This is a genomic window from Paraurantiacibacter namhicola, assembly GCF_001687545.1.
Classification (GTDB): Bacteria; Pseudomonadota; Alphaproteobacteria; order Sphingomonadales; family Sphingomonadaceae; genus Paraurantiacibacter; species Paraurantiacibacter namhicola.
The window spans coordinates 1302706-1416040 of the sequence record NZ_CP016545.1 but is presented as its reverse complement, the minus strand read 5'-3'; the positions used below and the strand labels follow the sequence as shown (position 1 = coordinate 1416040).

The following is a 113335-nucleotide window of genomic DNA, read 5'->3' as shown; positions in this document are numbered from 1 at the left end:
CGATTTCGCGCGCGCCAGCTTCAATTACGGTCTCGACCGCGGCTGGCCGGTGTACCTTTCCACGAAGAACACCATCCTCAAGAAGTACGATGGCCGCTTCAAGGACCTGTTCCAGGAAATCTTCGACACCGAGTTCGCCGACAAGTTCGCCGAAGCCAAGATCACCTACGAACACCGCCTGATCGACGACATGGTCGCCGCCGCGCTGAAGTGGAACGGCAAGTTCGTCTGGGCCTGCAAGAACTATGATGGCGACGTGCAGTCGGACATCGTGGCGCAGGGCTTCGGCAGCCTCGGCTTGATGACCTCCGTGCTGATGACACCGGACGGCAAGACGGTGGAAGCGGAAGCCGCCCACGGCACCGTCACCCGCCACTATCGCCAACACCAGGAAGGCAAGGCAACCAGCACCAACCCCATCGCCAGCATCTTCGCATGGACCCGCGGCCTGATGTATCGTGGCCGCTTCGACAACACGCCCGACGTGGTCGCCTTCGCCGAAACGCTGGAGGAAGTCTGCATCGAGTGCGTCGAGAACGGCAAGATGACCAAGGACCTCGCCCTGCTGATCGGCCCGGACCAGAACTGGATGACGACCGAGCAGTTCTTCGAAGCCATCGTGAATGGGCTGGAAGCCAAGATGAAGGCGCAGGGCCTGGGCTGAAGCGCAGCGACTGCGACCTGAAAGGAAACGAAACCCCCGCTACGCCATTCTATCGGCGTAACGGGGGTTTTTTCATAACATGACCAAGGCACGTCTCGACATCCGCCAGGCCGAAACCGGCGATATCCGCCGCATCGCGGCACTGGCGAAGCGCGTTTACGAAGACTTCGTCCCCTACACGCAGAGCGAAATCCGCGGGCAGCTGAACAATTACCCCGAAGGCTGCTTCGTCGCGATCCTGGACGATACGATGGTGGGTTACTGCGCCACCATGCGCATTGCTGGCGAGAAGGCCCTGCGCCCGCACACCTGGGACGAGATCACCGGCAATGGATACGGCAGCCGGCACGAGCCCAATGGCGATTTCCTCTACGGCTACGAGATGGTCGTGGACCCGAAGGTCCGCGGCACGCGCATCGGCCGCCGCCTTTACGAGGAACGCCGCAAGCTGGCCGAGCGCGAGGAGCTGAAAGGCATTGTCTTCGGTGGGCGGCTGCCGAACCTTAAGCGGCACTGGAAGAAGGTCTCCGGCCCCGAAGATTACATCGAGCAGGTCATCGCCGGGAAGCTGCATGACCCCGTGCTGCGCTTCCAGCTGGCCAACGGTTTTGAACCGATCGGCGCGCTCAAGCGATACCTGCCGGAAGACCACCGCAGCCGCGGGTTCGCCGCGCACATGGTGTGGCGCAATCACATGGTGGACCAGGAAGACAGCAGCCAGCTGCGTGTCCCGCGCGGTGTCGAAAGTGTCCGCATCGCCACCTGCCAGCTGCAGGCCCGCGCGGTGAAGGACTTCGACGAGTTCATCGGTCATGTCCGCTATTTCGTCGATGTTGCAGCGGATTACGAAGCGGACTTCATCCTGTTTCCCGAACTATTCACGCTGATGCTGCTGAGCGCGGAGGCGGAAGAGCTGTCCTCCACCCAGGCCATCGAATGCCTCAGCGCCTACACGCCGCGCATCCGCGACGCGCTGAGCGAGATGGCGCTGAAGTACAACATCAATATCATCGGTGGCAGCCACCCCACGCGCATGGATGACGGTGACATCCACAATGTCGCCTATGTCTGCCTGCGCGACGGATCGATCCACGAGCAGGAGAAGATCCACCCAACGCCCAACGAGGCATACTGGTGGAACATCCGCGGCGGCGATTCCATCGACGTAATCCAGACGGACTGCGGCCCGATCGGCGTGCAGATCTGCTATGACAGCGAATTCCCGGAACTCAGCCGCCGCCTGGTGGATGAAGGCGCGCGCATCATCTTCGTGCCCTTCTGCACGGACAGCCGGCAAGGCTACATGCGCGTGCGATACTGCGCCGCCGCCCGCGCGATCGAGAACCAGTGCTACGTGGTGATGAGCGGAAATGTCGGGAACCTGCCCAATGTCGCCAACATGGACATCCAGTATGCGCAAAGCTGCATCCTGACGCCCTGCGATTTCCCCTTCGCCCGCGACGGCATTGCGGCAGAGGCGACCGAGAATGTCGAGACGTTGACCATCAGCGACGTGAACCTGGCGGACCTAAGCTGGGCGCGCGCTGAAGGCACTGTGAAGAACCTCGCCGACCGCCGCTTCGACCTTTACCGCATCGAATGGGACGAAGCCTCCCCCGGCGGCGACCTGCCCGACGGTCCACCCCCGATGCACAAGGGCAGCCCCGGCGGGGGTTGATTTCGGCGGGATCGGTGACCGCTATTCTCAGTCGAACGCGCTTTGCGTGGTACGCGGCGGGGCTGGTGTTGTGACGAGGCTGACCCCGAAAATCGCCAGCCACGCCGCAATGAAGCCGGGGATGATCTCGTAAATGCCCGTCTCGCCGCCCAGCCCCGAGAAGATCCAGAAAATCACCACACCAGCGCCGGTCACGAGGCCCGCCAGCGCGCCCGCGCCGGTCATCCGCTTCCACGTCAGGGATAGGATGATCAGGGGGCCGAAAGCCGCGCCGAAGCCGGCCCATGCGTTGGAGACGAGGCCCAGCACCTGGCTGTCGCGGTCCGATGCGATGGCGATGGCGGCCAGCGCCACCACCAGGACGGACAGCCGCCCGACATTCACCCGCTCGTGCTCGCTGGCATCGCGGCGCACGAACAGGCGGTAGAAATCCTCTGTCAGCGAGCTGGATGCGACGAGCAGCTGCGAACTGATCGTGGACATGATCGCCGCCAGCAGCGCGGCCAGCAGGAAGCCGGTGATCAGCGGATGGAACAACAGATTGGCGAGTACGATGAAGATCGTCTCCGGGTCATCCACCACCAGTCCGTTGCGCTCCACATAAGCGCGGCCTGCAAGGCCCACTCCGATTGCGCCCAGCAGGCACACGCCCATCCACGCCATGCCGATATTCCGCGCCGCCGGGATGCCCCCTTCGCGCACGGCCATGAAGCGCACGATGATGTGCGGCTGCCCGAAATAGCCCAGGCCCCACGTCACCGCGCTGAGGAAGCCGATGAAGGTCAGGCCGTATCCGATGTCCAGGAAGCCCGGCTGCACCTGCGTCAGCGAGGCGCCCGCGCTGCCGCCTTCGCCGAACATCACCACCAGCGGCATCAGCACCAACGCCACCAGCATGATGCAGCCCTGCACGAAGTCAGTCAGGCTCACCGCAAGAAAACCGCCGACCATGGTGTAAGCCAGCACCACGCCTGCCGTCAGCCACACGCCGAACATGTAATCGCTCATGCCTGCGCCGCCCAGCATGCCCGCAAAGGCGGTCTCGAACAGCTTGCCGCCGCCCACCAGACCAGCGGCGGAATAGACCGCGAAGAACAGCACGATGATGATCGCGCTCGCCACGCGCAGGGCCACGGCCCTGTCCGGGAAGCGATTGGCCAGGAATTCCGGGATGGTCAGCGCATTGCCATATTCCACCGTCTGCTTGCGCAGGCGCGGCGCGACCACGATCCAGTTGACCAGCGCGCCCACGAACAGGCCAATGCCGATCCACGCCTCCACAAGGCCAGCGGCATACAGCGCCCCCGGCAGGCCGAGCAGCAGCCAGCCCGACATATCGGACGCCCCGGCGGACAGGGCCGCCACGGCGGGATGCAAATTGCGGCCGCCCAGCAGGTATCCCTCGCTATCCGCGGTGGATTTGCGCCAGGCGAACAGGCCGATGGCGATCATCAGGATGAAATAGAGGGCGAGCGAAATCAGTGTGCCGGTCTGCATGCGCGCGGGGATAGCACGCTGGACGGTGCTGGCTAGGGCCGCGTGGGACGCTCTTTCCTACAGGGGCGCAGCCGCTCCAGCAGCGCCGCATGGCCGTGCCCTTCCCGCCTTCACCGATTTCTTGCCCAGGACTGTGTAACACCTGTCACACCTTGGCCGGTGACAGCCCCGCGCGGCCCTGTCATATGGCAGCCATGCACGGCGGCCACATCTCCCCCCTGATGAGCGATGCGCTGGTCATCCTGGGCGCTGCCGGCATCGTCATCCCCCTGTTCGCGCGCTTCCGTGTGACGCCGGTGATCGGCTTCATCCTGGTCGGCCTGCTGGTGGGCCCATACGGCCTTGGGCGCATGGTCTACGACTTCGAATGGCTGACCTGGTTCACCATCACGGACCCCGAGCGGCTCGATCCCTTTGCCGAGTTCGGCATCATCCTGCTGCTGTTCACCATCGGGCTGGAGCTGTCGTTCAACCGCCTGTGGGCCATGCGCAAGCTGGTGTTCGGGCTTGGCGCGCTGGAGCTGCTGATCATCGGCAGCCTGCTCGCCTCCATCCTCTCCATGATGGGGCAGTACTGGACCGGCGCGATCGGCCTGGGGCTGGCCCTCGCCCTCTCCTCCACCGCGCTGGTGCTGCCCATTGCCGGTACGCAAACGCCGGTGGGCAAGGCGGCGCTGTCCATGCTGCTGTTCGAGGATATCGCCATCGTGCCGATCATCTTCATGCTTGGCGCGCTGGCCCCCTATGCGGGCGCGGACGGCATGACCGGCCTGTTCGACACCATCTGGAAGGGGCTGGCCGTGGTCATCGCCATGATGGTGCTGGGCCGCATCGCCCTGCCCCGCCTGTTCGCACAGGCCGCACGCACGAAAAGCCCGGAGATCTTCCTCGCTGCCAGCCTGCTGGTCGTCATCGGAGCCAGCCTCGCCACAGGCGTCGTCGGCCTCTCGCCCATCGTGGGCGCGCTGGTTGCCGGCCTGCTAATCGCCGAGACGGAGTATCACACCGAAGTCGAAGGCATCATGGAGCCCTTCAAGGGCCTCGCGCTGGGCATCTTCCTGATCACCGTGGGCATGGGGATCGATGTCAACACGATTTGGCAGAACCTGGGCATGATTGCCGTCGCGGTGGTCGGCGTGCTGGGCGTGAAAGCGGTCATCACCGGCATATTGCTGCGCCTGATGGGTGCGCGGCGCAATACGGCGGTGGAAACCGGCATCCTGATGGCCAGCCCATCCGAGACGACGCTGATCGTGCTGGCAGCGGCCACCAGCGCGCTGCTGATCCAGCCCGGTACCGCGCAGTTCTGGCAGATCGTGACCGCCATCGGCCTCACCATCACGCCGCTTCTGGCCATGGTCGGCCGCCGCGTCGCCCGACGCATCGATCCGGCTCCGGACCTTTCGCAGCATGTCGGCGATCCCGATAACCCGCCGGTCATCATCCTGGGCTTCGGCCGTGTCGGGCGGCTCGTCGCGCAGATGCTGGACCGGCATGAAAAGCCTTACATCGCAATCGACGCGGATACCGACCTGGTCGACCAGGCCAAGCGCGAAGGATACCGCGCGACTTATGGCAACGCCGCGCGGGTCGATGCGCTGGGAAAGATCGGGCTTGAAACGGCTCCCGCAGTCATCCTGACCATGGACGAACCCGTGCTGGCACAGGCCATCACCCGCAAGATCCGTGCAGGCTATCCCGACATGCCGATCATCGCCCGCGCGCGCGACAGCATCCATGCGGCCGAGCTTTACCGCAGCGGCGCGACCACGGCCGTTCCGGAAACGCTCGAAAGCTCGCTGCAATTGTCAGAAGCCGTGCTCGTGGACCTTGGCGTGGCGATGGGCCCGGTCATCGCCTCCATTCACGAAAAGCGCGACGAGTTTCGCGAACGCATCCGCGAAGGCGGCGCGCTGGAGCATAAGCCGAAACTGCGCACGAGCACTTCGGAAGCCTGACTTTCTCGGACCCCCAGCGCACCCCGCGCGTTGGTCAGGCAAAGGAGAGTATCATGGCGAACAAGGAACCACAGGACGTCACCGAGCCGCTCAGCAATGCCGAGAAGTTCAAGCCCAAGAATGTGCAGGCGAATGGCAAGGCAGGTCCCGGACTGCCTTCCGGCAATGGTCCCGACATCTCGCGCGGTGCAGAGCATCACCTGCAACGAAAGAGCATGCACCGGCCGTAATTCAGGCTGACGAACGGTCCGCCAGGATCGAATGCACCGACAAGCGGTGGTGGGTCAGCCCGCCACCGCTTTTCTTATGGCATCCACGGCCGCCTGGGCCTGATCACCATCCGGCCCACCACCCTGCGCCATGTCCGCGCGGCCGCCGCCGCCCTTGCCGCCAAGCTGCTCAACGCCGACCCGCACGAGATCGACCGCGCTATGCGTGTCGGTCAGGTCGTCCGTGACGGCAACCGCGCAGGCGGCGCGCCCCTCGTTGACCGCAACAATCGCGGCGATCCCGGACCCCATGCGCTTCTTCGCCTCGTCCAGCAGGCCGCGCAATTCCTTGGGATTCATGCCTTGCAGCACCTGCCCGGAGAATGCGACGCCGCCGAGGTCCTCGTCTTCTTGCTTCGCCGCACCGCCTCCGCCGCCAAGGGCCAGCTGTTTGCGCGCCTCGGCCAGCTCGCGCTCGAGCGTCTTGCGCTCCTCGACCAGGGCAGAGACGCGGTTGGTGACATCTTCGGGGCTGGTCTTCAGGACGTTGGCGACCTGCTTCAGCGCCGCTTCACGCGCAACGACCCACTCGCGCGCGGCTTCGCCAGTCAGGGCCTCGATCCGGCGGACACCGGATGACACGGCACTTTCGGAGATGATGTGGAACAGGCCGATATCGCCCGTCGCGTCGACATGCGTGCCGCCGCACAGCTCCACGGAATAGCTCTTCCCGCTGCCGCCGAAGTCCATATTGCCCATGCTGAGCACGCGGACTTCCTCGCCATACTTCTCGCCGAACAGCGCAAGTGCGCCCGCGGCCACGGCATCGTCCGGGCTCATCAGCCGGGTCGTGACTTGCTCATTGTGGCGGATCTCGGCATTCACCATCCGCTCGATCTCGGCCGTTTCGGCATCGGAAAGCGGCTTGGGATGCGAGAAGTCGAACCGAAGGCGATCTTCCGCGACAAGCGAGCCCTTCTGCGTGACATGGTCGCCAAGGACATTGCGCAACGCGGCATGCAGCAGGTGCGTTGCCGAATGGTTGGCGCGGGTGCGATCGCGCCGCCCGGCATCGACTTCCAAATGCACCACATCGCCCTTCGAAACCGCCCCTTCGAGGATCGTGGTTTCCTGCGCGTGGAGCTTGCCGAGGGGCTTGGACGTATCGGTGATGTCGGCGACAAGGCCATTCTCGGACCGAACCGTCCCGGCATCGCCGGACTGGCCGCCGCTTTCACCGTAAAAGGGCGTCTGGTTGGTCAGCAGCGTCACCGTCTGGCCGGCTTCGGCGCGGTCCACTTCCTTGCCATCCGCCACGATGGCGACGACGCGGCCATCGCCCTTGGTTGAGGCATAGCCGGTGAATTCCGTTGCACCTTCGCGCTCTGCGATGTCGAACCACACCTCGCTATCTGCGGCGGCGCCGGAGCCCTTCCATGCGGCGCGCGCGGCAGCTTTCTGCTCGGCCATGGCGCTGTCGAAGCCCGCGCGGTCGACGCCGATACCGCGATTGCGCAGCGCGTCTTCCGTCAGGTCGTAAGGAAAGCCGTAGGTGTCGTAGAGCTTGAAGGCGGTTTCGCCGGGCAGCTCTTCGCCCTGCGCCATATCGGACGTTTCGTCGTCCAGCAGTCGCAGGCCCTTTTCCAGCGTCTGGCGGAACCGGGTTTCCTCGCGCTCGAGGACTTCCTCGACCAGCGCCTGTGCGCGGCCAAGCTCCGGATATGCGCCGCCCATTTCCTGCACAAGCGAAGGCACGAGCCGGTGCATCAGAGGGTCCTTGGCGCCCAGCAGATGCGCATGGCGCATCGCACGGCGCATGATCCGGCGCAGAACATAGCCGCGCCCTTCGTTGGAAGGCAGGACGCCGTCCGCAATCAGGAAGCTGGTGGAACGCAGATGGTCCGCGATGATGCGGTGGCTGGCCAGCGCGTCACCGTGCGCCTTCGCGCCAGACATGTCCTCGCTCGCTTCGACGAGGTTTGCGAATGTGTCCGTGTCAAAGACATTGCGCACGCCCTGCATGACGCTGGAAATCCGCTCCAGCCCCATGCCGGTGTCGATGCTGGGGCGCGGCAGGTCTCCGACGACCGTGTCATTCTCCTGCACATGCTGCATGAACACGAGGTTCCAGATCTCGACAAAGCGATCGCCGTCTTCATCGGGCGATCCCGGGGGGCCGCCGGGCACGTCTTCGCCATAGTCCCAGAAGATTTCCGAGGACGGGCCGCAGGGTCCGTCGGCCCCCATGGCCCAGAAATTGTCCTTCGTGGCTATGCGGATGATGCGGTCTTCCGGCAGGCCGGCGATCTTGCGCCAAAGGTCGAACGCCTCGTCGTCGGTGTGGTAAACCGTGACCGTGAGCCGGTTCTTGTCGAGGCCGTATTCGCCCGTGACCAGGTTCCACGCCAGTTCGATGGCGCGTTCCTTGAAATAGTCGCCGAAGCTGAAATTGCCGAGCATCTCGAACAACGTCAGGTGGCGCGCGGTATAGCCGACATTGTCGAGGTCATTGTGCTTACCACCGGCGCGTACGCATTTCTGGCTGCTGGCGGCGCGCGGCGCGGGCGGGGTCTCAAGCCCGGTGAACACGTTCTTGAACGGCACCATGCCCGCATTGACGAACATGAGGCTGGGATCGTTATACGGCACGAGCGGTGCGCTCGGCACGACGGCATGGTCGGCATCCCCGAAGTAGTCGAGGAAGGTGCGGCGAATATCGTTGGTCGAATGCATGGTGGGAGCGAATTAGGCGGCGCGGGGGCGCGCTGCAAGCTGCTTCACGCCTGCTTGCGTGCCTTCACGATCCATGCCGCAGCGCGCGCCGCAACGATGCCGCCATGAAGGTGGCGCTCCGCAAAGGCACGGATGCCGGTTTCGATGCGGGATCGCTCTTCCGGCGAGGCTTCGGCCATGACCGATGCGGCGGGGCCGATGCGGCGGAAATAGGCGAGCGCGTCTTCCACCGGGTCGGGACCTGCGCCTGCCACCATTGCGAAATCGTGCGGGACGAGTTCGATCTCTGTCCAACCGGCGTCTGCGAGGATGTCCTGGACCAGATTAGCGTCGGAGAAGCCGAATGGGCCGGGCTGGTAGGTCATCGGTTGTTCCGGAGTCGGCGAAGCGCCGACGATGGCGTCGATCTCCGTGAAGAAGGGGCACTGGCTGCGCGAACGGAAGCAGGAGAAGACGAGCGAGGCGCCGGGCGCTGCGATGTTGGCGAGGTGGCGGAAGGCGGCGACCGGATCATCGAAGAACATGACGCCGTGGCGGGAGACCATCAGGTCGGGGGCGGAGGCCGCGGGCTGCCATGTCGCGGCATCGGTGCATTCGAAGCTGGCATTGGGCATGTTCGCGCCGCGTGTGCGGGCAGCCTCGATCAACGCTTCCGAGATGTCGATACCGTGGACCGACGCGGCGCTTCGTTCGCGGCCGATGGCGAGGGACAGCTCGCCCGCGCCGCAGCCGATGTCCAGCACGCGGGAGCCTGCGCGTTGGCGGATGTCCGCCAGCAGGCGCGGGGTGAGTTCGCCGAAGGCCCGGTCCGTCCGCCGCCATTCGCTGGCCCAGCTGCTGCCGACGCGGCCTTCCCATTCGCTCTTGCCTGTCATGCCATGTCCGTACTGCGGCAAATCGAGACTGCAACACCAAACGAAGGAGGCCGGCGCGCATCCCGCAGGATGTGCCGCGCCGGCCCCGGTTCGGTAAGGTGTGACAGGTGTTACACTGTCCAGGGGCGAATAACCGCCACCACCCTCTTGAGGATCAGTCTTCGGGGTTCGCGTCCGGCCCCGTCATCATCTCCTCGGCCACCTCGTCGGTTTTGCCGCGGATCGCAGCCTCCAACTTGGCGCACATTTCGGGATTCTCTTTCAGGAAGGTCTTGGCGTTCTCGCGGCCCTGGCCGATGCGGACGCTGTCATAGCTGAACCAGGAACCGGACTTCTCCACCAGGCCGGCCTTCACGCCGAGGTCGAGGATCTCGCCGATCTTGGAAATGCCTTCCCCGTACATGATGTCGAATTCGACCTGCTTGAACGGCGGGGCGACCTTGTTCTTCACCACCTTCACGCGGGTGGAGTTGCCGATCACCTCGTCACGGTCCTTGATCTGGCCGGTGCGGCGGATGTCGAGGCGGACAGACGCGTAGAACTTCAGCGCGTTGCCGCCCGTCGTGGTTTCCGGATTGCCGTACATCACGCCGATCTTCATGCGCAGCTGGTTGATGAAGATCACCATGCACTTGGAACGGTTGATGGAGCCGGTCAGCTTGCGCAGGCTCTGCGACATGAGGCGGGCCTGCAGGCCGACGTGGCTGTCACCCATCTCGCCTTCGATTTCGGCGCGCGGGACCAGGGCGGCGACGGAGTCGACCACCAGCACGTCGATCGCGTTGGAGCGAACCAGCGTATCGACGATTTCCAGCGCCTGCTCACCCGTGTCGGGCTGCGAGATGATCAGCTCGTCGATATCGACGCCCAGCTTGCGGGCATAGACCGGGTCCAGCGCGTGTTCCGCATCGACGAAGGCAACCGTGCCGCCGCCCTTCTGCGCTTCTGCCAGCACGTGCAGCGCCAGCGTGGTCTTGCCCGAGCTTTCCGGCCCGTACACCTCGATGACGCGGCCCTTGGGCAGGCCGCCAATGCCAAGGGCGATATCCAGGCCGAGCGAACCGGTGGAAATCGATTCCACGTTCATCGCTTCCTTGCTGCCCAGCTTCATGGCCGATCCCTTGCCAAAGGCACGGTCGATCTGCGCGAGTGCGGCGTCCAGCGCCTTCTGACGGTCCACGTTATTTTCCTTTTCGACGAGCTTCAGATTTGCACTTGCCATCGCATGGCCTCCGTCAGGTTTCTAGGGTCGTTACAAACTCTTCAACGGAAACCCGTGTACCGCCTTTGTTCCACGAGAACAAGGGGAGAACGAAAGTTTTTTCTAACAAGCGTCGAACGGCGGACTTTTGCGCCCGGCCACGCGCAGCCTGTCAGTCGATGACGGAGGGCCTTGTACGCCAGTCCAGGGTCCGCGTGCCATTGGCCGGCACGTCCAGCTCGTAGACGATGAAGCCGTCCTTCACCCGCGTGCCGCGCAGGCCGCGCACATCCCACTGGCCGGACCATGCGAGCTGCACGCGCACGCGCACAGGCTGCGGATTGGCATTGCGGAGTGTCAGGCGTTTCTTCGCCCATTTCTTCGGCTTGCGATGGTCATGCGGGCGCGTGGCGGTGCACTGACCGGATACCTGCGTACTGGAGCCTGCCAAAATCTCCACATCCTGCCCGGTGGCGTAATCGCGGACACGGTCGCTCCCTACCAGAAGGTCGCCATAGGAGGTCGATTCGTAGATCAGTACTTCGCCATCGGGCAGCGAGGCGCCAAGGCCCAGCCGCTCCACATTCTCGACCTCGATCCGGCGGTCGGCAAAGGTGAAGCCGCGGCTGTCATCCTCCGGCAGGCAATCGAGCTGGTACATCAGCGTGCCGGACACGGCGTCCTTGTCCAGGAACAGCACCTGCTTGCTGGACTGCGCAGCGACGGTGACGGGTTCGGGCACACGGTAAAGCTTCAGGTCGCCGAGGTCCTCTTCCGATGCGACCATCTTCGCGCCGGTCACGATGACTTCATTGTCCGCCGCATTGCGCGCGACAGGGATCATTGCCGGTGCGGGCGGCGGCGGAGGTGGCGGAGGTGGAGGAACACCGGCATATCCCGCGCGGTATCGCCGGTCATACTGCGCATAGGGACTGCCCGCCGCAGTATTGCCGATGGGATAGCATGTCAGCTGCAGTGGCGGCGCGGTGGGCGGTTCGGCCAGGTCCTCGTAATCGCTTTCCACATTCAGCGTGCCCGCCACGGCCATCAGCTGCGCGTCCGGGAAGCTCTGCCCGTTATCGTTCACGATTGTCAGCCAGCTGAGCAGCTTGAACGGCAATTCGCTGCCCTGCCCGCCTTCCGGCACGGTCAGGACATAGCTGGCCTCCCAGTCGAAGCCCCATGCGAGATAGGTCAGCTGGACGGTGTAAGTCCCGCCTTCGGGCGACATCGTGTCGACGGAGAACACCGGCTGCGGGACGAGGCCCTGCGGCAATTGGTCGAACACCAGCTTCTCCGGCACGCCGGAACAGCGCACGGCCTCAAAGCCTTCGTCCATCTGCAGGACGATGCCGCCATTGGCCTGCGTGCGGATGATTGCGGAGCTGGCCACCTGCTCCCCCGTGGCGGGATTGGTGCGGGTGATGCGCACGCGGTTGCCCAGCGTCCCGTCGACCAGGGATGCGGGGCTGAGAAGGTTGGCGTCCTGGTTCTGCTCTATCGTGCCGCCCGGCAGGCCGGTGACGATGGCGGTGACGGCCACCATGCCTTCCGCCACGCCCACGAAACGCAATTGCGAGCGGCCTGGCGGCAGCGTGACCTGCCGGGTCTCGGTGATCATGGCGAAGCCTTGCGGCCATTCGCGGTCCATCGCATCGCCCTCGCCGCGCGCGGGGTCGCGATAGACCGTCACCGCAATGTCGCCCGGCTCGCCTGCCGTCACCTGCACGCGATCCTGCGCGGCGGCGGGAGCGGCCAGCCAGCCAGCCGCCAGCAGCGGTATCAATGCATGACGCAGGAGGCGCATCGGCCGCGGCCTCAATACTTGGTTTCGTACGTGACCTCGACCACCCGCTTGCCATTGGCAGGCACGGTGACGGTGTAGCGGCGCCGGTCGAGATCGAGCTGCTCGCCCGCCACATCCTCAGACACGACGCGGAAGTCACGGCTCCACCACCCGCGATCCAGCCCGGCCTGCGTCAGCTGCACGTCGGTCGGCACCGGCTTCGCATTGGTGAAGGTGTAACGCATGGTGGTACGATAATAATCGATCTCGCGCTCCACTTCGATCGTGCTCACCTCACCATCCTTGATGACGCGGTAGCGGGCGCTGCGCTCGAACTCGCCCCTGCTGATCTTGTCGCGGCTGATCACTGCGGCCTGCACCGTCACATCGAAGGCTTCGCCCAGGTCGAGCGTCAACATGCTCCCCATCGGGGTGTGGCCGATATTATCCTCGCCCACGAATTGCGGATTGCCCTGCGCATCGCGCTGGTAGAAGCGCACCGTGCCCTGCGGCAGAGCGTCACCCAGCCCCGCCGTGCGGCTGGTGGAAAAGGCCAGCTGGCTGGTGACATTCATCGGCCGCCGGTCGGACGTCAGCCAGCCCACGCCGCGGGCATAGATCTTGCGGGCGGGCACGCCCTGCACGTCCAGGAAGCTGACCTGCTTGGTCTGCGCCTGCGCGATCGTGGTGCGGCCCGGCAGCGGGTAAAGGTAGAAATCGCCGAGCTGCTCGCGGTCCGCCGTTTCCGTGCCCGGATCCACCTGCGCATTGCCATAGGAGCCGACGCCGCTTCCCGCGCCGCCCGCGACCAGCAGCGTATCGGCATTGTGGAAGGTGGTGCCCGTGTTGTTCTGCAACGTGACCCAGCCTTGCATGTCGATCAGGCCGCCATTCTCGTCATACAGCGCGACATAATCCGCGCCCCAGTTCAGCCCCGGCGTCAGGTAGCGGATGGAGGCCGGGCGGCGGCCGCCCTGCGCGCTATCCACCGTGACGGACAGCGTCGGGCGGGCGCGCAGATTGGAAGGCACGCGGTCGAACACGACGCGCACGGGCAGGCCATCGTCCTTCAACACCTCGATCCGGTCGCCGATGCGCACCACCACGCCGCCTGCCACGGACAGCACGGTCGCATTCTCGCGCGTGACGGCGCCGGTTGCCGGGTTGGTGCGAACCAGCGTTACCTGCTTGCCGACGTGCTTTTCCATCAGCTTGGCAGGCGTCAGGATGTCGTAATCGAAATTCTGCTCGATAATGCCCGCGCCCGCCGCATTGAAGCTGAGCGTTTGCGCCTGGATGCGGGCGGATACGTCGGGAAATTCGATCGTGCTGCGGCCGCGCGGGATATCGATCTGGCGCACGTCCTGCACCAGCGCGCGTCCGTCGGAATAAATGGTGACGCTGACATCGCCCTGCGCCGTTTCGTCCGGGTCTGTCGGCGTCTGGGCATTGGCCGGCATTGCAAGCGAGAGCGCGAAAGCGGAGGCCGCAAGGCCGAAAGCGGGACGAAGCATCGAATTCCCCTCAGATTTGAAGGGGAAGCATGCGCCGCGGCACAGGCTTCGTCAAGCCTGATGTAATAATGTCACATGATTGAATTAGGCGCCCTTGCGCGCACCCGGGCCGGACGCATTCAGCGCCTTCGTCACGGCATCTCCGATCTGCTGGACGCTGAATGGCTTGGCCAGGAAGTGCATGTTGGCCACGTCGATTTCCTCGCGCAGCTGCTCCTCGGCATAGCCGGACATGAACAGCACCGGCAGGTCGCCCTGCTGCTTGCGCAGCGCCTTTACCATGGTCGGCCCGTCCATGCCGGGCATGACCACGTCGGACACGACGATGTCGAAGCCTTCGCCCTTTGCGTAGGCGGCAAGCCCTTCCTCGCCATCGGCGGCGGTGGTGACGGTGTGGCCCGCGCGGGCAAGCGCGCGTTCGGCGACGGCGCGGACCATGTCCTCGTCCTCCACCAGCAGGATGCGGGCACCCCTGGACCAGTCATGGCTCTCGTCCGACGCGTCGGCCTCGGCATCCTCGGGCATGTCGCCTTCATAGACGGGCAGGTAGATGGAGAAGCGCGCCCCGCGGCGGCCATCGGCATCGGTCACATTGTCCGCAAAGATGAAGCCGCCGGACTGCTTCACGATCCCGTACACGGTGGAGAGGCCCAGGCCGGTGCCCTTGCCCTGCTCCTTCGTGGTGAAAAACGGCTCGAAGATCTTGGGCAGCGAGGCCTGCGGGATGCCGCCGCCCGTGTCCTGCGCGATCAGGGCGGTATAATTGCCAGCCGGGATGATCTCGCTGCGCATGCGCTGGATATCGGTCGCGCGCACCCGGCGGGTTGCGAAGGTCAGCGTGCCGGACGCAGTCTCTCCTCCGCCCGCCTGCTGGATTGCGTCGCGCGCGTTGACCGCAAGATTGACGATCACCTGCTCCAGCTGGCGCGGGTCGGCGCGCACGGGGCCAAGGTCGCGGTCGTGATGCGTCTTGAGCGTAATCTTCGCGCCCATCAGGCGTTTCAGCAGCTGGCTGACCTCGCTGATCACATCGGGCAATTGCAGCACTTCGGGCCGCAGCGTCTGCTGGCGGCTGAAGGCGAGCAGCTGGCGCGTCAGGCTGGCGGCGCGGTTGGAATTGGCCTTGATCTGCTGGATATCGTCGTAATCGCTGTCACCCGGCGTGTGGCGCAGCAGCATGAGGTCGCAATAGCCGATGATGGCGGTCAGCACATTGTTGAAATCGTGCGCCACGCCGCCTGCCAGCTGGCCCACAGCCTGCATCTTCGTGGCCTGTGCCACCTGCCGTTTCAGGCGCGTTTCCTCGCTGGTATCGGCCAGGCTGACCATCACCGCCGCCTCACCCAGCCCGCGCACTCCGGCCAGGCCCAGGCTGACCGGATCATCCGGCTGGCTGGCGAGGCGCACGGCTATGTCCCCGCTGGAGGCCGGCCCCTTGCCATAGCGGCGCACGGCATCGCTGATCGCGGTCTTGTCCGCCCGGATCACCAGGTCGGAAGGGTATGGCGGCAGCGAGGGGCCGGATATGCCCGCCGCGCGCCGGAATGCCGGGTTGGCGAACAGGAAATGGCCGTCGCGGTCCGTCATGGCGAGGCCCAGCGGCAATTGCTCCAGTAAAGCCTCCAACTGCTGCGCATGGCCCTGCGCATCGCCGCCCCAGCCGCCAAGGCCGATGCCGGCATCCAGCAGCAGCATGACAGACGGCGCCGTGGCGGCCTGCTCCGCAGTTGCGGCAGGATCGGCCAGCGGGATCTGCACCAGCGTCTGCGGCGGCCCCTTGCGGCCCTCGCGCGCGAAATAGATGCGCTCGCGGTCGTCGGCCCGCAATTGCGCGACGAAGTCCTGCCCCGTCATGCGCGCCTTCACATCGCCTGCAGCGCGCCGCGCGAAGCCGGGATTGACCGCGCGGATCGCCCCGTCGCCGCCGACCAGTGCCGCCTCTATTCCCGCCGCGCTGAGCATCCGGCCAAAATCGCCCGCGACGGCCTTGCCGAGCTGCAGAAGCGGCTCCTCGCGCACGATCGGGGCGAAGCGCCACACGAGATATTCGTCCCGCCGCCCGGCACGCACCACATCTGCCGTCCAGCTGCGATCCTCGTCCGCGATCTTGACCGGTTCTGCCGTCCCGTCACGCCAGCCAGCCCGCGCGGCGCGGGCAAGTTTCTCTCCGGAAGCGCCGTCCACCGGCAGGTGCGGCGGCGCATGGCTCGATCCGAACCACAATTCGAAGGTGGCATTGGCGCAGACCAGCCGGTTGGCGCGGTCAGTGATGGCAACGGCCCGGTCCGGCTGCGCGGTAGCGGCCACCGTCGCCGCCCAGTCCGGCTCCTGCGCTGCATCGGCGGTATCGGGCGCAGCGCCGCGCCGCTGGCTGAGCCAGCCGATGGCGGCAATCAGACCCAGTCCGGCGGCAAAGGCAGCCGTGGCCGCCGCCTTGCCGATAAAGAGGTGGAAGGCGAGGATGCTGAGCAGCGCAGCGCCAACCACAAGCGCGGCTTCCATCCCGCCGCGGCCCGGCATCGCGCCGGCAATCACATCGGGCAGGGCCTTTGGCATGGCGCTCGGCAGCTTCATGCCTCGTTCGCCCCACCATCACGCGGTGCGGCGGCCTTTCCTGCACCCGCGGCCACGGCAGCTGCGGCCTCGGCCTTTTCGCGCCTGCGCCACCGGCGACCGACCACAATGCGCCAGACCAGGCTGGACAAAAGGTAGGATACGGCGGCCCCCACGATGGCGAGTACGATGAAGCCGAACACGGTCACCAGCACGGTGATGCCAGCCCCTTCGAACAGCTCCAGGAACCATGACCAGCGCCCGCTGCTGATCTCGTCCTGCGCATAGCCGCCGGTCGTATGCTTATCGACCTTCAGGATGAATGCGCCCAGCTTGTTCGCCATCACCGCCCAGAATGGGAAGGTGAAGGGATTGGTGATGAATGTGACGAGCGCAGAAAGCGGCACATTCGCCCGCGCCGGCAGCGCCAGGAAAGCCGCGAGGAAAATCTGGCCGACCGGGATGATGAAGCCTGCGAACACGCCCAGCGCCACGCCGCGCGGGACGGACCGCCTTGTAAAGCGCCACAATTCCGGCGTCAGGAAGCGGTGGGCGATCGGCGCGAGATATTTGTTCTGCGCCATCTGGTCACGCGTGGGCGTGTATTTGCGGATCAGGTCCGCAAGGAAAGTCTTTGATTTGAAGCGGTCCATCACAGCCCACCCGCAATGGGGTGCAGCACGGCAAAGCGCAAGCGTATCCGGGGGCTTTTCGGCGGTGTGGTCATCACCTTCGATATGGGACGCGCTGCGCCCTTTGCCAGCAGGGATCAGCCGCGGTCGCGCATCAGGCGGGCCTTGTCCCGTTTCCAGTCCCGGTCCTTGATGGTCTGGCGCTTGTCATGCGCCTGCTTGCCCTTGGCCAGGGCCAGTTCGACCTTCGCCCGGCCGCGACCGTTGAAATAGACCGACAGCGGGACCAGCGTCATGCCCTTGCGCTCCACCGCGCCGAACAGCTTCTCGATCTCGCGCTCGTGCATCAGCAGCTTGCGCGGGCGCTTGGGCTCATGGTTGTTGCGGTTGCCGTGGCTGAATTCCGGGATGTTGGCATTGACCAGCCAGACCTGCCCATCGCGCACCTCGGCATAGCTTTCCTTGATGCTGCCCTGCCCGGCGCGCAGGCTCTTCACCTCGGTCCCGACCAGCGCGATGCCGGCCTCGAAGGTCTCGTCCACATGGTAATCGAACCGCACACGGCGATTGTCCGCGACGGTCTTCTGCTTGTCGAAGGTAGCTGGTTTCGGGCGTGCCATAAGGCAGGTGCACTTAGTGACCTCTTTGCCAAAGGCCAAGGACAAGCGGCAAACCGGCTTGCACAGGCCCGGCAATCGTGCCAGCTTTAGCCTTGATTACAAACGATTTTGGGTGGGGGCTCAAAGATGTTCCGGATTTTCTCGGCGTTCCTTGCGATCGTCATGCTCTGCTGCGGCCAGGCTGGCATGGCCCAGTCCGATACGCCCGATACGCCGCCTCCGCTGGAGGCTTACGGGGCCTTGCCCTTGATGAGCGATGCCGTGCTGTCCCCGGATGGCGAGAAACTGGCCGTTCTCGCGACCAAGCAGGGCAATCACGTCGTCCTTCTCTTCAATAAGGACATGAGCTTTATCCGGTCGATGTCCGTGGGGACCATCAAGGTTCGTTACATCAAATGGGTCGGCAATGACCGCATCATGCTGGTGGCCGGGCACACGCAGGAACTCGATGGATTTACCACCGACAAGGCCGAATTCTCCATTGCCCTGATCGCGCCGATCTTTGGAAACGGCCAGGTGCAGCGTGTCTTCGCCGACGAGGCAAAACTGGTCAGCTCTATCTTCGGCTCTTACGGAACGCGCCAGATCGATGGTGAATGGAACCTGTTCTTCGGCGCTTTGGAGCTACAGAACCAGAACGGGCGCTGGGTATTCGATCATGGGCGGCCGCACCTCTATCGTTACGAAGTCGGGAGCAGGACCAGCAAGCGTGTGGCGTCCGCCGGTCGCAGCGGGACGAACCGTGATTGGCTGATCGACGCGCAGGGTGAAGTCGCCGCGACTTTCGAAATCAGCCGCAATGATGGCGACTGGACTATCGAGAACGCAGACGGCGAGCGATTGGCGAAGGGCCGGCAGGAAGCAGGGCGCGTGGGCCTGGTAGGTCTGGGCTATGACGGGACATCCGTTATCTACGCCGAGTATGACGACGAAGGGAAAATGAACCTGTTCGAAGTGTCGCTGGAAGGCGGCGGTGCACAACCCTTCCTGCCCGGCGTCGACGTGGACCGGGTGCATTTCGACCCGGCAACCGGAAATCTGACAGGCTATGTCGACGAAAGCGGTGAGCCCTTCTTTGAAGACGCCGAGATGCAGAATGCCGTCTCATCGCTCAAGAACTCGTTCGACGATCTTCATTATCGGGTTCTCGACTGGGCGCCGGATTTCAGCATGGCGGTGGTCCAGGCGAGCGGAAGTGCGAACAGTGGCACGTATTATCTCGTAGATCTTGAGACCAACCAGGTTCGCGACATCGGCACCGAAAGGCCGGCCATCGCGCCGGACAAGGTCGGGTCGGTCACGACTTTCGAATATGTTGCGGCAGACGGATTGGAGCTGGACGGCATCCTCACATTGCCTCCCGGGATCGAGGCTAAGAACCTGCCGGTCATCATGCTGCCTCACGGCGGGCCATCCTCGCACGACAAGGAAGAATTCGACTGGTGGGCACAGGCTTTCGCGTCGCGGGGCTATGCCGTGTTCCAGCCCAATTTCCGGGGTTCCACCAATCGCGACGATGCCTTCAGGCGCGCTGGATACGGCCAATGGGGCCGGGCCATGCAGACCGATATTTCCGACGGACTGTCCGCCCTCGCCGAGGCTGGCATCGTCGATCCGCAGCGTGCCTGTATCGTCGGTGCGAGCTATGGCGGATATGCGGCGCTGGCGGGTGTGACGTTGCAGCAGGGCATTTACAAATGCGCTGTCGCCGTGGCCCCGGTGAGCGACATCGGCGACCTGTACAGCCAGGAATATCGGGGATCCGGCCGCCGGAGAGTGACGCGGACGGGGCTGCTGGACCAGCTGGGCCCGAAGGACGGCTGGAAGGCGGTGTCCCCGCTACGCTCGGCAGAGATGGCGGACGCGCCAATCATGCTGATCCACGGCGAAGACGATACGGTCGTGCCCTTCTCCCACTCCGAAAAGATGGCGGACAAGCTGAAGGATCACCGCAAGCCATACGAGCTCGTCACGCTGGAGGGCGAGGACCACTGGCTGTCGCTGTCCTCCACGCGCCAGCAGATGCTCGAGGCATCGCTTGCCTTCGTGCAGGAGCACAACCCGGCGAATTAGCGCGCGCTGATGCTCGCGCGCCTGGTGCTAGCTTCGCGCCCTCAGGCGATGCCGGCCGAGACCATGGCGGCATCGACTGCGGAGCGTGCGCTGTCGGAACAGGCCACGATGGGGCGGCGCACGTCGGGCAGCAGCCAGTCATGCAGCTTCGACAGGGCGTATTTCGCAGGTGCCGGGCTGGCATCGGCAAACATGGCGCGGTGCAGCGGATAGAGCGTTTCATTGAGGCCGCGCGCTTTTTCGAAGTCCCCCTCGGCGCAGGCGGCGTGGAATTCTGCGCACAGCTTGGGCGCGACATTTGCGGTGACCGAAATGCACCCGCTCTGGCCCAGTGCATAACCTGCCAGCGCCAGCGGATCGTCGCCGGACAGCTGGTTGAAATCCGCGCCCAGCCCCATGCGCTGTGTCACCACGCGCGACAGGTCGCCGCTCGCATCCTTCAGGGAGACGATGGACTTGGGATAGGCCTTGGCCAGCGCGATCACGGTTTCCGGCAATATATCCGTCACCGTGCGGCCCGGCACATTGTAAAGGACGATGGGCAAGTCGCTGTTTTCGGCAAGGTATCCGAAATGTTCGAGCAGGCCGGCCTGCGTCGGGCGGTTGTAATAGGGCGCGACGCACAGGCCCGCATCAGCGCCCAGTTCTTTGCTCACGCGCAAATGGTCCAGCGCCACCTCGCTGTCATTGCTGCCGCAGCCCGCAATCACCGGAACGCGGCCCGCCGCCTGCTCCACGCAGACTGCGATCACGCGGTGGTGCTCGGTGCGGTCCAGCGTCGCAGCCTCGCCCGTCGTGCCGCAGGGGACCAGCGCGCTCGATCCGTTCTCGATCTGCCAGTCGACGAACTTGCGGAAGGCCGCCTCGTCAAACGATCCGTCGCGAAAAGGAGTCACCAGGGCGGGTATCGAACCGGAAAACATTTGCATCGCTCCTGCATCGTCTATGAAGGCGATCCGGCCACGAGCGCGTGGCGAATTTCATTCAGCGCCTGATAAGGAGCCGTTCGGCATCATGTCCAGCATGGTTCGCACTACACTCGCTTTCGCAGTATCCGCCCTCCTGCTTTCCTCCGCCAGCCCGGCCCTCGCCCAGTCGGGCGCGCCGCAGGGTTATGACGCAGGCGATTACGATCAGGCACGCGCCAACATGGTCGCCCGCGCGCCGGGCCGCATGGCGCCTGCCATCGCGCAGTGGGAACAGCTGACGGCGGGCGGGCAGTACACGTTCGACGCCTACGCCAACTTCCTGTTGGCCTATCCCGGCTTCCCGCTGGAAAGCAGCTTGCGGGTGAAGGCGGAATCCCGGCTGGACGAGGAATACGTGCCCGCTGGCCGCCTTGTGCAGTATTTCGACCGTTTCCCGCCGCTGACCAACAATGGCCGCGCGCAATACGCCATCGCGCTGGCGCAGGTCCGGCCCGACGCTGCCATGGCGATGGCGCGAGAGGCCTGGCGCGGCGGCAAGATGAGCGAGACGGCGGAAGCCAACATTGCGTCGCGTTACGGCAATGCCTTCACCCAGGCGGACAACGACGCGCGCATGGATGCCCTGCTGTGGCAGCGCGAGCCCGATGCCGCCGCACGCCAGCTCTATCGCACCACGCCCGCTGCCCAGCCGCGCTTTGCCGCGCGCCTTGCGATCCTGCAGGGCGGCGACGGGGCAATTGCCGATGGCGGCGCACTGATGGATCCGGGCTACCTCTGGAACCGCAGCCGCGAATTGCGGCTTGAGGGGCGCCCCTCGCAGGCCGTTTCCATGCACGCCAACCGCGCCCCGCTGGCCGCATTGCCGTTCGACGAGACGGCATGGGTCGAGGAAGTCCTTGCCGTCGCAAAGATCGCGGGTGCCCGCGACAGCGTCACCATCGCGGGCAAGGTTGACGATGCCTTCCCCGCCGGGACGGACATCTCGGCCAAGCCGTACAAGCTGCGCGACGATTACACGACGCTGATGTGGCTGGGCGGCACGAACGCCCTGTGGCAGCTGGGCGACGGACGCGCAGCGGCTCCGCTGTTTTACCGCTACGGCGCAGCAGCGCGCACCCCGCAGACCCGCTCAAAGGGCTTCTTCTGGGCGGGCGAGGCTTCCGCGCGTGGCGGGGACCGGGAAAGCGCGAACCGCTATTGGGAAATGGCGGCGCAATATCCGGACCGCTTCTACGGCATGATGTCGCTGAACCGGCTGGGCCGCGCCGTGCCCATGCCGCCGCCCGTCCCGCAGGTTTCACCCACACCGGAAGAGCGCGCCGCTTTCCAGTCCGACCCGCTGACCGCGGCGACGGTCGAGGTATCCCGCACCGCGCCCTGGCGCACCGGTATCCGCTTCTATCGCGAGATCGCCAACCGGGCGGATACGCCGGGCGAGCACATGCTGGTGGCAGAACTCGCCCGCGATATCGGCCGCCGCGACCTGGCGGTGAACATGCACGATGCCGCTGCCGCCGATGGCCACCAGGATTTCGTGCGGCTGGGCTTCCCGGTTCTGAACACGCCGCCAGGCACGGACTGGACGCTGGTCCACGCTATTACGCGGCAGGAAAGCCAGTTCGCCCAGAACGCCATCAGCCACGCAGGGGCACGCGGCCTGATGCAGCTGATGCCGGCCACCGCGCGCGAAGAAGCGGGCAAGGCGGGCATGGCGTACATGACCAGCAGCCTGATCGACGATCCGCGCTACAACATCCGCCTTGGCAGTAACCACATCCAGCGTCTGCTGGCCTATTACGATGGCAGCTACCCGCTCGCCATCGCGGCTTACAACGCAGGCCCCGGCAATGTGAACAAGTGGCTGCGGCGCAATGGAGACCCGCGCACCGGCTCCATCAGCTGGGAGGCGTGGATCGAGCAGATCCCGTTCTTCGAGACGAAGAATTACGTGCAGCGCGTGCTGGAAAACGCCGTCGTTTATGAGCTGCTTTATCCCGACCGCGCGACCTATGGCCGCAGCCGCACCCTGCAGGAACTGATGCGCTGACCCGGCGCAGCGCCCCGCTGTGAAGCCGGCATCCAATCCGATCACCCCGGCAGGCCTTGCCGCGCTGAAAGCCCGCTATGACCACCTGCTGGGCACGGAGCGTCCGGCCATCGTGGAGGTGGTCAGCTGGGCGGCGGGCAATGGCGATCGCAGCGAGAATGGCGATTACCTTTATGGTCGCAAGCGCATGCGCGAAATCGACCGCGAACTGGCGCACCTATCGCGCCGGATGAAGGCCGCGCGCGTGGTCGACCCGTCGCAGGCCCCGGACAAAAGCCGCGCCTTCTTCGGCGCAAGGGTGACCATGGTGGACGAGAAAGACCGCGAGACGACCATCACGCTGGTCGGCGATGACGAGCAGGATGCCGGCAATGGCCGCATCGGCTGGTCCAGCCCCATGGCCCGCGCCCTGCGCGGTGCAGCGGTGGGCGATCTGCGTACCGTGCGCCTGCCTGCTGGCGAAATGGAGTGGGAGGTGCTCTCCATCACCTATCCCGAACCGGAATAGAGCAAAAAAAAGGGCCCCTCGCTGCTGCGAGAGGCCCCGATTTTGGGTCAGCCTGGCGTTACTCGGCAGCTTCTGCCGTGCCGCCTGGCTTCTTCTTGCCGGACTTCTTGTCGCTCTCTTCCGACGTGTCGGCATTGAACAGCGAGGGCATGTCCGCCCCTTCCGCCAGTCCGGCATCATTGGCGAAGCCTTCCGCCTCCACCTTGGCCGCGCCTGCGACCAGCGTGTTGAGGCTGGATCCGTCGAGGCCCAGTTCTTTCATCAGCCCGTCCAGCACCGGCGCCTGCGCGCGGTAGGATAGGGCTGCAGCCACGGCATCGTTGGCAAGGTTGCCCGAGCCGCCTGAGCCGCCCGCACCTGTGCCGTTTCCGGCAGCCGGACCGCTCTTCTGCGTAAGGCCATCGACCTGCACGATCTTGATGGAATCGATTGCTTCCATCGGCTTCGCGCTTTCGCGGATGACTTCCGGCAGGACCTTCAGCAGGGCCAGCTTCGTCTGCAGGCTGATCTGCTCCATGGAGAGGATATTGGCAGCCTCGTTGATGGCCTGCTGGCCGGCTGCCTCCACTTCGAAGCGGACGCGCGCGGCTTCGGCCCGCAGCTTCTCGGCTTCCGCCTCACCTTCGGCCTCGCGGCGCAGGGCTTCGGCGCGGTTGGACGCGGCATCGCGCTCCGCCTCGGCTTCTACCTTCACGCCGATGGCTTCGCGCTCGGCCTGCTTGGCCGCCTCGATCAGCTCGATCTTCTTCTGGCGCTCGGCGATCTCGCTTTCACGCGCAGTCGCGACCTGCTCCTCGGCAGCCACCGCCTTGGCACGCGCGGCATCGGCTTCCGCTTTGGCCTGGCTTTCCTCGCGGGACTTGTTCTGCACCGCGATCTGCTGCTCCTGCCGTGCGATTTCGAGCGCGCGGACCTGGTCGATCCGGCGTTCTTCCACCAGCTTGTCCGCCTCGATCTGCTGTGCGTCGACCAGCTTCTTCGCCTCGATCCGCGCGGCATCGGCTTCCCGCTGGCGCTCGGCCTGCTGGCTGGCGATTTCGGACATCTGCGAAGCACGGCGGATTTCCACCTCGCGCTCCTGCTCCAGCCGGGCATATTCGGTGTCGCGGCTGATTTCGAAGCTGCGGGCATCGGCTTCGAGGTTCTTGGCCTCCATCTGCACGCGCGTATCCTGCTCGATGTCGTTGCGCAGTTTCTTGCGCGCCTCGATCTGCTCGGTCAGCTTGGTCAGGCCTTCGGCATCGAAGGCGTTGTTGGCGTTGAAGTGCTCGATGCTGGTCTGGTCGAGACCGGTCAGCGAGACAGATTCCAGCTCCAGCCCGTTCATGGCGAGGTCGTTGGACGATACCTGCTGCACCTTCTGCACGAAGTCGGCGCGCTGCTCGTGCAGCTCATTCATGGTCATGCCGGCGGCCACACTGCGCAGTGCGTCGACAAATTTGCCTTCCACCAGGTCCTTCAGCATTTCGGGCTGCATGGTCCGGTGGCCCAGCGTTTGCGCGGCCATGCCGATGGCTTCGGCGTCGGGCTTCACGCGGACGTAGAATTCCGCCTTCACGTCGATCCGCAGGCGGTCGAGCGTAATCAGCGCCTCCGCATCGCGGCGGATGACAGAGAGCACCAGCGTATTCATGTTGACCGGCATGGTTTCGTGGAAGATCGGGAAGACGAGCGCGCCCCCGTTCATCACGACCTTTTCCCCGCCGACGCCCGTGCGGACGAATGCGGTCTCCTTGGAAGCCCTGCGGTAGAGCTTGATGAGGAAGAGGAAGATTGCGAAGACCGCAATCACGGTGCCGATTATGCCGACCATGCCGGCGTCAAACAGGTTTTCCATATTTTCTCCTTATTGTTATGTTGTTGCGGGCGCGTGACAGCGATCTGTCAGCCCGTTGGGGAGAGCTTCCGCTCCGCAGAAGGCTGGCCGTAGAACAGCTGCCCCTCGCGGCGGACGAGCAGGACTTCCTGCCCTTCGCCGACTTCCCCGGTTCCTTCGTGCGGTTCCATCATCACGTGATGCGACTGGCCGTGCCGGTCATAGACCCTGGTGCGCGCGGGCGAGCCGCGGCGGGCCGTGCCCGTCGTGACGATACCGCGGCGCCCAACCAAGCTCTGCAGGCCAACCGCGCTGGTCTCGTCCTTCGGCATCAAATGCCCGATGGGTCGCGCCACAACGGCCGTGGCCGGTATCGCGCCGCCCGCGCTGAACAGCGCGGCGAGCCAGGGGAACAGCGCCGATCCTGTCAGGTCAGCCGCAAGCGCCTGGATCCCCATGCCGAGCACGGCGAAGATCAGCAGGAAGACAACCAGCCACACGAACAGCGGGACCTTGCCCAGCCCCAGGATCGACAGGATAGCCCCGCCAAACCCGGCCGATGTCGGGTCTCCCACGCCATCGGCATCCAGATCGGCATCGAAATCGTAATCGCCCATGCCAACCAGCTGCAAAACAAGCAGGAGCCCCATCAATCCAAACGCGATTGCAAAAGGCAGATTATAGTCGGCAAACAGGCTCATCTCATCCCGCCGTGCAGCGAAAACTGCCGGCGCCTCCGTGTATTATCCGGGTTTTGTCGGAAACCCCACTCCGTCCCATTCATATAGCAGCAAGGTGCCGGATTTTCCAGAAAAACCGGTAAATTCGGACACGATTTTCGGGCGGTATCTTGGCGCGGAGGCCATAGTTTCGTAACGGTCTTGGGGTGCCCGATTGCAAGCTCATCATCGGCCTTATCGGCCTCGCCATTGCGGCGCCGCTTTCCGCCAAGGACAGCCTTGGCGTGTTTGGCAATTGGGGCGCGTTTCGCGATCCGCAGGTGCCGCGCTGCTATGCCATTGCGGCAGCGCAGGATGCAGGCGGCGATTACCGCGCCTTTGCCAGCGTGGGGACATGGCCGAAGCGCAGTGTGCGCGGGCAGGTGCATTTCCGCCTCTCGCGCGCGGTGGCGGCAGATGCGGATATCATGCTTCGCCTTGGCTCCGCATCCTTCAGCCTGACGGGCGGCGGAGGCGATGCGTGGGCGCAGGATCGTCAGATGGACGCGGCGATCGTTGCTGCCATGCGCTCTGCCGGATCCATGACCGTTAGCGGGCGCGACCGGCAGGGGCGGCGCTTTACCGACCGATACAGCCTGCAGGGCGTTGCCACCGCCATGGATGCGGCCACCGTGGGATGCGCCCGCAGCTGAGCGGCGCTGACAGGGCAATTCGCGGTGTAAATCGCGGCGCAGATGCCATATAGGGCGCGCCATGCCCGATACTGCACTCATGCCGATCGCCGGACAGGTCGATCCCGTCACCACTGCGCGTGACATCACGCCGCGCGAAGACGGCCGCCTGGACCTGCTCGGCCTGCCCAAGAAGCGCATCATGGCGCTGTTCGAGGAAGCGGGGCTGGATACCAAGCAGGCGAAGCTGCGCGCAAAGCAGGTGTTCCACTGGATCTACCACCGCGGCGTGACCGAATTCGCGGCCATGACGGACATCTCCAAGACCATGCGCCCGTGGCTGGACGAGCGGTTCATCGTGGGCCGCCCCGATGTGGTGGAGGCGCAGCATTCCACCGACGGCACGCGCAAATGGCTGTTGCGAACCGATGACGGCCATGATTTCGAGATGGTCTTCATCCCCGATGCCGATCGCGGGACCTTGTGCGTGTCCAGCCAGGTCGGCTGCACGCTCAATTGCACCTTCTGCCACACCGGCACCATGCGCCTCGTGCGCAACCTTACGCCGGGCGAGATCGTGGGCCAGGTCATGCTGGCGCGCGACGCGCTGGGCGAATGGCCCAAGGGCAAAATGGACGTGGCCGACGAGGCCGACGAGGCGGATTACTCGTCCGACGGACGCCTGCTGACCAACATCGTGATGATGGGCATGGGCGAGCCGCTGTACAATTACGAGAACGTCAAGGGCGCGCTCTCCATCGTGATGGACGGCGAAGGCCTGGCCCTGTCCAAGCGGCGCATCACCCTGTCCACCAGCGGCGTGGTCCCGCTGATGCAGAAATGCGGCGAGGAAATCGGCGTGAACCTTGCCGTGTCGCTGCATGCGGTGACCAAGGAAGTGCGCGACGAGATCGTGCCGATCAACCGCAAGTATGGCCTCGAGGAATTGCTGCAGGCTTGCGCCGATTACCCCGGCGCCTCCAACGCTCGGCGCATCACGTTTGAATATGTCATGCTGAAGGACAAGAACGACAGCGATGACGACGCGCGCGAGCTGGTGCGGCTGATCAAGCAGTACGGCCTGCCTGCGAAGGTGAACCTGATCCCCTTCAACCCCTGGCCGGGTTCCGCTTACGAGTGCAGCGCGCCCGAGCGCATCCGGTCCTTCTCCAACATCGTGTTCGAACATGGCATCAGCGCGCCGGTGCGCACCCCGCGCGGGCGGGACATTGATGCAGCCTGCGGCCAGCTGAAAACCTCGGCAGAGAAGAAGAGCCGCGCCCAGCGCGACCGCGAGGCTGCCGCCGCGGAGGCAGAGGCCGAGGCGCAGGAAGCCTGAAGCCATGGATTACGCGGACCGGACCATCGGGCATTACCAGTCCAGCGTCCCGTATTATTCGCACGCTTTCGATAGCAGCCACAGCCGGTTCCTGGACGGTTTCCTCGACGCGCTTCCTGCGGGCGCGCATGTGCTGGAACTGGGCTGCGGGACGGGCCGAGATGCTTCGCGCATGCAGGAGCGCGGCTTCACCGTGGATGCGACGGACGGCACGCCCGCCATGCTGCGCAAGGCATCCGAACGCTACGGCATAAAGGCGCGCCTGATGCGCTTTGGCGAACTGGACGCCGAAAGCACGTATGACGCGGTCTGGGCGCACGCCTGCCTGTTCCACGTCCCGCTGGATCAACTCGGCAACATCCTCGCCCGCATTCTGCGCGCCCTGAAGCCCGGCGGCCTGTCTGAGGCCAGCTTCAAGACCGGTGAAGACGAAGGCGTGGACGAGCGCGGCCGCTACTTCGCCCTGACCCCGGCTGACCGGCTGGAGCAGCTCTACCGGGATCAGGACTTCGAAGTCCTCGATAGCCGCGAGTGGCAGGGCAAGGGCGCGGACGGTGCAGTCAGGTCATGGGTTTCCATCCGCGCACGCAAGCCTGCGGGTTAAAGCGCATTTTTACCCATCCGGCGGATTTTGGCGCTAAGGCAGTGACATGAGCGACCAGGACCACGCATTCTTCGACATGCATCGCCACGGTTTCGTGCGCATCGCCACCGCAACCCCTGCGGTCCGGACGGCGGATGTCGCCTTCAACCGCGACGCTATCATTGCCGAGGCAAAGAAGGCGCATGCGCAGCACTGCGACCTGGTCGTCTATCCAGAGCTTTGCGTGACCGGATATGCCATCGACGACCTGCATTTGCAGGGCGCGATGCTGGATGCAGCCGAAGCTGCCATCGTGGCCATCGCCGAGGCCACCGCAGGCCTTTCGCCCGTGCTGGTCATCGGCGCGCCGCTGCGCCGGAATGGCAAGGTCTACAATTGCGCGCTGGCCGTCGCGAACGGGCGCGTGCTGGGCGCCATCCCCAAGAGCTTCCTGCCCAATTACCGCGAATTTTACGAGAAACGCTGGTTCGCCCATGGCCGCAACTGCCAGGGGCTGGACATCCGCATCGGCGAGGACAGCGTCCCGTTCGGGACGGACGTGATATTCGCGGCGGACAACCTCCCCGGCTTCACCTTTGGCGTTGAGATATGCGAGGATTTCTGGAGCCCCAACCCGCCCGGCACGCTGGCCGCGCTGGCGGGCGCGACGATCCTCTGCAACCTTTCCGCCAGCCCCATCACCATCGGCCGCGCGGACGATCGCAGGCTGCACTGCCGCTCCAGCTCCGCCCGCTCCATCTGCGCCTATGCCTATTCCGCCAGCGGCCACGGCGAGAGCACGACCGACCTCGCGTGGGACGGACAGGGCGTGATTTACGAGCTGGGCGAACTGATGGCCGAGAGCGTCCGGTTCGAGCTGGAGCCGGAACTGTGCGTCACCGATATCGACACGCAGCGCATCCTGAACGAGCGGATGCGCAACCAGACCTTCTCCGACGCAGCCGAACATGAAGGCCGCCCGGAAGACTGGTATCGCCGCATCGCCTTCACCCACGCCCATGCCGGCGGCAATATCGGCCTGCAGCGCCCCGTGCGCCGCTTCCCCTTCGTGCCCAATCGCTTGAACGCGCTGGACGAGGATTGTTACGAGGCCTTCAACATTCAGGTCGATGCGCTGATGCGGCGGATCACGGCGACGGGGGCGAAGAGCCTCGTCATCGGTATCTCCGGCGGCCTCGATTCCACCCACGCCCTGCTGGTGGCCTGCAAGGCCTGCGACCGCCTCGGCCTGCCGCGCACGACGATCCGCGGTTACACCATGCCCGGCTTCGGCACGTCGGATGGCACCAAGTCCAATGCATGGATGCTGATGGAGGCAACCGGCATCACGGCGGAAGAGATCGACATCGTCCCCGCCGCGCGCCGCATGCTGGAAGACATCGGCCACCCCTTCGCGGATGGCGAGCCGGTCTACGACACCACCTTCGAAAACGTGCAGGCGGGCCTGCGCACCGATTACCTGTTCCGCCTGGCGGGGCAGCATTCCGGCTTCGTGATCGGCACGGGCGACCTCAGCGAGCTGGCGCTGGGCTGGTGCACCTATGGCGTGGGCGACCAGATGAGCCATTACGGCGTCAATTCCGGCGTGCCCAAAACGCTGATCCAGTACCTGCTGCGCTGGGCGGAACGGACCGACCAGTTCGACCCCGGCGTGGACAAGGCTCTGGAGGATGTCCTCAACACCGAGATCAGCCCCGAGCTGGTCCCGGCCGGCGAGGACGGCTCCATACAGAGCACGGAAAGCATGATTGGCCCGTATGAGCTGAACGACTTCTTCCTGCACCACATCCTGCGCTACGGGCAGTTGCCGTCCAAGGTGGCCTTCCTGGCGTGGCACGCGTGGAAGGATGCGGACGCCGGCAGCTGGCCTGCCGATTTTCCGGATGGGCGCAAGAACGCATACGACCTGCCCACCATCCGCAAGTGGCTGGAAAAGTTCCTCTGGCGCTTCTTCCAGTTCAGCCAGTTCAAGCGCAGCGCCATGCCCAACGGACCCAAGGTTTCGGGCGGCGGCGCACTGTCCCCGCGCGGGGACTGGCGCGCACCGAGCGATGCTGTGGCCGATGTCTGGCTGGACGAACTGCGGAACGAAGTGCCGGAATAGGTGATTTGATTGGCCGTGCAGCGCGCTCTCTTGCTGCCAAACCTGCTGGAGGACCATTGATGAAGACCCTGCCTTTTGCCCTTATTGGCGCTCTCGCCCTCGCTGCCTGCTCCGAAAAGACGCAGGATAGCGCAGAAGAAATGGTTGAATCCGCAGCTGCCGATACCGCAGCCAATGCGGAACAGGTGCTGTCGGACGGCGCGGAAGCGGCCGGGAATGCGGCAGACAACCTCCAGGCCGAAGTGCAGGAGACCGAAGCGGAAGCCGCCGCCAATGCCGGTGATACCCCGCCCCCGCCCGAAGTTCCAGACGATTACGCGGCCGAGTGATCAGCCCGCCGGATAGCGCTCCAGCGCGTCCGCAATCATCCCGCGCACATCAACCCGCGCCTTCAGCCGGGCGGCCAGCAGCGCCGTGCCGCTGATCTTGCGCTGCACGAAGACCATTTCGGCGGGTGGCAGGTGCCATGCCTCGCGGTCCTCGGCCACGCTCATGCCCTGTTCGCGCAGCACGCCGATGAACGCGCGGTCGCCGAAGTCGAACTTGCCGGGCTTGTTCGCCTCGGCAAGGATCACGTCGATCATGTCGTCCACCACAACTTGGTGCTTGCGCGCTGCGGCATCGTTCATGAAGCCCGCCGCCACGGCAGCGGCGCGGATTTCCGCCTTGTCCCCGCCCAGCCCCGCGCGCAGCATCTGGCGGTAAGCGTCCACGATATCGGGCGCGAGTTCGCGCGTTGCGCCGAAATCAAGCAGCACCAGCCGCCCGCTCTCGGGATCGAAGCGGTAATTGGCGAAATTGGGATCTGTCTGCATCAGTCCGAATTCGAACAGTTCGCGCAGGACCAATCCGATAAGGCTTTCCATCGCGGTATCGCGCACCTCCTGCGGGGCGCTCTCCAGCGCTTCGATCGGCTCTCCGGGCAGGAAGTCCATAGCCAGGATCTTGTCGGTCGTCAGCGCCTCGACAGGGCGCGGGACGAGGTAGCTGTCCTCACCTTCCAGCAGGTTGGCGTAGCGGGTCATCATCGCGGCCTCGCGCTGATAATCGGCTTCCTCGTGCAATTGGCGCTTCGCCTCTGCCAGCAGCGGGGCGATATCCAGCTCCTTGGGCAGCAGGCCTGAAATCCGCAGCAAGGTCGCGACATTGTCGATGTCTGAATCGATGGAGGTTGCAACGCCCGGATACTGCACCTTGATCGCCAGCTCGCGCCCGTCCGGCAGGATGGCGCGGTGCACTTGCCCGATGCTGGCGGCGGCCATGGGCTTGGGCCCAAATTTCGTGAACTGCCTGCGCCAGCCCTTGCCCCATTCGGCAATCAAGACCTTGTTCAGCTGGCCCGGCGGCATGTGATCGGCGTTTTCGCGCAGGCGCGCCATGATTGCGGACAGCTCCGGCGGCAGGAAATCGCCTGCATCCATGCTGACCATCTGGCCCAGCTTCATCGCTGCGCCGCGCAGGTGCGAAAGCTTGTCCGCCACCCGCATCACATTGCCGGGCGTCAGCATCATGTCGCGCATCCGGGGCCGCTCGCCTGCGGCCAGCCGCCGCGCGCCTTCCGCCAACATGCCGCCCGCTACGCCCGAGGCGAGCGCCCCAAAATGCGTGAAGCGCGCACCGCGTCCGCTGGGGATCGCCTTGCCCTCGTATGCCTCGAACTCGTCGTCCGTATCGCTGGTGTCCCGTGCCATGCTCACAAAGCGTGCCAGCGGCATCGGTGTTCCCAAGCCGCCCCTTCCCTTCGCGCCCATCTTGCTGCCATAGGGTCCGCAATGGCGATCGAAGGAACCAGCTCTTGCCGATAGACGCGCCCGTGGTGCTCGTTACCGGAGGTGCGCAGCGCCTTGGCGAATGCATCGTGCGGCGCTTTGCCGATGCCGGCTGGCACGTGGTCATCCACTGCAACACATCGCGCGATGCCGCGGAAGACCTGGCTCGCGAATTGCCGAGCGCAGAAGTCGCCCAGTGCGACCTGACCGATACGGGCAAGATGGCGGAAATGGTGGAGCGGCTCGCCGCAAGTCACACGGACTGGCGCGTCACCGTCAACTGCGCGTCCGTGTTCAAGCCGGACGGTGCCCACGCGCTCGATCCGGCCACCAACATGCGCGCCATGCAGGTAAACGCCCGCAGCCCCGCCATGCTGGCGCAGGCCTTCCTGTCAGGCAGCCGCGCGGCCTCGCCCCGCCGCGTCATCAATGTGACCGACCAGAAATTGGCCAACATGAACCCGGACTTTTTCAGCTACACCATGTCGAAGGCTGCCTTCTCCGCCGCCTCGCAGATGCTGGCGATGGCCTTCCCGCAGGACCGCATCACCTCGCTCGCACCCGGTGCCATCCTGCCGAGCCACGACCAGAGCGAGGAAGAGGCCGAGCAATCGCACCGCCTGAACCCGCTGGACCGCCGCACCGCAGCGAGCGAAGTGGCCGATGCGGCCTATTTCTTGGCGACAGGGCCGGTGGCGAGCGGACAGCACATCTATGTCGATTCCGGCCAGTACCTTTGCGATCAGGACCGTGATGTGATCTACCTTGCGCGGGAGGATGAGGACGCATGAGGAAACGCCACGGACTGGGCACGCGGCTATGGCACTGGATCAACGCGGTCGCGCTGATCGTGCTGTTCATGAGCGGGCTGAACATCTCCAATGCGCACCGATACCTCTATTGGGGTGAGTGGGGCTTTTCGCCCGACCAGGCTTGGCTGGCCGTCCCGAGCTTCCCGGGCTGGATGACCATCCCCGATTATTACAGCCTGGCCGCGGCGCGCGACTGGCATGTCGTCTTCTCATGGGTGATGGCGGTGGCGCTGACGGGCTACTTCATCGTCTCGCTGATCAACCGGCATCTCCAGCGCGACATGCGCACCACGCTGCGCGAATGGAAACCGGCCAATATCTGGCAGGACATCCGCAGCCATCTGCGGCTGGATTTCGACCATGGCGAGGGGAAGTACAACTTCCTGCAGAAGGCCGCCTACGGCCTCGTCCTTTTCATCCTGCTGCCGGGCATGATCTTCACCGGGATGGTGATGAGCCCGGGCATGGAGGCTGCGATCCCGTGGATGACGGATCTGTTCGGCGGACGGCAGAGCGCGCGCAGCATCCATTTCATCTTCGCCTTCGCCCTGTTCGGCTTTTTCGTCCTGCACATCGTGCTGGTGCTGCTGGCAGGGCCCATCGGGCAATTGCGCGACATGATTACGGGAGGGCGCGAAGATGAGAAGGCGTAACCTGCTGGCCGCCGGCGCGGCCTTCTTCGCCGCCGGATGCAGCAAGATCGGCAAGACCGACTGGTTCGGCGCCATCGTGGATAGCGCGACGAGCTGGCACAAGTTCAGCCACCGCGCCATCGGCAGCCTGCCCCTGGCCCCGGAATACGACCGGGCGGACGTGTCCCCCTTCTTCCGCGGCAATGGCTCGCAGACCGTGGACACGGACGCTTACCGTGCTGCGCTGGAAAGCGGCTTTGCCGACTGGACGCTGAAAGTGTCCGGCATGGTGGACCGGGAGCTGGATCTGTCGCTCGACATGCTGAAAGCCCTGCCCCAGCGCACGCAGGTGACGCGGCACGACTGCGTGGAAGGCTGGAGCGCAATCGGCGAATGGACCGGCCCGCAGCTTGGCACGATCCTGGACATGGCCGGCATACGCTCCGACGCGCGCTTCGTCCTGTTCCGCTGCGCCGATACGCTGAACGGCGCCGAGTATTACGAGAGCGTGGACATGGCCGATGCCATGCATCCGCAAACCATCGTCGCCCATGCCCTCAACGGCGAAGCCCTGCCCGAACGCAATGGCGCGCCCCTGCGAGTCCGGATCGAGCGGCAGCTGGGCTACAAGAGCGCGAAATACCTGACCGGCGTCGAAGTGGTAGACACGCTGGAGGGCATCGGCGGCGGAGAAGGCGGATATTGGGAAGACCGCGGCTACCAGTGGTATGCCGGGATCTGATCATTTCGGATAACGCCGCCGCATTTCCTCGTAGTCGCGGCGGATCATCCGCTCCAGCACGTCCACGTCAATGTCGGCCAGCTTGTTGATGTACAGGCAGCTCTTGCCGCGCGAATGCTTGCCCAACTGCTCCAGGTCCTTTGCGTGGTCATCGCCCGTCACCGAATCGCAATAGCCGCCCATCAGGTACAGCGAGTGCTTCGCCTTACGCGGGCTGAAGCCGGTGCGTAGCCAGTGGACCTGGCGGCCGCTTTCGTAAGTGGTGCGATATTCGCCGTAACCGATGATGCTCGGCCCCCACAGGCGCGGCTCCTCGCCGGTGACCTTGCGGAACAGGGCGTCCAGCACCTTTGCTTCCTCGCGCTTGCGCTCAGGCTCCACGCTGTCGAAGAATTGGTCGACGCTTTTGCCCGTGGGTATTGTCTTTGGCTCTGCCATGCGCCGCAGGATGCACCCGGCGGGCCCTCTTCGCAAGCTGGCGCAAAAGCCGCCCTATCGCAGCCCATGGTCGAAGCCACATTGCCCGCCGCGCATCCAATTGGTAGCGGCGCTGGCAGCAAAGCAAGGAAGCATAATGTCCAAAGTCTCGCGCGTCGTCCTCGCCTATTCCGGCGGCCTCGATACCTCCGTCATCGCGAAATGGCTGGAAGTTGAGCGCGGCTGCGAAGTGGTCACCTTCACCGCAGACCTCGGCCAAGGCGAGGAAATCGAGCCCGCGCGCGAGAAGGCCCGCGCCATGGGGATCCCGGACAAGCACATCTATATCGAGGACCTGCGCGAGGAATTCGTGCGCGACTTCGTCTTCCCGATGATGCGCGCCAACGCCCGCTATGAAGGCGATTACCTGCTGGGCACGTCCATCGCCCGCCCGCTCATTTCCAAGCGGCTCGTCGAGATCGCCCGCGAGACGGACGCCGATGCCATCGCACACGGTGCCACCGGCAAAGGCAACGACCAGGTCCGCTTCGAACTGTCTGCCTATGCCCTCGCCCCGGATATCCAGGTCATCGCACCCTGGCGCGAATGGGACCTCACCAGCCGGACCGCGCTGATCGAATGGGCGGAGAACCACCAGATCGCCGTCCCGAAGGACAAGCGCGGCGAAAGCCCCTTCTCCACCGATGCAAATCTCCTGCACACCTCTTCCGAGGGGAAGGTTCTGGAGGATCCGTGGCAGGAAACGCCGGACTACGTCTATTCCCGCACGGTCAACCCGGAAGACGCGCCGGACACGCCGGAATACATCACGCTGACCTTCGAGACGGGTGACGGTGTTGCGCTCAATGGCGAGACCATGTCGCCCGCGCAGCTGCTGACTGCGCTGAACGATCTGGGCCGCAAGCATGGCATCGGCAGGCTCGACCTGGTCGAGAACCGCTTCGTCGGCATGAAGAGCCGCGGCATGTATGAGACGCCCGGTGGCGAGATCTACGCCCGCGCGCACCGCGGCATCGAACAGATCACGCTGGATCGCGGCGCCGCGCACCTGAAGGACGAGCTGATGCCGCGCTATGCGGAGCTGATCTACAATGGCTTCTGGTTCAGCCCGGAACGCGAAATGCTGCAGTCCGCCATCGACCACTCGCAAGCGCGCGTGAATGGCGAGGTCCGACTGAAGCTCTACAAGGGTAATGCCGATGTCGTCGGCCGCCGCAGCCCGGACAGCCTGTATTCCGAAGCGCATGTCACCTTCGAGGACGATGCCGGTGCATACGACCAGGCCGATGCCGCCGGCTTCATCAAGCTGAACGCGCTGCGCCTCCGCCTGCTGGCCAATCGCGACCACCGGGACTGATCTCGGGGATTTCCCGCCGTCGCGTAACTTTATTGCGTGATTGCGCCGAACCGTTGACTTATCCACCCTTGTCCACTGGCAATATGAAAGAAAGTGGATAACTCGACGCTCGCGCCCTTGCCGCGACTCGGTTTGCCGCGCATCTTCAACTCATCGGAAGCGGGGATTGGCCCTTCGGAAAGACGGCGTAACGGCCCGATGGAAGAAGGGATTTTGGAACCGCATCCGGGGCGACGGCGAAATGCCACGCGGAAGAGCAAAGGCAGCGCAGCCATGCGTTACATGGCAAGCGAACCGGAGTGTTGAGACCGCACAGGCGCAAAGTTGCGAAAGGTCGATTATCCCATCGGCATCGATGGTTGGTGCAATCGCAAGAGCGCATAAACCGCTTGAGAAGCCAAAGCGATAAACGATCTCGGAACCGCCGGGCGGCAAGGGATGGATCTTCGGATCGAACCCGGCCCCCGACGGAACCGGCGCCGGCGCGAGCGCCGGGCGACACGCCGCCAGGCTCATCCCTTCGGGGTTGGCTGCGGCAGCGATACGCCGGGCGTCAAGTCTGGGTCTTCGGAACCAGCCACACGGCGGCGAGAGTGGGGTCGATCTTCGGATCGGCCCCATTTTCTTTGCGCGGCCTATCTAATCAGAGCTTGTGTCTCGAATGCGAGCAAAGCGCGATTATCCGGTGGCGCGGCGCGTCACTGCAATGCGTCAGGTCCTGCAGGAAAGCCCTTTTTGCGGGGCAGCCTTCGCGGCGGTTACTCGACGATTTCCATTGCCACGCGGCCATGGCCGGCGCGCACGATGCCGATTTCCTCTGCCGCGCCGCGCGAAAGGTCGATCGTGCGGCCGCGGATGAAGGGCCCGCGGTCGTTGATGCGCACAATCACGCTCTTGCCGTTGCGGGGGTTGGTCACGCGCACGCGCGTGCCGAAAGGCAGCGTCTTGTGCGCGGCCGTCATCTCGCGCGGATTGAAGCGTTCGCCATTTGCCGTCAGCCGGCCTGCGAAGCGCGCGCCGTAATAGCTTGCAACGCCCATGCCCAACGAGCGGCCTGAGCGGGGCTCCGGCTCCACTTCCAAAGGCGGGTCGAAGGTGTCGAGCCGCACGGCATGCGGCGGGATTGCGCCCGGGTCTACATCGCCCGAATAAGCCTCGAAGCCTTCTTCGAACGACACTTCGGACAGCTGCGCCTCATCGGAGGGCACGAACCGCGCTTCGCCGTCCACGCCGCCAATCGCGGACGAGACAGCTGGCTGGTCCTCCACGGGCACTGTCTGCGCGTTCACGGCTGCCAGGCTCAGTAGGCCTGCACCCAGTGTGATGCTGCGAAACCACATTGATCATGCTCCCGTCCGATGACGTTGGCGGGCCAAATAGCCGTTCGGGGCCGTTCACCGAGTCCGAAAGCGACGAGCCGAGGGGCATTTACGACCGGATTTCGCTGATATTATCGGCCTTTTTTGCCCCAGAATGGCAGATTTGCGCGGGTTCCCGAGCAGTTCCCGCGTCAAATCCGGTAGTTTCTCCCGAACCGCCGCAAACCGTCTCTCCAGTCCCATTTGCGGCAATTTGGCCAATCGCGGCTTGCCCTGCCCTGACTTGCGCGGCATCGTCCGGCGCTCTGGCAGAGGACGGGGGCCATGGAGCAGATCAACGAATTCCAGTATATTTTCGAGCTGTTCACGCTGCTTATCAGCCTCGCGGTGGCGGAGATGCTGCTGGGCTTCAGCCGCATCCTGAAACTGCGCGCCCGCCGCAAGGCCGGCGTCGACCCCGCCGCGCGCAAGGTGAAGGTCGGCTGGCTGGTCCCGCTACTAGGCCTGCTGGTGCTGGTGGACCTCGGCACCTTCTGGAACATCGTGTGGATCACGCGCGACGTGCTGGACATGCAGATGGCCACCGTCTTCGGCGTGCTGATCCTGATCGGCGGGTACTACCTCGTTGCCACCCTCGTCTTTCCGGACGAGCCCGAGCTGTGGCCCGATTTCGACGCCTATTACTGGCTGCAGAAGCGCTTCGTGGTGTGGGGCATGTTCGCCATCAACGTCGCTGCGCAAGTGGCCATCGCGCTGCTCGGCGCAACCCCCTCGGCCGAGGAGCAGGGCGCGATCCTGGCCCAGCACCCCTGGTTCCTCCTCGCGGGCATCTTCATCTTCCTGTCCATGCCGGCCTTCGTCTGGTTGGCGTTGAGCAAGGGGCGCAGGACCAACATCGCGCTGATGCTGTTCATCATCTTCGTCCAGTTCTTCTACGCCCTCACGGCCTGGGGCATCGAGGGACTGTTCTGAGCCCATCGCCGCGATAGCCTCGGCCACGGCGTCCTCCCGCGTGTAGGTCCACCACTCGGGCACGCCGTTCTCGAAGGCCCAGAGCTGTACCATCTCGGCCTCGCAGGCCGCCTCGAAGCCGTCCACCTGCTCGTGCGGTTTGGGAGCGCCCGCTGGCCGCGCTGCCTCGAACCGCCTGAGGCGATTGCCCAGCCACTGGCAGTCCGCCTCGGTCAGCTCCACGCGCGGGTCCGCCTCCGCATCGAGACACCGCCCGCCGCAGTCCGGACAGGGCTCGCCGGGGCAAGGTGTCACAGGTGTTACAGTGTCCAGTGCGGATTTCCCGCCCGGCTCGTCCTGAGCCGATTTTCCATCCCGCCCGTCCTGAGCTGTTCCGAGGACGTTGGCACGCTCAGCCTCGCGCTCAGCCTCCCTGGCCGCAACCCCCGCCGGATCCGCGACCAGCTCGCGCTCCGCCTGGGCCTGGCGCAGGGCCGCGGGGTCGAGCTGCGCGGGCAGCGCCGCATCCACCGCCCCGCCGGAGCGCAGCGCGTCGATCGCCTCGTCCAGCAGCGGGAGCGTGGCGGCCACGTCCAGCCGCTCCGCCATGCGGTCCAGCCGGCCAAGATGCGCCAGCAGCAGCCGCGCGTCATAGCGACGCCGCTTGGCCACCTCCTCGCCGTGATAGAAGACCGTCTCCTCCACCCCGTGGATCGCCCGCTCCGCCAGCTCGCTTTCAGCCACATGCCGCGCCGCGACGAGCGCCGCATCCCAGCCCCGCGCAAACCCCGCATGCCGCCGCCGCGCCCGATAAGCCGCCTGCCGCGTCACGCCCGCCCGCTGGCACGCGGCCGAGACATTGCCGAGCACCTGCATGCTCTCCAGAAACGCCGCCATCTGCGCCGCCCCCATGGCGACCGGCTGCCCGGTGTCGGAGCGAGGGATGTCGGGGGTGGTAGAGGAGGTGGGTACGAGCTCGCTCATGCTTCACCTCCGGCATCGGTTGAACGCGCTGGTCCGGCGCGCCGCAGACGCGCCGCAAGGCCGACCGGCCGCCCGAGCTTATGCGAGGAAGCCAAGGGGCGCGGACGCGCCCCGCCCGGCGTTTGAGGTCCAAAACAAATGATCATGTCTGCGTCCTTGCGCGATGGTTCGAGAGAACCGCGCAGGGAGGCATGGTGGCGGGGGTGTAGGAAAGGGAAAGTTCGTGTATTCTAGACGGCTTTGCCAAATCCAGGAGGCCCCAATGTCCCGAAGTCGACGCCGAACACCAAAGACACCTGTCACCAGCGCCAAGAGCGAAAAGCGCTACAAGGCGCGCGAACACCGGCGCGAGCGTGCCGCCGTGCGCGCCAGTCTCGCAACTGGCGATGACGTCCCGCCTGCAAAACTATTCGGTAATCCTTGGAATGGCGACAAGGACGGCAAGCTCTACCAACCTGACGCCGCTTCGGCGCGCAGGAAATAACCTCGACCCCGTCGCCCCGGACCCCTGAGCCGCGGCCCCGCTTCCTTCATCCGTGGCTTCGCAAAAGGGGTGAGAAATTTAGTATACTGCCCCCGAAACTCCCTGCCCCCGGAACTCCGAATATGACGTGCATCTTGTGCGCAAGATACAAAAGTCCTGCCCAGTGAGGCAACTCGGTGCGCGGTAGGAACGCGAAGGTCCCGCATCCGCTTCACTACCGCTCGTTCTTAAATTCAGACAAACTTGCGCATGAAGCCAAATCCGCTTGCCTGCTGGCGTGGATCGGAACTCGAACCTTTGATGCGATTGACCTTCAATCAAATTCATTTTCTATAGGACTTGGCGCTCAAGGAGACACGTGTGCTTGATGAAATCCAAACTCTCACATTCTTGGCGGCGGCTCTCGCCGCATTTTCGGCGTTCTTCTCAGGCTATTTGATCCTTCGAACGCGGAAAAACACGCAGTTTGAGATCGAAGAAATCAGATGGTTGATGAGAAAAATAGCTGCCGACTCTGCTAATCAGCAAGCACTCTCATTACCGCGCTCAGCGTCAGTGGAAGACGACCCCTTCGACCTTCAAGTTCGCAGCTATATTCATGAGCTAACAGGTTTACGAAATGAAAATGCTCGCCTGTCGGCAAAGCTATATGAACTGCTTGATCAGCCTTCCCAGAATACTGCCAGGTCATTAAATGATAGAGATACTCATGAGCAGGTCCAAAAAGACTTAGCTCGTGATATAAATCATGCCTTGAAAACGCCACTTTCGCGTTTGGACACTGCCTCAGCTTTGTTGGAAGCAAACGTACTTGATCCACTCGAAGCATCCCAAAGAATAAATAATGCTACCCAGCTTTGCTATTATTACCTCAATTCATTTCGGTCTTTATCTGTGGACTACTCGCCGGGATCTGACACGGATCATCTTGATTTCAACGAAAGCGTACGAAAGGCAATTAGGATCTACACTTCCGATTCAGGAAAGGACTTGGGCCTTCAGCTTAATGTTCCGGTGTCTGTCTCGGCTGTAGCGGATTACTACGCAATCGCCACGTTGATGCCCTTGATAGAAAACGCTGTCGAGGCTTCGCCAGACGGCGGTGAAATAAAAGTGACCGGAAAAGAAGTCGATGGTGAACTTCGGATAGAAATCAGCAATCACTTCAATGAGACTCCTCCGCGAAATTTTGAAGATCGCGGCGTGTCCAGCAAGCCCCATAAGTCAAACGAAGGATTAGGAATTGCTATCGTGCGAGCCTTCTTGGACCCACTATTAGTGGGTGATCTACAGTTTCGGGTACAGAAAAAAGAAGGAATTCTGACAGTATTAGTGAGGATGAAAGCTCGATGAACGATATTAGAGTCCTGTGCGTTGATGATCTGCAAGGCTTAGCAGAAGATTATGCGAAGCTGATAAAAACCAAGACTGGTCTTAATTCTATTGGTGTCTCAAATCCGGATGAAGCGCTCAGCCTATTGGATGCGCATCCAATCGCGATAGTTGTCCTCGACCAGCGCATGCCGCAAATGTCTGGAACTGAACTCTATGAGCGGATGCTGAAGAAAGCGCCTCGGCTAAAAGCAATAATGCTGACCGGCGAGGCGAGTAAACACGAAGCCATCGGTGCATTACAAATTTTGAATTACGTTCGCGTAATCGACAAGTCGCAAATTGAAGAACTGGGACCTGCCGTTGAGATCGCCCATGCGCGCGCAGAGGCCGCGAGAGCAATGGAATTCGACGAAGTAGAAATTGCGAAAACCGGTATCCCTTGGCTGCCCCTCTTCAGAGGTTCAATATTCTACTTGCAGGGCATAGAAATACTAGAGGACTCGCACGTTCCAGACAAAGAATGGAGATATATTGACGAGATCAATGCGGGGCAGAAAAAGTCTATTGAATTTCAATTTCTTGATAAGATTCAGATCACCAGAATTTCTGAGGTCAACACTTCGATTGAAAGTCAGAACGCTGGAAGCATCGATTTAGGGAGGTTTGCCAAGCTAGAGACTTCGCTTAATTCTCGGATTGCATCTCGGCTGCAAACTCAGCAGTTGCTGGAAAGGGAAGTACGAACCACTTTTAACCAAACGATTGAATTACCGCCAGAGCCAAATGACCCTTCAGAACAGGCTATCAAGGCACGTTCATTTTACATCGGCCCAGAAACCATTCGCTTGAGGCTAAGGCTAAAAGAGCATAATCTAAATGCGGATATGCAAATGGTATATTTTCTTACGGCATCGCATCGCACCGGACAGTTTTTTAAGAAACAAGTAGATACACTTACGGATGGAACTCAACAAGAACGAGTAATCGCACGGTTACCCTAGTGACGTGCGCACGATTGCACATTCATCAACATGTCCGCGTACGCCCAGTGAGAACCGGGGCGCAACTAAGTCAACAACGTCTGTGGCTACCAAGGGCACTGATTTTGTTTCGCAGCCTGCCCACATAACCGGCCCACAATGCATTTGCGAAGCTTCGGGTTCTGCTGCTTGTCAACAGGAACCAGTTTCACTCGGCGCGCCCCTCTCGCTACCGCTCCAACATCGGCTTGAGATACCGCCCAGTATAACTCCCGCTCACCCCGGCAACCGCCTCCGGAGTTCCCTCAGCAACAATCTCCCCGCCCCGCACACCGCCATCCGGCCCAAGGTCCAGGATCCAGTCAGCCGTCTTGATCACATCCAGATTGTGCTCGATCACCACCACGCTGTTCCCCTGGTCCACCAGCCGGTGCAGCACTTCGAGCAGCTTGCGCACGTCCTCGAAATGCAAGCCGGTGGTCGGCTCGTCCAGGATATACAGCGTCTGGCCGGTGCTGCGCTTGCTGAGTTCCTTGGCGAGCTTCACGCGCTGCGCCTCCCCGCCAGATAGCGTGGTGGCCTGCTGGCCGACCTTCACGTAGCCGAGCCCAACCTCGTTCAGCATGTGCATCTTGTCGCGGATGGGGGGGACGGCCTTGAAGAAGCCTTCCGCATCCTCGATCGTCATGTCCAGCACGTCGGCGATGGAGTGGCCCTTGAACTTCACCTCCAGCGTTTCGCGGTTGTAGCGTTTGCCGCCGCATTCCTCGCAGGTGACGTAGACGTCGGGCAGGAAGTGCATCTCGATCTTGATCAGGCCGTCGCCCTGGCACGCCTCGCAGCGGCCGCCCTTGACGTTGAAGCTGAAGCGGCCGGGCTTGTAACCGCGCGCCTGAGCTTCGGGCAGGCCCGCGAACCAGTCGCGGATCTGGGTGAAGGCGCCGGTGTAGGTGGCGGGGTTGCTGCGCGGCGTGCGGCCGATGGGCGACTGGTCGATCTCGATCACCTTGTCGCAATATTCGAGGCCGGTGACCTTGTCGTGCGCGCCCGCCACCACGCGGGCGTTGTTGAGCGTGCGCGCGGCGGAGGCGTAGAGCGTGTCGATGGTGAAGCTCGACTTGCCCGAGCCGGAGACGCCGGTGATGCAGGTGAAGGTGCCAAGCGGGATGCTGGCGGTCACGTCCTGCAGATTGTTCGCCCGCGCGCCGTGGACGGTGAGCTTGTGCCCGTTGCCCTTGCGGCGCTTGGCCGGGACGGCGATCTCGCGGCGGCCGGTGAGGTAGTCGGCGGTGAGCGACTTCTTGCTGCGCAGCACCTGTTTCAGCGTGCCCTGCGCCACCACCTCGCCCCCGCGCACGCCCGCGCCGGGCCCAAGGTCGACCACATGGTCCGCCTGGCGGATGGCATCCTCGTCATGCTCCACCACGATCACGGTGTTGCCGAGGTCGCGCAGGCGTTTCAGCGTTTCCAGCAGCCGGTCGTTGTCGCGTTGGTGGAGGCCGATGCTGGGCTCGTCGAGCACGTAGAGCACGCCGGAAAGCCCGCTGCCGATCTGGCTGGCGAGGCGGATGCGCTGGCTCTCCCCGCCGCTCAGCGTGCCGGAGGTGCGGTCGAGCTCCAGGTAGTCGAGGCCGACATTGTCGAGGAAGCCCAGCCGCTCGTTGATTTCCTTCAGGATGGCCTTGGCGATCTGCTGCTGCTGGTCGCCCAGCTTGGCATCGAGCGCGAGGAACCAGTCCTTCGCCGCCGCGACGCTCATCTGCGTGGGCGTGGCGATGTCCGTGCCGGCGACCTTCACCGCCAGCGCCTTTTCATTGAGGCGCTTGCCGCCGCAGGTTTCGCAGGGCTGCGCGGTCTGGAACTTGGCAAGCTCCTCGCGCATCCAGGTGCTTTCGGTTTGCAGCATGCGGCGGTTGAGGTTGCCGATGACGCCCTCGAACGGCTTGTTGACCGTATATTGCTTGCGCCCGTCCTTGAAGGTGAGCGGCACGCGCTTACCCTTCGTGCCGTGGAGGATCACGTCGCGGTGTTCCTGCGACAGCTCCTGCCAAGGGGTGGTGAGGTCGAAAGCGTATTCCTTCGCCAGGCTGCCGAGCACCTGCATGTAATAGGGGCTCGGCGGGTTGCTCTTCGCCCAGGGCACGACTGCGCCCTTCTTCAGCGTCAGCGCCTCGTTCGGGACGACCAGCTGCGGGTCGAACAGCTGCTTTTCGCCAATGCCATCGCAGGTGGAGCAGGCACCTTGGGGGGCGTTGAAGGAGAACAGGCGCGGCTCGATCTCCTCGATGGTGAAGCCGCTCACCGGACAGGCGAATTTTTCGGAGAAGACGATGCGGTTGGCGGGCAGGCCTGCGCCCTTCATCTTGCCCCCGTCCTGAGTCCCAGCGGAGGCTGGGACCTCCTGCAAGCCTGGCGCGCCTCCGAGGGAGGTCCCAGCCTGCGCTGGGACTCGGTCAAGGTCCGCCAGGTCCACATAGGCCAGCCCCTCGGCCAGCTTCAGCGCGGTCTCGAAACTGTCGGCGAGGCGTGTTTCCAGCCCCTTCTTCACCGCCAGCCGGTCCACCACCACCTCGATATCGTGCTTGAACTTCTTGTCGAGCGCGGGGGCTTCCTCGATCGGATACATCTCGCCGTCCACGCGCACGCGGGTGAAGCCCGCCTTCTGCCATTCGGCCAGCTCGCGCCGGTATTCGCCCTTGCGCCCGCGCACCACCGGGGCGAGCAGGTAGAGCCGCGTGCCTTCGGGCAGTTCCATCACCCGGTCGACCATGTTGGACACGGTCTGCGCCTCGATCGGCTCCCCCGTGGCGGGCGAATAGGGAATGCCCACCCGCGCCCACAGCAGGCGCATGTAATCGTAAATCTCGGTCACCGTCGCCACGGTGGAGCGCGGATTGCGGCTGGTGGTCTTCTGCTCGATGGAGATGGCGGGAGAAAGCCCGTCGATATGCTCGACATCGGGCTTCTGCATCATCTCCAGGAACTGGCGCGCATAGGCCGACAGGCTCTCGACATAGCGCCGCTGCCCCTCGGCATAGATCGTGTCGAAAGCGAGCGAGGACTTGCCGCTGCCCGAAAGGCCGGTGATGACGATCAGCGCATCGCGCGGCAGATCGATATCGATACCCTTGAGGTTATGCTCGCGCGCCCCGCGGACGGAGATTTTGGTAAGTGCCATAAGTGGGCCGTGTTCCGGTTTCGTTCGCTGCTGTCAAGACGGCACACGCCGCCCCCCGGGCCAGCCGCCGCGCAGCCCTGCCCAATGAGCGAACAAGGTGGGGACCCGGTTCCGCCTTTGCCAGAGGGGGCCAGCGCGATTGCGCTTGGCAAGCGGCGGGAGATTGGCGAAGGATGGGGGTGAGAGAATTCGCAGGGGGAGCGGTCGCACGTGGATATTGCCGGTTATCTGGAAGAAATCAGCCGGATCCATGCAAGCGGCGATGCGACGGAGCACAGCTATCGTGCGCCACTCCAGCGCCTGTTCGAAAGTATCGACGAGACCGCCAGCGTCATCAACGAGCCCAAGCGCAGCGAAGGCGGCATGCCGGACTTCCTGTTTCACCGCGACGGCGTGGCGTTCGGGTGGGCGGAAGCGAAGGACCTGCCAAAGGATGTGGTGAAGCTGAAGGGCTACAGCGTCGAACAGCGCAAGCGTTACGAAGCGGCCTATCACAACCTCATCTACACAAACGGCGTCGATTTCGAGTTCATCCGTGAAGGCGAGGTGATCCACCACACATCCATTGCCGACTTTATGGGCGACCTGGGCGGATTGCAGCCGCTGCCGGAAAAGTTCGAAGAACTTGAGCGATACCTGCGTCTATTTGTCGAAGAACAGCCTATCAGCATCCGCAGTGCAAAGCGGCTTGCGGAGATGATGGCGAACAAGGCAGCGATCATCAAAGGCGAAGTCGATATCGCGCTGAAGGATGATCCGGAATTCCAGACGACGCTGGGCCGCCAATTCAAAGTGTTCAAACAGAACCTGCTGCCCAACCTCACGCCGGAAGAATTCGCCGATCTCTACGCGGAAACGATTACCTACGGCATGTTCGCAGCACGCCTGCACGATACCGAGACGCCGGAGAACTTTAGCCGCGACGAGGCCTTGAAGCTCCTTCCCAAATCGAACCCATTTCTTCGCGGCCTGTTTCAAACAATCGTTGGCTTCGATTTGCCAGAGTGGCTGATTTACGCGGTGGAAGACCTAGTGAACGTCCTCCGCGCCAGTCGCCCGCATGACCTGTTCGAGGATTTCGGCAAGTTCACGGCGCGCAATGACCCCTTCATCCATTTCTACGAGACGTTCCTGGCGGAGTATAACCCGAAGAAGCGTAAGGCGCGCGGGGTCTGGTACACGCCCGAACCGGTGGTCGATTTCATCGTGCGTGCGGTGGACGATGTGCTGAAGACCGAATTCGATATTCCCGACGGGCTGGCCGATACAAAGAAAGTAACCGTTGATTGGGACACAGGACAGGATGATCCCAAAACCGGCAAGCCGCGCACGATCAAGCGCGAGGTTCACCGGGTGCAAATCCTCGATCCTGCAACGGGCACTGGCACCTTCCTTGCCAAGACCGTGCAGACCATTGCCGATCGGGTGAAGTCGCGCGCGCCGGGCGCATGGTCCAACTATGTCGAGCGCGACCTGCTGCCGCGCCTGCATGGTTTCGAACTGCTGATGGCCAGCTATGCAATGTGTCACATGAAGCTGGATATGCAACTCACCGAAAGCGGCTATGTGCCCAATACTGGCAAGCCGCCGGAAGACTGGCCCACCGGCAAGCAATGGCCCCCGCGCCTTTCCGTCTGGCTGACCAACGCGCTGGAACCCGCCGAGCGCGAGGTGAAAGACCTCTTCGCGCTACAGGCGCTGGCCGACGAAGCGCGCGGCGCGGGCGATGTGAAACGGCAGACGCCGATCATGTGCGTGATCGGGAATCCGCCGTATTCGGGTGTTTCGCAGAACATGGAGAGTGAATTCAGCAACCGTCTTATTGAGGACTATAAGTACGTCGATGGTAAGCACTTTGGTGAACGCCGACATTGGCTACTCGATGACTACGTGAAATTCATTCGCACATCGGAGAAAGTGATTGCCGATAATGGGCAAGGCGTACTTGCTTTCATTTCGAACAACGGTTTTTTGTCCAACCCCACCTTCCGCGGGATGCGTTGGCACCTCCTTTCAACCTTCGATGCGATCCATGTAATTGACCTACATGGAAATTCGAACAAGCGTGAGCGAACTCCGACCGGCAGCCCCGACAAAAATGTTTTCGACATAAAGCAAGGGGTGTCGATCATTATCGCGATCAAGAAACGCGATGCGAGCATCGAGCCTAGGAAGACATCGGTCTATCATCGGGACTTCTGGGGGACTCGGCTTGCGAAAGATAAGGTTCTGCGATCAGGCCAGGTTTTTGATAATCCTGATAACTGGACGAAACTGGACCTCTTCCATCCTTACTATTTTTTCGTTCCTTTCAATGCCGCGCACGCTTCAACTTATGACGCTGGTTTCAACTTGAAGGAGCTATTTTATACGACAAGCAAAGGCGTAATCACGGCCAGAGATGATTTGGCGGTAGCTTTTGAAAAATCTGAGCTTCAGAACACAATTAAGTATTTCACCGACCCATCACTGAGTGATGATCAGCTACGCCAAAAGTTTTTTTCGGGAAAGTCCGGCAAAAAGTATCCGAAGGGTGACACACGAGGATGGAAACTTCCTGACGCAAGAACAGGTTTGCGCGAGGTCGAGGTCTCGGAAAAGATCGAAAAAATCGCCTATCGCCCATTTGATTTCCGATTCTTCTTCTACGGGCAGGAGCTGACTGATTGGCCTCGAGAAGAGGTCATGCTGCATGTGACCGGTCAGGTCGTGGACGGCCAACACTATCGCAACGAGAACATAGCAATATCGTTTAACAGGCGAATTGAAGAAGATCGTCCTTTCAGTGACGCTCTAGCATTAGATTGTCCAATTCAGCATCATTCATTGAGCATCAAAGAGGCAAATGATTTTGCCTCGCTCTATAGATATCCCGACAGGTCGGACAAGCAGGTGGACAGCGAAGCGCCCACGCAGCGCACCGTCAATTTCGACCTCAAGCTTTACGCCGCCGTCTGCAAGGCCGCCGGAATCGATCCTGCCGATCAGGCTGGGCCGGACGATGATTTCCGCAAGGCGACCGGCGATGCGCGCCCGTCGGAGGTCAAGGTGTTCGATTATATCTACGGCGTGCTGCACTCGCCCGATTACCGCGAGACCTTTGCCGAATTCCTGAAAATCGACTTCCCGCGCGTGCCCTATCCGTCGAGCTCCGAAGTCTTCCGCCATGTCAGCGAAAAGGGCGAAGCGCTGCGCCGCCTGCACCTGATGGAGCCTGGCGCCATCGGCGATGCGCCCTATCCCTTCATGCCGGAGGACGTGTCGGAGCTGGAGGATGACGAGCGCAATGCCGTCGCCGCCGCGCATCCCAAGTGGGACGCCGGGCGCGTTTACATCAACAAGGTGCAGTATTTCGACGGCGTGCCGCAGACCGCGTGGGACTTCCACATCGGCGGATACCAGCCCGCGCAGAAATGGCTGAAGGACCGCAAGGGCCGTGCGCTATCCTATGAGGATATCGGCCATTACCAGAACATCGTGAAAATCTTGCTGGAAACGGACCGCATCATGCGGGAAATCAAGCTGCCGCTGGACCTTGATGCCGCGCCGGACGAGGAGGTGCAGGCAGGCTGACCACGGCCAGCCCGCCCAGCGCCCTTACCTCACCCTCAGTCCTTGGTCCCCACCGTCACGCCGTCCAGCGCGACGTCGCCGCTGAAGGCGTTCCAGATTGCGCCGTATTCGTTGGCGCTGGGGCCGTAGAACCAGCCGGTGATGGTCTGCGAGCCATTGCCGTCGATCGTGCCGAAAAAGCCGTTGAACGTGCTGTCCACCGATCCGCTGATCGCCAGGCTGCCGAAGTCCATGTCCGCGCCGCCGGTCAGGCTGCGGCCGGTGGGCATCAGGAAGCCGGTCACGCGGAAGGCGCCGAAGTCGATGGTCAGCGTGCTGGTGCCGCCCAGCTCGTAAGCCAGCTGCCCGCTCGCATCGCGGCCGGAGCCGAAGATGCGGCCGGAATAGTTGGCCGTGCCCGCCACCGGGATCTGGTCGCGCGGGGTCAGGATGCCGAAGGGGACGAAGGTGAAGGATTGCTGCATGATGTTGCCGCCTGCGTCCTTCTTGGTGCCCGTGACGCGGGCGAAGCTGGAATAGGTCAGCTCCACGCCGTTCACCTGGCCCTTGAAGATATCCACCTGCAGCTCGTCCTCCGGCGTGCCGCCGACATAGGCGGTGAAGTCCGCCGTATCGCGCGCGGCGTCCCGGTCGCTCGGGGCGACGGTGAACTGACCGCGTCCGAAATAGTCGAAATTGCCCGGCGAGCTGAGGAAAGTGTAACTCTGTGTGGTGGGATCGTAGGTGATCGTGTCCAGCTGCGCTGTCATGGCGCCGGTATCCAGCACCAGGCCGCTGCCCGTGTCGGTGTACAGCGCGGCCACCAGCCCTGTCTTGAAGGTGGTGGGCGATGTCAGCGTGGCGAGCGTCGTGCCCGTGCCGCTACGCCGGCCGAGGATGGCGGCGGAGAAGATGTAGCCATTCTCGTTCAGACCGGAGAAGACCGCGCCCACTTCCCCTGCCGTGGGGCCGTAGAACCGCCCGTTGAACGCGCCGGTGTAAGTCCCGAAGGACACCGCCGTGCCCGTGCCGGTAAAGCTGTTGCCGGTGGAGGACAGCTGCGCACTGGCGCTGAAATTGCCGTCGAACGTGGAGTTGGAGGTGGCCGAGCCGTCGGCGCGGAAGGACTTGAAGCGCGCGTTCACGTCGATCGCGCCGGAAAGGAAGTTCGCCACCAGCGATCCGCTGCCGTTGATGGACAGGACGCCTTCCTCGCCCGACTGGGTCAGCGCGCCTAGCAGGTCGATGGCGTAGGTGGCGGTGCCGGTGCGCGGCAGGTCCGCATCGGGCGTTTCCACGCCGTAGGTGAAGCCGGTGAGCGTGCCGTCCACGCGGGTGGCGCCCTGCACGGTCCGCTGCCAGTAACCTGCGCCGACATACTGGTAAGTGAAGCGCCCGCTGGTGCCGGGCCGCGTCAGGGTCAGCGTGTCGGTCGTGGCGCCATTGACGACGGTGTAGACGTTCACGGCGGGGGACTGCTGCGTCAGCGTGCCGGAACCGAAGGTCTGGCTAAGGCCGCCGGCGGTGACCGTGTAGGAATTGCTGCCCGCATCGTAGGAGAAGGTGACCGGCGCAGCGCCCTGCGTGCCGGTGCCGGTAACCTGCTGGCCATTGCCTGCGTCGAAAGACGCCGATGCGCGCGCACCGTCATTGGTGAAGCTCTCGCTCACCAGCGGGGCGATGAGGTCCGCATTTGCCGTGGTTGGCGTGGGGGTGGGCGTCGGCGTTGGCGTTGGCGTCGGCGTTGGCGTCGGCGTGGGGGTGGGCGTTGGCGTGGGTGTCGGGGTCGGGGTCGGGGTCGGCGTAGGTGTCGGCATGGGGCCAGGCGTCGAACCAACGCCGCCTCCGCCACCACCGCCGCCGCAAGCAGCCAAAGCGAGTGCCAATGCGCAGGCAGATGCCCGCGAAGCGAAACGAACCGTATTCATAGTCTGCGACCCCTCGAAATGCCGGATCCCGCCAGCGTAACGGGCGCCATATTACCAAGGGACGTTTGCAGATCAAGGCCGTGCTCTGGCGCGCGAGACTTGCGGGGCAACATGGGAAAGCCCAGAGGTGTCGCCATGCATCGCCTCTTCGTCGGCCTTCGCCCTCCCCCCGCCATCCGCGACGCGCTGATGGATATCCAGCAGGGTATCGAGAACGCGCGCTGGCAGGATGACGAGCAGCTGCACCTGACCCTGCGCTTCTGCGGCGAGATGAGCGCCGAACGGGCGGATGACCTAGCTCTTGCCCTGCAACGCATCGACGCTGTGCCCTTCACGCTGACGCTGGCAGGAAGCGGGCATTTCGAGCGCAAGGGTATGCCCAGCGCCGTGTGGGTGGGCGCGCAGCCGAGCGAGCCGCTGCTGCGCTTGCACCGGCAGGTGGAGCATGCCTGCCGCAGCGCGGGGCTGGAGGCGGAGGCGCGCAAGTTCGTGCCACATGTCACCACCGCGCGCCTCAACCGCTCCAGCGGCCCCGCAGCGTCCTGGCTTGCGGCGAATGCCACGCTGGAAATGCCGCCGTGGGACGTTGAACACTTTACCCTGTTCGAGAGCCATTTGTCGCCCGAAGGCTCCCGCTACGAGGAAATCCTGCGCATTTCGCTGCGATGAACGACGAGTCGAGGCCTGCGAAGGCTGCGACGTGGAAAGGATTGCCGCCGCCAGCCGTTTAGTGGGTGTGGGCAGCAAGAGGCCGTCCACCCGCAACAGGGACCTGCGAACCTATCTCCCAACGACCCGGAGCGCGTCATCCTCCCCTCTTTCGACGATATTACGAGCGAACCACTGCCAGAACAGCTTCAGCGGGACATCCGCAAGCTGGACGCGGTGGGCCTGACGCGCCAGTTGAAGCAGCGTGAAGCACTTCGTCGCCAGAAGGAAGAACAGGAAGCGCGCAAGAAGACCGGCTGGCGCAACCGACGCCGCCGCCTGTCCGGCCGCATGCGCAAGCGCAAGATCGCGCTCGCCGCATCTGCCGGCATCATGGGCATTTCCACTGCCGCAACCGTCCCCGGCACGCAGCAGTCGGTAAACATGCAGCAGGCCATTGAACGCGTCGCACCCGACATTCGGACCAGCGCCGCGCTGATGAAAGCCAGTGACGAGCTGAAGGCCGCAATGATCGAGGAAGAGGGCGTGCGCTACACCGTCTATCGCGATGTGGCGGGCTATCCGACCGTCGGCGTGGGCCATCTGATCAAGCCGGGCGATGGGTTGAGTGTGGGCGACCGTGTGACCGAAGAACAGGTGCTGGAATTCCTTGAGCAGGACCTGGCCATTGCCGAGGCAGGCGTGGCGCGGCTCGTGGGCGACTTGCCGCTGTTCCAGCACGAATTCGATGCGCTGGTGGATCTCGTTTACAATGTCGGTGAAGGCAATGTCTCGCCGGGCAAAAGTCCGAAGCTGAACGCGGCCATCTCGGCCGGTGATTACCAGGCAATCGCCGATGAACTGGCCTATCACAATGCCGGCGGCGCGCTGGCGCGGGGCCTCGTCTATCGCAGCGAAAGGAGGGTCAACATCTTCCTAGAAGCGGCGTATGAGGACCCCCGTGAACTCCGCACTGAAATCAATCGCTCTGCCTAAGCAGGCGCTGGCCTTTCTGGCCCTTCTCCTCGCACCCGTACTTGCCGGGTGCGGGGCATTTGTCGATTCCGGTGACGACACGCCCGCGCCGCAGGAAACCGCCGCCACGAAAGGCGGCAAGTCCGACCCGCTGACCCGTGCCGTAGAGGCCAAGGGCGGCGAAGATTGCTTGCTGCTGGTGTGGGAGAAACAGGACACGCGCGACGAAGATTTCGACCGGGCGCATGACATGGCCACGGGCGGCGCAATTTCCTGCGCCACCAATACCTCGGCCAGCCGTTTCGACCGCGTGCTGAAGCGCCTTCGCGATGCAGCCACGCGGCGCGACAAGGCGGCGCTGCTCTCCGAAGTCGGCATTCCGCTGCTCTACATCGACGAAAACGGCAACCAGCGCCTGCTGGAGGGCGAGGCGCTGGACGCGGCCTTCGACGAAGCCTTCACACCCGAAATGCTCGATACGCTCGCGGGGCTGGACCTTCGCGAGCTGTCCGTCGTGCCGGGCGAAGGCGGCTTCTTCCGCCTCGGTGCGCTGTGGCTGGTGGTGGACGAGCCGGGCGGCGACCCGAAACTCGTCTCCGTCAATGCCCAGGCACTTGGCGAAGCTGCCGAGGCTGCGCGGGACAAGAGCGAGACTGCGCAAGGCGTGGCAGTCGGTACCGGCGGTTGACCTTGCGCGGAGTTAGAACGCCGCCGTTACGCCCACTTCTCCGGACAGGCTGCTGAAGTCATAGATCCCCACGGTCGACCAGTTGCGGTCGTATCTGACGCGCAGCAGGGGCGCGAAGCGGCCGAAGGTCAGCTGGCGGAAGGTGCCGGACAGGCTGGTCGTCAGCCGGTCGTCCTTGCGCCGCTGGGGGTAGAGGAAGATGCGCCGGTCCGCCTCCAGCCGGCTGTAGCCGATATTCAGCACCGCCGTGGTGCGGCCCAGTTCGCGGTAAGCAAAGGCGCTGATGCCGCCGCTGGCAAGCGAGAAGCCGGGATCGCCCGCGACGAAGCGCGACCCATTCAGGCGCAGTCCACCGCCGGTTTTCTGGTCGAATGCCTTGTCGAGCCCGATGGACAGGACATAGCGCTCGCCGGATTGCAGCGTGTTGCGCTCATTCTCCTCCCGCAGCGCCGTGGCATCCACGCGCAGCTGGGACGTGGGCGACAGGGGATGGCGGAAATTCCCGGTGAGGCCATAGCTGAAGCTATACGGCTCCATCCCGAACCAGCGATAAGTGGCGGTCGCGGCCAGCGCGATCCGGTCACTGCCCGATCGCAGTTCCGGCCCCACCTGGGCGGTCAGCGCGATGTCGTTGAAATCCTTCTGCCTGTAGATATCCGCATCGGCGGAAATCCGCGCAAGCACCTGCGCCCGCTCCCCCAGCGGGAGCCGGCCATAGACCTGCGCCTTGCCGGACAGGCCGACGCCCGATTTCGCCTGCGCATCCTCGCTCAGCGTGAAATCGCCGATCACCGTCTCCAGCGTCTCGTTCCCGGTTGCGCGGTTGATATTGGTGCTGGGGGCGAAGGCGATTTCGAAGCTGGCGCCATAAGGCTTCGCGGCGTCGAGCGCGTTGGCGTAGAAGCGCACCACCTGCTGCACTTCGGGCGGCAGCGTATCGGTCTGCACGGCGCGAAGTTCCCGCCGCGCGCCGGAGAAATCGCCCAGCTGTCCCAGCACGCGGGCCAGTTCCAGCCGCACGGGCGAAGCTTCGGGCTGTTCGTCCAGGATCGCGCGCAGCAGGACGGCGGCATCGGCATAGCGACCCATCTGGTCCGCATACATGCGCGCCAGGCGGAAACGCGCCTCGTTGCGCAGGCTGGGTTCGGGGTGGCCGGTCAGCGCGCGATAAGCCTGCTCCGCCGTTGCGTAATCGCCCCGGTCGCGCGCCGCATCGGCAAAGGCAAACAGCTCCGCCGGTGACATCTGCACCTGGCTCTGCCCGCCATCGGAGCCCTGCCCTTCCTGGGCGAAAGCAGTCGTGGCGGACACGGCGAGCATGGCCATGCCCAGCCTCAATGCCAGCTTGCGAACCATAGTGGATGCGACTCCCTTATGGCGCGGTCCCGGCCCGCGCCCGTCAGGCGTCCTTATCACCACGAAGCTTGCCGCGCCAAGCCAGCGATTTGCGGTTGAGTTCGGCAAGGTCGCGCTGGCCGTCCAGCACCAGTTCGCCCAGCGCAATCGCCTCCAGCAGCACGTCGTCGCTGGCGTTGCGATAGGCGGGCGGCGCGATGTGATCCCGCCACGGTCCCTGGCAGGCATTGTCCAGCAGGATCCGCTGGAAGCAGTGATCGAGATGCACCGGCCAGTCGCGCGTCATGGCCGCATCGGGCAATTCATGCCGGGTCAGCGAAAACCAGCGGGTCTGCAGGATCTCGCGCGTCGTTTCGTCAAATGGCTCCATCGCCCTGATTACCGATGGCCAGCGCGTGGGTTCCGCCGTACTCGATCCAGCTGGCATCGACCTGCCAGACGCGCGCGATTGTGGCTGCGTCCAGCGCCTGAGCGGGCGGGCCGTCTGCCACCAGCGCGCCGCCATCCAGCACCAGAACCCGGTCCGCATGGTTCATGGCCAGCGACAGGTCATGCAGCACCAACACGATGCCCGTGCCGCCATCGGCAATCCGGCGCAGATGGCGCAGCTGCGCGATCTGCTGGCCAAGGTCGAGCGCGGCGAGCGGCTCGTCGGCCAGGATCCAGTGCGGCCTACCAGCCAGCACGCGGGCGAGCAGCACGCGCGCCTTTTCCCCGCCGCTCAGCGTGGACATGGGCCGATGGGCCAGCGCGGCCACATCCGCCGTTTCCATGGCGCTGCGGATCGCTTCGGCATCCTCGCTGCGGCCCGTCAGGCGGTGTGGCAGGCGACCCAGCGCGACGAGGTTGGCGGCGGAGACATCCCAGGCCACTTCCGCATCCTGCGGCAGGAAACCGATGGCCCGCGCACGTGCCTGCGGCTCCATGGCGTTGACGCTATGCCCGTCCAGCGCAGCCTCGCCTCTGTCGGGCTTCAGCAGGCCCGCCAGCATGTGCAGCAGGGTGGATTTGCCCGCGCCGTTCGGGCCGCAGATGGCGGTGATCGTCCCCGGCGCGAAGCTGGCCGAGACATCGCTCAGCCTGCCTGCCAGCGACAGTGCCTTGGCGTGCAGTTCGCTCATACCGCGCCCCTCCGCATCTTCAGCAGCAGCATCAGGAAGAAGGGCGCGCCAATCAGGCTGAGCGCGATGCCGAGGCGCAGCTCCGTCACCAGCGGCACCACGCGGCAGATCACATCCGCCACCAGCACCAGCAGGCCCCCTGCCAGCGCGCTCGGTACGATCAGCGATCCGGGCCGCTTGTCTGTCAGCGGGCGGACGAGGTGCGGGACGATCAGGCCGACAAAGCCAACGATGCCCGCCACCGCGACGCCGCTGCCCACGGCAAGGCCGATGCCCACCACCAGCAATGCGACCAGCCTGCCCGGTTGCACGCCAAGGCTGCGCGCCGCCGCATCGCCCAGCGTCAGCGCGTCGAGGCTGCGACCTGCCAGCATCAGCGCGGCGATGCCTGCCAGCGTCAGCGGTACGGCCAGCCAAACGTCGGGCCAGCCGCGGTCGGTCAACGCGCCGAACAGCCATGTCACAATCTCGCTCATGGCAAAGGCGTTGGGCGCAAGGCTGATGGCCAGGCTGGTCAGCGCGCCCGCCAGGCTGGAGATCATGAGGCCCGCCAGAGTGAACAGCGCGATGCCTCCGGTGCGCCCGGCGATCAGGGCCAGCAGCGCCATCGCCCCGCCCGCACCCACCAGCGCGAACAGCGGGACCAGCACGGGCGCGCTGGCATAGCCGAACCACAGCGCCATCACCGCGCCCAGGGCCGCGCCCGGGGCGATGCCGAACAGGCCGGGGTCGGCCAGCGGGTTGCGCAAGTATCCCTGCATGGCCGCGCCGCTCGCCCCCAGACCTGCGCCTATCACGATGGCCAGTACGGCGCGCGGCAGGCGCAGCTCGCCAAGGATGACCGCTGCATTGGCCGTGCTGCCCGGGTCGATCCAAACGCGCCCGGCCAGCAGCGACAGCGGCACGGCAACGGCCAGCGCAAGCAGGAGGGTGAGGTTCAGCCGCCCGCTCATCCCACGTCCCGCCTGATTTGTGCCAGCGCCTCTACCGCGCGGATGATTGTCGGGCCGCCGCAATAGGTCAGCGCCGGGTCCAGCCGCGCATACTGCGTGCCCTCCATTGCGGACAGCGCCGGATGGGCCAGCGCCCGCTCCCCGCCCGCCGCGATGACCACCGCCGGCGGATCGGCCAGTACCCGCTCCAGCGGCACGTAAGCGCCCTGCCCCAGCCCGCGCGCGGCGGCATGGCTGGAGAAGCCTGCGTGCAGCAGGAGGTTGCTGACCAGCGCGCCATCACCCGCAACGATACCGCCCTGCTGCCACAGCAGCGCAGGCACCGCCTCACCGTCCCATCGCGCCGCTTCCAGCGAATCCGCAATCCGCGCGTTCAGCGCCTCGCCACCCGCCGGATTGCCCGCGATCCGTGCCAGGCGCTCCACCTGCTCCGCGCTTTCCGCCGGGCTCGACACGATGCCGAAGGTCTCCACCTGGATGCCCAGCCGCTGGAAGGCGGCCTGCGTCGCCGGGGCCAGGAAGGCGCCTGCCACGACGATATCGGGGCCCAGCGCGATGACCTCCTCGACCGTGCCGCCCGTGACGCGGTAATTGCGCGCCAGATCGAGCGGCATGGAGCTGGACGAGGGGTCCTGGCTGTAATGCGATATCGCCAGCAGCTGGCCCGGCTCGGCCACTTCCGCCAGCACGGCATCGGTGCAGGGGTTCAGGCTGACGATGGTCGGCAGGCCGTCGGTCCGCTGCGCAGCAGGGCGCTCCTCCCCCTGCGAACATGCCGCAAGCAGGAATGGGAGGAGGAGCGCCATGCGCATCAGAAGCGTGCCCTTACCCCGCCAAACACACCGCGCCCGGCAGTGTTGAAGCCGGCCGCGGTCTGGTAATCCTCGTCCCAGACATTCTCGACCCGCCCGAAGACCTCGAAAATGCTCCCGACCGGCAGCGAGACGCGCAGGTCCAGCACTTCGTATCCGTCCAATCGGACGGTGTTGGCGTCATTGTCGAAGCTCGATCCCACGATGCGCAGGTCCGCGCCCAGCACGAGGCCGGCCAGCGGCGTCGTCCAGTCGGCCGCCAGCGTTGCAGAATGGCGCGGGCGGCGGCCCAGCGCATTGCCGGCATTGGCGCCGCTGCGGTTTTCCGTGTCGAGGAAGGTATAGACCGCCTGCAGGCCGAGCCTTGGCACGGGGTTGAAGCCCGCTTCCACTTCCACGCCCTGCGCGCGCGCCTGGCCGGTGTTGAAATAGACGAAGGTGCCGGGGTCGAAGTCGATCTGGTTTTCGATATCGCGGTAGAACAGCGTGACCGCGCCGAAAGCCATCCCGCCGCGCTCGCCGAAGTCCAGCCCGAAGTCGAAATTGGTGCTTTCTTCCGGCGTCAGGGCCGGGTTGCCGCTAAATGCGTCATACAGCTGGAACAGGCTGGGCGCCTTGTACCCCTGGCCGAAGCTGGCGCGCGCGCGCACCGTCTCGCTGAAGCGATAGCTGGCATCTGCACCCAGCGTCACTTCGCTGCCGAACAGCGTGCCATCGTCCAGCCGTGCCCCGGCGGCGAGGTGCAGCGGGCCGGCATCGTAGTCCAGCTGTGCATAGGCGCCGCGCCGCTCCAGCTTGTCATCCCCACCGAAATTGGTGCGGTAATCCGTCCATTCGAAATAGCCGCCGGAATGCAGCGTCACACCCGCCGCCACGGGCGCGCGGGTGCGCAGGTCCACGCGGTTCAGGCTGCCATCGGCGATGAAGGGGCCGAAGATGCTGGTGCTGACGCGGTCCGTCTTGGCGAAGGAGTAGCTCGCGACGATCTCGACATTGTCCACCATCGCCTCGGCCGACACGCTGAGCGAGGTCTGGTCCGTATCCTGCGTGTCCGCCGTGTCGCCGAAATTGTCGATATCCACCAGGCTGTCCGCATGGCGCACGCTGGCGCGCAGGGTCAGGCTGTCGGACAGTGCGGCATAACCGTTCGCGCCGAATGCTTCCTGCCGGAAACCGTCCTTCTCCGTTCCTGCCGCGAGGGCGGAGAAGCCTTCGGTATCATACAGGCTGCCATAGGCGGTGATGCCGAAGCGATCGCCGGCATAGCCCGCATCACCCGACAGGTAGAGCGTATCGCGCGAGCCGTATTCGACGCTGACGGAGCCGCCCGTGCGGGGCCGCGCAGTGGTGACCAGCACCACGCCGCCCACGGCAGAGCTACCCCAGATGGTGCTGTTGGTGCCGCGCAGCACTTCGATCCGCTCGACATTACCGGGCAGCAAATTCGTGAAGTCATAGCCGTTGGCGATGGAGGAAGGGTCCGCCACGCGCACGCCGTCGATCAGCGTCAGCACCTGGTCGTTGGAGCTGCCCCGGATGCGAACGGCGGATGTGGAGCCCACGCCGCCATTGCGGTTCAGCGTGACGCCCGGCACGCGCTGCAGCACGCGGGCGATATCGCCGCCCTGCACGCTTTCAATCTCCAGCTCGTCCAGCACGGTAATGGCCTTGCCGGTGGTCTCGATATCCTCGGCCACACCAGTCGCGGCAACCACGATGACGCTGCCATCGCCGGCCGGTTCGACAGCCTCCTGTGCCATGGCGGGTGCCGAGATGACGGCGGCAGCAGAAGTCAAATAATACAGATGTTTACGCATAAATTCTCCAGTCCAGAACGAAATGTCGTCCTGAACCGGAACGGGCATGCAAATGGCATGCGGCGCGCCTGTCCTTACCCCCGGTTTACCCCGCCCGGCGGCGTGAACGACTGGCGCAGGCAGGTCTCCTGGCTCCCGGCTCGCTGCGCTGACCCGCCTTCCCGCACGAATGCAGTGGCATGTTGGGCCAGTACTAGCCGGTCACAGTTGCGGGGGCAGCGGAGGTCTTGCACCTCCTTCCCTCTTAGGCCCGGCGTTACCCGGGCAACCCGTGCCGTCGATCGCCCCAGTAATCCCGCCGCAGTCACGCGACAAGGCAATATCCGACATTAGAAATCGTAACGTTTAAGGGTCGGCCCGCCGCCGTCCCGATAAGGGACAGCGCAATCGCCGGGCGCGCCGGGCCGCTGGCGCGCATGTATCCAACCGGCAATGGCCCAGACCACCCCATCCTGCCCCGAAACGCTCGCAGCCTTGCTGGCGCAGCGCGGCGGGCTGGAACGGCGCGAGACGCAGTACCGCGTGCGCCGGGCGCGGCGCGGCATTGGAACCCGGCGCAAGAGCAAGCCTGGCGTATCCCGCGTGGCCGCCCTGTCCCTGGTGATTGCAGTGCCCAGCGTGGCGGCCTCCCCCTCCGGCTTTGGCTTTGCCGACGCTGACGCACTGGTGGGACAATCCGCCATGGTATCGCCCATGGGGTTTGAAACGCCGGGCGAAAGCTTCCCGGGTTCGGCCTTCTTCTATCTGGCGGAAGAGGATTTCTCCGCCCCCGAATTCGCGCCCGGCGTGCTGCGCGATGCCAGCGAAGATTTCGGCGCGGATACTGCGGGCACCTCCGCCCTCTCCGCCGCACCCTCGGCCATCGCCAGCGCCCTTATCGCCACGGGCAGTGGTACGGATCGCACCCGCGCGCAGCGATGCCTGACCATGGCGGTGTATTACGAAGCGGCGAGCGAGAGCCTGGATGGCCAGCGCGCCGTGGCCCAGGTGGTGCTTAACCGCGTGTCGCACCCCAGCTATCCCAATTCGGTCTGCGGCGTGGTCTTCCAGGGCAGTGAGCGGCGCACGGGCTGCCAGTTCAGCTTCACTTGCGACGGGGCGCTGGCGCGCAAGCCCTCAACGGGCGGCTGGAGCCGGGCTTACGGCGTTGCTGCCGATGCACTGTCGGGCCGGATTTACGCGCCTGTGGGGCTGGCCACGCATTACCATACGCTGGCGGTGAACCCCTACTGGGCCAGCAGCCTGCACAATGTGGGCACGATCGGCTTCCACACCTTCTACACCTGGCGCGGCGCTGCCGGGCGCAAGTCAGCCTTCAACGTCCGCTATCGCGGGATGGAGCCCATGGCCGCGCCCAAGTCGCGCAGCGCCGCATTCGCGGATAGCGGGCCCACCGATCCGCTGGCGCTCGCCCGCCAGTTCGAGGCGCAGGCCGCACCGAATGCCGCAGCATCCTCCACCACCCGCAGCGCGTCCGCGCCTGCCCGGGCCGCCGTGCCCGCGCAAAGGGCCGCGCCCACTTATACAGCGGACGTGGAAGCGCGCGGCGGCGATGCGCTGTTCCGGGGGGACAAGCTGCCCGATGGCGGTACGGTCAACCCGGCGCTGGAACGCAGCGGCCAATGGCTGAAAAGGCCATGATTTTGCTGGCAAAAATTGCGCTTTTCTGCGGGTCCTGCGGGCTGAAAGATTTGGGAAACCATTTGTCCAAGGGAATGCTTCACGCCGTGCTGCCAGAAGCCCTTTCGCACCGGGACATGCCCCGTGCCGATCAGGACAAGACCCAGACATGAGCATCCGCTTCGCCGCCCCGCCCCAAGCAAACGCCGTGCGCCTTACGCGCAGCGGCGCTCGCCGCGCGGCAAAGCGGGCTGCGGGGCGTCCGGCGAATGACAATGGTGTGGACCTGAATGACCAGGCACTGCTGCGGGCCAGCCTGCGCCACTTCGCAGAACATGGCCTGGCTGCCGCATCGCATGCCCATGCCAAGGCGGAAGCGGCCTTCTTCGCCGGCGACCGCAAGGCTTACGACTGGTGGCTCGGCATCTGCCGCTCGCTCGACCGGCGTATGGCAAAGCGTCTCGCAAGCAGCGTGGACCGCAAGCCTGATGCAGGCTCCGGCACGGATCGCCGCGCCTGACTGCGCTGGCTCCGGGCCGCCAAGCTCTTAAGTTTTGGTAAACGTGGCTTTAACGGGACGGTGATGTTCCCGGTCTATCGCCTCCACAACGGAGGTAAGGCCAATCAATCGGTTCAGCCACATCTTGCAAGGTTATTTCGGCGGTGACGAGCGCGACGCGAACGTGCGGCGCAAGCTCGTGGAGACGCTGTACACCCAGCCGCTGAGCCTGGCTGTGGGCGCGCTTGCGGGCGTGGCCTGCTGTACCACGGCCATTGTCCTGACGGGCAACACCGCGATCACGATCGTCGGCCTGACGCTGATCTTCGTCGCCCTTGCGCGCATCCTGATGGCGCTGTGGCTGGCAAAGGACACGCAGTCGCACAGCGCCAAGATGATGGAAATGGCCTATGAGATAGGCGCCTTTGCCTACGCCTTCCTGTCCGGCCTCGCCGCTGCGGTCACCATGATCTACGCGATGTCGGACCACCTCATCGCGCTGATGATTACCTATGCCATGGTCTATGGCGTGGGCATTACCGCCCGCAACGCGGGCCGTCCCTTCATCGCGCTGGGCCAGATGTTCCTGTCCTTCGCGCCGGTCGTCGTGGCCGGTCTGATCGTGGGCGGACCTTCCTTCTATGTCCTGTCCGGGCTGATCCTGTTCATCTTCACCGGCATGTCCTCCATCACTTTCAACGTGTTCAACACGCTGAAGGACCAGTTCATCGCCGCGGAAAACAGCGCCCGCATGGCGGAAAAGATGCGCGAGCTGGCCCGCACCGACGTGGTGACCGGCCTGACGAACCGCGCCGGCCTGAACCACGAGCTGGTCGAACATCTCATGGCCCTGCCCGCAGACCGCCAGCTGGCGCTGTTCTGGCTGGATCTCGACCGGTTCAAGGAAGTGAACGACATGCTGGGCCACCCCGTTGGTGACCAGGTCCTGGCGGAAGTGGCACAGCGCCTGCGCGTCAGCGCGCCGCAGCACGCCACCGTATCCCGTTTCGGCGGCGACGAGTTCGTCATTGCCTGCGAAGTGGGCGACCGGGGCGAGAGCGAGCGCATCGCGCAGAGCTTTGCCGAAGCCCTTGGCCAGCCCTACTCCGTCGAAGGCCACCGGATCGACGCCGGGGCCAGCATGGGCGTGGCGCTGCTGCCGGAAGATGGCGCCGATATCGACAGCCTGATGCAGGGCGCCGACCTGGCGCTGTACCATGCCAAGGTTGCCGGCCGCGACCGCATCCGCTTCTTTGACAGCTCCATGACCCGCGAGCTGGTCCGCAAGAAGGAAATCGAGAAGGAACTGCGCGCAGCCATCCAGAAGGACGAGCTGAGCATCTTCTTCCAGCCGATCGTGGACCTGAAGACCGGCCGCATTCGCACCTTCGAGGCGCTGGTGCGCTGGTTCCACCCGGAAAAGGGCGAGCTGCGCCCCGATGAATTCATTCCCGTGGCCGAGGAAACCGGCGTTATCATCACCCTGGGCAACTGGATCACCGCACAGGCTGCCAAGGCCTGCGCCCAGTGGCCGGAAGACGTGACCATCGCGGTCAACCTCTCGCCGCTGCAGATCCGCGCGCCGGGTGCTGCACTGGGGATCATGGCCGCCGTGCGCGATGCCGGGCTGGACCCGCACCGCCTGGAGCTGGAAGTGACCGAAAGCCTGTTCCTGGACGATGACGAGAATACCGCGCGCTTCATGGAAGAGCTGGCGGCCGAAGGCGTGCGCTTCGCACTCGACGATTTCGGCACGGGCTATTCCTCGCTCGGCTACATCAACCAGTTCCCCTTCTCCAAGATCAAGGTGGACCGCAGCTTCGTGTCCGGCCCCAATGTCGGCAAGAAGTCCGACGCCATCATCCGCGCCGTGGCCGAAATGGGCAGCACGCTGGAAATGGAGATCGTGGCCGAGGGCCTGGAGACCGTGGAGCAGGTGAAGGTCGTGTCCGATGCCGGCTGCACGCTGGGCCAGGGCTATTACTTCAGCCGCGCCGTGCCCGATTTCCTCGCCGCCATGCTGCTGGCACAGGACCGTGGCCGCGACGGGGAAGTGCGCGCCGCGGGCTGAGCCTGCCGCCACACTTCGGTACATTCGACATCGCAGGGATTCCGGAGGCCGGAGCGCAAGGCGCTTCTGGCCGCTTGGCGCGCGGTGGCGTCCTATTCGGACGCGCCCTGCCAAACAGTCCTATTGCTATTGCGAACTGTTTGCAAAGAAAACATCACTCTACGACCTTATGCCGGTTGCAACACCCCTCCGGCGCGCCTAGGGAAGCGGCATAGCTGGCTGCACTCCTTTCGCCGGACGCGGGGGTGTGGCTCTATCGCAAGCCTTCCAAGGCGTCCGGGCAAGAAATCCCAAGGACCTGCTCGCAATGGCCACCAGCACTGGACGCAAGAAAATCGCCCTTATCGGTTCCGGCATGATCGGCGGCACGCTCGCCCATCTCGCCGCGAAGAAGGAAATGGGCGACATCGTCCTGTTCGACATCGCGGAAGGCATGCCGCAGGGCAAGGCGCTGGACCTTTCCCAGTGTGGTCCGGTCGAAGGTTTCGACGCGAAGATCACCGGCTCCAATGATTACGCAGACATCGCAGGTGCGGACGTCGTGATCGTCACCGCCGGTGTCCCCCGCAAGCCGGGCATGAGCCGCGACGATCTGCTGGGCATCAACCTGAAGGTGATGAAGTCCGTCGGCGAAGGCATCAAGAACAACTGCCCTGACGCTTTCGTGATCTGCATCACCAACCCGCTGGACGCCATGGTCTGGGCACTGCGCGAATTTTCCGGCCTGCCGCATAACAAGGTTGTCGGCATGGCCGGCGTGCTCGACAGCGCCCGCTTCGCCACTTTCCTGGCTTGGGAATTCGATTGCAGCGTGAAGGACGTCAACGCCTTCGTGCTGGGCGGCCACGGCGATACCATGGTCCCGGTCACCAGCTACACGACGATCAACGGCATCCCGGTGAACGACTTCGCCAAGATCAAGGGCGTGTCCGAAAGCCGCATCGACGAGATCGTGGACCGCACCCGCAAGGGCGGCGGCGAGATCGTGGGCCTGCTGGGCAATGGCAGCGCCTATTACGCGCCCGCCACCAGCGCCATCGCCATGGCCGAAGCCTATCTGGGCGACCAGAAACGCATCCTGCCCTGTGCCAGCTACGTCGACGGAAAGTACGGGCTCGACGGCCTCTACGTCGGTGTCCCCACCGTGATCGGCGCAGACGGCACGGAAGACGTCATCGAGATCGAACTGTCCGACGAGGAAAAGAGCAACCTCAAGGTCAGCACCGACGCGGTCGAGGAACTGCTGGAAGCCTGCAAGGGCCTCGACAGCAGCCTCGCCTGATCCGGGCCCCGCGCCCGTCTTCTCTGGTCGCAAGGAGATTACAGCAATGAAGAATACACTCGCCTTTTCCGCCCTCGCAGCCGTGGCAGCCACCCTGTCCGCGCCCGCATCCGCACAGATGAAACCGGCCAGCGCCGAAGACGTCGCGGAAGCGATCAAGACCTGCAAGGACATCACCAGCCCGACGTGGATCGACAAGGATGCGCTGAAGGGCCACGGCTGGCACCAGGTGCGCCAGCGCGGCCGCGGCCGTGGCGGTGCGCGCCTCTACAATGCTTACGAAACGCGCGGCAACGACGCCTACCTCGTGTTCGAGCGCGAAGACCTGAAGGCCAAGAACTGCGTCGTTCTGGCGCGGTTGGAGAACACCGGCGCTTATAACGGCCTGGCGCAGGGCCTGGCTGGCGAGATCGGCATGCCGAACGGACAGGACGGCTTCGCTTATATCTGGGACCAGTCCGACTACATCGTGCGCATGGAACCCAGCGGCGACCGCGACACGCCCAATGCCCGCTTCACCATCAAGGCAAAGGGCCCGTCCGAGGTCGCGCCTGAAGCCATCATCACCGAAGACTGACAAGAACATGCGCACCCGCCGTGCGCCATCGGGAGTAATCCATTGAGCATCCTCGTCGACAAGAACACCAAGGTCATCACCCAGGGGATGACGGGCGATACCGGCACGTTCCATACGCAGCAGGCGCTGGATTACGGCACGCAAATGGTTGCAGGCGTCACACCCGGCAAAGGCGGCACCACGCATATCGGCCTGCCCAACTTCAACACCGTGCGCGAGGCGAAGGCGGAAACCGGCGCGACAGCGTCGGTCATTTACGTGCCGCCGCCCTTCGCCGCCGACGCGATCTGCGAGGCGATCGACGCAGAAGTGGAACTGATCGTGGCCATCACCGAAGGCATCCCGGTGCTGGACATGGTGCGCGTGAAGGCCGCGCTGGAAGGCAGCAAGTCGCGCCTGATCGGCCCCAACTGCCCCGGCGTGCTGACGCCCGGCGAGTGCAAGATCGGCATCATGCCCGGCTCCATCTTCCAGAAGGGAAGCGTGGGCGTGGTCAGCCGCTCCGGCACGCTGACATACGAGGCGGTGCACCAGACCACCAATGTCGGCCTGGGCCAGACGACGGCCGTCGGTATCGGCGGCGATCCGGTGAACGGCACCAACTTCATCGACGTGCTGGACCTGTTCCTGTCCGATGACGAAACCAAGTCCATCATCATGATCGGCGAAATCGGCGGCAGCGCGGAAGAAGAGGCCGCAGCCTTCATCAAGGAACAGGCCGCTGCCGGTCGCCGCAAGCCCATGGTCGGCTTCATCGCCGGCCGCACGGCACCTCCGGGCCGCCGCATGGGCCACGCCGGCGCCATCGTGTCCGGCGGCCAGGGCGGCGCGGACGACAAGATCGCGGCGATGGAAGACGCCGGTATCCGCGTGGCGCAAAGTCCTTCGGAACTTGGCACCACGCTGGACGCTCTGTTGAAAGAGCTGGCGTAAGCCTCCCTGACATTGGTGGAGCCCGCGATGGGTAACGAAGCGCAAGATTTCCTTCCCGAACTGCCTGGCCAGGACGGGCCGCAGCCGGGGCCGAGCTGGGCCAACCCGCGCTGGCCGCTGTCCGATGCGGACGGCGAGCTGGCAGGCGCGATGGACCCGACTGACATGCTGGTCGCGGTTACCGAAGCGGCGGCCAAGGCGGGCAAGGTCATGGACAGCGCGGCGCTGGAGCAGGCGGCGGGCGATTCCATCCGCGCCATGCTGCTGGTTCGGCTGTACCGCGTGCGCGGGCATCTTGCGGCGGATCTCGACCCGCTGGGCCTGTCCCACCGCGAGGAGCCGGAAGACCTGACGCTGGCCTGGCACGGCTTCGATGGGCAGGAAGACCGCGAGGTCTATGTCGGCGGCGTATTCGGCTTCGAATGGGTCACCGTGGGCAAGCTCTATGCCTTCCTGCGCGCCACCTATTGCGGCAATGTCGGCCTGGAATACATGCACATCGCCGACACGGAAGAGCGGCGCTTCCTGCAGGACAAATTCGAAAGCCCTGAAGACACCATCCAGTTCACGCCGGAAGGCAAGCGGGCCATCCTGCAGGCCGTGATCCGCGGCGAAGGCTTCGAGAGCTTCCTCGGCAAGAAATACGTTGGCACCAAGCGCTTCGGCCTCGATGGCGGCGAAAGCATGATTCCGGCGCTGGAAGCGGTCATCAAGTATGGCGGCGCATCCGGCGTGCGCGAGATCATCTACGGCATGGCCCACCGCGGCCGCCTGAACGTCCTCGCAAATGTGATGGCCAAGCCGTACAAGGTCATCTTCCACGAATTTTCCGGCGGCACGGCCAATCCGGACGACGTGGGCGGATCGGGCGATGTAAAATACCACCTCGGCACCAGCACGGACCGCGATTTCGACGGTATCAGCGTGCACATGTCGCTGGTCCCCAATCCCAGCCACCTGGAGGCAGTGAACCCCGTGGTGCTGGGCAAGACCCGCGCCCAGCAGGCCATCCGCGAAGACCTGGCCAAGCATGCCGAAGTGCTGCCCGTGCTGATCCACGGCGACGCCGCCTTCGCCGGCCAGGGCATCGTGTGGGAATGCCTCGGCTTCTCCGGCGTGCGCGGGTACAACACCGGCGGTTGCATCCACTTCGTGATCAACAACCAGATCGGCTTCACCACCAGCCCGAAATTCGCCCGCTCCAGCCCCTATCCGTCCGATGTGGCCAAGGGCGTGCAGGCTCCGATCCTGCACGTCAACGGCGACGATCCGGAAGCGGTCACCTTTGCCTGCAAGCTGGCCGTGGAATACCGCCAGACCTTCAAGCGCGACATCGTGATCGACATGTGGTGCTATCGCCGCTTCGGCCATAACGAGGGCGACGAGCCCAAGTTCACCCAGCCGCTGATGTATGATGCCATCCGCAAGCATCCCAAGGTGAGCGAGATCTACTCCGCCCGCCTGAAGGACGAGAAGGTGGTGGGCGAAAGCGACGCAGCCGACTGGCGCAAGGAATTCGACGACCAGCTGGCGGGCGAATTCGAGGCGGCCAAGAGCTATAAACCGAACGAGGCCGACTGGTTCGCCGGACGGTGGAGCGGGCTGCACAAGCCGGCCGACCCGGAATCCGCGCGCCGCAATGTCGACAGCGCCATTTCCGCCAAGCTGTTCGACAGCCTGGGCCGCACGCTGACCACCGTCCCGGACGATCTGACGATCCACAAGACGCTGGGCCGCGTGCTCGATGCCAAGCGCAAGATGTTTGACAGCGGTGAAGGCTTCGACTGGGCCACGGCCGAAGCGCTCGCCTATGGCAGCCTTGTGACGGAAGGGTACGGCGTGCGCCTGTCCGGCCAGGATTCAGGCCGCGGCACCTTCAGCCAGCGCCACGCCATCTGGGTCGACCAGAAGGACGAGCGCAAATACATCCCGCTCACCACCCTGCCCCACGGCAAGTTCGAGGTGTATGATAGCCCACTGTCCGAATACGGCGTGCTTGGCTTCGAATACGGCTTCGCGCTGGCAGACCCGAAAACGCTGGTGCTGTGGGAAGCGCAGTTCGGCGATTTCGTGAACGGCGCGCAAATCATGATCGACCAGTTCATCGCGTCTGGCGAGGTGAAGTGGCTGCGCGCCAATGGCCTCGTCCTGCTGCTGCCGCACGGGTACGAGGGCCAGGGTCCGGAACATTCCAGCGCCCGCCTCGAACGCTTCCTGCAGCTGTGCGCGAACGACAATATCCAGGTCTGCAACATCACCAGCCCGGCGAATTACTTCCACGTTCTGCGCCGCCAGATGCTGCGCCCGTTCCGCAAGCCGCTGGTCATCATGACGCCCAAGAGCCTGCTGCGCCATCCGCAGGCCAAGAGCGATGCGGAATCCTTCCAGGGCGAGAGCCAGTTCAAGCGCATCCTGTCCGACAAGAAGGACATTCCCGACAAGGACGTGCGCCGGCTGGTGCTGTGCAGCGGCAAGGTCGCCTACGACCTGATGGAGAAGCGCGATGCCGAGGGGATCGAGGACATCTCCATCGTCCGCATCGAACAGATCTATCCCTTCCCGGGCGAACCGCTGGCCAAGCGCATGGCGCGCATGCCGAACCTGAAGGAAGTGTACTGGTGCCAGGAAGAGCCGCGCAATAACGGCGCATGGTTCTTCGTGCAGGAACGCATCGAGCATGCCCTGACCGAGGCCGGCCATGACGGCATGCGCCCCCGCTACGCCGGGCGCGAGGATGCGGCATCGCCCGCAACCGGCCTCGCCAGCCGCCACCAGGCGCAGCAGGAAAGCCTGGTCAGCATCGCACTTGACCTCGCCAACACCGGCGCCACGGCGCACGTGACCCCGAAAAAGAAATCGAAATAAGGACGACCACCTCATGACGCAGGAAGTCAAAGTCCCCACGCTGGGCGAATCGGTCACCGAAGCGACCGTTGGCGAATGGCTGAAGCAGCCCGGCGATGCCGTGGCGCAGGACGAGCCGATCGCCAGCCTGGAGACCGACAAGGTCGCCGTGGAAGTGCCCTCCCCCGTGGCCGGCGTTCTGGGCACGCAGGAAGTCTCCGTCGGCGATACGGTGGAAGTGGGCGCCCTGCTCGCCACCATCGAGGAAGGCGGCGCCCCTGCCGGTGACGGCGAGGAAGCCGGCCGCGCTGCGCAGGCGCGCGAGCAGGAAAAGCAGATCGACCAGGAAACCGCAGCCGTCGCGAGCGGCGAGGCCTCGTCCGGCGGCGATGTGCCGACCATGTCCCCGGCCGTGCGCCGCGCCGTGCTGGAACACGGGCTGGACCCCACCACCATCAAGGGCAGCGGCAAGGATGGCCGGCTGACCAAGGAAGACGTGCTGGCCGCGGCCAAGGCGAAAGGCAGCACGCCTGCCCCGTCGCAGTCCGCACCGGCAAGCCCGGCCCCCTCGCCCGCGCCTGCCCCGGCAACCTCCGCCAAGGGTGAGCGCCGGACCGAACGCGTGAAGATGACGCGCCTGCGCCAGACCATCGCCAAGCGGCTGAAGGGCGCGCAGGAAGAAGCCGCGCTGCTGACCACCTTCAACGATTGCGACATGACCGCCGTGATCGAGGCGCGCGAGGCCTACAAGGAAGTCTTCGCCAAGAAGCACGGCATCAAGCTGGGCTTCATGTCCTTCTTCGCCAAGGCAGCCTGCCTCGCGCTGAAGGACGTGCCCGCCGTCAATGCGCAGATCGACGGGGACGAGATCGTCTATCACGACTTTGTCGACATCTCCGTCGCCGTCAGCGCGCCCAATGGCCTCGTCGTGCCGGTCGTCCGCAACGTCGAAAGCATGAGCTTTGCCGAAGTGGAGCAGGCGATTGCCGGATATGGCAAGAAGGCCAAGGAAGGCAGCCTGACCATGGATGACATGACGGGCGGCACCTTCACAATTTCCAATGGCGGCGTGTTCGGATCGCTGATGTCCACGCCCATCATCAACCCGCCGCAGAGCGCGGTGCTGGGCCTCCACCGGATCGAGGATCGCCCCGTTGCCATCAATGGCGAAGTGGTCATCCGCCCGATGATGTACCTGGCGCTCAGCTATGACCACCGCATCATCGACGGCCGCGAGGCCGTGACGGCGCTGAAGATCATGAAGGAAGCGATCGAGGATCCGATGCGGATGCTCATCGATCTCTGATAGGGCCTGCATCGTAATGAACAGCAGCCTGAAGACGAGCCTGTCGACCCGTTTCCGCAATGCGCGGGACGTGAAGCTGCGCGATGCCCTGGCGCGCGCGCCGCGGCATGGGGAGGCGCTGCGCATCCTCGACCTGGGCGGCCGGACAGAATACTGGAAGCGCGTCGGCTATGATTTCCTGACGGAGCTGGGCGTGTCGATCACGCTGCAGAACCTGCACGAGAGCGAAATCGTCCCCGATCCGGGCGCTCCGAAAGGCCTGTTCGACTGGGCGATCGGCAATGCCTGCGACCTGGACCATGCAGACAAGAGCTTCGATTTCACCCATTCCAATTCGGTGATCGAACATGTCGGCCTGTGGCGCGAGATGGAAGCCTTTGCCTCAGAGGCGCGCCGTGTCGGCGTGTCCTATTACGTGCAGACGCCGAATTTCTGGTTCCCGGTGGAGCCGCACTTCTGGTCCTTCCCGATGAACCACTGGCTGCCGCGCCCCATGCGCGCCGGGCTGATGCGCCACATGAAGCTGGCCACCGCTGGCAAGGCGAAGGACGTGGGCGAGGCCTATCGCTTCGTCGACAGCGCGCGCCTGCTGACGAAGGGGCAGATGCGCTTCCTGTTTCCCGAAGCCGAAATTTCCGCAGAGCGCGTGGCGCTCCTGCCAAAATCGCTGATCGCAACCTATATAGGTTCCACCTCGAAATCGCCCACGGGCGCGAAGCAAGAAGGTCTCCATGGCTGACCCCAATTACGATTACGACGTCCTTGTCATCGGTGCCGGTCCCGGCGGTTATGTCGCGGCGATCCGCGCAGCGCAGCTGGGCCTGAAGGTCGCCTGCGTGGAAGGCCGCGAGACGCTGGGCGGGACCTGCCTCAACGTCGGGTGCATCCCGTCCAAGGCGCTGCTGCATGCCAGCGAGTATTTCGATGCCGCCACCAACGGCACGATGGCCGACATGGGTATCGAGGTGAAGCCGAAGCTGAACCTGGAAAAGATGCACGGCCAGCGCCGCGATGCGGTGAAGGGCCTGACGGGCGGGATCGAATTCCTGTTCAAGAAGAACAAGGTGGATTGGCTGAAGGGCTATGGCACCTTCACCGACGCGCACACCGTGAAGGTTGGCGACAAGAGCTACACCGCGAAGGACGTGGTCATCGCCACCGGCTCCAGCGTCACCCCGCTGCCGGGTGTCGATGTGGACAACGATGGCGGGATCGTGGTCGATTCAACCGGCGCGCTGGAACTGGCTAAGGTGCCGCAGCACATGGTGGTGATCGGCGGCGGCGTTATCGGCCTGGAGCTGGGCAGCGTGTGGCGCCGCCTTGGCGCGAAGGTCACCTGCGTCGAATTCCTCGACGAAATCCTGCCCGGCATGGACGGCGATATCCGCAAGGAAGCCCGCAAGATCTTCAAGAAGCAGGGCATCGAATTCAAGCTTTCGACCAAGGTCACCGGCGTAGCCGTGAAGGGCAAGAAGGCCACGCTGACCATGGAACCCTCCGCTGGCGGCGATGCGGAGACGATCGAGGTGGACTGCGTGCTGGTGTCCATCGGCCGCCGTCCCAATACTGACGGGCTCGGCCTCGATGCCATCGGACTGGAAACCAACAAGCGTGGCCAGATCGAGACGGATCACGAGTTCCGCACTGCCGTGGACGGCGTCTGGGCCATCGGGGACGTGGTGCCCGGCCCCATGCTGGCGCACAAGGCGGAGGATGAAGGTATTGCCGTGGCGGAAAACATCGCCGGGCAAACTGGCATCGTGAATCACGATATCATCCCCTCCGTTGTCTACACCTGGCCGGAAATTGCCGGCGTGGGCCTGACGACAGAAGAGGCCATCGAGAAGATGGGCGGCGACAAGAAGGCCGTGAAGGTCGGCAAGTTCCCGATGATGGCCAACAGCCGCGCCAAGACCAATCACGAGCCCGACGGCTTCGTGAAGGTCATCGCCGAGGCGGAGAGCGACCGCGTGCTGGGCGTGTGGTGCATCGCCAGCGTGGCGGGCACGATGATCGCCGAAGCAGGCATCGCCATGGAATTCGGCGCGACGAGCGAGGACATCGCTTACACCTGCCATGCCCACCCGACCCATGCGGAAGCCATGAAGGAAGCCGCAATGGCCGTGCAAGGCAAGGCGATCCACGTCTGACGACGGGGTCGAAGCCGGGGGTGAAAGCGCGCCTGCCCGCCCTAGCCGCACTGGCCCTGCCGGTGCTGGCGGGCGCGGGTTGGATGTGGCTTGGCGGTGCACCGGAGCATTTTGCGCCGTTCAACCTCGCCGTCTTCGCAGTCGCGCTGTTGTGGGCGGCATTTGGCCGCGTTCCTCCAAACATCCGGATCCAGCGAATTGCCACAGCCGTTTTGCTGGCGCTGATGTTCCTGCCGCTGCTGACCGGGCCAACGCTCAATTCCTCCAGCGGCGTGCCTGTGTCGCGATGGCTGCCGCTGGGGCCGGTTTCGCTGAATACCGGCCTGTTCGCCATCCCCGCGCTGGCCGTACTGGCTGCGCGCGAGAACAATCTGGCCGCGCCGATCCTGCTTACCGCCATTTTTGCCGCCATGCTGCAGCCCGACGCGGGCGCAGGTTTCGCACTCACCTTGGCGGCGGTCGGCCTGCACCATGTAACCAAGGACTGGCGCGTCGGCCTGACCGCCATTCTCGGCTTTTTTGCGACGCTTGTGATGGTCGTGCGCGGCAAGCTGCCGGCCTTGCCATTCGTGGAGCGCGTGGTGGTGGAGGCCTTCGCCGCGAACCCGTGGGCGGCCCTGGCGCTGGCCCTCGCCCTGCTCGCGTCCTTCCTGCTTATGCTCTTCGCTGCGCCGCTGGAGCGCGCCGCCCGCTTTGCCCTTGCCGGATCCCTGTTCGGCTTTGTCGCCATGGCTGCGATGGCCGCATATCCCAGCCCGCTGATAGGCTATGGCGGAGCATCGATCCTCGGCTTTGGGCTCGCGCTCGGCCTCATCAGGAAACCCGCACCATGAACCTGCCCCCGTTCCACCTCGCCTTCCCCGTACATGACCTCGCAGCTGCGCGGGAGTTCTGGGGCGGCGTCATGGGCTGCACGGAGGGGCGCAGCAGCGAGGACTGGTGCGATTTCGACTTCTACGGCCACCAGATCGTGGCGCACCAGGCACCGGCCGCCGTGGCCAAGGTTGCAGGCGCGCATAACGAGGTGGACGGCCATGACGTGCCGGTGCCGCATTTCGGACTTGTGCTGGCGATGCAGGATTGGCGCGAGCTGGCAGAGCGGCTGCGCGGTGCGGGCGTGACGTTCGAGATCGAACCCCACATCCGCTTCGAAGGTCAGGCCGGCGAACAGGCGACGATGTTCTTTCGCGATCCCAGCGGCAATGCCGTGGAGATCAAGGCCATGGCCGACCCGGAAAGGCTGTTTGCCCGCGATTAGGGCTGCCCCCCCCTTTATCATTGCTCGCGCGCGCCCGAGCGCCTAGCGCGCGCAAATCATGCCTGAGCTGATCCCAACTCCTCTGCTTGGCGCGTTCGACCTGCTCGGCGTGGCTGTGTTTGCCCTGTCCGGCGCGCTTGTCGCCGCGCGTGAGAAGCAGACCTTCGTCACCATGGCCTTCTTCGCACTGGTCACGGGCGTGGGTGGCGGCACGGTGCGCGATCTGCTGATCGGCATCCCGGCATTCTGGGCCCGCGACCCATGGATCGCGCCCGTCTGCCTGATCGTGGCGCTGCTGGTGTGGTTTACGCCCACCCGCTGGTGGGAGCGCAAGGTGCTCGATTACACCGACGCCGTGGGCCTGACGGCCTATGCCGTGCTGGGAACCGCAAAGGCCATCGCCTATGGTATCGCGCCCGTTCCGGCGGTCCTGATGGGTGTCATCACCGGCACTGTGGGCGGCGTGATCCGGGACGTGATTGCCGGCCGCCCCAGCATCCTGATGCGGCCGGAAATGTATGTGACCGCGGCCTTCGTATCGGCCAGCGGCTGCGCCATCGGCCTGTATTTCGACTGGCCGCGCGTCCCTGTATGGATCGGCGCGACAGCGGCGGGGCTGGCGCTGCGCTGGGCGGCAATCAGGTGGAGCCTGGTGCTGCCGCCCTATTCACGCAATCAATAGCCATCCTGCTCGAAATCACCGACCGACCCGGTCTGGTAGCGGCCATCATTGCCATCCCGCGTTGAAGGCGCAGGTGCTGGTGCCTGTGCCGGCTCGCTGCGCGGCGCATAGCCTGGCTGGCCCTGCGGCTGCGGCATGTATCCGCCTGCACTGCGGTTGGCGCGGGCAGAGGCGTAGACATCGTCGCCATACTGCCGGTCGTCCTGGCGCGGCGCCGAGCCCGGCGCGCGTGCGGGTGCAGCGCGGACATAATTGTCACCCTGTCCGCCCCAGTCATCCTGCCGGTCCTCCTGCGGCTCATAAGACACGTCCCCGCCAGCGCCGACATCGGTGACGCGGCCGGAATTGTCGATCCGACAGGTCCAGCGGCCACCGCCGCGCAGATCGCCAGCGATGGACCAGCCTGCCGCGCCGCGACTGGCCTCGTCCACCGTATCGACGCGCAGGCCGCGGTTCTCGGCTGCATCGGCGCACATGTTGGCGGCGCGCTCCAGCCCGTCCAGATTGCCGCGGCGGTCGTAATCGCGCCGGTCATCGTAGTCGCGGGGCTCGTACCGCGGATCATAGCGGCGGTCGTCATAGCGGCGGTCGTCGTCGCGGTGCCGCTCACCCTTCGCGCTGTTGGCGATGACAGCGATACCGCCCAAAATCAGGATACCGGTCAGCACGTCGCCCGCGCTCACACCGCCGCGATGGCGATGGCGGCGATAGCGGCGATGCTCTGAAATATCCTCCGAAGCACTCGGAACATACTCGCTCACCTTGGCAGAGGTGCTGCGCGGCAGGTCCACGGCGGCGGCCGGACTGGCCACGAGCGACAGTGCGGCGGCCGAAGCGACCAGGGCAGAAATGCGAGAATTGGTAAAAGCCATCGGGACCCCCGGGGATGGAATGTATGCCAGAACGGCTAGGCGGCCCAGGCTTGCATAAGCCTGAACCGCCCATTTGTTGCTTGACGCTGCTGCTTAGCGCAGGCCGCGGATGCCCTTGAAGTCGACATCCACCACCCGGCCGCGCTCGATGCGGCAGGTGAACTTGCCCGTGTCATAGCCGCGATCGTTATTGCGATATCCGCGATAGTCGCGATACCTGCCGTCGCGGTAGCCGGTCTGGACGGCGATGCGCCCCTTGATCCGATAGCCGTCACGCTTCCGGTCGACGTCGCGGATGTCGATCACATCGGCGCGGCCACCATAGCTGTAGCGGTTAGCGGTGCGCTCGGCGGCGCGGACGCATTTCTCAACGGCACGGCGCGGATTGTCGCGATAGCCGCGGTGGCGGTAACCACGCCGGTCGTCATAGCGGTAGTCGCGGTCCCGGTAGCGGCGATCATCGTAACGATAATCGCGGTCGCGGTCGCGGCTGGAGGAGACGACGGCTGCAATGCCGCCGATGATCAGCGCCCCGGCAATGATCTCGCCTGCGCTGATGCCGTCATTGTCGCGGTGATCGCGAGCCGCGGCCGGCGTTGCGGAGGCCATTGCCATCGCACCTGCGGCGACGGTGGCAGTCAAGCCCTTGGCCAGGCCTTTGGTAATGGTCTTCATGTCTCAGTCCTCTTGTAGTCGGGGCAATGCCCCTTGGTGAGAACCGGTCTAGAGACCCGCGTGTGAGATCAGCCTGAATTTGCGTGAAAGGCGGCGTTCAGGAATAGACACCTTTTCCTGAACGCCGCCGTATCGCCTTATTCCGGAGAAAGCTTGGTCCAATAGGCCAGGAAGCCCAGCACATCGGCCGCTTCCTCGATCGCCTTGTCGGTCGGCTTGCCGCTGCCATGGCCGGCCCGCGTCTCGATGCGGATGAGCTGCGGCCTCGGCCCCAAATTCGCCGCTTGCAGGGCAGCGGTATACTTGAAGCTATGACCAGGCACCACGCGGTCATCCGTATCCGCCGTCGTCACCAGCAGTGCCGGATAAGCCGTATTGGCGGCGATGTTGTGATACGGCGAATAGGCGCGCAGCACCGCGAAATCGTCTTCCTTGGAAGGGTAGCCGTAATCGTCCACCCAGTACCGGCCCGCAGTGAAGCGATCGAAACGCAGCATGTCCATCACGCCCACGGCCGCATTGCCCGCCGCGAACAGGTCCGGACGCTGGTTGGCGACCGCGCCGACCAGAAGGCCGCCGTTGGAGCCGCCCTGGATGGCGAGGCCGTCCTGCGGCGTGATGCCCTCGGCAATCAGGAACTCGCCCGCCGCGATGAAATCGTCGAACACGTTCTGCTTGTTGTCGAGCCGGCCACCATCGTGCCAGGCCTTGCCGTATTCACCGCCGCCGCGGATGTTGGCGACCACATAGGCACCGCCCGCTTCCACCCAGGCCATGCGGCTGGGGCTGAAACCGGGGGTGAGCGAGATGTCGAAGCCGCCATAACCGTAAAGCAGCGTCGGGGCGGCAGCGCCGCTTTCCGCCACATCCTTGCGGCGTACAATGAACATTGGGACCCGCGTCCCGTCCTTGGAATTGTAGAAACGCTGCTCGACTGCGAAATCGTCCGGGTCGAACTGCAGGTCCGGCGCGGCGAAGATGCTGGTCTCGCCGGTCGCCATGTCCATGCGGTAAATGGTTGTCGGGCGGTTGTAGCTGGAGAAGCTGTAGAACGTCTCGCTCTTGCCCGGATCGCCCCGGAAACCGCCGACCGTGCCCAGCCCTGCCAGTTCGATCGGTGCGCGTTCATTGCCCTCGAAGGTGAAGACGCGCGCGACGCTGCTGGCGTCCTGCAGGTAAGACAGGACAAGCCGGTCACCGATCATGCTCGCGCCGGCCAGCGTCTGCTCCTGCTCCGGCACGATCTCGGCCCAGACCGGCTCATCGCCGGACAGGTCCACCGTCATTACCCGGTAAAGCGGCGCGTCCTTGTTGGTGGAGACCCACAGTTTGTCCCCGATGGAATCGATCACGCCCCAGGCGTGGTCGAAGCCTTCCACCAGCGGCATGACTTCCCAGCCCCTGGTGTCGCGCGCATCCAGGTCCACCAGGTGGATTTCGTAGCGCGAATCCGTGCCCTTGGAGCTGTAGATGACCGCCCAGCGGCCATCGCTGGTAACGCCAGCGGAATGGCCCGCCTCGGGCTCGTCCGGCGTGGCATAGACCTGCACGTCATCGCTCTGCGGCGTGCCGAGCTTGTGGTAGAACAGGGCCTGGTTGTAATTCAGCGCCTGGAAGTCCTCGCCCTCCTCCGGCTCGGGGAAGCGGGAGTAGAGGAAGCCGTCCTCGCCCACCCAGCTCAGGCCGGTGAACTTCGCCCAGCGAATCTCGTCACCGATCTGTTCGCCGGTGTCGATGTCCATCACGCGGATGATCCGCCAGTCCGTGCCGCCGTCCTGCACCGAATAAAGCAGCTTCGTGCCATCCGGACTGGGCACCCAGCCGCCCAGCGCCGTCGCGCCGTCATCGGCCCAGGCGTTGGGGTCCAGCAGCAGCTTCTGCTCGCCGTCCAGGCCTTCGCGGTAATATAGCGGGCTCTGGTTCTGCAGGCCGGTGTTGCGGGTGTAGAAATAGCGTCCGCCCTTCTCCACCGGCGTGGAGAAACGCTCGTAATTGTAGAGCTCGCCAATCCGCTCGGCGAACCACGCGCGGGCCGGCAGCTGTTCGAGGTATGCGTCGGTGACGGTATTCTGCGCTTCGACCCAATTCGCGACTTCGGGATTGTTGCGAACATCGTCCTCCAGCCAGCGATAGGGATCGGCGATCTGCTGCCCGAAGATCTCCTCCACCAGGTCCTGCTGGTAAGTCTCGGGATATTCGGGAGCGGCAATATCCTGCGCAGCCGCAGTCATGGGGGCGGAAATTGCGATGGCGGCAGCTCCGATAAGGGCGATGGATGCAGAACGCATGAAAGTCTCCGGAAAAGGAAAAAGGCGGTTGCAGGTGTAACCACTGCAACCGCCTTTTCAAAGTCCGATCTGGGCCGGACTTGCGTTCCGGAGAAAAGCTTACGCGTCTTCGTATTCGTCTTCCGACATCACCGGTCCGCTGTCCTGGCCCTTGGCATCTTCGTCACGGTCGACGAGTTCGATGATGGCGATGGGGGCAGCGTCGCTTTCGCGGAAGCCGGCCTTGATGACGCGGGTATAGCCGCCGTCACGATCCTTGTACCGCTCGGCCAGAACCTCGAACAGCTTCTTCTCCTGCGCAGCATCCAGGATGCGGGCAGCCGCCAGGCGGCGGTTGGAGAGGCCGCCACGCTTGGCCAGCGTGATCAGCTTTTCGACGTAGGGGCGCAGTTCCTTGGCCTTGGCCGTGGTGGTCAGGATCTGCTCGTGCTTGATCAGCGCGGCAGCCATGTTGCGGAACAGGGCCTTGCGGTGGCCGCTCTTGCGCGAAAGCTTACGGCCGGAAATCTTATGACGCATTATACTATCCTTCGTTCGTTATGGGCCCGTGCGAGGTAGCCCGTAGCTGGCGGCGCTTTCCTGCGATGCAGGAGGGTGCGCCGCCGTTACCCGGTCAGCCGAGAAGTTCCTGTTCGAGCTTCTTGGCCATTTCTTCAATGTTCTCCGGCGGCCAGCCAGGGATGTCCATGCCCAGGCGCAGGCCCATGCTGGACAGCACTTCCTTGATTTCGTTCAAGGACTTGCGGCCGAAGTTCGGCGTCCGCAGCATTTCTGCTTCGGTTTTCTGGACCAGGTCGCCGATGTAGATGATGTTGTCGTTCTTCAGGCAGTTGGCCGAACGCACGGACAGTTCCAGCTCGTCCACCTTCTTGAGGAGGTAGCGGTTGAGCTGGTTGGCGTCCGATTCCTGCGGCTCTGCTGCCATGCCGATCATGGCGGCCTGCGGCTGCGGGATGCCATCTTCGAAGTGGACGAACAGGGTCAGCTGGTCCTGCAGGATGCGCGCCGCATACGCGATGGCATCTTCCGGGGTGACCGTGCCGTCCGTCTCGATGGTCAGGTTCAGCTTGTCGTAGTCGAGTTCCTGCCCGACGCGGGCATTGTCGACCTTGTAGCTGACCTGGCGGATCGGCGAATACAGGCTGTCGACCGGGATCAGGCCGATCGGCGCGTCGGCCGGGCGGTTCTGCACGGCAGGAGCATAGCCCTTGCCGGTGTCTGCGGTCAGTTCCATGTTCAGCGTGGCGCCGTCATCGAGGTGGCACAGGACGAGGTCCTTGTTCAGCACTTCGATGTCGCCAGTCACAGCGATGTCGCCAGCCTTCACTTCGCCCGGGCCGGTGGCGGAAAGCTGCAGGCGCTTGGGGCCTTCGCCTTCCATCTTCAGCGCGATCTGCTTCACGTTCAGCACGATGTCGGTGACGTCTTCACGCACGCCGGCAAGGCTGGAGAATTCGTGCAGCACGTTCTCGATCTTGATCGAGGTGATAGCGGCGCCCTGCAGCGAGGAGAGCAGCACGCGGCGCAGCGCATTGCCGAGCGTCAGGCCGTAGCCGCGCTCGAGAGGTTCGGCGATGAAAGTGGCTTTCCGCTTCTTATCGGCGCCTTCCTTCACATCCAGCTGGGTGGGCTTTTTCAGTTCCTGCCAGTTCTTCATATTGACGGACATGGATATCCCCTAAGGTGTTGTAACTATGGCAAAGGCCGCGGGCGCAGGGAGCGCCGCGGCCGATGCGAATTGCTGGTGCGGGGCCGTGGATCCTGCGGCCCCGCTCGGCAGGTTCGGATCAGACGCGACGACGCTTGGACGGCCGCACACCATTGTGCGGGATCGGCGTGACGTCGCGAATGCTGGTGATGGTGAAACCCACCGCCTGGAGAGCCCGCAGCGCGCTTTCGCGGCCGCTGCCCGGGCCCTTGATCTCGACTTCCAGGGTACGCACGCCGTGTTCGGCGGCCTTCTTGCCGGCGTCGTCCGCAGCCACCTGGGCGGCATACGGAGTGGACTTGCGGCTGCCCTTGAAGCCCATCATGCCGGCGCTGGACCAGCTGATCGCATTGCCCTGGGCATCGGTGATGGTGATCATCGTGTTGTTGAAGCTGGCATTGACGTGCGCGACGCCACTGCTGATGTTCTTCTTGTCGCGGCGCCGTACCCGGCCTGGTTCGCGTGCCATTGTCTGTGTTTCCTCGTGTCTCGAAAGAAGGGAAAAGCGTAAGGGCTAGGCTCCTCGCTTACTTCTTCTTGCCGGCGATCGGCTTTGCCTTGCCCTTGCGGGTACGGGCATTGGTGTGCGTGCGCTGGCCGCGAACGGGCAGGCCCTTACGGTGACGCAGGCCGCGATAGCAGGCCAGGTCCATCAGGCGCTTGATGTTCATTGCGGTATCGCGACGCAGGTCACCTTCGACCTGGTAATCGGAATCGATGGTTTCACGGATCCGCAGGACTTCTTCGTCCGTCAGGTCCTGCACACGCGCGGTGTGATCGATGCCCAGCTTGTCGGCGATTTCCACGGCAGTCGTGCGACCGATTCCGTGAATGTAGGTAAGCGCGATGATTACACGCTTGTTGGTGGGGATGTTTACCCCGGCAATACGAGCCACTTAATTCTCCATGCTCCACAGGGAAAGGCAGGTTACCATGACGGGCCCGCCCCCTATCTCAACGCTTTCATCCGATACCTGCCTGCGCCGTAACGCGAAAAGTCCGGATGGCGCGCACATGGCTCGCCTGCCGGACTGTCCAACACGTGTCGAATGAACGGGCGCTTAGGGCGATTCTCACCCTGCGTCAACCGCGCAAAGGGACATGCGAGCAATCGCCGCCTGCCTCTCCGGCCCCTTGGCCGTCTGGGACGATATAGGGGCTTGCCGGCCCGGCGTCAAAGGGTGGGCTTATTCGCCCATGTCCGGCGAGCCGGTTTCGAGCAGGCTGGCCAGTCTTCCGAGCTGTTCCGATTGCACGGAATCGACCGGCCCGGCGAGCTGTCCCAGCGGGTAACGCCCGTATCCGCCCACCACGTAAGTCCAAGTCACAAGCGTCTCCCCTTCCCGCGCTTCCTCCAGCACGATGGAGAGCGTGCCGTGATAGGCTTCCGGCTGCAGCGGGCCGAGCGCGCCCGACATTCGCAGCATTCGGCCCGGCACGGCCTGGATGACCCGCATGTGCTCGACAGAGCCGCCACCGGGCATGGTCTCGCAGAAGCAGCCGCCCGCGCGCGGATCCATGCGGAAGTTCGCCCCGTCGAGCGACCAGCTGTGCTGCGGGTTCCACCAGCGGGCAGGCTGCACCAGCGCGCCCCACACGGCATCGGGGCCGGCCTGTATGGTCACTTCGGCCTGCGTCACGAAGCCGCGCTCGCTCGCCTGCAGCACTTCGGCCTGTGCGGTGGCGGCGGGCAGGGTCGATGCGGCCATCAGGGCCAGTGCGGTCGCAAGTGTCTTCACGGCAGTCCTCCGGTCGGTCCTTCAGGGCACGCGCGCGGCGATTGCCTCGCCATCGGCCACCCGTGCGGCAGCCGCGCTGCGTATGCGGTCGCGCCATGCCTCCAGGGGCCTGTCGATAGCGAAAACGAGGACCGCGCAAAAGGCCGCGAGGACCGGAAGCGTGACGAGGAAGGTCTGCACACCGCGCGCGTCCATCCCGCTGCTCGCCTGTCCGAAGACCAGGGCGCCGGCCACCAGCATCGCGGCCCAGTGCAGCAGGTAGACCGGATAGCTGAAATCGCCCAGCAGCTTGTCGAGCCATGCGGCCCTGCCCGCCGGACGCAAGGCAAACAGCTGCGCAGCCAGCAGCGCGGCGATGGCGGCGTTCAGCACATTCCCGATGGCGACCATCCGCCAGTCCATGGTCAGCGCGGAAAAGGCCGCCACTGCGGCAAACCACACGCCGTAGCGAAGGGCCACCAGGCCAAGGCACCGCCGCACGGCATGCTGAGCTGTCACGAGCCTTTCGCGGTAATGCCACGCCAGCGCTCCCAGCGCGAAGGGCACGGAGCCGGCCGGAATGGCGCTGTAGGCGCGCGTCTCGCCGAAATCGGCGACAAACCCATAAGCGAGGTAGGCGAGGCCCGCCGCCAGCCACAGCCAGCAGCGCAGCGGCGTGCGCGACAGGCCCAGCGCGATGAGGGCGTAATAGAACAGCTCCACCGTCAGCGCCCACGTCTGGGGAACCAGCTTCGGGTCCAGCTGCGAGGGCAGCATCGCGGGATAGACCATGGTGAGATTGCGCGCCCAGGCCGCCACGTCTCCCGGAATGCCGATCCGGTCACCGATACCGTCGTCGACCCCGGGCCCGAACCAGAGCATGACCGCCAGCATGACAGCGATGGCGAACAGGTTTCCCGGGTAAAGCCTGACCGCGCGATTGAGGGCGAAGCGCCCCACGCCGGCTGCGGAATAGCCGTAGGTCCGCTGCATGATGGCGGTCATCAGGAAGCCCGACAGGGCGAAGAATGCGAACACGGCATACATGCCGATCAGGTTCACATGCAGCAGGTGGAAGACGACCACTTCCATCGCCAGCAGCAGGCGCCAGCTACCGAACATCGGCGCAGTTTCCGGTAAGGTTTGTCTGGAAACGCGGCAGGGGCCTGCCGCGAACCATCAGCCGCGAAGGACTTTCTCGATGCTGGTGGTGACATCGTCGATCGGGGCCATGCCGTCCACGCGCGTCACGATGCCGCGTTCTTCATACAGCGGAAGGATCGGCGCGGTCTTGGCGCGATATTCCTCCATCCGCTTGCGGACGGTTTCCTCGTTATCGTCGGGCCGGCGCTTGAATTCGGTGCTGCCGCACTTGTCGCACTTGCCCTCGGTCTCGGGCTGCTTGAATTCGTCGTGATAGCCTTCGCCGCACTCGGCACAGGTGAAGCGGCCGCAGATACGCTCGACCAGAGCGTCTTCGTCGACATGGAGTTCGATCACATGGTCGAGCTGGCGCCCGTGCTGGCCCAGGATCCCGTCGAGCTGTTCGGCCTGCGCGGCGGTGCGGGGATAGCCGTCGAAGATGGCGCCCACAGCATCGCCCATGGCGGTCAGCTCGGCATCGATCAGGGCGGACACGATCTCGTCCGAGACCAGCTCGCCTGCATCCATCACCTTCTTGGCCCGGATGCCGACAGGCGTCTGCGCCTTCACGGCAGCGCGCAGCATGTCCCCGGTGGAAAGCTGGCGCATGCCATGATGCTCTTCCAGCAGGTGGGACTGCGTCCCCTTGCCTGCGCCCGGAGGGCCCAACAGGATGATATTCACAAGCGAATCCCCTTCACGCCTGTTTCTGCCCTAGCGCAGACGACCCTTCAACTTAGCTTTTTTGATGAGGTCGCCATACTGGTGCGCCAGCAAGTGGGACTGGATCTGGCTGATCGTATCCACGGTGACGTTCACGACGATCAGCAGGCTGGTCCCGCCCAGGAACAGCGGAAGGCCGGTCTGTGCTATGGCCCATTCCGGAACCACGCAGACCACGGTCAGGTAAGCTGCGCCGATCACCGTCACGCGCGTCAGCACATAGTCGAGGTAATCGGAAGTCCGCTTGCCAGGACGGATGCCGGGGATGAAGCCGCCGTTCTTCTTCAGGTTCTCCGCCGTGTCTTCCGGGTTGAAGACAACCGCGGTGTAGAAGAAGCAGAAGAAGATGATCAGCGCCGCATACAGCAGCATGTAGATCGGCTGCCCGTGCTGCAGGTAGATGTTCAGCGTATCGATGATGCCGCCGCCGGTGCTTTCGGAATCGATAGAATTACCGGCGAACTGCGTGATCGTCAGCGGCAACAGCAGCAGCGAGCTGGCGAAGATCGGCGGGATAACGCCGGCCGTGTTCAGCTTCAGCGGCAGGTGGCTGCGGTCCGCCTGCATCATCCCGCGCTGGTTGGCGCGCTTGGGATACTGGATCAGCAGGCGCCGCTGGGCGCGCTCCATGAAGCAGATGAACAGGATCAGCAGGATGATCATCACCACCAGGCCCACGATCAGGCCAGCGGAAATGGAGCCTTCACGACCACCTTCAAACAGGTTGACGGTAAAGGTCGGGAACTGGGCGACGATGCCCGCCATGATGATCAGAGAGACGCCGTTACCGATGCCGCGGCTGGTGATCTGCTCACCCAGCCACAGCAGGAACATGGTGCCGCCGATCAGGCTGATGACGGCCACGATACGGAACAGGAAACCGGGGTCGACCACGGCGGCCAGACCGCTCTGCGCGGCGTAGGATTCAAGGCCCGTCGCCAGGAAATAGCCCTGGATCGCGCACAGGAAGACCGTGCCGTAGCGGGTGTACTGGTTCAGCTTCTTGCGGCCGGCCTCGCCTTCCTTCTTCAGCGCCATCAGCGCCGGGTGGAGCGAGGAGGCCAGCTGGATCACGATGGAGGCGGTGATGTAGGGCATCACGCCCAGCGCGATCAGGCTCATACGCTCCAGGCTGCCGCCGGAGAACGTGTTGAACAGGTCGAGGATGCCGCCGCGGGTCTGGTCATACAGCTGGTCCAGCGCGGCCGGGTTCACACCGGGCAGCGGGACGAAGCTGAGGAAACGGAAGACGACGAGCGCCCCGATGGTGAACCAGATGCGCTGGCGCAGTTCTGTCGCCTTGCTGAAATTGGCAAGGCTCAGATTGCTGGCGAAGTTGTCGGCACGTGAAGCCATGGTAACCGGATATCCTGACGTTGGGCCGGTCCCTCCCGGCTCAGGCGATACAGATAGGAAGGCGCAGGGTCATTGTCGAACCCTGCGCCCAATTTTTCCCGATCAACCGGCCTTTTCGGCCTTCTTGGCCCGTGCGGCCTTGTTGGTTTCGGCCCGTGCAGCCTTCTTTTCGTGCTCGGGCTGGCCCTTGGCGATCACTTCCACGGAACCGCCGGCCTTTTCGACTGCTTCAATGGCGCCCTTGCTGGCACCGGCAACCACGAACTTGGCCTTAGCCTTCAGTTCGCCCTTGCCCAGCAGGCGGACGCCATCCTTACCACCGCGTGCGAGGCCGGCAGCCTTCAGCGCTTCGTGGTCGATGGTCTTCTTGCCGTCGAGCTTCTTGGCGTCGATGAACTTCTGCACCATGCCGATGTTCACTTCGGCATAGTCCTTGCCGAACGGGTTGTTGAAGCCGCGCTTCGGCAGGCGCATGTGCAGCGGCATCTGGCCGCCTTCGAAACCCTTGATGGCAACGCCGGAGCGGCTCTTCTGGCCCTTCTGGCCACGGCCAGCGGTCTTGCCCTTGCCGGAACCGATACCGCGGCCGACGCGGATGCGGTCCTTGCGGGCACCGGGGTTGTCACGAAGTTCGTTCAGCTTGATAGTCATAATGCACTCGCTTTCGCTTTTGTTCGCGCTGTTGGGAAGCGGGCCCGATAGCCGCGCGGGGCGCACTTGTCACCCCCTTCTTTGCTGCGAGTTCGCGTGATACGGCCCTACTGAGCGGCGACTGGATCGTAGCCGATGGCCGGGGAGCGGGAAACCAGCGTGGCGAAGCAGGCAATAGCAGTCTTCCACCCCGGCACACAGCACAGCTGGCAAACGGCGCGTGCCCTGCACGAGCTGGATCGGCTGGCCTTTTACGCGACATCCATCCTGCGGCAGCCCGGACAATGGCCTTATGTGTTGGAAGGTCTTCCTGGCGCTCTTGGAAGGACGTTTGCGGCAGAATTCCGCCGGTTCGATGCGGCCGGACTGGCCGGTAAATTAGATGATGACCAACTGCGCGTGGGCGGGAAGACCGAATGGGTGGAGCGCCTGACCGCACGGCTCGGCCTGGCGCGCCTCGCCGAGCGGATCGACCATTGGGGTAATGGACATTGGCAAGGCAGGCTCGCCGACGACATCCACTCCGACCGGCAATTCGCGCTCTGGGGATACAACAACAGCGCCGACGTCGCATTCGCCTTGGGCAAGCAGGCAGGACGCACTGCAATCCTGGACCGCACTATCGGCGACCCCCGCGCCTACAATCGCGATATGGCCATGCTTGAAACCAGCTATGGCGACTGGTTCCTCAATCCCGGCAAGCAGGCCAGCGACCGCGAGATAGACCGCGCCGTTGCCGAGCACGAGCTGGCCGATCACATCCTGGTAGGCTGCGAGTTTGCGAAGGAAACGCTGGCAGAGTTCGAAGGGCCGGCTGTGGCCGCAAAGACTCGCGTGCTGGAATACGGCTTCGATGCGGCGCATTTCGCGGCCCTCCCCACGCCCTCACCCGCACCGAAAGGAGCGCCGGTCCGTTTCCTGTTCGTCGGCCTCGGCATCCCGCGAAAGGGCATCCATCACGTACTCGAAGCCATTGCCCGCCTGCCCGCCAACGAAGCCAGCCTGACGGTGGTGGGCGCTATGGGGGTGCCGGAGCGCATGCTCGCCTCATACCGTGAGCGTGTGCACTTCACAGGCTCCCTCCCCCGCAACCAGATCCCCGAGATCATGGCGCAGCACGACGTGCTGCTGTTCCCGACCTATTTCGAAGGCGGCGGCATCGTGTTGTACGAGGCCCTGGTGAGCGGAATGGCACTGATCCAGAGCGACCGCGCAGCCCATGCCGTAACACCGGACACTGGCATCATGCTGCAACGCCCGGATACCGATCTCCTGGTCGACGCCATGCAGGCCGCCATTTCCGACCGCGATCGGCTCGCCCATTGGCGGAGCAACGCGCAGGCCGCTGCCGGGCGCTACACTTTCGGCGCCTATCGGGGCCGGATGGCGCAATTCCTGCAGGATGCCGGGATCTGAGCGCAAAAAAGAAGGGCCCACCGGTCACCCGGCAGGCCCTCCCTATTGTTCTGGCGGATGAAGACTTAGTCTTCGACCACCTGCACCATGTGCGGCAGCTTGCGGATCGCACCGCGCACTTCGGGGGTGTCTTCCAGTTCCACCACCTTATGCATCTTGTTCAGGCCAAGGCCGATCAGCGTCTTGCGCTGGTCCTTGGGGCGGCGGATCGGGCTGCCGATCTGCTTGATCTTGATCTTCGCCATGTCGCTTACTCCGTGACCGCTGCAGCGTCGGCGGCTGCCTCGGCTTCGCTGGCACCACCGCGACCCAGAAGGTCTGCGACCTTCTTGCCGCGACGCTGGGCGACCGACTTCGGCGAAGTCTGGTCGGTCAGCGCTTCGAACGTGGCGCGGATCATGTTGTAGGGGTTGGACGTGCCGACCGACTTGGTCACCACATCGGAAACACCCAGGCTCTCGAACACGGCACGCATCGGACCACCGGCGATGATGCCGGTCCCCGGAGGTGCGGTGCGGATGGTCACCTTGCCGGCACCGAAACGGCCGTTGCCGTCGTGGTGAAGCGTGCGGCCTTCCTTCAGCGGAACGCGGACCATCTTCTTCTTGGCAGCGGCGGTCGCCTTGTTGATGGCTTCCGGCACTTCGCGGGCCTTGCCGTGGCCGAAGCCGACCCGGCCCTGGCCGTCACCGACAACCACGAGGGCTGCGAAACCGAAGCGCTTACCGCCCTTCACCGTCTTGGAGACACGGTTGATGTGAACCAGCTTCTCGATCAGCTCTTCGCCATCGTCATCGTTGCGGCCACGGCCACCACGGCGATCGTCGCGGCCACCACGGCCACGGCCACCACCACCGCGATTGTCACGGCCGCCACGGCCGCCATCGCGTCCACCGCGGGCGTTTTCACGCGTACGCGGCTGGGCAGGATCACCCGCAGCAGCAGACTGGTTGTCCGCAGCTTCGGTGCTGGCGGTCGTCGGCGTCGGCGTGGAGCCTTCGCTGGCGATGACCGGCTCTTCCTTCACGCCGTGATCGGTCTCGGCGGAAGCAGGCTGGTCGATCTCGACCGGCTTCGCTTCGTCGGCCTTGGCTTCCGTTGCCTTCGCTTCGGTTGCCTTTGCTTCGGTAGCTTCTGCCGCCTTGGTTTCGGCTTCGGCGTTTTCGGTCTTCTTGTCGTCAGCCATGATCAGAACTCCAGCCCGCCTTCACGGGCGGCATCGGCCAGCGCTTTCACGCGGCCATGGAACAGGTATCCGCCGCGGTCGAACACGACAGTCGTCACGCCGGCCTTCTTGGCAGCGGCAGCGATATCCTTGCCCACCTTGACGGCAGCATCGATATTCGCGCCGGAGGCTTTGACACCCAGCGTGTTGGCAGCAGCAACCGTGCGGCCTTCGACATCGTCGATGACCTGCGCATAGATGTGCTGGCCCGTGCGGTGAACGGAGAGACGCGGCTTGTTGCCGGACCGCTTGCGAAGCGCAGTGCGGACGCGGCGACGGCGGCGTTCGAAAAGGGAAAGCTTGGCCATCTTACTTCTTCTTCCCTTCCTTGCGGAAGACGTATTCGCCCTGGTACTTGATGCCCTTGCCCTTGTAGGGCTCGGGCTTGCGCCAGCGGCGGATTTCGGCGGCGAGCTGGCCAACGGCCTGCTTGTCCATGCCGGAAATGATCACGGTGGTCTGGTCCGGGGTCTTCACCTCCAGGCCTTCCGGGATGGCGATGTCGACATCGTGGCTGTAGCCGAGCTGCAGCTTCAGGGTCTTGCCCTGCGACTGTGCACGGTAACCGACGCCCGAGATTTCCAGCGTCTTGGAAAACCCTTCCGTGACGCCTTCGACCAGATTCGACACCAGCGTGCGCTGCATGCCCCAGTAGGAGCGCGCCTGCTTGCTGTCGTTTGCCGGCTTCACCAGGATCTCGCCCTCTTCGACCTTGTAGTCGATGAGGTCGGACAGGCCCAGGCTGAGCGTGCCCTTCGGGCCCTTCACGCTGAGCGTGCCGTTATCGATATTGGCGGTGACCCCGCTGGGGATCGCCACCGGCTGTTTGCCGATGCGGCTCATCAGAATACCTCCGCCAGCACTTCGCCGCCGACGTTTTCGGTGCGTGCTTCGGCATCCGAGAGCACGCCGCGCGGCGTCGAGACGATGGAGATGCCAAGGCCGTTGCGCACACTCGGCAGTTCCTTGGAACCCGAATAGACGCGGCGGCCCGGCTTAGAGACGCGGGCGACGTGCTTGATAGCCGGTTCGCCTTCGAAATACTTCAGTTCGATCCGCAGCGCGGGGTGCCGGCCGGAAGCGTCTTCGCTGAAGCCACGGATGTAGCCTTCGCGCTGGAGCACTTCGAGGACGTTCGCACGCAGCTTGCTGGCGGGCGAGAGGACGGAATCCTTCTTCGCCTGCTGGCCGTTGCGGATGCGGGTGAGCATATCACCCAGGGGATCGGTCATTGCCATCTCGTATTACCTCACCAGCTCGACTTGGTCAGGCCTGGGATCAGGCCCTTGTTGCCGAGGTTCCGCAGTTCGATACGGTTCACGCCGAACTTGCGATAATAGCCGCGCGGGCGGCCGGTGGTGGTGCAGCGGTTGCGCACGCGCGTGGGATTCGCATTGCGCGGCAGTTCCGCCATCTTCAGGCGCGCCATCAGGCGCTCCGTGTCGTCGAGCGACTTGTCGTCCGCGATAGCCTTCAGCTTCGCGTACTTGGCCGCATACTTCTTGACGAGAGCCTTACGCTTCTCGTTCTTGTTTATGGAACTCAGTTTCGCCATTGGACTTAAGCTCTCCTGCGCCGCTTACGCGGCTTCTTTCTCTTCAGCGGCTTCATCAGCCGGGAACGGGAAACCGAACAGGCGCAGCAATTCGCGCGCTTCTTCGTCGGTCTTTGCGGTTGTGGTGACGATGATGTCCATGCCACGCACGGTGTCGATCTGGTCGTAGCTGATCTCTGGGAAGATGATCTGCTCCTTCAGGCCCATCGCGTAATTGCCATTGCCATCGAACGACTTGGGGTTGAGGCCCCGGAAGTCGCGGATGCGCGGCATTGCGATGGTGACCAGGCGGTCCATGAATTCGAACATCCGGTCGCGGCGCATGGTAACCTTGCACCCGATCGGCATGCCTTCGCGCAGCTTGAACTGGGCGATCGACTTCTTGGCCTTGGTGATCACCGGCTTCTGGCCAGCAATCTTTTCCATTTCGTCGGCAGCCGTCTGGACCTTCTTCTTATCCTGGCTGGCTTCACCCACACCCATGTTGAGCGTGACCTTGTCCAGCTTGGGGACTTCAAGACGGTTGGCGTAACCGAACTTCTCGGTCATCGCCTTGACGATCTCGTCCTCGTACTTCTTCTTCAGGCGAGGCGTATAATCAGCCATCGATGGTCTCCCCGGATTTCACGGCCACGCGGACGAACTTGCCGTCCTTCAGCTCGAAACGAACGCGGGTCGGCTTGCCGTCCTTGGGATCGGCAATCGCAACCTTGCCCAGCGCCATCGGCGCGGGCTTGCGCTCGATACCGCCCTGCGGGTTTTCCTGCGTCGGCTTGCGGTGGCGGGCGGCGACATTGATACCGTCGACCACGACCTTGCCTTCCTTCGGCATGACCTTGGTCACGGTGCCGGTGCGGCCCTTGTCCTTGCCGGACAGGACTACGACTTCGTCACCCTTCTTGATCTTTGCGTGGGCCATTACAGCACCTCCGGAGCGAGCGAGATGATCTTCATGAAGCCCTTGCCGCGCAGTTCACGCACGACCGGGCCGAAGATACGCGTGCCGATCGGCTCTTCGGTCTTGTTGACCAGCACCGCGGCATTGCCGTCGAAGCGGATCACGCTGCCGTCGGGGCGACGGACGTCCTTGCGGGTGCGCACGATCACGGCACGGTGAACGTCGCCCTTCTTCACGCGAGCGCGCGGCTGGGCTTCCTTCACGGAAACCACGATCACGTCGCCGACGGACGCGGTGCGGCGCTTGGAGCCGCCCAGTACCTTGATGCACTGGACGCGCTTTGCGCCGCTGTTGTCCGCGACGTCGAGATTGGATTGCATCTGGATCATTGATCCGTTTCCTTCTCTTGGCTTGCCGGGACGCCCACGAAGCGGGGCCCGGCAGTTCCTACGTCAATTCGTTCAGTTACCGGGGGTGGCTGCTTCGACTTCGAGATCGGCTTCGACCTCTTCGCCACGGCTTGCCTTGACCCGATCGATCACCTTCCAGGTCTTGGTCTTGGAAACCGGCTTGGTTTCCTCGATGCGGACCTCGTCGCCGATCACGTACTCATTTGCCTCGTCATGGGCATGGTACTTCTTCGAACGGCGAATGATCTTGCCGTAGAGCGGGTGCTTGACCTTGCGCTCCACCAGCACGGTGACAGTCTTGTCGGTCTTGTCGGAGGTGACAGTCCCGGTCAGGATACGTTTGGGCATTGTCTGCTCCTCAGGCCTTTTCCGCCGCAGCACGCTCGGTCTGCAGCGTCTTGATGCGGGCGATCTGGCGACGCACTTCCTTCACGCGGGACGGACCCTCGAGCTGGTTGGTGGCCGCCTGGAAACGCAGGTTGAACTGCTCGCGCTTCAATTCGGTCAGCTGTTCGGACAGCTGGTCGTCGGACTTGGTCCGCAGGTCTTCGATCTTGCTCATCGTCAGCCCTCCAGGTGGCTCGTGTCGCCGAGGCGTGCCACGACCTTGGTCTTGATCGGCAGTTTCATGGCCGCGCGGCTGAATGCTTCGGCAGCCAGCGGACCCGGAACGCCGTCCAGTTCGAACAGGATCCGACCCGGCTTCACGCGGGCGGCCCAGAATTCAACGGAACCCTTGCCCTTACCCTGACGGACTTCGGCCGGTTTCTTGGACACGGGCACGTCCGGGAACACGCGGATCCAGAGACGACCCTGGCGCCGGATGTGGCGGGTGATGGCACGGCGAGCCGCTTCGATCTGGCGCGCAGTGATACGCTCCGGCTCGAGAGCCTTGAGGCCGTAGGACCCGAAATTCAGGTCCGTGCCGCCCTTGGCCGTTCCATGGATCTTGCCCTTGAACGCCTTGCGGTACTTGGTTTTCTTCGGTTGCAGCATGGTTCTTTCCTAATCCTGCAATCAGCGAGCCGGGCGCACGCCGGAGGTCTGCGATTCCATCATCAGACGGTCCTGCGCGGTCGGGTCGTGGCCGAGGATCTCACCCTTGAAGACCCACACCTTGATGCCGATGATGCCATAGGCGGTCAGCGCCTCGGCTTCGGCATAATCGATGTTGGCACGCAGGGTGTGAAGCGGCACGCGGCCTTCGCGATACTGTTCGACACGGGCGATTTCGGCACCGCCGAGACGGCCGCCGCAAACGATCTTGATGCCTTCGGCACCCAGACGCAGGGCAGACTGCATGGCGCGCTTCATCGCACGGCGGAAAGCCACGCGGCGGATCAGCTGGTCGGCGATACCCTGGGCGACGAGCTTGGCGTCGATTTCCGGCTTGCGGATCTCGACGATGTTCAGCTTCACTTCGCTGCTGGTCATCTGCGACAGCTTGGAGCGCAGCTTCTCGATGTCGGCGCCCTTCTTGCCGATGATCACGCCAGGGCGTGCAGCATAGATGGAGACGCGGCACAGCTTGGCCGGACGCTCGATCACCACCTTGGAAATCGCGGCCTGCGGCAGCGACTTGATGATGAACTTGCGGATCTCGATGTCTTCCTTGAGCAGCTGCGCATAGTCGCGCCCTTCGGCGTACCAGCGGCTGTCCCAGGTGCGGTTGATCTGCAGGCGCAGACCGATCGGATTGCTCTTCTGGCCCATCTTACGCCTCTTCCTGCTCGCGCACGACGATCCGCAGCCGGCTGAACGGCTTCAGGATGCGCGTGGACTTGCCGCGGCCGCGCGTGGCGAACCGCTTCATGGTGATCGACTTGCCGACACTGGCTTCGGCCACGACGAGCGCGTCCACATCCAGGTCGTGGTTGTTTTCCGCATTGGCGATCGCGGATGCGAGCACCTTCTGCGCGTCCTTGGCCATCGCCCGCTTGGAGAAGGAGAGGATGTTCATCGCCTCTTCCACCTTGCGGCCGCGGATCAGCGCGGCAACGAGGTTCAGCTTCTGCGCGGAACCACGGATCGTGGTGCCTACGGCCAGAGCCTCGTTATCGGCGACGCGGCGGGGAGCTTTCTGCTTGCTCATCAGCGCTTACCCTTCTTGTCGGCAGCGTGACCCGGGAAGCTGCGCGTGGGCGCGAATTCACCGAGCTTGTGACCGACCATTTCCTCGTTGACCGAAACCGGCACGAATTTGTGGCCATTGTAGACGTTGAACGTCAGGCCGACGAAATCGGGCAGGATGGTCGAGCGGCGCGACCAGGTCTTGATCGGCTTCGAATTGTTGGCTTCCTGCTGCTCCTGCGCCTTCTTCAGAAGGCTGAGCTCGACGAAAGGACCTTTCCAGACGGAACGTGCCATCGTGTCTTACCTCTTCTTCTTCGCGTGGCGCGAACGGATGATCATCTTGTCCGTCTGCTTGTTCTTGCGGGTGCGGGCGCCCTTGGTCGGCTTGCCCCACGGGGTAACCGGATGACGGCCACCGCTGGTGCGGCCTTCACCACCACCGTGCGGGTGGTCGACCGGGTTCTTGGCCACGCCGCGCGTCAGGGGCTTGCGCCCCTTCCAGCGGGTGCGGCCTGCCTTGCCGAAGTTCTGGTTCTGGTTGTCGGGGTTCGAGACCGCGCCAACCGTACCCATGCATTCGCCACGGATGTAGCGCTGTTCACCGCTGTTCAGGCGGACGATGACCATGCCGCGATCGCGACCGACCAGCTGCACGTAAGTGCCTGCCGAACGGGCGATCTGGCCACCCTTGCCCGGCTTCATCTCCACATTGTGGCAGATGGTGCCGACCGGCATCTGGCTGAGCAGCATCGCATTGCCCGGCTTCACGTCGACCTTCTCGCCGGCCACGACCTTGTCGCCTTCGGCAACACGCTGCGGAGCCAGGATGTAGGCGATCTCGCCGTCGTCATACTTGACGAGTGCGATAAAAGCGGTGCGGTTGGGATCGTATTCGATCCGCTCCACGGTGCCTTCCACGTCCCACTTGCGACGCTTGAAGTCGACATAGCGGTACTTCTGCTTGTGACCGCCGCCGATGCCGCGCGAAGTCACGTGGCCCTTGTTGTTGCGACCACCGGTCTTGCGCTTGCCCTCGGTCAGAGACTTTTCCGGCTTCCCTTTCCAGAGACCGGTCTTGTCGACCAGGACAAGGCCGCGACGGGCGGGACTTGTCGGTTTGTAGTTCTTGAGTGCCATTGTTCTAGCCGCCTCAGATACCGCTGGTGACGTCGATGGACTGGCCTTCGGCCAGCGTCACGATCGCCTTTTTCATGTCAGTGCGCTTGTAGGGCTTGCCCCGCCAGCGCTTGGTCTTGCCCTTCACGACAACGGTGTTCACGCCGGTGACGTTCACATCGAAGATGGCTTCGACCGCTTCCTTGATCGCGGGCTTCGTGGCATCGCCGGACACCTTGAAGACGACTGCGTTATGCTCGGAGAGCAGCGTCGACTTCTCGGTGATGTGCGGTGCCAGAACCACGTCGTAGTGGCGCGCGTCCACTTCCTGCTTCTTAGCCATTGAAACGCGCCTCCAGTTTTTCGACAGCGGCCTTGGTCAGGACCAGCGTGTCATGCTTCAGGATGTCGTAGACGTTGGCGCCCATGGCCGGCAGGACGTTGACGCCCGGCAGGTTGGCGGATGCCTTGCGGAAGCCGTCTGCCACGTCTTCGCCGTCGATCACGAGGACCTTGCCGCTGAGGCCAGCCTTTTCGAACTGACCCTTGAGGGCCTTCGTCTTGGCGTCCTTCAGCTCCAGGCTGTCGACGACCACGAGACCGTCCTTCGCCTTGCTGGACAGGGCCATCTTCAGGCCGAGTGCACGGATCTTCTTGTTGAGCTGCTGCTCGAAGTCACGCTTGCGGGCACCGTGAGCCTTACCGCCGCCGATAAAGATCGGAGCGCCGCGGTCACCGTGGCGAGCGCCGCCCGAACCCTTCTGGGGCCCGTGCTTCTTGCCGGTGCGGTTGACGTCCGAACGCTCACGCGTCGGACGCGCCGTGGCGCGGCGGTTTTCCAGCTGCCACGTCACAACGCGGTGCAGGATGTCTGCGCGCGGCTCGACACCAAAGATGGCATCGTTCAGTTCGATGTCGCCGGACGCCTTGCCGTCTAGTTTCTGGACCTTCACCTTCATGGCGATCAGCCTTCCTCGTTCTTGTCATTGGCATCAGCAGCGGGGGTACCGCTGGAGGTGCCGACACCGGCGTCCTGCTCGGTAGCAAGCTTCTGCTGCTGCTCGGCGGAGACTTCGGGGTTCACTTCGTGCTCGGCGGCGCTTTCGACCAGGCCGGGCGTCGCATCTTCGGATGCGGTTTCATCGGCGTTGCGACGCATCGCACCGGGGAAAGGGACACCTTCGGGAAGCGGAACCTTCACCGCATCCTTCACGATCATCCAGCTGTTCTTGGAGCCAGGGACCGAACCCTTGACGAACAGCAAGCCGCGATCGGCGTCCGTGCGGACGATTTCCAGGTTCTGCTGGGTGCGCTGACGGTCGCCCATGTGGCCGGCCATCTTCTTGTTCTTGAAGACCTTGCCCGGATCCTGGCGGTTACCGGTCGAGCCGTGCGAACGGTGGCTGACGGACACGCCGTGCGTGGCGCGCAGACCGCCGAAGCCCCAACGCTTCATGGCGCCGGCAAAGCCCTTGCCCTGCGTGTGGCCGGTCACGTCGACCATCTGGCCGGCGATGAAGTGGTCAGCAGTGATCGTGGCGCCGACGGGAAGCAGGGCTTCCTCGTCTTCGAGGCGGAATTCCGCGACCTTCTGCTTCAGGCCAACCTCAGCCTTCGCGAAAGCTTCGCGCTGCGGCTTGTTGACATTCTTGTGTTTCGCTTCGCCGGAACCGACCTGCAGGGCGACGTAGCCGTCACGATCCTGGGTACGGTGGGCAGTCACCTGACAACCTTCAAGCGCCAGGACGGTGACGGGCACGTGCCGGCCATCTTCCTGGAACAGGCGGGTCATCCCGACTTTTTTCGCGATCACGCCAGTGCGCATGATCCAATCTCCTTACAGAGGCACGCGAGGACCATCCCCGAGTGCTTGCCAGCCCGATTGTCATGCGTCGCCCCGTCCGGGCTGATAAAGTGCCACCCCTTGCGGGAGAGGCGAGACGGGGGACGCTGCCCGGCCGATGGACCGGAGGTATCCCTTGTTCGCGAGCCTTCAGGCCCGCGCCGAAATCAAGCCAACTTGATCTCGACGTTCACGCCAGCTGCCAGGTCGAGCTTCATCAGCGCGTCCACGGTCTGGGCGTTAGGCTGCACGATATCGAGCAGCCGCTTGTAGGTGCGCACCTCGAACTGCTCGCGCGACTTCTTGTCGATGTGCGGGCCGCGGTTCACGGTGAACTTCTCGATGCGCGTCGGAAGGGGAATGGGGCCACGAATAAGAGCACCCGTCCGGCGGGCGGTCTCCGCAATTTCGCCAGTTGCCTGGTCGAGAACGCGATGATCGAACGCCTTGAGGCGAATGCGGATATTCTGAGCTTCCATTTCCTACACCGATGCGAAAGAGCCAAGCGAGCCTTTTACAACCCGCAAAAAAAGAAAGGCCCGCCCCGCTTTGCCCGGTTTCCCGGAACGGGCGGCCTTCACCAAATTCGTTGCAACAGAGACGAATCTCCGTTTCGTTGGCGGGCCTATACGGGGCATCCCTGCATGTGACAACCCCCGAAAACTGCCAATCCGAAGAACCGGCCGATTTCATGCGGTGAGCCGTGCGTAAGTGTGGCCAGCCTCCATAAAATGCGAAGGGCCCGCCCCTCTTTGCGAGGAGCGGGCCCGAAGCTTTTCACGGCGAACCGTGCGAAGATTACTTGGAGATCTTCGACACAACGCCGGAGCCGACGGTGCGGCCGCCTTCGCGGATTGCGAAGCGCAGACCTTCGTCCATGGCGATCGGTGCGATCAGCTTGACGTCGATCGTCACGTTGTCGCCCGGCATCACCATTTCGGTGCCTTCCGGCAGGACCACTTCGCCCGTCACGTCGGTCGTGCGGAAGTAGAACTGCGGACGGTAGTTGGCGAAGAACGGCGTGTGACGGCCGCCTTCGTCCTTGGACAGGACGTAGACTTCGGCGCTGAAGTCGGTGTGCGGCGTAACCGAACCCGGCTTGGCCAGAACCTGGCCACGCTCGACTTCTTCACGGCCCACGCCGCGGATCAGGGCGCCGATGTTGTCGCCTGCTTCACCGCGATCGAGCAGCTTGCGGAACATTTCCACACCGGTAACGGTGGTCTTGGAAGTGTCCTTGATGCCGACGATTTCGACTTCGTCACCGACGTTCACGACGCCGGTTTCGATGCGACCGGTCACAACCGTACCACGGCCAGAGATCGAGAACACGTCTTCGATCGGCATCAGGAAGTTCTGGTCAACCGGACGCTCGGGCTGCGGGATGTGGTTGTCGACAGCATCCATCAGTTCCTTGATGGAGTTTTCGCCGATTTCCGGATCGCGGCCTTCCAGAGCGGCCAGGGCGGAACCCTTGACGATCGGAATGTTGTCACCGTCGAAGTCGTAGCTGGAGAGCAGTTCACGCACTTCCAGTTCGACCAGCTCGAGGATTTCCTCGTCGTCGACCTGGTCGACCTTGTTCAGGTACACGACCAGGGCCGGCACGCCGACCTGGCGAGCGAGCAGGATGTGCTCGCGCGTCTGCGGCATGGGGCCGTCAGCGGCGTTCACGACCAGGATAGCGCCGTCCATCTGGGCAGCACCGGTGATCATGTTCTTCACGTAGTCGGCGTGGCCCGGGCAATCGACGTGCGCATAGTGGCGAGCGTCGGTTTCGTATTCCACGTGAGCGGTCGAGATGGTGATGCCACGCTCGCGCTCTTCCGGAGCCTTGTCGATGTTGGCGAAGTCCACGGCCGAACCCTGGCACTTCGTAATCGCGGCCGTCAGCGTCGTCTTGCCATGGTCAACGTGACCGATGGTGCCGATGTTGCAGTGCGGCTTGTTCCGCTCGAATTTTTCCTTAGCCATTTTTCAAATAACCTCTGTCTATCAGAATTGATTTTCCGCTGGAGAGGACGGCCCTGCGGAATCAGGCGCCGCCCCTAAACGCTCGCCAGTCCTTAGGCAAGCTTCTCCTTGACTTCCTGCGCCACGTTGGCCGGCACTTCATCGTAGTGCGCGAACTGCATGGTGTACTGAGCCCGGCCCTGGGTGAACGAACGCAGCTCGTTCACGTAACCGAACATGTTTGCCAGCGGCACCAGTGCCTCCACGGCCTGCGCGTTGCCGCGCGTCTCCGTACCCTGGATCTGGCCACGGCGGCTGTTGAGGTCGCCGATAACGTCACCCAGATAGTCTTCCGGGGTCACGACTTCCACCTTCATCATCGGTTCCAGCAGCTTGATGCCGGCCTTCTGGGCCGCTTCGCGCATCGCGCCACGTCCGGTGATTTCGAAGGCAACCGTGCTGGAGTCGACATCGTGGTACTTGCCGTCGATCAGCTCGATGGTGAAATCGATGATCGGGAAGCCGACAAGGTAACCGCTCTCCGCCTGCTCGCGCATGCCCTTCTCGACGGAAGGAATGTATTCGCGGGGGATGTTGCCGCCCTTGATGTTGTCTTCGAAGATGATGCCCTGACCACGTTCGCCGGGGATCACGCGGACCTTTGCTTCACCGAACTGGCCCGAACCACCCGACTGCTTCTTGTGGGTGTAGGTCACTTCGACTTCGCGGCCGAGCGATTCACGGTAAGCCACCTGCGGCGCACCGACATTGGCCTCGACCTTAAATTCGCGCTTCATGCGATCGACCAGGATGTCGAGGTGAAGCTCGCCCATGCCCTTGATGATCGTCTGGCCGGATTCATGGTCGGTCGTGACGCGGAAGCTGGGATCTTCGGCGGCCAGGCGGTTCAGGGCGACGCCCATCTTTTCCTGGTCGGCCTTGGTCTTCGGCTCCACGGACAGCTCGATCACGGGATCTGGGAACTCCATGCGCTCCAGGATGATCGGCGCGGAGGATGCGCAAAGCGTATCGCCCGTCGTCGTTTCCTTCAGGCCCGCAATCGCAACGATATCGCCGGCAAACGCCTCATCGATGTCTTCGCGGTTGTTGGAGTGCATCAGCAGCATGCGGCCGATCTTTTCCTTCTTGTCCTTCACGCTGTTGAGGACAGAGCCCTTTTCCAGCTTGCCCGAATAGATGCGGGTGAAGGTGAGCGAGCCGACGAACGGGTCGTTCATGATCTTGAAGGCGAGCGCGGAGAACGGTGCTTCGTCGGAAGACGGACGCGTGTCCTCTTCCTCGGAGTCCGGCTTCACGCCCTTGATGGCCGGCACGTCGAGCGGGCTCGGCATGTAATCGACCACGGCGTCCAGCAGCGGCTGCACGCCCTTGTTCTTGAACGCGGAGCCACACAGGACCGGAACGAAGTCGCGGTTCATGGTACCCTTGCGGATCAGGCTCTTGAGGGTCGCGGCATCCGGCTCGTTGCCTTCCAGATACTGTTCCATCACGTCATCGTCCTGCTCGACGGCAGTCTCGATCAGCTTCTCGCGATATTCGGCAGCCTTGTCGGCCAGCTCGGCGGGGATGTCGACGAACTCGTACTTCGCGCCGAGATCTTCGTTCTGCCACACGATGCCGCGGTTGTTGACGAGGTCGACAACGCCCTTGAGATCGCTTTCGGCACCGATCGGGAGATACAGTACCAGCGGGTTCGCGCCGAGGCGGTCGATGATGGACTGCACGCAGTAGTAGAAGTCTGCGCCGGTGCGGTCCAATTTGTTGATGAAGCACATCCGGGGCACGCCGTACTTGTCGGCCTGGCGCCACACGGTTTCGCTCTGCGGCTCCACGCCGGCAACGCCGTCGAACACGGCGACCGCGCCGTCGAGCACACGCAGGGAGCGTTCGACTTCGATGGTGAAGTCAACGTGGCCCGGCGTGTCGATGATGTTGATGCGGTGCTTGGGCATGTCCGCACGCAGCGCTTCGGGCTCGGAGCGCGCGTCCATCGTGGGATCTTCGGCCGTCCAGAAGGTGGTGGTGGCGGCAGAGGTGATGGTGATCCCACGCTCCTGCTCCTGCTCCATCCAGTCCATCGTCGCGGCACCATCGTGCACTTCGCCGATCTTGTAGGACTTGCCGGTGTAATACAGGATGCGTTCGGTCGTGGTGGTCTTGCCGGCATCGATGTGCGCCATGATGCCGATATTGCGATAGCGCTCCAGCGGATATTCGCGGGCCATAATCAATTCCTTGCGGTTCGGGGGTCGAGCAATCTCTCGCCCCATATAGTCAGTGATGTGACAGCTTGAAGGCCGGGAAAGACGAACCGGTGGCAACGGAGGACGGACGTGTTGCCAATAACGTGCAGGACGCCTCCCCTGCACCCGGTCCGGACATTCTAGGCCTTCATGCCAATCCTACCAGCGATAGTGCGAGAAGGCGCGGTTCGCGTCCGCCATGCGGTGCGTGTCTTCGCGCTTCTTCACGGCATTGCCGCGATTGTTGGCCGCATCCATCAGCTCGCCCGAGAGACGGGCCGACATGGTCGTTTCCGCACGGCCGCGGGCCGCACCGATCAGCCAGCGGATGGCCAGGGCCTGGGCACGCTCGGGGCGAACCTCGACCGGCACCTGGTACGTGGCACCACCAACGCGGCGGCTGCGCACTTCCACCTGCGGTGCAATGTTCTGCAGCGCATCGTGGAACATCTGCACGGGATCGGCCTTGGCCTTCGCCTCGACCGTGTCGAGCGCACCGTAAACGATACGTTCGGCGGTCGACTTCTTCCCGTCATACATCAAATTGTTCATGAACTTGGACAGCACCACATCCCCGAACTTGGGATCGGGCAGGATTTCGCGCTTCTCTGGGCGACGACGACGTGACATTCTACTAAACTCCTTCGGAGTAGCGCCCCGACCTCCGTCGGGGCTTGCGGCTCCAGCCCACTCCCCCACCCGGCCACCCAAAGGATCCCCTCGTAAGGGCGTCCGGGTGGGGGAGTGGGCCGGCTCCGCGGTTAAACCTTGCTGGCTCCGGCTCGCTTCCCCACCCGACCATCCTTGCGGACGATGCCTTGGGTGGTCGGGTGGGGGAGCGGGCCGGTGCCGTAGCCCTCGGCGGACGCCGAGGGCGCACCCATTATTTGGGCCGCTTGGCGCCGTACTTCGAACGGGACTGCCTGCGGTCCTTCACGCCCTGCGTGTCGAGCACGCCGCGCAGCACGTGGTAACGCACACCCGGAAGGTCGCGCACACGGCCGCCGCGGATCAGCACCACGGAGTGTTCCTGCAGGTTGTGACCTTCACCCGGGATGTAGCTGATGACTTCGCGGCCATTGGTCAGGCGCACCTTGGCAACCTTGCGCAATGCGGAGTTCGGCTTCTTCGGGGTGGTCGTATAGACACGGGTGCAGACACCGCGCTTTTGCGGGTTCTGTTCCATCGCAGGGACCTTGCTCTTGGCCTTCTGCGGAACGCGGCCCTTGCGGACCAGCTGGTTGATCGTCGGCATAGACTTCTTTCTCTTCACCGTTTGCGGCGGAAGGCCTGTCATCCAACCACACCGCTCATGCTGAGCCTGTCGAAGCATGCTGGCACGAGGCCAACAGTACCCTTCAGGCAGGCTCAGGGTGAGCGAGAGGAGGACAAAAGCCCTTCACCAATGATGGCATCACGATACCGGATGGAGTGTTTGCCTGGTCGTCATCCCGGCGAAAGCCGGTATCTGTCTCCGCAAGCGCGATGCGAGCGGCACGAGATTCCAGCATGCGCTGGAATGACGGGACCAAACTGAAACGCTCCACCCGGCACGAATACCGGGTTACTCTGACGGCTGCCCCGGCCCTTCCACGCGTCATCCCAGCAGAAGCTGGGACCTCCACATGGCCTGGAGCCCAATAGACAAGGGCCTTGCGTTACAAGACGAAGGCCCCGGGACATCACCGGCAATGTTCAGCTCTATCTACCCGGAGCGAGGGGAGACCCCCGCAACGGATGGCGCGCACTTAGTGGGGTTTGGGGGTGGGGTCAAGGGCATGCTACCTGTAGTATCCCTTCTCCTCTAAATGCTCGCTCAGAGATCGTTCGAACGAAGCGTAAGAAGCACAAAGACGCAGCCTTTCAATGCTTTGCGTTTGCGCAATCGACGTCAGCAGCCTCGCAGCATCAGATGGCCTCACTCTGCGCTTAACCTCGCCAATAGCAAGGCGAAGAATCTCCTTGGGATCCGACAACCTTTCAGCCTGCCTAGCGGTCGATGGCAAGTTAAGCTCTGAAGGGTTCCCGCGGAAGCCAAGCGACCTGCAAACAGCATGCCCATCAGTAAGCGCCCATGCCTCCATTTCCTTTCTCGGCAATATTGGAAAACACGCCATCACGTCATAACCGCATCGTGCGTGCGCTGCCTGTGCATACGCCATCGACCTCGCGATGGCAGTCCGCTCGAGAGACCTCCCACCTGTATCGGCGTGGGAAAAAAGGAGGTCAAACGCCTCCATTCCATCACAGATTTCCTCCGCAATCTCGTCTATATGCTTGCCTGACTTTCCAAATCTCATGGCGGGAAAATCCGCTACATCGACAGTCCGGTTCGCATTGCTAAGGATTAAATCATTCAAAACACGGGGCAGCAATGCGCCGAAGTAGGACTCGTCAGTAGAGCCCTCGTAAATTGAAGCCCATGAGATAAACATCTAGGCTTGTCCTTGGCGTTTCCTAAGCAGACGGGAAATTTCCGCTCTAGTCAGTATTGCGCCGGGCTCTAAGTCGAGTGCGTCGTCGTCAACTCCAACACGCATTCGCGTACGATGAACCGAGCAACCCGCCTCAGGATCTACTGTCGAAATCAAATCAGCTGCGATTATTTCCTTTTCGTGGAGAGAGTTTAGTACCGCTGGCGAATGTGTATTAATAATTATCTGAAAGGGACTTTCTTCGAGACTCCAATCTTGAGTCGATTCTCTCAGAATTTCGATTAAATCATCGATTCGTCCCTCGTGAACGCCGTTCTCTGGCTCTTCGAAACATAAAATCCCTCTTCGTGACGGATCGTCAAGTATCGTGAGCAAAGCGAGTAACCTCAGTGTTCCATCAGAGATCAAACGCGAGCTGAAGTCGAGACCGTCTTCGGTCTCGATGGAAAACGAATACTCACGAACATTACTCCCAGAATGAACCTTAACTCTCTTTACCGAATTTATGAGAGAAGAAAGATCAATCGAAATATCAGCGACTGCCCCTTCGGGACGCGCAGGAGTTCCAGTCTCTTCTTTCAAATGCGCCAGTACAGAAGCAAGATTTGATGCATCAGACCGGAGCTTCTTCTCTTCAAATCGGTCATTAGCCTTCCGCGCTTCAGACGGATTAATCTCAAGAAAGCCAATTTCGGACAAAGTCTCTCTTAAAGCGAAAAGGTGAGGAAATTCAGCCGTATTGATGGTCGAAAGGGCCGTTCGTGTAGCCTCTCCTGCAGCGAGCTTTAGAGGACGGCCACGTTTCGATGCGCCGGTCTCTGTAGGGCCATCTTGCCGAATCTGGATTATCGGCACTTTGCCTTCTCTAGACATTTCCATGAATGGATTTCTTCTAGAGGAATAGGAAATTAGCGATTTGTTGATGAAGGAGAGTCGATCATCTTTCTTCGCAATGTGACGACAAGACTCAGAAGCGACGACGATCCCAATGGGCATTTGCTCGGAGTCAAAGCGCATCGTCAAAGCCAATTCGTAGCGTAGACGTTGCGCATTTACCTCAAACCGAGCACCAAATGGGTCGAGCCCATACTTTGGCAGAAGCACTTCGACTGCGAATTTCATGTCCGTGTGCTCGCGGACTGGTGTAACTCGAAAGAGCTCCTCGGGCTCGCCACGCATTGATTGCATTGCTGAGTGCACATCCGTTTGCGCGAGCAAGGAAATAAATTTCAAAGCATCAAACAGGTTGGACTTCCCACTCGCATTGGGGCCGACCACAGCTGAGAATGGGCGAAAGTTGAGACTAAAGTCTTGGAAGCTCTTGAAGCCGTCAATTTCAATCCTGGTGATCATTCTTCATGGCTAGCTAGTCGGGCAGATCGCTGCAATGGGTTTGAGGTCTAGGAGGTTTTAAAAGCTTTCCCTTTCCTACACCCCCCAACCCCCTCCAACTCCGCAGGCATGTCCTACTCGCGCCCTTCCCGCTCCGCCGCCCGGTCACCGGACCAGCCCGCATCTGATGGTGGCTCCGATCAATATTTTGGTTTGTCTGCCGAGGACCGGTGCGCTTCGCGTCCGGCCTCGGCTCCACGCGATAAGGCTTCGTCCGAGGGGCAAGCGGAGTGCCACCGGCAGACGGGGGCCTCCACCATCGTCAACACGCGCGCTACGCCCAGGCAGGCGACGTCCTACATGGCGGTGCGCGACACCGGCGCACTCGAAGCCGGGCCCGATCCGGACGATCCGCTGCTCTCCTTCGCGCCTGTCCCGCACAAGGCGCCGCGGCGCAATTCCATTACGGCCGATCGCCAGCGCGCCTTCATCGCGCATCTTGCCGCCACCGGCATCGTCAAGCAGGCGGCCGCGCATATCGGGGCTTCGCTGGAGGCGCTGTACAAGCTGCGCGCGCGGCCGGGGGCGGAGGAATTCTCTGCTGCCTGGGACGCGGCGGTCGATCGCGGGGTGCAGCGGCTGGAGGACGGGGCGCTCGCCCGCGCGATTGCGGGTGAGGAGCGGATGGTCGTCTCCTCGGGCAAGGTGCTGGGCACCGAAATCCGCCATAACGATGCGCTGGTGATGTTCTTCCTGCGCGCCCGCCGGGGCGAGCGCTATGGCGGGGATGCGCGCGTGCTGCGCCCCGGACACCCCGTTTACGAGCGCATCCGCGCCGAGGTGCTGGCCGAAAAGCGCAAGACCTCGCTCGCCGAGGAGGACGCGATCCTGCAGGGTATCGAGCGCAAGATCGACACCCTCGCCCGCCGCGAACGCGAAGGCCGCTCGCTGCTGGAGACGCTGGAGCAGGAGGAGGCGGTGCGGGAGGAGTTCGGGGACGGAGAAGACGGGGAAGCGTAGGCCCTGCTTCGCCCACCCGGCGCCGCTAGGCTCACCTGCGGTTCGCCAAGCTCTGCTTCCCCTCCCGCATGCGGGAGGGGTTTGCGAGACTTGCTGAACGCAGTGAAGCTAGTCGCAGCGGGGTGGGCGAGACACGGCGCGCCGCCGTCACCCGTTCCACTCCTCCCGCAGCAGCCCCCACACGAGACTGTCGCGCACGCCGATATGGGTCTCCCACTGGCTCCGCAGCCGCCCTTCCCGCATGAAGCCGAGGCATACCAGCAGGGCGTTGGAGGGAGCGTTTTCCGGGTCCGTATCGGCCCAGACGCGGCGCAGGCCATAACCGCCACCGTTGCCCTCTGCCTTTGGCGCGAACAGGTGATCCAACAGCGCAGTCATGCATTCGCGGGCGATGCCCTCGCCCTGCCGGTGTTTGGCGACGAGGTAGCCCGTCTCCATCACCCCATCCATGTCCGGTATCGCGACAAGCCGGGCGATGGCCTGTCCGTTGCCGCCTGTTTCCTCGGCGATCCAGCAGTGCCCGTCCCACGTGGGATCGCGCAGCCATCCGTCCAGCTCCGCCTCGCTCGCAAACGGCCCGCGCGACCAGTAGCGCATCTGCGCCTCGTCGCGGAACGTGGGGTAAAGGGCAGCCGTGTCCTCCGCCCGGATGGGCCGCAGGCTGAAGCGCTCTGTCGTCAGCGTGGTGACCTGGTGTTTCATTCCCCGGGGGCGAGGAATTCCACCAGCGCCTTCACCTTCTTCTGGCGCCATTGCGGGCGCGGGGCGATCAGCCAGTAGCTGCGGCGCCCCTCGTCCGGGCCTTCCAGCACCTTCAGCCGGCCCTGCCCGATCGCTTCCTCGCACAGGAGGTGCGGCAGCATGGCCTTGCCCATCCCCGCCATCGCGCTGGCGAGCGCCTGCCCGCCATTGTTGACCGTGGTGACGACCTCCGCCCCGTCCGGCAGCGGCGCGCCGGGCCAGGCGATCCACACATTCTCCACCTCCGGCACGGCCTTGGCGGCAACCACCACCACGCGGCGCGCGGGGGCGAGTTGCACGCCCTCCAGGTCGCCCGGACCATCGACCAGCCGCACGGCGCAGTCGAGGTTCGCCTCGGTGAAGTCTACCTCCTCGCCATCGACCAGCTGGAAGCGGGCGTCGGGGTTCTCGGCCCTGAACTTCGCCAGCCGCGGCGCGAGCCACTGGGCATAGAATTCGCGCGGCGCGGCGATGGTGTAGCTGCTACTCGACTGGCCCGCCTGCATGCCCTGCACACTTTCCTCGAACCGCAGGAAGCCTTCGCGCAAGGGGTCCAGCCCGGCCTCCGCCTCGTCGGTCAGCTCCAGTCCCTTGGGCGTGCGGCGGAACAGGACGACGCCGAGCACATCCTCCAGCGCGCGGATCTGCTGGCCCACGGCGGCGGGCGTCACCGCCAGCTCGTCCGCCGCGCGGGTGAAGCTGAGGTGCCGGGCAGCGGCATCGAACACGCGCAGGGCGTTGAGGGGCAGATGTGTGCGCTTCATATCGCGGCCCGCTCTATTGCGATGCAGCACGCGAGGCAAGACGGCGGTATGGCACGGATCGTCAGAGGGCGATGGCGGACCCGCACGGAAAGCCCGCCATCGAGGCTACCTCAACCGCCCATCGGCAGCGCATCGGGGATGACATAGGTTTCCGGCCCGAACATGATCGTCACGGTGTCACCATCGCGCTTCGTCTCGAAATCCCACCCGGCTGAGCCATCGGCCTGCGCACTGTCGGCGCTAAACGGTTCCGCGCCCTGATAGAAGATCGCGCGTTTCGTCCCGTCGGGCCTGGTGACCTCCACCATGCTGGAGCCGTCATCCGCCCAGTTGCGGCGGACACCGGCCAGGCACTGCATGCTCGGCGATTTGCCGCCCATACCGCAGCGCACCTGGGCCGTCGCGTTATAATCCGTGCCCGGAACCAGGGCATCGCCACCGCCTGCCGCTGCAGCCGGGCCGTTTTCGCCCATGCCCGCATTCGCATCCCCCGTCGGGATGGATACGATGGTCACGCCATCGACGGTGTCGATCACGTTTCCGCCAAGTGCGGCCGCGCTTGCCGAGTCAGGGCAACCCGCCAAGATTGCGCTGTCATCGAGATAATTGCGCGTGGCATCGCTCTCGCCCAGCCGCCGGCACGGATCGCCCGCTTCGGGATATCCGTCGCCGAACGGGCTGAGGCTTGCGGGAATGGGCGCACTGCTCGCCGCCGCGACCGCAGACGGCTCGGCGGTGACGGCTGCTTCGTCCGTCTCTTGCGAACAGGACGGCAGCATGACTGCTGCCGTCCCGGCTAGAAGCGCCAGTTGAAAGGGCCTGATGCTCATCTCGCCCGACCTAGCGGCACTTCGGATTGCTGCCGATATCGCGGATATCGTAGAACCGCCCGTCCGCGATCGTAACCTGCACGCACTGGCGCGTGGCGCTGTTGTACTGGATGGAATAGCGCGTGTCGCCCGATGTAAAATTGTCCACCTGGCGGAAGCCGCGCGCCTCCAGTTCCGTCATGCCGCCGGCAGCGCGCGCGTCCCGCAGGTCGTCGATCCGGGCCACACTGGCATAGCCGCCACGGTTATGATGATGTGAAAGGTTTGCATTCCGCTCGTCCACACCGGCCTGGTAACCGCTGGAATACGCATCCGAGCGGTCGTAATTGTGATAGGATGCGTTGTGCAGGCCGTCGGTATAGCCGCGTTCGTAATCCTGCTCCGCCTTCCGGTCCTCGTGGTGCTTGTCATCGTCATGGTGATGGGATTTGTGGGTCGCTAAAACGCCGATCAGCGCTGCTCCCGCCACCGCGCCAAGGACCTCTCCGCCACTGACCCGGTGGTGGCCGCAATCTCCATCGCCGGCATCGGTGATGGTTTGCACACGTCCGTCGTACGTCTCGACCGTCACGCAGCTACGATCGGATGCGTCCCACCAATAGCTGTAGACATAGCCATTGGATTGCTTGTGCGTGGAGGTATGCTGGAACCCGCGCGCCTGCAGGGCACTCTCCGCGTCGCGGCCATAGGATCCGTTTATATCGACGAGCTGATCGGCCTTTTCGGCCAGCGCTGGCTGTCCGGCCGTAGCGGTTGCCGCTGCCAGCAAGGCGTATTTGATATAAGTCCTCATCGCGTTCCTCCTTGCACTGGTGAATGGACGGGTCTGTCCGCTCCGAGTCGTGAGACTTGCACAGTTTGGGGCCGATGGAAATGTCACGCCTGAATTCTGATGGTTAACCGATGCGACGGATTTCTCATCGCGCCAGCGCTGCGAGTTGGCCGCTCTATTCGCCCATCCGGTGCGCGAGGCGCGATATGCAAGCCCGTCCTGCGCTTTGGAGACGGGGTCCAAGCCGAACCGCACGGAAAATGGATGACGGTGTTTGTCACTGGCCACGGGCGCGCGCGCCGCTAACATTCCCGGCATGACCACTCGCATCACGACTCTCATCGCCGCGGCCGCCATCGTGGCAACCGCACTTCCCACGCACGCTTCTGCGCAGGTGACCTACACCAAGGAGCAGGAGCAGCAGGCCATGTACTGGATGCAGCCCGACACCATGTGCGGGACGCTGGGCAAGGACCCGGCGCTGGATGACCAGGCCAGGCTCGCCGGGTGCGAGGCGCTGCTGGCGGGCATGGATGCGGAATTCCGCGATCCGCAGAAGCGCCCGAAGAGCCAGTTCGTGGAGAATTTCTACTGGATGTCTCGCGCCGGCCTGCTGGGGGCGATTGCCCTGTACCGGGGCCGCTTGGACGGCGACATCACGCGGCGCGTATGCGTGGCGCACCTGGACGGCCTCAGCGCGGAGACGATGATCGACCTTGATGCATGGCCGCAGGAATTGCGCGAAGGCTTCGCGATTGACACGTCAGCGGCGGAGCAGGTCACGTCGCGCTGCGTGAGGGATTTTCCGGATCTGGGGTGAATGGGCGGAGCGGGGCGTGCGGAGGATATCGCGTAGCTAACGAGCGTTTGCCGCACTCCGCTCCCAGAGAATAAATGCGCCCGTCAGAAGCGGCGGAGCAAAGATGACCGCGGTGTGCCAGAGCCCTCGCTGCGAAAACAAGGCGCGGAAAAGGTCAGCTAATGACGCTGACCATCCCCAGAGAAACAAGAACATCATTACGCTCAGGAGGCAGCCGGTTGTCAGAAGCACGCGAATGAAGGTCAGAAAGCGATGCTTATCTCTCATTTTATCTTCTCAGCTTAATTCCTTTCTTCGCAGAACCTACTTACCATCACAGCGCCTGCGACGAGGAGTTCCGGGGAGAGTTCCGGGGACAGTATACTAATTGGCCTCACATCCCCGCTCCCGGATACAACCGCCCCAGCACGTCCAGCCCGATCCGCTCCAGCAGCGCGGCCAGCTCGCTCTCCACTTCCGCGCCGCCCTCGCCGCGTCCGGCCTTGTAGAGCGCCGCCACCTCGCCCTCATGCGCGGCAACCGCCTCCTCGACCACACCGTGCCAAAAGTCGGGGTGTTCGCCCTCCTCCCATGCGCCGCGGCCGCGGCCGAAGTGCGCGACGGCCAGGTATCGCAGCAGGGCCGCGCCGACGAAGCCCTGGAAGAATTCGGGCGACCAGCGCACGGCGCTGCCGTCCTCGCCCTTCGCCATGTTGATTCCTTTGGCCAGGCCGCCTGCGCCCAGCGCGCCCAGCACCGCGCCCACGATCATGCCGCCGCCCAGCGTCAGTCCGCCTGCCGCGAGGTCCGCCGCGAGCCCGCCGACTGCGCCCGAGGCCAGCCCGCCCAGCATGGCGGAGAAGCCTTCGGGCGTGGGTTCGGAATAGGAATAGTCGCGCCCCAGCCGCTCCAGCACCTTGCGTGTTGCCTCGCCCTCCAGCCCATGCAGGCGGATGAGTTCGCTGGTGCTTTCGCGCGTGCGCTCGGCCAGCCGTTCGGACAGGGCGCCCATGGCGGCGCGTACTTCGCGGTCTTCTCCCTTGCCGGACTTGAAGGCGTTCAGCGTGCGGTCGCGCCAGGTGCCGTCGCGCACGCTTTCGCGGTCCTGCAGCGTGGCGGTGAGCTGGCGGGCGAGCACCGCCATGCTCTGGTCGAAGCGCGCACGGTTGAGGTCGTGCCAGCGAGCGGACAGCCGCCCCATCGCGGGTTGCTTGTCCGCGGGCAGCAGCGGCTCCACCTCGCGCAGCAGCGCGCCTTCCTGCACCCAGCAGCGGGCAAAGGCGTCGAGTGGCAGCGCGCCCTTCACCACGTCCACAACATCGAGGTGCGCGAGCCATTTCTCACGCTCGCCGCCCGTATCGGCGCGTGGCGGGCCCATCTGGTTGAGCAGCAGCAGCACCGGCTTGCCGATCCAGCTGAGGACTTCCATCTCCTGCGCGACATAGCCGGCCGCCGCTGGATCCTCCGACGCGTTGACGAGGTAGAGCAGCACGTCCGCATTATCGCGCGCGTTCTTCACCGCCTGCTGGCTGGACCAGAGCGGGCGTTCCTTCCACCGGTCCCACACCTGCGTCAGCAGCCAGCCGATGGGATTGCCGGCATTACGCAGGCGTGTGAGCAGGCGCGTCGTATCGCCGAAGCCGGGCGTGTCCCACAGCATCAGCGTGTCGCCGCCCTCCTGCACCAGCACGTATCCGGTGGCGATTTCGGTGACATGCGCCGCATCGCGCACCTCGCCCACGTCGCGGCCCAGCATGGTGCGGGTCAGCGTGGTCTTGCCCGCATTGGTGTGGGAAACGAGGCTGAGGTTGACGGTCGTGCCCGCCGCTTCCGCCAACTCCAGCGCGCTTGTCCCGGGGATGACGGCTTCGGTCATGCGAGCCCCTCCAGCGCGGCGGAGCGGACCAGCGTTGCTTCCATCTTCTCCCCGTCGCGGCGTTCCTCCACATGGTCGAGGTCGAGGTTGACGAGCGGAACGGCGGCGCGGTCCATCACCGCCTGCCATGCGCGCAGGCGCTCGCCCACGCGTTCGGCCAGCCCCGCCTGTCCGGCGAAATGGCTGCGGAAGGGGCCGGAATCGACCAATGCGCTGGCCATCGTGCCGTGGCCGATCCCGGCGTATTTCTGGCGTAATCCGGCGGCGAAGGTGCCGTGGTTCTCGTCCTCCGGCGTGGCGGAGAGGGTGTAGAGCGCGATGTGGTAATCGTCGTCACCCGCCAGCGCGTGATCGGCGAGCCATTGCTCTTCCTGCCCGTATGGCACGACCGGGTCGAAATGGATGCGGGCGCGGTCGCCCAGCACGCTGCGCAGCAGGATGGTGAGCGCGGCCTTGCGCGGCTCCTCCAGCGTATAGGCATAGGGCGTGACGCGCACCGCGCCGCCCGTGCCATCGCGGGCGCGCAGCAGGCGGCGGATGTAGAAATCCTCCCGCCCCGGCACGGCAATGCGGCGCGCGCGGCGCCACACCCGCGCCTGCTCCCACCCGGCGAGTGCGAGGCGCGGCAGGATGATGAACACCAGCGCGGAAATGGCGTAGAGCGCGATCCACGGCCCGGCATTGGCGCCACCCGTGTCCGCCCCGGTCCACCTGAGCGCCTCGTACCCCGCCACGTCCGGCAGCGGGATATTGCCCAGCGCGCTGGCGGGCCCCAGCAGCAAGCCGAGCAGCGAGTGGACGTCTTCGGCTTGCAGGAAGGTGCTTTCCCACCCGGCGCGATATTCGATGGCCAGCGCGCGCACGAAAATGCCGGCGATGATCCCGGCGGCGAACAGCGCGGCGGCAAGGTGCATGGTCCGGGCCGCGCGGGCGCCGTTGACGGGCGCGCTCACCTGCAGCCAGCGGGTGGCGAAACGGCCCGTGGCGCGGGCCATCGGCGTGCCGCGTTCCGCCTGGTCGCGCCCGAATTCTGACAAGCGAGCAAGCGGCCTGCGCCACCATTCGCCGCCGCTGCGTTTCGAGGCGCGCCGCCACAGCGGCTGCACCAGCAGCACGGCGTAAACGGCCAGGTTCCACGCAAAGACTCCCACCAGCGGGAAGGCCAGCAGGTCCAGCCGCTTGTCGATCCCCAGCTCATTGCTCAGCACGCCCAGCACCAGCGCGGCGATGGGGATGGCGAAGCTGAGCCAGCGCGGCCAGTGGCGCGCCTTCAGGATCGTATCGACATGCGGGTGGCGCGTCGCGAGCCGGGTTGCGGCAAATTCCGCGCGGCGGGCAAGGTAGCTTTCGGGTCCGGTGTCCGTACGGCGGGCGTAATCCTCCGCCTGCGCGCGATCTTCCGCAGTCAGCAGCTGCTGCGCCCGGTCCTCGGTCTCGACCGCACGGACGAGGAGCAGGCGGCGGGCATCGTCTTCACGCATGGAGGGTCAATGCCCCACCCTGCGCGAGGTGTCCAATCAGCGCGTCTCTTCCGCCGGGGCGGCGAGCGGGAAGAAGGGGATGCGCACCTCCAGCGGATCGCCGTTATCGTCCGTGAAGGTGTAGAAGCCTTCCATGCTGCCATGCGGCGTGGAGAGCGGGCAGCCGCTGACGTAATCATGCGTGTCGCCCGGCTGCAGCAGCGGCGTCTCGCCCACAACGCCCTCGCCATCCACCAGGTTCACCGCGCCGCGGGCATCGGTGATGCGCCAGTGGCGGCGCTGCAGCTGGATCGCGTCGTGGCGGCGGTTCTCTATCCGGATGTGATAGACCCAGAACCAGCGGCCGGCATCGACCTGCGATTGTTCCGGCATGAAGTTGACCGCGACGCGCACGGCCACCCCGTCGGTGATGGCGGTGTGCTGGAACAGGTGATCGAAGATATTGGCCATGGGGCAAAGGTAATCGCAGGAAGGCTGACGGCAAGCTTAACCTGCCTGATTTCCACTATTGGTATGCTGCGGCGGCCGCGGCGGGAAAGCGATCGGCGCAATTGTGCCATTCCTAGGCATTGCCAAGAGTCAATTGGCCATTGACTCTCATGCAGCACACAATCTTATTATGAATGTTTGGGGTCTTGGGTCTGCCAAGGGGGC

107 protein-coding genes and 1 riboswitch (1 of these 108 cut by a window edge) are annotated in these 113335 nt (G+C 64.0%); of the genes, 40 read left to right on the top strand and 67 right to left on the bottom strand.

What is annotated here, in order from left to right:
* Both A6F65_RS06860 and A6F65_RS06855 read left to right on the top strand, forming a co-directional pair.
* Positions 1 to 664 carry the 3' portion of an NADP-dependent isocitrate dehydrogenase gene (locus A6F65_RS06860; RefSeq protein WP_067787127.1) on the top strand. It extends 563 nt beyond the left edge of the window, so 664 of the gene's 1227 nt are visible here — the last part of the coding sequence; its start codon lies beyond the left edge, outside the window; the stop codon is at positions 662 to 664.
* 79 nt (positions 665 to 743) lie between these two features.
* The gene (locus tag A6F65_RS06855) at positions 744 to 2342 is read left to right on the top strand and encodes a bifunctional GNAT family N-acetyltransferase/carbon-nitrogen hydrolase family protein (RefSeq protein WP_083989299.1); all 1599 of its coding nucleotides are present in this window, start codon (positions 744 to 746) and stop codon (positions 2340 to 2342) included.
* Between the two features lie 27 nt (positions 2343 to 2369).
* On the opposite strand, the gene putP is transcribed toward A6F65_RS06855, so the two are convergent.
* On the bottom strand, positions 2370 to 3839 hold the full coding sequence (gene putP / locus A6F65_RS06850) for a sodium/proline symporter PutP (RefSeq protein WP_067787123.1): 1470 nt from the start codon (positions 3837 to 3839) through the stop codon (positions 2370 to 2372).
* A gap of 185 nt (positions 3840 to 4024) precedes the next feature.
* Here putP and A6F65_RS06845 point away from each other — a divergent pair, with 185 nt between their 5' ends.
* Both A6F65_RS06845 and A6F65_RS12885 read left to right on the top strand, forming a co-directional pair.
* Positions 4025 to 5797 carry a cation:proton antiporter domain-containing protein gene (locus A6F65_RS06845; RefSeq protein ID WP_237164785.1) on the top strand — a complete coding sequence of 591 codons (1773 nt, stop codon included), beginning with the start codon at positions 4025 to 4027 and terminating at the stop codon, positions 5795 to 5797.
* A gap of 53 nt (positions 5798 to 5850) precedes the next feature.
* Positions 5851 to 6027 (top strand): hypothetical protein, encoded by a 177-nt coding sequence (locus A6F65_RS12885; protein WP_157093081.1) that lies wholly within the window; start codon positions 5851 to 5853, stop codon positions 6025 to 6027.
* Positions 6028 to 6081: 54 nt separating this feature from the next.
* Here A6F65_RS12885 and alaS read toward each other — a convergent pair whose 3' ends face one another.
* From alaS to smpB, 8 genes are all read right to left on the bottom strand, one after another.
* Positions 6082 to 8739: an alanine--tRNA ligase gene (alaS, locus tag A6F65_RS06840; protein WP_067787121.1), complete on the bottom strand. Its 2658-nt coding sequence runs from the start codon at positions 8737 to 8739 to the stop codon at positions 6082 to 6084.
* A gap of 44 nt (positions 8740 to 8783) precedes the next feature.
* Positions 8784 to 9614, bottom strand: a complete 831-nt coding sequence (locus tag A6F65_RS06835; protein WP_067787119.1) for a class I SAM-dependent methyltransferase — start codon at positions 9612 to 9614, stop codon at positions 8784 to 8786.
* 154 nt (positions 9615 to 9768) lie between these two features.
* Positions 9769 to 10836, bottom strand: a complete 1068-nt coding sequence (gene recA, locus A6F65_RS06830; RefSeq protein ID WP_067787117.1) for a recombinase RecA — start codon at positions 10834 to 10836, stop codon at positions 9769 to 9771.
* Positions 10837 to 10987: 151 nt separating this feature from the next.
* Entirely contained in the window at positions 10988 to 12622 is a 1635-nt protein-coding gene (locus tag A6F65_RS06825) for a DUF4139 domain-containing protein (protein ID WP_067787115.1), read from the bottom strand.
* A gap of 11 nt (positions 12623 to 12633) precedes the next feature.
* On the bottom strand, positions 12634 to 14115 hold the full coding sequence (locus A6F65_RS06820; protein ID WP_067787113.1) for a DUF4139 domain-containing protein: 1482 nt from the start codon (positions 14113 to 14115) through the stop codon (positions 12634 to 12636).
* 84 nt (positions 14116 to 14199) lie between these two features.
* On the bottom strand, positions 14200 to 16635 hold the full coding sequence (locus A6F65_RS06815) for a hybrid sensor histidine kinase/response regulator (RefSeq protein WP_067790247.1): 2436 nt from the start codon (positions 16633 to 16635) through the stop codon (positions 14200 to 14202).
* 50 nt (positions 16636 to 16685) lie between these two features.
* Positions 16686 to 17321: a DUF2062 domain-containing protein gene (locus A6F65_RS06810; protein WP_067787111.1), complete on the bottom strand. Its 636-nt coding sequence runs from the start codon at positions 17319 to 17321 to the stop codon at positions 16686 to 16688.
* A 116-nt stretch (positions 17322 to 17437) separates the two neighbouring features.
* Entirely contained in the window at positions 17438 to 17920 is a 483-nt protein-coding gene (gene smpB, locus A6F65_RS06805; protein WP_067787108.1) for an SsrA-binding protein SmpB, read from the bottom strand.
* Positions 17921 to 18106: 186 nt separating this feature from the next.
* Here smpB and A6F65_RS06800 point away from each other — a divergent pair, with 186 nt between their 5' ends.
* Positions 18107 to 19993, top strand: coding sequence for an alpha/beta hydrolase family protein (locus tag A6F65_RS06800; protein WP_237164783.1), 1887 nt, complete (start codon positions 18107 to 18109; stop codon positions 19991 to 19993).
* A gap of 41 nt (positions 19994 to 20034) precedes the next feature.
* On the opposite strand, the gene dapA is transcribed toward A6F65_RS06800, so the two are convergent.
* Positions 20035 to 20916 (bottom strand): 4-hydroxy-tetrahydrodipicolinate synthase, encoded by an 882-nt coding sequence (gene dapA, locus A6F65_RS06795; protein ID WP_067787106.1) that lies wholly within the window; start codon positions 20914 to 20916, stop codon positions 20035 to 20037.
* Between the two features lie 91 nt (positions 20917 to 21007).
* Between dapA and A6F65_RS06790 the strand changes: the two genes are divergently transcribed.
* Entirely contained in the window at positions 21008 to 22969 is a 1962-nt protein-coding gene (locus A6F65_RS06790) for a lytic transglycosylase domain-containing protein (RefSeq protein WP_067787104.1), read from the top strand.
* A gap of 19 nt (positions 22970 to 22988) precedes the next feature.
* Complete coding sequence (locus A6F65_RS06785) at positions 22989 to 23477, top strand: GreA/GreB family elongation factor (protein ID WP_067787102.1); 489 nt, start codon at positions 22989 to 22991, stop codon at positions 23475 to 23477.
* 58 nt (positions 23478 to 23535) lie between these two features.
* Here A6F65_RS06785 and A6F65_RS06780 read toward each other — a convergent pair whose 3' ends face one another.
* Both A6F65_RS06780 and A6F65_RS06775 read right to left on the bottom strand, forming a co-directional pair.
* Entirely contained in the window at positions 23536 to 25290 is a 1755-nt protein-coding gene (locus A6F65_RS06780) for a flotillin family protein (protein ID WP_418303122.1), read from the bottom strand.
* 71 nt (positions 25291 to 25361) lie between these two features.
* Positions 25362 to 25994, bottom strand: coding sequence for a YqiJ family protein (locus tag A6F65_RS06775; RefSeq protein ID WP_067787097.1), 633 nt, complete (start codon positions 25992 to 25994; stop codon positions 25362 to 25364).
* Between the two features lie 185 nt (positions 25995 to 26179).
* Between A6F65_RS06775 and A6F65_RS06770 the strand changes: the two genes are divergently transcribed.
* The 5 genes from A6F65_RS06770 (at position 26180) to A6F65_RS06750 (ending at position 31020) form a co-directional block, all read left to right on the top strand.
* Complete coding sequence (locus tag A6F65_RS06770) at positions 26180 to 26665, top strand: invasion associated locus B family protein (protein ID WP_067787095.1); 486 nt, start codon at positions 26180 to 26182, stop codon at positions 26663 to 26665.
* Between the two features lie 61 nt (positions 26666 to 26726).
* Entirely contained in the window at positions 26727 to 27983 is a 1257-nt protein-coding gene (rlmN, locus tag A6F65_RS06765; RefSeq protein WP_067787093.1) for a dual-specificity RNA methyltransferase RlmN, read from the top strand.
* 4 nt (positions 27984 to 27987) lie between these two features.
* Positions 27988 to 28587 carry a class I SAM-dependent methyltransferase gene (locus tag A6F65_RS06760; protein WP_067787091.1) on the top strand — a complete coding sequence of 200 codons (600 nt, stop codon included), beginning with the start codon at positions 27988 to 27990 and terminating at the stop codon, positions 28585 to 28587.
* 46 nt (positions 28588 to 28633) lie between these two features.
* On the top strand, positions 28634 to 30691 hold the full coding sequence (locus tag A6F65_RS06755; RefSeq protein ID WP_067787089.1) for an NAD(+) synthase: 2058 nt from the start codon (positions 28634 to 28636) through the stop codon (positions 30689 to 30691).
* 59 nt (positions 30692 to 30750) lie between these two features.
* Complete coding sequence (locus A6F65_RS06750; RefSeq protein ID WP_067787088.1) at positions 30751 to 31020, top strand: hypothetical protein; 270 nt, start codon at positions 30751 to 30753, stop codon at positions 31018 to 31020.
* Here the strand turns inward: A6F65_RS06750 and A6F65_RS06745 are convergent, their stop codons facing one another.
* Positions 31021 to 32382: an ABC1 kinase family protein gene (locus A6F65_RS06745; protein ID WP_067790241.1), complete on the bottom strand. Its 1362-nt coding sequence runs from the start codon at positions 32380 to 32382 to the stop codon at positions 31021 to 31023.
* Between the two features lie 104 nt (positions 32383 to 32486).
* On the opposite strand from A6F65_RS06745, the gene A6F65_RS06740 reads away from it, so the two are divergent.
* From A6F65_RS06740 to A6F65_RS06730, 3 genes are read left to right on the top strand one after another with little or no spacing between them, the layout of a single operon-like run.
* Positions 32487 to 33251, top strand: coding sequence for an SDR family oxidoreductase (locus A6F65_RS06740; protein WP_237164782.1), 765 nt, complete (start codon positions 32487 to 32489; stop codon positions 33249 to 33251).
* The gene (locus A6F65_RS06735) at positions 33248 to 33925 is read left to right on the top strand and encodes a cytochrome b/b6 domain-containing protein (protein WP_067787086.1); all 678 of its coding nucleotides are present in this window, start codon (positions 33248 to 33250) and stop codon (positions 33923 to 33925) included. Before A6F65_RS06740 ends, A6F65_RS06735 begins: the two co-directional genes overlap by 4 nt.
* Positions 33912 to 34646, top strand: coding sequence for a molybdopterin-dependent oxidoreductase (locus tag A6F65_RS06730; RefSeq protein WP_067787084.1), 735 nt, complete (start codon positions 33912 to 33914; stop codon positions 34644 to 34646). Before A6F65_RS06735 ends, A6F65_RS06730 begins: the two co-directional genes overlap by 14 nt.
* On the opposite strand, the gene A6F65_RS06725 is transcribed toward A6F65_RS06730, so the two are convergent.
* Entirely contained in the window at positions 34647 to 35084 is a 438-nt protein-coding gene (locus A6F65_RS06725) for a DUF1801 domain-containing protein (protein WP_067787083.1), read from the bottom strand.
* Between the two features lie 136 nt (positions 35085 to 35220).
* On the opposite strand from A6F65_RS06725, the gene A6F65_RS06720 reads away from it, so the two are divergent.
* Positions 35221 to 36441, top strand: coding sequence for an argininosuccinate synthase (locus A6F65_RS06720; protein ID WP_067787082.1), 1221 nt, complete (start codon positions 35221 to 35223; stop codon positions 36439 to 36441).
* 758 nt (positions 36442 to 37199) lie between these two features.
* On the opposite strand, the gene A6F65_RS06715 is transcribed toward A6F65_RS06720, so the two are convergent.
* On the bottom strand, positions 37200 to 37730 hold the full coding sequence (locus A6F65_RS06715) for a septal ring lytic transglycosylase RlpA family protein (protein WP_237164781.1): 531 nt from the start codon (positions 37728 to 37730) through the stop codon (positions 37200 to 37202).
* A gap of 354 nt (positions 37731 to 38084) precedes the next feature.
* On the opposite strand from A6F65_RS06715, the gene A6F65_RS06710 reads away from it, so the two are divergent.
* The 3 genes from A6F65_RS06710 (at position 38085) to A6F65_RS06695 (ending at position 42515) form a co-directional block, all read left to right on the top strand.
* Positions 38085 to 38732 carry a hypothetical protein gene (locus tag A6F65_RS06710; protein WP_067787080.1) on the top strand — a complete coding sequence of 216 codons (648 nt, stop codon included), beginning with the start codon at positions 38085 to 38087 and terminating at the stop codon, positions 38730 to 38732.
* Positions 38733 to 40539: 1807 nt separating this feature from the next.
* Entirely contained in the window at positions 40540 to 41532 is a 993-nt protein-coding gene (locus tag A6F65_RS12710) for a sensor histidine kinase (protein WP_157093080.1), read from the top strand.
* The gene (locus A6F65_RS06695; RefSeq protein ID WP_067787076.1) at positions 41529 to 42515 is read left to right on the top strand and encodes a response regulator; all 987 of its coding nucleotides are present in this window, start codon (positions 41529 to 41531) and stop codon (positions 42513 to 42515) included. The genes A6F65_RS12710 and A6F65_RS06695 overlap by 4 nt, the downstream gene beginning before the upstream one ends.
* 208 nt (positions 42516 to 42723) lie before the next feature.
* Here the strand turns inward: A6F65_RS06695 and uvrA are convergent, their stop codons facing one another.
* The gene (gene uvrA / locus A6F65_RS06690) at positions 42724 to 45672 is read right to left on the bottom strand and encodes an excinuclease ABC subunit UvrA (protein WP_067787074.1); all 2949 of its coding nucleotides are present in this window, start codon (positions 45670 to 45672) and stop codon (positions 42724 to 42726) included.
* Positions 45673 to 45882: 210 nt separating this feature from the next.
* On the opposite strand from uvrA, the gene A6F65_RS06685 reads away from it, so the two are divergent.
* Positions 45883 to 49245, top strand: a complete 3363-nt coding sequence (locus tag A6F65_RS06685) for a type ISP restriction/modification enzyme (protein ID WP_067787072.1) — start codon at positions 45883 to 45885, stop codon at positions 49243 to 49245.
* 35 nt (positions 49246 to 49280) lie between these two features.
* On the opposite strand, the gene A6F65_RS13115 is transcribed toward A6F65_RS06685, so the two are convergent.
* Positions 49281 to 51041, bottom strand: coding sequence for a transferrin-binding protein-like solute binding protein (locus tag A6F65_RS13115; RefSeq protein ID WP_205631865.1), 1761 nt, complete (start codon positions 51039 to 51041; stop codon positions 49281 to 49283).
* A 246-nt stretch (positions 51042 to 51287) separates the two neighbouring features.
* Between A6F65_RS13115 and thpR the strand changes: the two genes are divergently transcribed.
* From thpR to A6F65_RS06665, 3 genes are all read left to right on the top strand, one after another.
* A complete protein-coding gene (gene thpR / locus A6F65_RS06675) occupies positions 51288 to 51821 on the top strand; it encodes an RNA 2',3'-cyclic phosphodiesterase (protein ID WP_067787068.1) in 534 nt (177 codons plus the stop codon).
* A gap of 234 nt (positions 51822 to 52055) precedes the next feature.
* Positions 52056 to 52796, top strand: coding sequence for a lysozyme (locus A6F65_RS06670; RefSeq protein WP_237164780.1), 741 nt, complete (start codon positions 52056 to 52058; stop codon positions 52794 to 52796).
* Positions 52762 to 53463 carry a hypothetical protein gene (locus A6F65_RS06665; protein WP_205631864.1) on the top strand — a complete coding sequence of 234 codons (702 nt, stop codon included), beginning with the start codon at positions 52762 to 52764 and terminating at the stop codon, positions 53461 to 53463. Before A6F65_RS06670 ends, A6F65_RS06665 begins: the two co-directional genes overlap by 35 nt.
* A gap of 12 nt (positions 53464 to 53475) precedes the next feature.
* On the opposite strand, the gene A6F65_RS06660 is transcribed toward A6F65_RS06665, so the two are convergent.
* The 6 genes from A6F65_RS06660 to A6F65_RS06635 are packed head-to-tail and all read right to left on the bottom strand — an operon-like array spanning position 53476 to position 59465.
* Entirely contained in the window at positions 53476 to 54819 is a 1344-nt protein-coding gene (locus A6F65_RS06660; protein ID WP_157093079.1) for a surface lipoprotein assembly modifier, read from the bottom strand.
* A 43-nt stretch (positions 54820 to 54862) separates the two neighbouring features.
* Complete coding sequence (locus A6F65_RS06655) at positions 54863 to 55189, bottom strand: GCN5-related N-acetyltransferase (protein ID WP_067787060.1); 327 nt, start codon at positions 55187 to 55189, stop codon at positions 54863 to 54865.
* Complete coding sequence (locus tag A6F65_RS06650) at positions 55176 to 55940, bottom strand: ABC transporter ATP-binding protein (RefSeq protein WP_067787058.1); 765 nt, start codon at positions 55938 to 55940, stop codon at positions 55176 to 55178. Before A6F65_RS06650 ends, A6F65_RS06655 begins: the two co-directional genes overlap by 14 nt.
* Positions 55937 to 56893, bottom strand: a complete 957-nt coding sequence (locus tag A6F65_RS06645; protein ID WP_067787056.1) for a FecCD family ABC transporter permease — start codon at positions 56891 to 56893, stop codon at positions 55937 to 55939. Before A6F65_RS06645 ends, A6F65_RS06650 begins: the two co-directional genes overlap by 4 nt.
* Positions 56890 to 57699 carry an ABC transporter substrate-binding protein gene (locus tag A6F65_RS06640; RefSeq protein ID WP_157093168.1) on the bottom strand — a complete coding sequence of 270 codons (810 nt, stop codon included), beginning with the start codon at positions 57697 to 57699 and terminating at the stop codon, positions 56890 to 56892. Before A6F65_RS06640 ends, A6F65_RS06645 begins: the two co-directional genes overlap by 4 nt.
* 5 nt (positions 57700 to 57704) lie before the next feature.
* The gene (locus A6F65_RS06635; protein ID WP_169817012.1) at positions 57705 to 59465 is read right to left on the bottom strand and encodes a TonB-dependent receptor plug domain-containing protein; all 1761 of its coding nucleotides are present in this window, start codon (positions 59463 to 59465) and stop codon (positions 57705 to 57707) included.
* Between the two features lie 157 nt (positions 59466 to 59622).
* Positions 59623 to 59810, bottom strand: a riboswitch (cobalamin riboswitch).
* 144 nt (positions 59811 to 59954) lie between these two features.
* Between A6F65_RS06635 and A6F65_RS06630 the strand changes: the two genes are divergently transcribed.
* From A6F65_RS06630 to A6F65_RS06570, 14 genes are all read left to right on the top strand, one after another.
* The gene (locus tag A6F65_RS06630; protein WP_237164779.1) at positions 59955 to 61163 is read left to right on the top strand and encodes a cell wall hydrolase; all 1209 of its coding nucleotides are present in this window, start codon (positions 59955 to 59957) and stop codon (positions 61161 to 61163) included.
* A complete protein-coding gene (locus A6F65_RS12875) occupies positions 61145 to 61315 on the top strand; it encodes a hypothetical protein (RefSeq protein ID WP_157093078.1) in 171 nt (56 codons plus the stop codon). The genes A6F65_RS06630 and A6F65_RS12875 overlap by 19 nt, the downstream gene beginning before the upstream one ends.
* Positions 61312 to 61662 carry a hypothetical protein gene (locus tag A6F65_RS06625; RefSeq protein ID WP_067787049.1) on the top strand — a complete coding sequence of 117 codons (351 nt, stop codon included), beginning with the start codon at positions 61312 to 61314 and terminating at the stop codon, positions 61660 to 61662. Before A6F65_RS12875 ends, A6F65_RS06625 begins: the two co-directional genes overlap by 4 nt.
* Before the next feature lie 124 nt (positions 61663 to 61786).
* Positions 61787 to 63712 (top strand): putative bifunctional diguanylate cyclase/phosphodiesterase, encoded by a 1926-nt coding sequence (locus A6F65_RS06620; RefSeq protein WP_067787046.1) that lies wholly within the window; start codon positions 61787 to 61789, stop codon positions 63710 to 63712.
* A 307-nt stretch (positions 63713 to 64019) separates the two neighbouring features.
* The gene (gene mdh / locus A6F65_RS06615; protein ID WP_067787044.1) at positions 64020 to 64994 is read left to right on the top strand and encodes a malate dehydrogenase; all 975 of its coding nucleotides are present in this window, start codon (positions 64020 to 64022) and stop codon (positions 64992 to 64994) included.
* A gap of 46 nt (positions 64995 to 65040) precedes the next feature.
* A complete protein-coding gene (locus tag A6F65_RS06610; RefSeq protein ID WP_067787042.1) occupies positions 65041 to 65571 on the top strand; it encodes a hypothetical protein in 531 nt (176 codons plus the stop codon).
* Positions 65572 to 65613: 42 nt separating this feature from the next.
* A complete protein-coding gene (sucD, locus tag A6F65_RS06605; protein WP_067787040.1) occupies positions 65614 to 66504 on the top strand; it encodes a succinate--CoA ligase subunit alpha in 891 nt (296 codons plus the stop codon).
* Between the two features lie 27 nt (positions 66505 to 66531).
* Positions 66532 to 69369: a 2-oxoglutarate dehydrogenase E1 component gene (locus A6F65_RS06600; RefSeq protein WP_067787038.1), complete on the top strand. Its 2838-nt coding sequence runs from the start codon at positions 66532 to 66534 to the stop codon at positions 69367 to 69369.
* Positions 69370 to 69382: 13 nt separating this feature from the next.
* Positions 69383 to 70654: a 2-oxoglutarate dehydrogenase complex dihydrolipoyllysine-residue succinyltransferase gene (gene odhB, locus A6F65_RS06595; RefSeq protein WP_067787036.1), complete on the top strand. Its 1272-nt coding sequence runs from the start codon at positions 69383 to 69385 to the stop codon at positions 70652 to 70654.
* Between the two features lie 16 nt (positions 70655 to 70670).
* A complete protein-coding gene (locus A6F65_RS06590; protein ID WP_067787034.1) occupies positions 70671 to 71393 on the top strand; it encodes a methyltransferase domain-containing protein in 723 nt (240 codons plus the stop codon).
* On the top strand, positions 71386 to 72804 hold the full coding sequence (gene lpdA / locus A6F65_RS06585; protein WP_067787032.1) for a dihydrolipoyl dehydrogenase: 1419 nt from the start codon (positions 71386 to 71388) through the stop codon (positions 72802 to 72804). Before A6F65_RS06590 ends, lpdA begins: the two co-directional genes overlap by 8 nt.
* 20 nt (positions 72805 to 72824) lie before the next feature.
* Positions 72825 to 73637 carry a hypothetical protein gene (locus A6F65_RS06580; RefSeq protein WP_237164778.1) on the top strand — a complete coding sequence of 271 codons (813 nt, stop codon included), beginning with the start codon at positions 72825 to 72827 and terminating at the stop codon, positions 73635 to 73637.
* A complete protein-coding gene (locus A6F65_RS06575; protein ID WP_067787030.1) occupies positions 73634 to 74062 on the top strand; it encodes a VOC family protein in 429 nt (142 codons plus the stop codon). Before A6F65_RS06580 ends, A6F65_RS06575 begins: the two co-directional genes overlap by 4 nt.
* A gap of 58 nt (positions 74063 to 74120) precedes the next feature.
* Positions 74121 to 74744: a trimeric intracellular cation channel family protein gene (locus A6F65_RS06570; RefSeq protein ID WP_067787028.1), complete on the top strand. Its 624-nt coding sequence runs from the start codon at positions 74121 to 74123 to the stop codon at positions 74742 to 74744.
* On the opposite strand, the gene A6F65_RS06565 is transcribed toward A6F65_RS06570, so the two are convergent.
* The 12 genes from A6F65_RS06565 to rplO all read right to left on the bottom strand — a co-directional run bounded on the left by A6F65_RS06565 (position 74738) and on the right by rplO (position 85872).
* On the bottom strand, positions 74738 to 75616 hold the full coding sequence (locus tag A6F65_RS06565; RefSeq protein ID WP_067787026.1) for a hypothetical protein: 879 nt from the start codon (positions 75614 to 75616) through the stop codon (positions 74738 to 74740). The genes A6F65_RS06570 and A6F65_RS06565 overlap by 7 nt on opposite strands.
* A 93-nt stretch (positions 75617 to 75709) precedes the next feature.
* Complete coding sequence (locus A6F65_RS06560) at positions 75710 to 76291, bottom strand: hypothetical protein (RefSeq protein WP_067787025.1); 582 nt, start codon at positions 76289 to 76291, stop codon at positions 75710 to 75712.
* Positions 76292 to 76428: 137 nt separating this feature from the next.
* Positions 76429 to 78579: a prolyl oligopeptidase family serine peptidase gene (locus tag A6F65_RS06555; RefSeq protein WP_067787023.1), complete on the bottom strand. Its 2151-nt coding sequence runs from the start codon at positions 78577 to 78579 to the stop codon at positions 76429 to 76431.
* 99 nt (positions 78580 to 78678) lie between these two features.
* On the bottom strand, positions 78679 to 79098 hold the full coding sequence (gene rplQ / locus A6F65_RS06550; RefSeq protein ID WP_067787019.1) for a 50S ribosomal protein L17: 420 nt from the start codon (positions 79096 to 79098) through the stop codon (positions 78679 to 78681).
* A gap of 94 nt (positions 79099 to 79192) precedes the next feature.
* Positions 79193 to 80248 carry a DNA-directed RNA polymerase subunit alpha gene (locus A6F65_RS06545; protein WP_067787015.1) on the bottom strand — a complete coding sequence of 352 codons (1056 nt, stop codon included), beginning with the start codon at positions 80246 to 80248 and terminating at the stop codon, positions 79193 to 79195.
* Between the two features lie 118 nt (positions 80249 to 80366).
* The gene (gene rpsK, locus A6F65_RS06540) at positions 80367 to 80756 is read right to left on the bottom strand and encodes a 30S ribosomal protein S11 (RefSeq protein WP_047005430.1); all 390 of its coding nucleotides are present in this window, start codon (positions 80754 to 80756) and stop codon (positions 80367 to 80369) included.
* A gap of 58 nt (positions 80757 to 80814) precedes the next feature.
* Entirely contained in the window at positions 80815 to 81183 is a 369-nt protein-coding gene (gene rpsM / locus A6F65_RS06535; protein WP_067787014.1) for a 30S ribosomal protein S13, read from the bottom strand.
* A 291-nt stretch (positions 81184 to 81474) separates the two neighbouring features.
* Entirely contained in the window at positions 81475 to 82026 is a 552-nt protein-coding gene (locus tag A6F65_RS06530; protein WP_157093077.1) for an SRPBCC family protein, read from the bottom strand.
* Between the two features lie 21 nt (positions 82027 to 82047).
* Entirely contained in the window at positions 82048 to 83127 is a 1080-nt protein-coding gene (locus A6F65_RS06525) for an acyltransferase family protein (RefSeq protein WP_067787011.1), read from the bottom strand.
* Positions 83128 to 83184: 57 nt separating this feature from the next.
* Positions 83185 to 83832 carry an adenylate kinase gene (locus A6F65_RS06520; RefSeq protein WP_067787008.1) on the bottom strand — a complete coding sequence of 216 codons (648 nt, stop codon included), beginning with the start codon at positions 83830 to 83832 and terminating at the stop codon, positions 83185 to 83187.
* A 30-nt stretch (positions 83833 to 83862) separates the two neighbouring features.
* Entirely contained in the window at positions 83863 to 85227 is a 1365-nt protein-coding gene (secY, locus tag A6F65_RS06515) for a preprotein translocase subunit SecY (RefSeq protein WP_067787004.1), read from the bottom strand.
* Positions 85228 to 85329: 102 nt separating this feature from the next.
* Positions 85330 to 85872: a 50S ribosomal protein L15 gene (gene rplO, locus A6F65_RS06510; RefSeq protein WP_067790229.1), complete on the bottom strand. Its 543-nt coding sequence runs from the start codon at positions 85870 to 85872 to the stop codon at positions 85330 to 85332.
* 141 nt (positions 85873 to 86013) lie between these two features.
* On the opposite strand from rplO, the gene A6F65_RS06505 reads away from it, so the two are divergent.
* Positions 86014 to 87294, top strand: a complete 1281-nt coding sequence (locus tag A6F65_RS06505) for a glycosyltransferase family 4 protein (RefSeq protein WP_067787002.1) — start codon at positions 86014 to 86016, stop codon at positions 87292 to 87294.
* A gap of 65 nt (positions 87295 to 87359) precedes the next feature.
* Here A6F65_RS06505 and rpmD read toward each other — a convergent pair whose 3' ends face one another.
* The 25 genes from rpmD to A6F65_RS12700 all read right to left on the bottom strand — a co-directional run bounded on the left by rpmD (position 87360) and on the right by A6F65_RS12700 (position 104419).
* Positions 87360 to 87539 (bottom strand): 50S ribosomal protein L30, encoded by a 180-nt coding sequence (rpmD, locus tag A6F65_RS06500; protein ID WP_067787001.1) that lies wholly within the window; start codon positions 87537 to 87539, stop codon positions 87360 to 87362.
* Between the two features lie 5 nt (positions 87540 to 87544).
* A complete protein-coding gene (gene rpsE / locus A6F65_RS13180) occupies positions 87545 to 88303 on the bottom strand; it encodes a 30S ribosomal protein S5 (RefSeq protein WP_083989613.1) in 759 nt (252 codons plus the stop codon).
* A 179-nt stretch (positions 88304 to 88482) separates the two neighbouring features.
* Positions 88483 to 88827: a 50S ribosomal protein L18 gene (gene rplR, locus A6F65_RS06490; RefSeq protein ID WP_067786999.1), complete on the bottom strand. Its 345-nt coding sequence runs from the start codon at positions 88825 to 88827 to the stop codon at positions 88483 to 88485.
* A gap of 1 nt (position 88828) precedes the next feature.
* Positions 88829 to 89362: a 50S ribosomal protein L6 gene (gene rplF / locus A6F65_RS06485; RefSeq protein WP_067786997.1), complete on the bottom strand. Its 534-nt coding sequence runs from the start codon at positions 89360 to 89362 to the stop codon at positions 88829 to 88831.
* Complete coding sequence (gene rpsH, locus A6F65_RS06480; RefSeq protein WP_067786995.1) at positions 89362 to 89757, bottom strand: 30S ribosomal protein S8; 396 nt, start codon at positions 89755 to 89757, stop codon at positions 89362 to 89364. Before rpsH ends, rplF begins: the two co-directional genes overlap by 1 nt.
* An 11-nt stretch (positions 89758 to 89768) precedes the next feature.
* Entirely contained in the window at positions 89769 to 90074 is a 306-nt protein-coding gene (gene rpsN, locus A6F65_RS06475) for a 30S ribosomal protein S14 (RefSeq protein ID WP_067786993.1), read from the bottom strand.
* A gap of 24 nt (positions 90075 to 90098) precedes the next feature.
* On the bottom strand, positions 90099 to 90680 hold the full coding sequence (gene rplE, locus A6F65_RS06470; protein ID WP_067786992.1) for a 50S ribosomal protein L5: 582 nt from the start codon (positions 90678 to 90680) through the stop codon (positions 90099 to 90101).
* Positions 90673 to 90993, bottom strand: a complete 321-nt coding sequence (gene rplX / locus A6F65_RS06465; RefSeq protein ID WP_067786991.1) for a 50S ribosomal protein L24 — start codon at positions 90991 to 90993, stop codon at positions 90673 to 90675. The genes rplE and rplX overlap by 8 nt, the downstream gene beginning before the upstream one ends.
* Positions 90993 to 91361, bottom strand: coding sequence for a 50S ribosomal protein L14 (gene rplN, locus A6F65_RS06460; RefSeq protein ID WP_067786990.1), 369 nt, complete (start codon positions 91359 to 91361; stop codon positions 90993 to 90995). The genes rplX and rplN overlap by 1 nt, the downstream gene beginning before the upstream one ends.
* Positions 91362 to 91433: 72 nt before the next feature.
* Positions 91434 to 91730 (bottom strand): 30S ribosomal protein S17, encoded by a 297-nt coding sequence (gene rpsQ / locus A6F65_RS06455; protein ID WP_067786989.1) that lies wholly within the window; start codon positions 91728 to 91730, stop codon positions 91434 to 91436.
* A gap of 10 nt (positions 91731 to 91740) precedes the next feature.
* On the bottom strand, positions 91741 to 91944 hold the full coding sequence (gene rpmC, locus A6F65_RS06450; protein ID WP_067786985.1) for a 50S ribosomal protein L29: 204 nt from the start codon (positions 91942 to 91944) through the stop codon (positions 91741 to 91743).
* A 2-nt stretch (positions 91945 to 91946) separates the two neighbouring features.
* Complete coding sequence (gene rplP / locus A6F65_RS06445; protein WP_067786984.1) at positions 91947 to 92378, bottom strand: 50S ribosomal protein L16; 432 nt, start codon at positions 92376 to 92378, stop codon at positions 91947 to 91949.
* A gap of 21 nt (positions 92379 to 92399) precedes the next feature.
* On the bottom strand, positions 92400 to 93095 hold the full coding sequence (gene rpsC / locus A6F65_RS06440; protein ID WP_067786982.1) for a 30S ribosomal protein S3: 696 nt from the start codon (positions 93093 to 93095) through the stop codon (positions 92400 to 92402).
* 1 nt (position 93096) lies between these two features.
* Positions 93097 to 93474, bottom strand: coding sequence for a 50S ribosomal protein L22 (gene rplV / locus A6F65_RS06435; protein WP_067786980.1), 378 nt, complete (start codon positions 93472 to 93474; stop codon positions 93097 to 93099).
* Complete coding sequence (gene rpsS / locus A6F65_RS06430; protein ID WP_067786978.1) at positions 93474 to 93749, bottom strand: 30S ribosomal protein S19; 276 nt, start codon at positions 93747 to 93749, stop codon at positions 93474 to 93476. The genes rplV and rpsS overlap by 1 nt, the downstream gene beginning before the upstream one ends.
* A 6-nt stretch (positions 93750 to 93755) precedes the next feature.
* Positions 93756 to 94592, bottom strand: coding sequence for a 50S ribosomal protein L2 (gene rplB / locus A6F65_RS06425; protein ID WP_067786976.1), 837 nt, complete (start codon positions 94590 to 94592; stop codon positions 93756 to 93758).
* A 13-nt stretch (positions 94593 to 94605) separates the two neighbouring features.
* Positions 94606 to 94914, bottom strand: coding sequence for a 50S ribosomal protein L23 (locus A6F65_RS06420; RefSeq protein WP_067786974.1), 309 nt, complete (start codon positions 94912 to 94914; stop codon positions 94606 to 94608).
* Positions 94907 to 95530 (bottom strand): 50S ribosomal protein L4, encoded by a 624-nt coding sequence (gene rplD, locus A6F65_RS06415; protein WP_067786972.1) that lies wholly within the window; start codon positions 95528 to 95530, stop codon positions 94907 to 94909. The genes A6F65_RS06420 and rplD overlap by 8 nt, the downstream gene beginning before the upstream one ends.
* Before the next feature lie 5 nt (positions 95531 to 95535).
* A complete protein-coding gene (gene rplC / locus A6F65_RS06410) occupies positions 95536 to 96396 on the bottom strand; it encodes a 50S ribosomal protein L3 (RefSeq protein ID WP_067786962.1) in 861 nt (286 codons plus the stop codon).
* A 185-nt stretch (positions 96397 to 96581) separates the two neighbouring features.
* Entirely contained in the window at positions 96582 to 96893 is a 312-nt protein-coding gene (rpsJ, locus tag A6F65_RS06405; protein WP_040715017.1) for a 30S ribosomal protein S10, read from the bottom strand.
* 319 nt (positions 96894 to 97212) lie between these two features.
* Positions 97213 to 98388: an elongation factor Tu gene (gene tuf / locus A6F65_RS06400; RefSeq protein WP_067786961.1), complete on the bottom strand. Its 1176-nt coding sequence runs from the start codon at positions 98386 to 98388 to the stop codon at positions 97213 to 97215.
* 92 nt (positions 98389 to 98480) lie between these two features.
* Positions 98481 to 100613: an elongation factor G gene (fusA, locus tag A6F65_RS06395; RefSeq protein WP_067786960.1), complete on the bottom strand. Its 2133-nt coding sequence runs from the start codon at positions 100611 to 100613 to the stop codon at positions 98481 to 98483.
* A gap of 177 nt (positions 100614 to 100790) precedes the next feature.
* A complete protein-coding gene (rpsG, locus tag A6F65_RS06390; RefSeq protein ID WP_067786958.1) occupies positions 100791 to 101261 on the bottom strand; it encodes a 30S ribosomal protein S7 in 471 nt (156 codons plus the stop codon).
* Between the two features lie 253 nt (positions 101262 to 101514).
* Positions 101515 to 101886, bottom strand: coding sequence for a 30S ribosomal protein S12 (gene rpsL / locus A6F65_RS06385; protein ID WP_067786956.1), 372 nt, complete (start codon positions 101884 to 101886; stop codon positions 101515 to 101517).
* Between the two features lie 1180 nt (positions 101887 to 103066).
* On the bottom strand, positions 103067 to 104419 hold the full coding sequence (locus A6F65_RS12700; protein WP_083989281.1) for an AAA family ATPase: 1353 nt from the start codon (positions 104417 to 104419) through the stop codon (positions 103067 to 103069).
* Between the two features lie 339 nt (positions 104420 to 104758).
* Here A6F65_RS12700 and A6F65_RS06375 point away from each other — a divergent pair, with 339 nt between their 5' ends.
* Positions 104759 to 105418, top strand: coding sequence for a hypothetical protein (locus A6F65_RS06375; protein ID WP_067786953.1), 660 nt, complete (start codon positions 104759 to 104761; stop codon positions 105416 to 105418).
* A 147-nt stretch (positions 105419 to 105565) separates the two neighbouring features.
* Here A6F65_RS06375 and A6F65_RS06370 read toward each other — a convergent pair whose 3' ends face one another.
* From A6F65_RS06370 to A6F65_RS06355, 4 genes are all read right to left on the bottom strand, one after another.
* Positions 105566 to 106120: a GNAT family N-acetyltransferase gene (locus A6F65_RS06370; RefSeq protein ID WP_067786951.1), complete on the bottom strand. Its 555-nt coding sequence runs from the start codon at positions 106118 to 106120 to the stop codon at positions 105566 to 105568.
* A complete protein-coding gene (locus tag A6F65_RS06365; RefSeq protein WP_067786949.1) occupies positions 106117 to 106923 on the bottom strand; it encodes a LysR family transcriptional regulator in 807 nt (268 codons plus the stop codon). Before A6F65_RS06365 ends, A6F65_RS06370 begins: the two co-directional genes overlap by 4 nt.
* 110 nt (positions 106924 to 107033) lie before the next feature.
* Positions 107034 to 107702, bottom strand: a complete 669-nt coding sequence (locus A6F65_RS06360) for a hypothetical protein (RefSeq protein ID WP_237164777.1) — start codon at positions 107700 to 107702, stop codon at positions 107034 to 107036.
* Between the two features lie 61 nt (positions 107703 to 107763).
* On the bottom strand, positions 107764 to 108546 hold the full coding sequence (locus A6F65_RS06355; RefSeq protein ID WP_067786947.1) for a hypothetical protein: 783 nt from the start codon (positions 108544 to 108546) through the stop codon (positions 107764 to 107766).
* A gap of 295 nt (positions 108547 to 108841) precedes the next feature.
* On the opposite strand from A6F65_RS06355, the gene A6F65_RS06350 reads away from it, so the two are divergent.
* Positions 108842 to 109345 (top strand): hypothetical protein, encoded by a 504-nt coding sequence (locus tag A6F65_RS06350; RefSeq protein ID WP_067786945.1) that lies wholly within the window; start codon positions 108842 to 108844, stop codon positions 109343 to 109345.
* 373 nt (positions 109346 to 109718) lie between these two features.
* On the opposite strand, the gene A6F65_RS06340 is transcribed toward A6F65_RS06350, so the two are convergent.
* The 3 genes from A6F65_RS06340 to apaG are packed head-to-tail and all read right to left on the bottom strand — an operon-like array spanning position 109719 to position 113131.
* Positions 109719 to 111200 carry a DUF3482 domain-containing protein gene (locus A6F65_RS06340; protein WP_083989278.1) on the bottom strand — a complete coding sequence of 494 codons (1482 nt, stop codon included), beginning with the start codon at positions 111198 to 111200 and terminating at the stop codon, positions 109719 to 109721.
* The gene (locus A6F65_RS06335) at positions 111197 to 112681 is read right to left on the bottom strand and encodes a DUF2868 domain-containing protein (protein WP_067786940.1); all 1485 of its coding nucleotides are present in this window, start codon (positions 112679 to 112681) and stop codon (positions 111197 to 111199) included. The genes A6F65_RS06340 and A6F65_RS06335 overlap by 4 nt, the downstream gene beginning before the upstream one ends.
* 36 nt (positions 112682 to 112717) lie before the next feature.
* Positions 112718 to 113131 (bottom strand): Co2+/Mg2+ efflux protein ApaG, encoded by a 414-nt coding sequence (apaG, locus tag A6F65_RS06330; protein WP_067786939.1) that lies wholly within the window; start codon positions 113129 to 113131, stop codon positions 112718 to 112720.
* Between the last annotated feature and the right edge of the window lie 204 nt (positions 113132 to 113335).

What these genes read in the sequence shown, in the direction of transcription:
- lpdA (WP_067787032.1), top strand. Translation starts at nt 71,386, where the DNA reads ATGGCTGACCCCAATTACGATTACGACGTCCTTGTCATCGGTGCCGGT.
- rpsL (WP_067786956.1), bottom strand. Translation starts at nt 101,886, where the DNA reads ATGCCGACGATCAACCAGCTGGTCCGCAAGGGCCGCGTTCCGCAGAAG.
- A6F65_RS06360 (WP_237164777.1), bottom strand. Translation starts at nt 107,702, where the DNA reads ATGCTGCCGTCCTGTTCGCAAGAGACGGACGAAGCAGCCGTCACCGCC.
- A6F65_RS06505 (WP_067787002.1), top strand. Translation starts at nt 86,014, where the DNA reads ATGGCCGGGGAGCGGGAAACCAGCGTGGCGAAGCAGGCAATAGCAGTC.
- recA (WP_067787117.1), bottom strand. Translation starts at nt 10,836, where the DNA reads ATGGCAAGTGCAAATCTGAAGCTCGTCGAAAAGGAAAATAACGTGGAC.
- A6F65_RS06725 (WP_067787083.1), bottom strand. Translation starts at nt 35,084, where the DNA reads ATGGCAGAGCCAAAGACAATACCCACGGGCAAAAGCGTCGACCAATTC.
- A6F65_RS06790 (WP_067787104.1), top strand. Translation starts at nt 21,008, where the DNA reads ATGTCCAGCATGGTTCGCACTACACTCGCTTTCGCAGTATCCGCCCTC.
- A6F65_RS06800 (WP_237164783.1), top strand. Translation starts at nt 18,107, where the DNA reads ATGGCCCAGTCCGATACGCCCGATACGCCGCCTCCGCTGGAGGCTTAC.
- A6F65_RS06555 (WP_067787023.1), bottom strand. Translation starts at nt 78,579, where the DNA reads ATGCGTTCTGCATCCATCGCCCTTATCGGAGCTGCCGCCATCGCAATT.
- A6F65_RS06720 (WP_067787082.1), top strand. Translation starts at nt 35,221, where the DNA reads ATGTCCAAAGTCTCGCGCGTCGTCCTCGCCTATTCCGGCGGCCTCGAT.
- A6F65_RS12700 (WP_083989281.1), bottom strand. Translation starts at nt 104,419, where the DNA reads ATGATCACCAGGATTGAAATTGACGGCTTCAAGAGCTTCCAAGACTTT.
- A6F65_RS06365 (WP_067786949.1), bottom strand. Translation starts at nt 106,923, where the DNA reads ATGAAGCGCACACATCTGCCCCTCAACGCCCTGCGCGTGTTCGATGCC.
- dapA (WP_067787106.1), bottom strand. Translation starts at nt 20,916, where the DNA reads ATGTTTTCCGGTTCGATACCCGCCCTGGTGACTCCTTTTCGCGACGGA.
- A6F65_RS06780 (WP_418303122.1), bottom strand. Translation starts at nt 25,290, where the DNA reads ATGGTCGGCATAATCGGCACCGTGATTGCGGTCTTCGCAATCTTCCTC.
- A6F65_RS06855 (WP_083989299.1), top strand. Translation starts at nt 744, where the DNA reads ATGACCAAGGCACGTCTCGACATCCGCCAGGCCGAAACCGGCGATATC.
- A6F65_RS06710 (WP_067787080.1), top strand. Translation starts at nt 38,085, where the DNA reads ATGGAGCAGATCAACGAATTCCAGTATATTTTCGAGCTGTTCACGCTG.
- rpsN (WP_067786993.1), bottom strand. Translation starts at nt 90,074, where the DNA reads ATGGCGAAACTGAGTTCCATAAACAAGAACGAGAAGCGTAAGGCTCTC.
- A6F65_RS06350 (WP_067786945.1), top strand. Translation starts at nt 108,842, where the DNA reads ATGACCACTCGCATCACGACTCTCATCGCCGCGGCCGCCATCGTGGCA.
- odhB (WP_067787036.1), top strand. Translation starts at nt 69,383, where the DNA reads ATGACGCAGGAAGTCAAAGTCCCCACGCTGGGCGAATCGGTCACCGAA.
- A6F65_RS06355 (WP_067786947.1), bottom strand. Translation starts at nt 108,546, where the DNA reads ATGAGGACTTATATCAAATACGCCTTGCTGGCAGCGGCAACCGCTACG.
- rpmD (WP_067787001.1), bottom strand. Translation starts at nt 87,539, where the DNA reads ATGGCGAAGATCAAGATCAAGCAGATCGGCAGCCCGATCCGCCGCCCC.
- rpsJ (WP_040715017.1), bottom strand. Translation starts at nt 96,893, where the DNA reads ATGGAAGCTCAGAATATCCGCATTCGCCTCAAGGCGTTCGATCATCGC.
- A6F65_RS06660 (WP_157093079.1), bottom strand. Translation starts at nt 54,819, where the DNA reads ATGGTTCGCAAGCTGGCATTGAGGCTGGGCATGGCCATGCTCGCCGTG.
- rpsS (WP_067786978.1), bottom strand. Translation starts at nt 93,749, where the DNA reads ATGGCACGTTCCGTCTGGAAAGGTCCTTTCGTCGAGCTCAGCCTTCTG.
- A6F65_RS06610 (WP_067787042.1), top strand. Translation starts at nt 65,041, where the DNA reads ATGAAGAATACACTCGCCTTTTCCGCCCTCGCAGCCGTGGCAGCCACC.
- A6F65_RS06630 (WP_237164779.1), top strand. Translation starts at nt 59,955, where the DNA reads ATGGCCCAGACCACCCCATCCTGCCCCGAAACGCTCGCAGCCTTGCTG.
- rpsC (WP_067786982.1), bottom strand. Translation starts at nt 93,095, where the DNA reads ATGGGCCAGAAGAGCAATCCGATCGGTCTGCGCCTGCAGATCAACCGC.
- A6F65_RS06775 (WP_067787097.1), bottom strand. Translation starts at nt 25,994, where the DNA reads ATGAGCCTGTTTGCCGACTATAATCTGCCTTTTGCAATCGCGTTTGGA.
- A6F65_RS06590 (WP_067787034.1), top strand. Translation starts at nt 70,671, where the DNA reads ATGAACAGCAGCCTGAAGACGAGCCTGTCGACCCGTTTCCGCAATGCG.
- uvrA (WP_067787074.1), bottom strand. Translation starts at nt 45,672, where the DNA reads ATGGCACTTACCAAAATCTCCGTCCGCGGGGCGCGCGAGCATAACCTC.
- rplC (WP_067786962.1), bottom strand. Translation starts at nt 96,396, where the DNA reads ATGCGCACTGGCGTGATCGCGAAAAAAGTCGGGATGACCCGCCTGTTC.
- rplX (WP_067786991.1), bottom strand. Translation starts at nt 90,993, where the DNA reads ATGGCCCACGCAAAGATCAAGAAGGGTGACGAAGTCGTAGTCCTGTCC.
- A6F65_RS06335 (WP_067786940.1), bottom strand. Translation starts at nt 112,681, where the DNA reads ATGCGTGAAGACGATGCCCGCCGCCTGCTCCTCGTCCGTGCGGTCGAG.
- A6F65_RS06750 (WP_067787088.1), top strand. Translation starts at nt 30,751, where the DNA reads ATGAAGACCCTGCCTTTTGCCCTTATTGGCGCTCTCGCCCTCGCTGCC.
- rplF (WP_067786997.1), bottom strand. Translation starts at nt 89,362, where the DNA reads ATGAGCCGCATCGGCAAACAGCCGGTGGCGATCCCCAGCGGGGTCACC.
- A6F65_RS06370 (WP_067786951.1), bottom strand. Translation starts at nt 106,120, where the DNA reads ATGAAACACCAGGTCACCACGCTGACGACAGAGCGCTTCAGCCTGCGG.
- rplP (WP_067786984.1), bottom strand. Translation starts at nt 92,378, where the DNA reads ATGCTGCAACCGAAGAAAACCAAGTACCGCAAGGCGTTCAAGGGCAAG.
- putP (WP_067787123.1), bottom strand. Translation starts at nt 3,839, where the DNA reads ATGCAGACCGGCACACTGATTTCGCTCGCCCTCTATTTCATCCTGATG.
- rplR (WP_067786999.1), bottom strand. Translation starts at nt 88,827, where the DNA reads ATGGCCAAGCTTTCCCTTTTCGAACGCCGCCGTCGCCGCGTCCGCACT.
- A6F65_RS06575 (WP_067787030.1), top strand. Translation starts at nt 73,634, where the DNA reads ATGAACCTGCCCCCGTTCCACCTCGCCTTCCCCGTACATGACCTCGCA.
- A6F65_RS06640 (WP_157093168.1), bottom strand. Translation starts at nt 57,699, where the DNA reads ATGGCGCTCCTCCTCCCATTCCTGCTTGCGGCATGTTCGCAGGGGGAG.
- rplB (WP_067786976.1), bottom strand. Translation starts at nt 94,592, where the DNA reads ATGGCACTCAAGAACTACAAACCGACAAGTCCCGCCCGTCGCGGCCTT.
- smpB (WP_067787108.1), bottom strand. Translation starts at nt 17,920, where the DNA reads ATGGCACGCCCGAAACCAGCTACCTTCGACAAGCAGAAGACCGTCGCG.
- A6F65_RS06730 (WP_067787084.1), top strand. Translation starts at nt 33,912, where the DNA reads ATGAGAAGGCGTAACCTGCTGGCCGCCGGCGCGGCCTTCTTCGCCGCC.
- rpmC (WP_067786985.1), bottom strand. Translation starts at nt 91,944, where the DNA reads ATGAGCAAGATCGAAGACCTGCGGACCAAGTCCGACGACCAGCTGTCC.
- A6F65_RS06375 (WP_067786953.1), top strand. Translation starts at nt 104,759, where the DNA reads ATGGCGGTGCGCGACACCGGCGCACTCGAAGCCGGGCCCGATCCGGAC.
- rpsH (WP_067786995.1), bottom strand. Translation starts at nt 89,757, where the DNA reads ATGGCAATGACCGATCCCCTGGGTGATATGCTCACCCGCATCCGCAAC.
- A6F65_RS06600 (WP_067787038.1), top strand. Translation starts at nt 66,532, where the DNA reads ATGGGTAACGAAGCGCAAGATTTCCTTCCCGAACTGCCTGGCCAGGAC.
- A6F65_RS06825 (WP_067787115.1), bottom strand. Translation starts at nt 12,622, where the DNA reads ATGCGCCTCCTGCGTCATGCATTGATACCGCTGCTGGCGGCTGGCTGG.
- A6F65_RS06655 (WP_067787060.1), bottom strand. Translation starts at nt 55,189, where the DNA reads ATGGAGCCATTTGACGAAACGACGCGCGAGATCCTGCAGACCCGCTGG.
- A6F65_RS06560 (WP_067787025.1), bottom strand. Translation starts at nt 76,291, where the DNA reads ATGAAGACCATTACCAAAGGCCTGGCCAAGGGCTTGACTGCCACCGTC.
- rplN (WP_067786990.1), bottom strand. Translation starts at nt 91,361, where the DNA reads ATGATCCAGATGCAATCCAATCTCGACGTCGCGGACAACAGCGGCGCA.
- rlmN (WP_067787093.1), top strand. Translation starts at nt 26,727, where the DNA reads ATGCCCGATACTGCACTCATGCCGATCGCCGGACAGGTCGATCCCGTC.
- A6F65_RS06755 (WP_067787089.1), top strand. Translation starts at nt 28,634, where the DNA reads ATGAGCGACCAGGACCACGCATTCTTCGACATGCATCGCCACGGTTTC.
- thpR (WP_067787068.1), top strand. Translation starts at nt 51,288, where the DNA reads ATGCATCGCCTCTTCGTCGGCCTTCGCCCTCCCCCCGCCATCCGCGAC.
- A6F65_RS06820 (WP_067787113.1), bottom strand. Translation starts at nt 14,115, where the DNA reads ATGCTTCGTCCCGCTTTCGGCCTTGCGGCCTCCGCTTTCGCGCTCTCG.
- secY (WP_067787004.1), bottom strand. Translation starts at nt 85,227, where the DNA reads ATGGCTTCACGTGCCGACAACTTCGCCAGCAATCTGAGCCTTGCCAAT.
- rplE (WP_067786992.1), bottom strand. Translation starts at nt 90,680, where the DNA reads ATGGCTGATTATACGCCTCGCCTGAAGAAGAAGTACGAGGACGAGATC.
- A6F65_RS06525 (WP_067787011.1), bottom strand. Translation starts at nt 83,127, where the DNA reads ATGTTCGGTAGCTGGCGCCTGCTGCTGGCGATGGAAGTGGTCGTCTTC.
- tuf (WP_067786961.1), bottom strand. Translation starts at nt 98,388, where the DNA reads ATGGCTAAGGAAAAATTCGAGCGGAACAAGCCGCACTGCAACATCGGC.
- rplV (WP_067786980.1), bottom strand. Translation starts at nt 93,474, where the DNA reads ATGAGCAAGCAGAAAGCTCCCCGCCGCGTCGCCGATAACGAGGCTCTG.
- rpsQ (WP_067786989.1), bottom strand. Translation starts at nt 91,730, where the DNA reads ATGCCCAAACGTATCCTGACCGGGACTGTCACCTCCGACAAGACCGAC.
- mdh (WP_067787044.1), top strand. Translation starts at nt 64,020, where the DNA reads ATGGCCACCAGCACTGGACGCAAGAAAATCGCCCTTATCGGTTCCGGC.
- A6F65_RS06835 (WP_067787119.1), bottom strand. Translation starts at nt 9,614, where the DNA reads ATGACAGGCAAGAGCGAATGGGAAGGCCGCGTCGGCAGCAGCTGGGCC.
- A6F65_RS12875 (WP_157093078.1), top strand. Translation starts at nt 61,145, where the DNA reads ATGGCTGAAAAGGCCATGATTTTGCTGGCAAAAATTGCGCTTTTCTGC.
- A6F65_RS12885 (WP_157093081.1), top strand. Translation starts at nt 5,851, where the DNA reads ATGGCGAACAAGGAACCACAGGACGTCACCGAGCCGCTCAGCAATGCC.
- A6F65_RS06760 (WP_067787091.1), top strand. Translation starts at nt 27,988, where the DNA reads ATGGATTACGCGGACCGGACCATCGGGCATTACCAGTCCAGCGTCCCG.
- A6F65_RS06645 (WP_067787056.1), bottom strand. Translation starts at nt 56,893, where the DNA reads ATGAGCGGGCGGCTGAACCTCACCCTCCTGCTTGCGCTGGCCGTTGCC.
- A6F65_RS06565 (WP_067787026.1), bottom strand. Translation starts at nt 75,616, where the DNA reads ATGGCTTTTACCAATTCTCGCATTTCTGCCCTGGTCGCTTCGGCCGCC.
- alaS (WP_067787121.1), bottom strand. Translation starts at nt 8,739, where the DNA reads ATGCATTCGACCAACGATATTCGCCGCACCTTCCTCGACTACTTCGGG.
- A6F65_RS06340 (WP_083989278.1), bottom strand. Translation starts at nt 111,200, where the DNA reads ATGACCGAAGCCGTCATCCCCGGGACAAGCGCGCTGGAGTTGGCGGAA.
- A6F65_RS06545 (WP_067787015.1), bottom strand. Translation starts at nt 80,248, where the DNA reads ATGTCCGTCAATATGAAGAACTGGCAGGAACTGAAAAAGCCCACCCAG.
- A6F65_RS06650 (WP_067787058.1), bottom strand. Translation starts at nt 55,940, where the DNA reads ATGAGCGAACTGCACGCCAAGGCACTGTCGCTGGCAGGCAGGCTGAGC.
- A6F65_RS06735 (WP_067787086.1), top strand. Translation starts at nt 33,248, where the DNA reads ATGAGGAAACGCCACGGACTGGGCACGCGGCTATGGCACTGGATCAAC.
- rplD (WP_067786972.1), bottom strand. Translation starts at nt 95,530, where the DNA reads ATGAAGGTGAAGGTCCAGAAACTAGACGGCAAGGCGTCCGGCGACATC.
- apaG (WP_067786939.1), bottom strand. Translation starts at nt 113,131, where the DNA reads ATGGCCAATATCTTCGATCACCTGTTCCAGCACACCGCCATCACCGAC.
- A6F65_RS13115 (WP_205631865.1), bottom strand. Translation starts at nt 51,041, where the DNA reads ATGCCGACACCTACGCCGACCCCGACCCCGACCCCGACACCCACGCCA.
- A6F65_RS06845 (WP_237164785.1), top strand. Translation starts at nt 4,025, where the DNA reads ATGGCAGCCATGCACGGCGGCCACATCTCCCCCCTGATGAGCGATGCG.
- A6F65_RS06745 (WP_067790241.1), bottom strand. Translation starts at nt 32,382, where the DNA reads ATGGCACGGGACACCAGCGATACGGACGACGAGTTCGAGGCATACGAG.
- fusA (WP_067786960.1), bottom strand. Translation starts at nt 100,613, where the DNA reads ATGGCCCGCGAATATCCGCTGGAGCGCTATCGCAATATCGGCATCATG.
- A6F65_RS06570 (WP_067787028.1), top strand. Translation starts at nt 74,121, where the DNA reads ATGCCTGAGCTGATCCCAACTCCTCTGCTTGGCGCGTTCGACCTGCTC.
- rpsK (WP_047005430.1), bottom strand. Translation starts at nt 80,756, where the DNA reads ATGGCACGCGAACCAGGCCGGGTACGGCGCCGCGACAAGAAGAACATC.
- A6F65_RS06635 (WP_169817012.1), bottom strand. Translation starts at nt 59,465, where the DNA reads ATGGCACAGGAGGCTGTCGAACCGGCCGGCGATGGCAGCGTCATCGTG.
- rplQ (WP_067787019.1), bottom strand. Translation starts at nt 79,098, where the DNA reads ATGCGTCATAAGATTTCCGGCCGTAAGCTTTCGCGCAAGAGCGGCCAC.
- A6F65_RS06420 (WP_067786974.1), bottom strand. Translation starts at nt 94,914, where the DNA reads ATGGCTAAGAAGCAGGAAGTGGACGCGCGCCACTACGACGTGGTTCTG.
- A6F65_RS06695 (WP_067787076.1), top strand. Translation starts at nt 41,529, where the DNA reads ATGAACGATATTAGAGTCCTGTGCGTTGATGATCTGCAAGGCTTAGCA.
- A6F65_RS06815 (WP_067790247.1), bottom strand. Translation starts at nt 16,635, where the DNA reads ATGCCGGGCCGCGGCGGGATGGAAGCCGCGCTTGTGGTTGGCGCTGCG.
- A6F65_RS06625 (WP_067787049.1), top strand. Translation starts at nt 61,312, where the DNA reads ATGAGCATCCGCTTCGCCGCCCCGCCCCAAGCAAACGCCGTGCGCCTT.
- A6F65_RS06810 (WP_067787111.1), bottom strand. Translation starts at nt 17,321, where the DNA reads ATGGACCGCTTCAAATCAAAGACTTTCCTTGCGGACCTGATCCGCAAA.
- rpsG (WP_067786958.1), bottom strand. Translation starts at nt 101,261, where the DNA reads ATGTCACGTCGTCGTCGCCCAGAGAAGCGCGAAATCCTGCCCGATCCC.